This window comes from Vibrio sp. CUB2 (genome assembly GCF_001557945.1).
Classification (GTDB): domain Bacteria; phylum Pseudomonadota; class Gammaproteobacteria; order Enterobacterales; family Vibrionaceae; genus Vibrio; species Vibrio owensii.
In genome coordinates, this window is the sequence record NZ_LNRB01000005.1 from 288,358 (window position 1) to 403,700 (window position 115,343).

The window sequence follows — 115,343 nt, forward strand, 5'->3', positions numbered from 1 at the left end:
ACACCATTGTTCTTGGCTTGAATACAGATGAACCGCAAATTTATGCATATCGAAACAATCACAACACATTAGATCTGAACGGTGTGACCTTCACAAAAGGACTATCAAATGCGCTGGCTGGCATTTGGTCCAGTTCACAAGTCGGTGGCGATGGTATGCTCGCCAATAACATCAATCAGATGGATTTGATTCTACAACCTGACTTTGTGTTTATGTTCCGGGTCGCGAACGATGAAGGTGAGGAATCAGTTAAGCAGGGCGTGTTCTACACCGAGGGGGAACATTTGGTTCTTTTGTATGAAAACGGTGAACATGGTACGCGTTATGTACTCAATCAAAATGAGCTTACGATTAAGGATTCCAACGGTGATATGTACGCGGTTCTCAACCGAGTGACACCCTAAATGATTCATCATCATTATTTCACGCTAGGTTATTAATAGTGAAATGTTCTGATGTTGATTAAATGTTAAACAGAAAGCGGAGCTAAGCCACTAAAAGCTCCGTTTTTTTATAGAAAGACTTGTATTCTGATACCACAACCCCTACAAATAGCTTATATCGTGATACCAGTAAGAGGTGTTTGAGCCTCTAGTCCTGGTATTTTTGTGGTTCTATATACAAGGATTTATGGACATGTCTCAAGCTCCCCAAGCGAAATATCGCAAAGATTACAAATCGCCATCTCATGCCATCACGGACATTGACTTGACGTTTGATCTTTATGACAACGACACGATCGTTACAGCAGTATCAAAAGTAGTTCAAAAGGGTGAATCAACCACATTGGAACTCGACGGTGAAGGGCTAGAGCTACGCTCCGTAAAAGTAAACGGTGAAGATTGGGCTCACCATGAAGTAAAAGAAGCCTCTTTAGTGCTTACCGATTTGCCTGCGGAATTTGATTTAGAAATCGTTACTAAGATTGACCCGGAAGCAAACTCGGCACTTGAAGGTCTTTACAAATCAGGTGGTGCGTTCTGTACGCAGTGTGAAGCAGAAGGCTTCCGTCGTATTACTTACTACCTAGACCGTCCAGACGTTCTTGCGAAATACACAACAAAAGTGATCGCAGACAAAGCCGTGTATCCATACCTATTAAGCAATGGTAACCGCGTCGCTGAAGGTGAGGCAGAAAATGGTCGTCATTGGGTTCAATGGCAAGACCCACATCCAAAACCAGCTTACTTGTTTGCGTTGGTAGCCGGTGATTTTGATGTACTACGTGACAAATACACAACCACATCAGGTCGTGAAGTAGACCTAGAAATCTTTGTCGACAAAGGCAACCTAGATCGTGCTGGTCATGCGATGACTTCACTTATCAACTCAATGAAGTGGGATGAAGACCGCTTTGGTCTTGAGTATGATCTAGATATTTACATGATCGTGGCCGTTGATTTCTTCAATATGGGCGCGATGGAAAACAAGGGTCTAAACATCTTCAACTCGAAGTTTGTGCTTGCGAATGAAAAAACCGCGACTGACCGTGAATACCTTGGTATTGAAGCGGTAATCGGTCACGAGTACTTCCACAACTGGACGGGTAACCGTGTTACTTGCCGTGACTGGTTCCAACTGAGTTTGAAAGAAGGCCTAACGGTATTCCGCGATCAAGAGTTCTCATCTGATCTTGGTTCACGAGCAGTAAACCGCATCGACAACGTTCGCATTATCCGCGGTCCGCAATTCGCGGAAGATTCAAGCCCAATGTCACACCCAATTCGTCCGGATAAAGTTATTGAAATGAATAACTTCTACACGCTAACCGTTTACGAAAAGGGCAGCGAAGTGATCCGCATGTATCATACGCTACTTGGCGAAGAAGGTTTCCAAAAAGGTATGAAACTGTACTTCGAGCGTCATGATGGTACTGCAGCAACGTGTGAAGATTTCGTTTCTGCAATGGAAGACGCAACGGGCGTTGACCTTAAGCAATTCCGCTTATGGTACAGCCAGTCTGGTACGCCAACACTTCGTGTAAACAGTGAATACAATGCGGAAGCAAAAACTTACGCACTAACGGTTGAGCAATTTACTGAAGCAACGCACGACCAATCAGAAAAACAAGCGCTACATATTCCATTCGATATTGAGCTGTACGCACAAAACGGTGATGTGATTCCACTGGTTATCAACGGTGAATCGGTACACAACGTTCTAGACGTGAAGCAAGATAAGCAGACTTTCGTATTCGAAAACGTCGCAGAACAACCAGTGCCATCATTGCTTCGTGAGTTCTCTGCACCGGTTAAATTGGAATACGATTACAGCGATGATGAACTGATCTTCTTGATGAAGCACGCAACAAACGATTTTGCTCGTTGGGATGCAAGCCAAATGCTGCTAGCGAAGTACATTCGTCAAAACGTAACTAACGTTCAAGCGGGTGGTGAGGTTAAGCTATCAGAAGACTTAATCGATGCATTCCGTGGCGTGTTACTTGATGCGAATCTTGAGCCAGCGTTTATCGCACAAGTTCTGTCTTTACCTTCAATTAACGAAATCACTGGTTGGTACAAGCAGATTGATATTGATGCGGTAGATACGGTACTGAATAACATTACAGTGTCACTTTCTAAAGAGCTAGAAGATGAACTGAGTGCTACTTACCACGCATTGAACCAAGCAGAGTACAGCATTGATCACGACGCTATTGGTAAACGAGCTTTGCGTAACCAATGTCTGCAGTTCCTAGCCCACACTGAAAAAGGCAACGAACTAGCTAAAGCGCAGTACGAGTCATCAAACAACATGACAGACACGATCGCGGCAATGAGTGCAGCGAACAATGCACAACTTGAATGTCGTGAAGCGCTAATGGCGGATTACAGCGACAAGTGGAAGCACGATGGTCTGGTTATGGACAAATGGTTTGTTCTTCAGGGCAGCAACCCGGTTGAAAACGCACTTGAGAAAGTGAAAGAAACCATGAGCCACGAAGCATTTAGCTTGAAGAACCCGAACCGTACGCGTAGCTTGATTGGTTCTTTCTTAAACGCAAACCCAGTGCGCTTCCATGATAAATCAGGCTCTGGCTACCAGTTTGCTGGTGAGATCCTTCGTCAGTTGAACGATACCAACCCACAAGTGGCGTCTCGTATGATCGATCCTCTATTGAAGTTCCGTAAATACGATGAAGGTCGCCAAGCCCTTATCCGTGCAGAGCTTGAAAAGCTAAAGGCGATGGACAATTTAGCGAAAGACCTATTTGAAAAAGTGACTAAAGCACTAGACGAATAATCGACAAAAGAATAGGGTGGTCGTTATGATCACCCTAGTTTTTTGTTCTGACAATAATCCATTCTAATGAACCAGTATTACTTCTCTCTCAACATCTCTTATCAAACATTTCTTTCACACTATTCCGGTGCCGCAAGTTCGGTACAAGTCATTACTGACAATGGTTTGAGAGTGCAACTAGATGCATCAAAATTTAGACCATTTCTTAGTCAATTAGGCGTTAGAGGTCGTTTTAGACTCACAACTGACCAAAATAATAAGTTTCTAAAGTTAGAAACTCTGTGATGCCTGATATTCCTAGTGAGTTAAACAGGAATCTTAGTCACATAATCAAACATTTCACCTCTTACCACTGCGAATTTTTGTTAAACATTTGTAATTATGCTTTTACAATAAGTGCATGCATTACCTATGCTTAGTTTCGAGGCTAAAACCCGAAGTTAAGTCCCCCTACAAAACAACAATTCTAATGTGGAGTGTGAATATGACCGCGCGTGAAAATGTAGTGCCGGTTCTGCTTGAAAAGGTATACCAACTAATTCAAGACAAACTCGAGCTTTCTCACCAACCGCTTGTAACTAAACTTGCTCAACACTTATTTAGCAACATTGCTGATGATGACTTGATTCAGCGAAATGAATCCGACCTTTATGGTGCCGTTGTTAGCCTGTGGCATCATATCAATGAAAAGAAACCAGAAGATATTTCTGTCAGGGTGTTCAACCCGACTGTCAGCCGCCAAGGTTGGCAATCGACTCACACTATTGTTGAAATTGTTGTACCGGATAGTCCGTTTTTGGTGGATTCCATCAAGATGGCGCTAACGCGACTCGACCTTGTTTCTCACTTGATGCTCAACAACCCAACGCAACTAGAACGCGATAAGAAAGGGCAAGTGACGGATGTAAATGGCGAGGGCGGTGTTCTTCAATCTCTATTCCACATCGAAGTAGACCGTTTAACCAGTAAAGATGAAATGCAAGCGCTGAAAAATGAGTTGCTAACCATCTTATCAGACACGCGCTTAGTCGTTGATGACTGGAAGCAAATGGTTGAAAAACTTAAGATCGTTACCAACGACCTTGAGAAGAATAAAGATCGTGTTTCAATGAAAACGGATCGTTTAGATGAAACGATCGAATACCTACGCTGGTTAGGGGATCATAACTTCACCTTCATGGGGTATAAGGAATATGATCTTGTCAGTGTCAATGGTGATACTGAGCTTCAGCCGGTGAAAGAGAAAGGCCTTGGCATGTTTGCTGATGATAGTCGCGTTCGCAGCATCAAGCTTTCTGAACTGTCAGACTCAGCGCGCCTTGAAGCGAAAAAACCTTACGCGCTGATCATCACTAAGGGCAACCAAGCCTCTCGTATTCACCGCCCAGCGTACACTGACTACATTGGTGTTAAGAAATTCGACAAGAATGGTAAAGTGATTGGTGAGCACCGTTTCACAGGTCTTTACACTTCTGCGGTATACAACCAAGCGGTACAAAGCATTCCTCTGATCCGCGAGAAAGTGGACCGTATTCTAGAAGCGAGTGGCTACCGTAACGGGTCGTACTCGTATAAAGCCCTGCACAACATCCTAGAAAACTACCCACGTGATGAACTGCTTCAAGCTCGCGAAGAAGAGCTACTAGAAGTGGGGATGGGCGTAGTGCAAATGCAAGACCGTGACTTGTTACGTCTATTTGTTCGTAAAGACCCGTTTGGTCGATTCTTCAGCTGCATGGTTTATGTGACAAAAGACCGTTACAACACCGAGCTTCGCCGTCAAACACAACGTATTCTTAAGCAGTACTTTGGCTGTGAGCAAGAAGTTGAATTCACTACCTTCTTCTCAGAGAGCCCACTGGCGAGAACCCATTACATTGTTCGTGTAGACAATAACAACATTGATGTAGACGTGAAAAAGATTGAGCAGAACTTAATGGAAGTATCGACTTCATGGGATGATCGCCTAAAAGAATCCATCATTGCTAACTTCGGTGAAAGCAAAGGTCTTCCGCTTTCGAAAGAGTATATGAGCGCATTCCCACGTTCATACAAAGAAGACATGATGCCAGGCTCTGCGGTTGCAGACATCGAACGTCTAGAAGCGTTAAGCGATGACAACAAACTCGGCATGCTGTTCTATCGTCCGCAAGAAGAGGCGGCTGAATCGAAAGCGGTGCGCTTGAAGCTATACCACCGCGACGAGCCAATTCACCTATCTGACGTGATGCCAATGTTGGAAAACCTAGGCTTACGTGTGATCGGCGAATCACCATATGAGATCGAAACCAACAATGGACAAACGTTCTGGATCCTTGATTTCTCAATGCTGCATAAGAGCGACAAGACCGTTGATCTTCGTGAAGCTCGCGATCGTTTCCAGCAAGCCTTTGCTGCAATTTGGGCAGGTAATTTAGAGAGTGATGGCTTCAACCGCTTGTTGCTAGGCGCTTCACTGTCTGGTCGTGAAATCTCAATTCTTCGTGCATACGCTCGCTATATGCGCCAAGTTGGCTTCCCATTCAGTCAACAATACATTGAAGATACCCTGAGCCATTACCCTGATTTAGCAACAGGTCTGGTGAATCTATTTGCTAAGCGATTCGATCCAAAACACAAGGGCAGTGAGAAAGGTCAGAACGATCTTATCAAGAAGATAACCGAGCAATTGGATCGTGTTGAAAGCCTAGATGATGATCGTATTATCCGTCGCTACATGGAAATGATCACGGCAACGCTACGCACTAACTACTACCAGTTGGACGAAAATAAACAGCCAAAACCTTGGTTATCATTGAAGATGAAGCCAAGCGAAATCCCTGATATTCCTCAGCCAGTGCCTGCGTTTGAAATCTTCGTGTACGCACCGGATATCGAGGGTGTACACCTACGTGGCGGTAAAGTCGCGCGTGGTGGTCTACGTTGGTCGGACCGTCAAGAAGATTTCCGTACGGAGATTCTTGGCCTAGTTAAAGCACAGCAAGTTAAGAACACGGTTATTGTCCCTGTAGGTGCAAAAGGTGGCTTCGTATGTAAACGTCAGCCAACTCTAACTAACCGTGATGAAATCTTTGCTGAAGGTCAACGTTGTTACAAACGTTTCATTCGTGCGCTTCTTGATGTTTCCGACAATATCATCGAGGGTGAAGTTATTCCGCCGAAGAGTGTGGTTCGTCACGATGAAGACGACCCATACTTGGTTGTTGCAGCCGATAAAGGTACAGCGACGTTCTCTGATTTGGCGAACTCTGTATCGGATGAGTACAACTTCTGGCTAGGTGATGCGTTTGCATCAGGCGGCTCTAACGGTTACGACCACAAAGCAATGGGTATCACTGCTAAAGGTGGTTGGGAATCGGTGAAACGCCACTTCCGTGAAATGGGCATCAACTGTCAAACCACTGACTTCACCGCAATTGGTGTTGGTGATATGGCGGGTGACGTATTTGGTAACGGTATGCTGCTATCTAAGCACATTCGTCTACAAGCTGCGTTCAACCATATGCACATCTTCATTGATCCAAATCCAGATTCAGCCACCAGCTGGGAAGAGCGTAATCGCTTGTTCAATCTACCACGATCAAGCTGGGAAGATTATAACGCCGAGTTGATCTCGCAGGGCGGTGGTATTTTCTCTCGTCGCTCTAAATCGATCCAACTGACGCCAGAAATCCAAAAAATGTTGGGCACTAAAAAAGCATCTCTTGCGCCAAACGATCTGATTAAGATGATCCTACAAATGGAAGTGGATCTACTTTGGAATGGTGGTATCGGCACGTACGTTAAAGCTTCTAGCGAGACGCACACTGATGTTGGCGACCGTGCAAATGACGTACTCCGTATCGATGGACGTGATTTAAAAGCAAAAGTCGTTGGTGAAGGCGGTAACTTGGGTATGACTCAGCTTGGTCGTATCGAGTACGCAACCACTGGTGGTCGTGTAAATACCGACTTTGTTGACAATGTTGGCGGTGTAGACTGCTCGGATAACGAAGTAAACATTAAGATCTTCTTGAACGGTCTTGTATCAAATGGCGATTTAACGGTTAAACAACGAAACCAGATTCTTGAATCGATGGAAGACGAAGTAGGCGAAATCGTATTGGACGATGCATACCGTCAATCTGAGTCGATTTCGGTGACTGAACAACAAGGTGTTGGCATCGTTAAAGAGCAAATCCGCTTTATTCACACTATGGAAAAAGCAGGATACTTGGATCGTGCTCTTGAGTACATTCCAGACGATGAAACTTTGATTGAGCGAGAAAAACAAGGTCTTGGTCTGACACGTCCTGAACTTTCAGTACTCGTAGCTTACGGCAAGATGGTTCTAAAAGAACAATTGGTTGCTGACGAAATTGCAAATGATGAATTCCATGGAAAACAACTGGTTGCTTATTTCCCAAGTGAGTTACGCCGTAACTATAAAGATCAAATGGTAAACCACCCACTGCGTGCCGAAATCATCGCAACAGCTCTGGCAAACCAAATGGTTAATGAAATGGGCTGTAACTTCGTGACTCGTCTTCAAGAAGAGACGGGGGCGAGTGTGGTTGATATTGCGAACGCTTACAGTGCGACGCGTGAAATCTTCGAACTAGAAGATATTCTTAAACAAACTCGTGCTCTTGATAACGTTGCAACCGCAGAAGCACAGTATGAGATCATGTTCTACGTACGTCGCGCATTGCGCCGTATCTCTCGTTGGTTACTTCGCAATCGCAGCGGTAAGAGCACAGTAACTGAGCTCGTTGCACTATATAAAGGCGATGTTCACACTATTACTGAAACTCTAGACACCATGCTAGTTGCATCAGAAGTGGAAGAGCATAACGAACTTGCTCAGAAATGGATTGAGCGTGGAGTAGAAGAGAAACTTGCGCACCACGTAGCTCGTCTCTCTAGCTTGCAATCAGCACTGGATATATCTTCAGTAGCGAGCGAAACGGGTAAAACGGTTGAACAAGCATCTAAGCTTTATTTCAACCTCGGTGACCGTTTATCACTTCATTGGTTCTTGAAACAGATCAATAGCCAAGCAGTCGATAACAACTGGCAAGCCTTAGCCCGTGCGGCATTCCGTGAGGATCTTGATTGGCAACAACGTCAACTGACTGCTCAAGTTCTAACTTGCGGCTGTTCAACAGAAGATCTAGACGTAATGCAAGCACTTGAAGATTGGATGACAACAAATGAACTGTCATTGCATCGTTGGGAGAGTATCTTGAATGAATTCAAAGTTGGTTCCGTCCATGAATTCGCTAAGTTCTCTGTAGCACTTCGAGAATTGGTTCTACTTAATCTGAATTGTTCTTCGAACGAATAGGGTAAGTGACTTTGACAAAGGCCTCGCAATAGCGGGGCTTTTTTATGTTTAAACCATTTCAATCAACCAAAATTAGTGACATTGTAACTTTGATTTTAAGTTTTCATGACGTGAAATCGTTTGCTTTTAATGAAAAAGCTAGCAATTTTGCATAGGAGAACTAGCGCTAATCGACTGTTTTTAAGAATAAAACTAAAATAAGAGGCTCAATTTTGCTGAATTCATTCATTTTCATTGAATTGCATTGGAAAACAGTAAATAATATTGACCCGTTTACACGGGGCTTTTTTCTTTCGGAGGCACAATGCTTTACCGTCTAGCCAGAACTGGCTTTTTCCAACTTGATGCCGAAAAGGCACATGATCTTGCAATCAAAAACTTCCAACGCTTTAACGGCACTCCTCTCGATCTTTTCTATCGTCAACAATTACCAAATCGTCCAGTAGAATGCATGGGGCTTACATTCCGTAACCCAGTGGGTCTTGCTGCTGGTTTGGACAAAAACGGCGAATGCATCGAAGCGTTTGACGCTATGGGCTTTGGTTTTGTCGAAGTTGGTACTGTTACGCCTCGCCCTCAACCAGGGAATGACAAGCCACGCTTGTTCCGCCTAGTTGAAGCGGAAGGTATCATCAACCGTATGGGCTTTAACAACCTAGGTGTGGATCATCTGGTTGAGAATGTGAAAAAGGCAAAATACAACTGCGTTCTTGGTATCAATATTGGTAAGAATAAAGACACACCAATTGAGAACGGGGCAGAGGACTACCTGATTTGTATGGAAAAAGTGTACGAGTACGCCGGTTACATCGCCGTGAACATCTCGTCACCAAATACACCAGGACTTCGTTCGCTTCAGTACGGTGAAGCTCTAGACGAATTGCTAGCTGAACTCAAAGCGAAACAAGCCGAACTTGCTGAAAAACACGGTAAGTACGTACCACTTGCGCTAAAAATTGCACCGGATTTGAGCGATGATGAAATCAGCCAGATCTGTGAGTCTCTAATTAAGAACAATATCGATGGCGTTATTGCAACCAATACAACACTGGATCGCACAGTCGTTGAAGGTATGAAGCATGCAAACGAAGCGGGTGGTTTAAGTGGACGTCCGGTTCAATCTCGTTCAACAGAGGTTGTTCGCAAACTTCACGAAGAACTCGGCGACAAACTTCCGATCATTGGTGTCGGTGGTGTTGACTCTTACGTTGCTGCAAAAGAGAAAATGATGGCAGGCGCGCAACTTGTTCAGGTTTACACTGGTTTTATCTACCACGGACCTGGTCTCGTACGCGATATTGTTAAAAATCTATAAGATCAATCGCTAAATCGTTGAGAAATCGACGCTTGTTACTAAAAAAGAGGAATACGTTTCCTCTTTTTTTTTGTCCGTTCGTTTGTAAAATTTAAAAATCATGAGTAGGTAATTAAGCGTCTTACCTCTTATTACTGTTTAACTAGTCACAAGAGAACGGAATAATGCTTAAACCCAGCGACAAATGGAATTGGTATTTTGACGAGCAGAAAGCTTGCCTAATGCTGGATTTAGGGGAGGAAATGATTTTCCAAACCAATCTATGCCGAAAGCTGTTGGTCAATTGTGCCTTCTCAGACAATGAATTCACCGTTGATGACGCAAGCGCGTTCCAAACGTACAACGAACGAATCCGCTGTCTCGACATCAACGAATACCGTCAAGCCGAGCTTACGCTTTATTGCGTAGCCGCGAAACGCTTTCATAAGCCAGTCCAGCCTAAGAGCTGGTTCTTCGATGCCCAATGCGATGGGCACGAGCCAGAAGAAGGGGACATGGTTTTCCTAACAAACCGATATTCAGAAGGTGTGTTCGTCGTCCTAGAGCCAGGTGAAACATCAAGCCTGTGTGCTTATGTTGGACAGGAAGAGTTCCTGCTAGACGGCAACAAAACGCTCCAGTTTGGTCAACCGATTAAAGTAATGCATGATCGCATGGTCTGTGCTAATCACTTATTCATGATGGCACCGATGGCGATGGTGGGTTAGTTTCCTTTTGATTTTTTCTTTAATTTCGTTCCTTTGTTTGCATTAATCGACCGTACTAGGTCGATTTTTTTTGCCTAGAATTTTCCAAATCTCTCCTAATACACGCTCCAAACTCACCCTTAGATGAGGGGATTTCGTATCTCATATATGAAGCAGCTCACTTTTATTTCACTTTTTTCATTTTAGCGTTTCCTTAAATTAGGCAACTTGGCGCCTAATATTTCACCTTTTATTCCTCTATACATTCATTTTGTAAGTAAATTACATGTACAGAGCTGGCTTGGTATAGACCAAATTTACAGTAAATAAGTATTCACTTCTTCTATAGGGCTTGTTTTTATTAGGTAATGTAAAAGAGACTTATTTCTTGATGACAGGTGTTGTGTTTTGACTTTCAGCAGGAAGGGTTGGTGATGGATTGCGCTAACAAATCGAAAAAGCCTTTAAAAACGAGGCATTGATCGTAAAGTCAGGTATAATCAAAGCCATTTTTTATCGACGAAAGAACACTATGAATCAATATCTCGCGGTAACTTCAAATGGCATGGAAAACTTGCTTGTTGAAGAACTGACTAAACTAGGCATTGAAAACGCCAAACCAGTACAGGCAGGCGTAAAATTTAAAGCAACGAATGAACAGATTTACCGTTGCTGTTTGTGGAGCCGCTTGGCGTCTCGATTTGTACGTGTTTTATCGGAGTTTACCTGTAACGACGACATGGACCTTTACCTGTCAACGTCTGCAATCAACTGGGTAAACCAATTCCATAGCTCAAAGCGCTTTGTGGTTGACTTCAACGGTACTAACCGCGAAATCCGCAACAGCCAATATGGTGCAATGAAAGTAAAAGATGGCATCGTCGACTGCTTTGAGAAGAAAGGGCTTCCTCGTCCAAATATCAGCAAAGAGCGTCCCGATATCCGTGTTCACGTCCGTCTACACAAAGATAAGGCAATTCTTGGTGTGGACATGGTGGGTAGTGGTCTTCATCAACGTGGCTACCGTCCAGAATCTGGTCGAGCTCCGCTGCGTGAAACACTAGCAGCAGCTATCGTAATGCGTTGTGGCTGGGATGGTTCTCTACCACTTTTAGACCCGATGTGTGGTTCTGGTACGTTGCTGATTGAAGCGGCAATGATGGCAGCAAACATGGCACCTGGCGTTAAACGCAAACAGTGGGGCTTTGAAGCACTAGAAGACTTTGAACCAGAGCTTTGGACAGAGATTAAATCAGAGGCAAATGTACAGGCTCGACGTGGTGTCAAAAAAGTTGACGCTAAGTTTTTCGGCTTCGATAACGACCCGAAAGTACTGAAAGTTGCACAAGACAACGCTCGTAGAGCTGGCGTTGAAGAACTGATTACATTTGCACAAGGTGATGCAGCAACTATTACTCGTCCAGCTGGTTTCGAAGCCGGCGTTATCGTTTCTAACCCGCCTTATGGTGAGCGTCTTGGTACTGAGCCTGGTCTGATTGCCCTATACACAGCATTTGGTGGCCAGCTAAAAGCAGAGTTTGGCGGTTGTAAAGCGTCTATCTTCTCTAGTTCAGACGAGCTACTAAGCTGTCTTCGTATGCGTGCGGACAAACAGTTTAAATTGAACAATGGTGCGTTACCGTGTCACCAAAAGAACTACAGCATTGCAGAGCGCAGCGCTGAAGAGTTAAAAGGCGCGGATACTAGCGTTCAAATCGCACCTGATTTCTCAAACCGTTTGAAGAAAAACATTGGTAAGATCGGTAAATGGGCTCGTAAAGAGAAACTAGATTGTTACCGTATCTACGATGCGGACCTTCCAGAATACAACGTAGCGATCGACGTGTACGGCGATCAAATCGTTATTCAAGAATACGCGGCGCCTAAGAATATCCCTGAAGAAAAAGCCAAACGCCGTCTAACGGACATTATCCGTGCAACGATTCAGGTAACCGGGGTAGAAGCGAACAAAGTTGTACTGAAAGTTCGTGAGAAGCAAAAAGGCCGTAGTCAGTACCAAAAACTGGGGCAAGTTTCAGAGACACTTGAAGTGAACGAGTACGGTGTGAAGCTAATCGTAAACCTTCACGATTACCTAGACACTGGCTTGTTCTTGGATCATAAGATCACTCGTCGTCGCCTTGGCGAAATGGCACAAGGTAAAGATTTCCTTAACTTGTTTGCTTACACTGGTAGTGCGACAGTACACGCAGCCGTTGGTGGTGCTCGTTCTACAACTACGGTAGACATGTCTAACACGTACCTGAACTGGGCGAAAGACAACATGCAGCTAAATGGCTGTGTTGGTCGCCAGCATCGTTTTGAGCAAGCAGACTGTCTCCAGTGGCTTGAGAACGCGAAAGGTGAATACGATCTTATCTTTATTGATCCACCAACGTTCTCTAACTCTAAACGTATGGAAACGTCGTTCGATGTGCAACGCGACCACATTAAGCTAATGACAAACCTTAAGCGCCTATTGCGTGCTGGCGGTACGATTGTGTTCTCGAACAACAAACGTCACTTCAAGATGGACGAAGCAGGGCTCGCAGAACTGGGCTTAAAAGCGCAGAACATTTCTTCTCAAACTCTGCCATTGGATTTCTCTCGTAACAAACAGATTCACAACTGCTGGCTGGTTACGCACGCAGAATAGGGACGGAACAGTAAAAGGATGTTGAACGTGCTAACACTTTACAGCACTGAAGGATGCCATCTCTGTGAGATGGCGTTTGACCTCGTTGGTCAGATTGGCCTCGCCGAACAAACTCACATCGTCGACATTGCGTTCGACGATGCTCTCTTTTCTCGTTACGGCGTCACGATTCCCGTATTAAAATATCAAGATTCTGAGTTGAACTGGCCGTTTGACTTAGAACAACTCACACATTGGTTGGATAATAATGGCATTACTTACCATTCATAACGCGCAACTTGCATTTGGTGACCATCCATTGCTAGATAAAGCGGAGTTCGCTCTTCAAGAAAACGAACGCGTTTGTTTAGTTGGTCGTAACGGTGCAGGTAAGTCTACGTTAATGAAAGTGCTTGCCGGCGACATTTTGTTGGACGATGGCAAGATTCAAATCACTCAAGACGTAGTTGTTTCTCGACTTGAACAAGATCCACCACGCAATCAAGAGGGTACGGTTTACGAATACGTATCTGGTGGTTTAGCTGAAATCGGCGAACAGCTGAAAATCTACCATGATCTTCTCGATCTTGTGGCTCAGGACCCAAGTGAAAAGAACATTAATCGTCTTGCTAAGATTCAAGAGCAGTTGGATCATCTAAATGCTTGGCGCTTTGATGACCGTGTAAAGAACGTTCTGGGCGCTTTAAAGCTAAGCCCGGAAACCAAACTGACGGACTTATCTGGTGGTTGGCAACGCAAAGCGGCTCTGGCTCGTGCTCTTGTTTGTGACCCTGATGTATTGCTTCTTGATGAGCCTACTAACCATCTTGATGTAACAACCATCGAATGGTTAGAGAACTTCTTAAGAGACTTCAAAGGCTCGATCATCTTTATTTCTCACGACCGTACGTTCATCAAATCGATGGCCACACGCATCGTTGACTTAGATCGTGGTCAATTGGCGTCTTTCCCTGGTAATTATGATCAGTACCTGAATGACAAAGAAGAGATGCTTCGTGTTGAAGAAATGCAAAATGCGGAGTTCGACAAAAAGTTAGCTCAAGAAGAAGTGTGGATTCGTCAGGGGATTAAAGCGCGTCGTACACGCAACGAAGGTCGTGTTCGCGCCCTTAAAAAGCTTCGTGAAGAACGTCGCGACCGTCGTGAAGTGCAAGGTAAAGTTAACCTTAATATCGATGATGCTTCACGCTCAGGCAAGATCGTCTTTGAAGCAGAGAACGTCTCTTTTGCATTCGAAGGCAAAAAGATCGTCGACAACTTCAGCTTCAACATCATGCGTGGTGACCGAATCGCCCTGATTGGCCCTAATGGCTGTGGTAAAAGTACGGTTCTGAAGTTGCTACTAGGCCAGTTAGAGACACAAGGTGGCCGTCTACATTGCGGCACAAAGCTAGAAGTTGCTTACTTCGACCAGTATCGTGAAATCCTCGATCCTGAAAAGACGGTTATCGATAACCTAGCGGATGGTAAACAGGAAGTGATGGTAGGCGGCCGTCAACGTCATGCATTGAGCTACCTACAAGATTTCTTGTTCGCCCCAAAACGTGCCCGTACGCCAGTAAAAGCGTTATCAGGTGGTGAAAAAAACCGTCTGTTGCTAGCGCGTATCTTATTGAAACCTAACAACTTGCTTATTCTTGACGAACCAACCAACGATTTGGACATCGAAACGTTGGAACTTTTAGAAGAAATGCTTGCCAATTATCAGGGTACGTTACTGTTAGTGAGTCACGACCGTGAGTTCGTAGACAATACAGTAACAACCAGCTGGATTTTTGAAGGTAACGGCGTAATCGAAGAGTTCGTTGGTGGTTATCACGATGCTAAACAGCAGCGTGATCAAGTTCTTGCTTCACGCAGTCAGGTTGAAAAAGCAACGAAGAAAGAGAAAGTGGTTGAGGAAACTCCCAAAACTACGCAACCTAAGAACAATTCGAAGAAGTTATCGTATAAGCTGCAAAGAGAATTAGAGGCTCTTCCAGCTAAACTAGAACAATTAGAGTCGGATATTGAGACGCTACAAGAACAAGTGAATGACCCAGAGTTCTTCACTAAATCTGTGGAACAGACTCAACCGGTATTGGAACAACTCGCTGCAGTAGAGCAGGAGTTGGAAATCGCATTCGAGAGATGGGAAGAACTCGAAGCAATGCAACAGGACAGTTAAGAATTCAATGAATTGTAGTAACAAATTCAAATTAACCGCCGTCGCGATGATGGTTGGTACAGCAATGAATGCTAATGCAGCATTGTATCAAGTGCTTGAAGTAGAACCGGAATCAAACGGTGACGTCGTTAATTACGAAACCGCTTATGGTGTTGCGATCCAGAAAGGTGATGTTCAGGATGTTGGAACTGGAGCACCATTTGTCCATGGTTGTTTTGATTCTGCAGCAGGCTGTACGCCGGAACAGTTTAAATTGGCGATGGAAACCCGTACAACACCAATCTCTGCAGGTGAGGCGGTAGACGGTGTTAGTTATCGCGAAGAAGTTCCTTTTGCAATGGACTCAGGTTTTTACTACGTACAAGAATACGATGATTTTGAGCGCTACTGCTACAATGAGCGCCGTTACTCAACGTGTGAATCTTGGGCTTCTGTTCATTGGCAACCTTGGAGTAAAGAACTAGGTAAAGATTTCACGACAAATGCACTAGCGTTTGTTGAAGGTGACTCAAATGCTTACGATAACAAGTACAACAACGTTATCAACAGCCTTACTGCTGAAGGTGAACCAGTTGGTAACCAGAGTGTAGTAAGCGATGCTGACTCTTCTGAACTGGAAACAAGAAACACGGTAGTAGCTCCAGTGCCTCCAACTATCGTACCAAGTAGTGATGAGGCTGTCGTTGTTGCGAGCCGAGCATGGCGCACCGATGGCACATTTACAGTGGGTAGCATCTCAGAACAAGCAACGAACGATAATGGTACACACCATACATCTAAAGCGGCAATTTGGGACTCAACAGGAACGGTAAGTCAGGTTGATTGGCCTAGCAACACTTCAAAAGACGGCGAGCGTTTAGCGCAAGGCAGCATGCGTGGTGTTGTTGAGGATGGAATTACTGTATACGGTGTCGGTTACAACACTTACTCTGATGACAACTACATGAACGCAACAGTCTTTGTTGGACAGTTGACAACGCCTGGTGAAATAACTGGCGTCGAATGGACCAACAAACTCGTTAGCGGTGCTCAACAGCGTATTGATGGCGATACAGTGCATTCAAATTCACGTTTGACAGATGTTAACTCTAACTTTGTCGCTATTGGTGAAGCTAAACGTTCAGGTGCTTATTTGATGCCAACGGGCGCAGCTCCAAATCGTCTGTTTGTTGTTGACGATGTGACAGCAGAGTCAGTAAGTGCGTTCTACCCAACTACTGATATCTTTTTCAGTGGTGCAGGTGGCCATATGGGCGCTATCAACTCATATAATGAGATTGTTGGTCAGCTAGACGCAGAAACAACTCGAGAAGATGAAGGTAAACCTCGTCGTAAACGTGGATTTATTTACCCATACACGAAATCAGGTGACCCTGTTAGCGCTCGTGCATCTGATTTGTTCGAAGGTAAACCTTGGTTCTTGGATAATCTAACGAACGGTGGAGATTTCTCTGCAGACAACAACGCGTTCCGCATCATTAATGCGACAGACATTAACGACGCTGGCGTTATTTCAGCAACTGCAATGAAGTGTGAAGGCGGATATAAGAGTACCGACCATAACGCGTCTTGTGATGGTACTGAAAAGATCGTTGCTGTTAAGTTGATGCCTATTGCCGGTGCTACTTCGGCAGATATCCAACAGAGAAGTATCGAGGACGAGGCTTCTGAGCGCGAAGGTGCTGGCCTTGGTTGGTTGGCTTTGACCATGCTTGGCTTGTTCGGGTTCCGTAGAAAATAGTCAGTAATTTTTAAATCAAGCAGAGGCTCACAGAAATGAACCTCTGCTTTTTTTATGCCTTGAGAAAACGCGCAATTTGATCGATTCTTATAAGTGGAGTCATAAAAACTCCATCAAAGTTTCACAGTAACAGTAGTACGTTTGTAAATGGACCTGTATGAGGAATTAACTATGAAGAGACAAAAGCGTGATCGCCTAGAACGAGCTCAATCTCAAGGCTATAAAGCTGGGTTGAATGGAAGGTCTCAAGAGGCTTGCCCATATCAACAAATTGACGCTCGGTCGTATTGGTTAGGTGGTTGGCGTGATGCCAGAGATGAAAAACAATCTGGTCTCTACAAATAAACTCTCCACATACAAACAGAAGGATTTGAAAGGGCTCGCTAAGAGCCTTTTCTGCGTTTGATAGCTAGGAGTATAGTTATCTAGATAAAAAGAAAAGGCTCCTTAAAGGAGCCTTCTTAAATAATTCAGAGTAGAAGACTAGAAGCTTGAAGTGTCTTGGAACAAGCCTACTTTCAGATCTTTTGCTACGTAGATTTCTTTGCCATCTACACAGACACGACCATCAGCTAGACCCATTACTAATTTACGGTTAACAACACGCTTCATGTGGATCTCATATGTCACTTTTTTCGCTGTTGGTAGGATCTGACCAGTAAATTTCACTTCGCCAACCCCAAGAGCACGGCCTTTGCCTTTACCGCCAACCCAGCCTAGGAAGAAACCAACAAGCTGCCACATTGCATCAAGGCCAAGACAACCAGGCATTACTGGGTCACCAGGGAAGTGACAATCGAAGAACCAAAGGTCTGGAGTAATGTCCAACTCTGCTAGGATCAAACCTTTACCGAAATCACCTTCAGTCTCAGACATTTTTGTGATGCGGTCCATCATCAACATGTTTGGTGCTGGTAGCTGAGGACCTTGTGGCCAAAGTTCACCTTGGCTAGAAGCTAGAAGATCGTCGCGGTTGTAAGAATCACGTTTGTTTTGCATTATCAATTACTCCAATTTTTGATAGCTGCATCTTAGTGAACACGTGTACGCTAAACAACTCCGATCAGTACTAGACAAACCAGTTTTTGATGCGCTCCACAATTCCGACTGGATGCTCATGTCTTTCAAAGTTTTCGATACGTTCAGCAATTTTACCGATGATGCTATCGTCTTCACCACGGAACGGTTTAGACATCAGAATAGGAATCGCCTCATCAACAGTAGAAACTGACCAAATATGGAACTCACCATTCTTAATGCTTTTTATGACATCTTTATGTAGAGCGAGATGTTTTAGGTTGGATTTAGGCATGATTACGCCTTGCTCACCCGTAAAGCCCTGGTGTTTACATACTTGGTAAAAGCCTTCAATCTTCTCGTTCAAACCGCCAACAGCCTGTACACGACCAAATTGGTCGACCGCGCCAGTAACAGCGATCTGCTGGTTGACCGGAGACTCAGATAGGGCACTCACCAAACAACAAAGCTCTGCTAACGAGGCGCTGTCTCCGTCGACTTCACTGTATGATTGTTCGAATACGATCGATGCTGAGTAAGGTAGAGGCTCATCTAGGTTCAGAGCAGAACTTACAAACGCTTGCATAATCATCATGCCTTTAGCATGCAGGTTGCCACCAAGCTCTGCTTTACGTTCAACATCTGAGATATCACCATCACCGAAGTGAATAACACAGGAAATACGTGCAGGCTCACCATAAGAGACAGGGTGTCCAGCCATATCAATGACAGTGAGGCCATTAATTTGACCGACTTGCTCGCCAGTTGTTTCAATGATCACTTGTCCATCAAGGATATCGTCTACAGCGCGTTGTGGTAGGTACGATTCACGATAATATTTGTCATCTATTGCCTTATCAATATCATCGAATTCGATCACAGAAGCATTTGAATACTGACTAGCAAGAGCCAGCAATTGGCTGTGCCACATGACTCCGAGTGGTAAATAGTGTTGATCTTCGGTGTAACGCATACCAGCGAGAATAAGCCTTCTAAACGCTTGAGAGCTCAACGCTGGGTATTGATAGCGTTGACATACCCAATTCACTAGACCGATGTAACTACGCAGGCTTTGTTCGGAAAGATGGATATCTTCTTCAACCTCGGTATACATGGTAATACCAGCCGAGAAGTCTTCGTCAATGAACTCAATTTCCGCTAACTGATTGCGATCCCCCGTTATAACAAGCTTTACATCGTACTCTTGGCTGCCAAGCGGAGAAGACGCGATACGATTAGGTGTCAAATTGGCAGGTGCAAAGCTTCCACCTTGAATGGCTGCTTTAATACTTGGCCATCGAGCAGCATTCGCCAAAACTAAGTTTGCTGGAACAATAAGGTAACCACCATGTGCTTTGGCGATTAAACCTGATTCAAAGGTTGTTTGCCCATCGAGATTGACGCTATAACGATCGAACAGCTCTATTGCGTCCAACGATTCTGTAACAACGACAGGAGCATCTGCTGTCACTTGCAAAGCATCACAGATAAATCCGCGATAAACTGAGTTATCCGTGCAGTTAACTAGCAGTATGCGAGTTAAGCCTCTCACATTGACGAATCGACGGATGGTAGCTTCCAGTCTTGGTTGTAAATCAATAAAGGACTTTAGCGGGAGTGAAGGAGCGTTGGTCAGAATTTCTTCGTACTGCTCAAAAGAAGGGGTGACATCTTGCCAGTTAACTTGGTTCATTCAAATTCATCGTAATTTAGTCTTGTGCGCATTATAGCGAAACGATGATCAACTCCCTAGTAACAATTTGACCTATCCAAAAATTCTGCAAATTCAGTTGATTAAACCTTCGACAAATGAGTGATCAACATCGATACTTTTATGAGTTTTAATTGCTGAATCTGTGCATCTGGGTTACGCTGTCACCATATGCGCATTAAGGGTCGGAAGGATGAAATATCAGCAGCTTGAGAATTTAGAATGTGGTTGGAAATGGAAGTATCTCATCAAAAAATGGAAAGATGGTGAAGCCATCACTCGATACATTGATACGAGTGAAGCTGATGCTGCTATTGCCGAACTACGAACATTAGAGCATGAGCCAACACAAGTGCTAACTTGGATAGAAAATCACATGTCAGAAGAGCTTGATAATAAGCTCAAACAGGCCATTCGTGCAAAGCGTAAACGTCACTTTAATGCTGAGCAAGTACACACGAAAAAGAAATCAATTGATCTTGATTACCGAGTGTGGGAAAAGCTCTCAAACCGAGCCAATGAGTTAGGGTGTACATTATCAGACGCCATCGAATACCTTTTATCAGAAGCTTCACGAAGTGAGAAAGCAAGTATGAAGGTATCATCTTTGAAAGAAGATTTGAGTAAATTGTTGTCCAGCTAAGGAGTATCAAATGCTTTATGTAATATTGATTGCTGCTGTTGTCATTTTTTGGCTTATCGCTGTAGATAGACCCGTCTTAAAGGTTAAATTCGAGGAAGGGCACATATCTAACGTGAAAGGTCATATTCCACCTTCTTTTAAACACAACCTGCAAGACATCGCTGAGCATGACCCCTTTGATGGTGAGATGAAAGTCTACAATCAACGTACTGGTATGCGTTTAACTTTCTCTAAAGAGGTCCCTAAGAAAGTCCAACAGCGTATTAGAAACGTATTCCCTCACCAAGGTTTTAAGTCGACTAAAGGCAAAAAACGAGCTTAAGCATACTATCAGTTACTTGTTCATGTTAAACGGGGCGCATTAATTGCGCCCCGTTTTTATATTAACTAAGTCAGTGAGTTAGAGTTTTAGCTTTGACTAACTAAAAGGTAACTCTATGCGATACACTGTCACGTTTTTGCTTGTGTTATTTAGTAACTCTGTTGCTAAAGCTGACGACTCACAGACCAATCCCGTAGCGAACAAAATCAAAGTAGAACTTCAAAAGAAAACCAACAGAAAGTTTGATGGTTACTACGGTTATTGTGACTTGATGATTGAAATGGAGCACAAAGGCAAGAGCGCCAAGATCAAAAAAGTGAACGGAAGTGGCGATAAACGCGTCTGCCAGTTCGCTAAGTCAAATGTGAAAATTGGAAAACGTTATCGCTATAAATTCTCTGAAAAGTACATACGATTACACATAACAACAGGGGATTAGTGTTTGCTAATTACATTTCGATAAGTTCGAATTATTTATAACTGGAATTAATATCACATTTCGTTTACTGCATGTGGCTTTATAGATAAACTTGCCGACAGGAAAATAAAACAACGTTAGGAATATCAGTTTGTTGCTCACACAAAAAAATTACACACAAGAAGCAATGGACATCGCTGCCAAAGTATCGAAAGAAGTAGAACTTAGGCATGCAAAATGGCTAGCAAGCATGAACCACCAAGTGGACCAGTCACAGGTGGACAAGCTTCTCAGTTTACAAGGACGCTATTGCGACGACGTCATCTTCAGTGAGGAAGACCGAGTTACACGTAACCAAAGAATACTTCTCATGTGTGAACAAGAGAGAGTAAAAGAAAAGCGGCAGGTTGTTGAAGATAGGCAGAAAACACTGCAAACAGTGATCAATGACGTATCTAAAGTTGCCGAGCGAATGTTAGGGAAAAAGCTAGAAGCTCTACCTATTGATAAATTATCTAGCAACCTACCAGCATTTGAACAATTCGCATCATTTGCCTATACGCCATCTCTGAGCCTGCAAAAACTGACTGATTTAGCCAACAATAGTCATCAGTTAAGTTCAACAATCGCTGATCTCATTGAAAACTCGAGGCTACGTGAACGAGGCAGCTCGGCAAAGAACAACTCAGATGTTCGAATTGCGATCGGTCGCATAGGAGTTGAGAATTGCCGCAAGTTATTCCCAGTCTTGATGGCGCGTCCAATGATGAGATGGTCAGATAATAATACTAAGGTTCTTACTCCGAAGTTTTGGCAACAATTGGTTTTAACCGCCAACATCACCAAGATGCGATTGAATGAAACTGATGTTCCTGACCCCGATTGCGGAGTTTTAATCGGAACGCTTCGAAGTCTCGGCAGTATCGTGCTCATTAACCATTTTACCGACACGTTTGAAGATGCACTCATTGAAGTCATGCTGAATTACAGAAAGACTAACAGGAAAGATAAGTACTACGCGTGTGCTGATGTCCGACCCAATTCAGCGTTCTTGCCTAAAGTCATTGTCGATATGGAAGCGCTGGTGACGAAACGACTTGTGGAAAGCTTCAACTGGCCGAAAAATGTAGAACACATTAAAGTCGCAATTCTAGAGGACATAGAAAAGAAACCGGTCTTAGAACGCAGCGTATATGGTGCAGCTTTGGCACAGGCTAGGGCATATGCAATCTACGATAACTTATCAAGAAGTGAAGTGTTTGCGGAAAAGCACAAACCATTTTGGTTTGCTAACGTTCAAATATCTGGAGAAGCGTTATCATCCATTAGAATGAGCGCCCCTGGAAAGATGACTCTTTTGATGTAAAAGAGTTACGACGTCACATGTATATTTGAAGCGACCACGTTTGGTCGCTTTTTTATTACCTGTTTATTAACTGAAAAAGAGAAACCCACAGATTATAAATCCGAGTTCTTTGGTTTTTTAAAAATGATCAAACCTTTAGTGACAGTGTCACTTAAGGGAGTGAGCAATATTAGAAGAACTGACGCCAAGTTTTAAAATTATGACGGAGCTACTTATCTAGTCTTGAAAGCATGTTTCTAAGGCGATGGATTCCCAAGGTGCTTCCAGAATCTTGAAATTGTTTACTGACGTGAGTGACACAACATAGGGCGTGAAAAATAAAGTGCATCTTCAAACATCACCGATGAAACCCAATAACTACCAAAAGAGCAGATAGAGAATAAGTTGGCTAAACAAACTAGTGCAAGATCCGCATAAGAACAAAGAACTAGAACAATTGGTAAATTAGATTTAGTGAAAAACAAAACTGAAACAGAGCTGTTAGTTGTCACGCTGATCGCAACGAGAATCCAGAGATTCGCGGCATGTGGGAAAACATAGCAAAAAAGTATAACGGGCTTGGATTAGCGGGAATTTCAATGGCTTGTGGTGGCTTGGCTATGGTGATTTCGAGTCCGTCAGAATCATTATTACTGTCAATCCCATTTTAAAATGTCCTCTTTTCTCCCAAGTAGAAATGTCCCCTTTATGAGCTAAATAGAGTAGGTGAGTTAGGTTTCACTGTTAGAAGCATTGAAGGTTTCTGGTGTGATGAGAACTGGGTTTATCGCCCTTAGTTGTTCCTGAAGCGCTTTTTGTTGAGCTCTGCGTTTAGGGGCTTTTTTGCTCCTGGTGCGTTTCTGTTGTCGCTCAAATTCTTCTTGCTGCTGTTGAGCAAACTTTAGGACTTGGCCTAGTCGCTTGTTGTCGACAATTTGCGTTTGCTGAACATGCTCAAGCTTATCGAAAATTTTGAATTCTAACTTTCTGTGGCCATACACAATCGCAATGTCTCCGTTGGGATAGTCTAAGACTTTGACATGCTCGTGAACTAAGCGAGTATTTTCTTCATTTGGTTCAATGAGATAAACCACTTTGTCATATTGAAATGTCAGAGATTTAGAGAGCTTACGTATTTCCTGCCAACTGAAAATATCATCGAGTTCCCGCGGGGTTTCGCGCACTTTTCGATGCATGTTTTTCGGATACATTGCCGGCTTAGCAAAGCGTCGATTGAAATCAGCAATGAAGTAGGGAAGCCAAGCATTCGCTTCTTCGATAGTGTTGATTCCTTGTAAGCGCATCTCTTTGACGAGTCGGTCTTGTAGCGTCAAGTTTACTCGCTCAACACGACCTTTAGCTTGAGAGCTGTTCGCACATATCAGTTCAATACCTAACTCTTTTAATACTCGGGCATATTGAGTTTGACCGACTTGTTTTTGCTTTTCCTGATTCACCCGAAAAATCGAATGCTTATCGCTGTAGAACGCTACGGGTTTGCCGTGTTCATTAAGATATTCTCTCGTTGTTAGCATGTAATCAAAGGCCGATTCGGTTTCGCTGAACCTTAAGTTCATCAGGCGACCAGTCGCATCATCAATAAAGACCAGTAAGCAACATTTATCAGCGCGTCCTTCAAACCAATCGTGGTGCGATCCATCGATTTGAATGAGCTCACCTAAACAATCACGTCGGTAACGAGGTTGGTAAACTTTAGGCTTGCGTTGCGAATGTGGCGTCCATAAACCATCTGCAATCATCCAACTTCGTAAAGTCTCGTTAGATACTGGAAGGCTATGTAATTCCAATAGTTTTTCTCTAGCAAGCGTTGGAGAAAAATCAGAATAGTGTTCACGAATCAGTTTTAAAACTGTGTCTCGGTAGTCACTGGGATAGCGGTTATTACTTGGCTTACCTCGAGCTTGGTGAGTCAATCCTACAGCACCGAATTCTCTCAGGCGATTCATAAGCCTCTGAACTTGGCGAACACTCAAATCAAGGATGTCTGCCGCGTCGACTCGTCGGATCCTACGATCGCAAACATCTTGGATTACTTTAAAACGATTGATATCAGAATCATTCATAGTCACTAGCATCTTAAACGCATCCTTAGCAGGTTGTAAGCAAAGCTTAGTGACTACGAGCTAAAGAGACATTTTAACTTTGGTAAATAGTGACATTACAACTTTGCGCCTACACCTTTGGTGCGCATTATATGTGTTATGTTAAATTAAGTGTCCACGTACGCCAATTATTCTCTAGTTTGGTCTCCTATCCCTCTCAGATTTTAAAATACAGCGCTTTTTGTGAGTGTCATTAAACATAATGGTGATTTACCATAAAATACTTAATATAGATCTTAATAATCTTACGATTGTTAAGATCTATATTAATGCGCTACGCGAGTTCTACTAGTGATTGGATTGCTTGGTAGATATCTTGTCTTCGTACTGGCTTCGAAACAAAGCCGTCCATGCCAGCTTTCATACATGTGGTTTTGTCACTCTCAAGCGCATGTGCGGTCAAAGCAATGATTGGTGTGCTGATTCCTTTTTGTCTGATCAACCTTGTTGCAGTTATCCCATCCATTACTGGCATTGAGACGTCCATTAAAATGATATCGATACTTTGTCTTTGTTCTTCCAAAAACGTTAATGCTTCTGCACCATTACTGGCGATAAAAACGTTATGCCCAAGCTTGTTTAGGATAAGTTTAATCACCAGTTGGTTTGATTCTGTGTCTTCAACGACAAGAAGATTCATCGCTTTTGATGGATGATTTTGCTCTATCTTTACGGGCCTTTCTTGATTATTCCTGGTTAACACGGGAATCTTGATTTTGAAATGTGAGCCAACGTTCTCTTCACTTTTTACGCTGATTGTTCCGCGCATCATCTCAACCAGATGTTTGGTTATAGCGAGCCCCAAACCAGTACCACCAAACCTGCGTGTTATTGAACTGTCGCCTTGATGAAAAGCCGTGAAAAGATGGCCAATCTTAACTTTTGGAATTCCGATGCCGGTATCAGCAACAGAAATAATGAGCTCGCTATCTTTTTCAATCACAGAGATATCGATACCACCAAAGTCAGTAAATTTGCTTGCGTTGCCAATCAAGTTAAAGAGAATTTGAGACAAGCGTGTTGAATCAATCCAATATTGCTTGTTTTTATCAAGGTTACAATCGAACTCAAAACTCAAATTCTTAGCTGTAGCTACTTGTTTTTGTTGAGAAATAATAATGGTTACGGCGTCACTTAAATCAGTCCACTGTTCATTCAAATGAAAGCTACCAGACTCTATTTTTGACAAGTCGAGAATATCGCTAATGATTGCCAGAAGCAGATCAGCTGAGCGCTCCATCTGATTAAGAACTTCTGATTGGTCTTCGGTTAAAGTCGATTGTCTCAATATGTCGAGCATGCCTAAAACCGAGTTTAATGGAGTTCGAATCTCATGGCTCATCATGGCCAGGAACTCGGACTTAGATTGGTTTGCTCTTTCCGCTTCTTCTCTTGCTTTTGCAAGTTGCGAGGTGCGGACTTCTACGATACGTTGTAACTTTTCTTTAGTTTCAATATCGATAACAGCCCTTTCAATCAAAGGTCTGAAACGTCGGAGCGTCTCTTTGTTTTCAATACTGAAATGCCCTTTTTGAGCGCCGACAAGTATGATGATCGTTTGCGTTACTTCAGACCTAATGCCAGTTAAAAGCATGGAGCTTACCTGACTTTTTATAAAGGAGTTTAGGCTCTCAAACTCCTTTAAACGCATAGGTTCGAACAGCAAAATACACTCGCCATTAAGCGCTCGCTCTGTCGCGTTACCTTGTAACCAATTTACCCTATCAAATACACTATTAGTTGATAAAAGAGTCTTGAAACTTTGGCGATGGCTGTCACGTGTGATTACGATAAAGTCATCAAAATCAATATACTTTTTCAGAACATTGTTCAGCCCTGAAAAAATCTCATGCCGGTTTCTGGCTTCACTCATTGCGGAAATTGCAGATAAGATTGCTTTGTTCTCGTCTGCTAGTAATTTCTCTCTTTGCCTCGCTTCTTTGAGCTCGACAAGTGCCTCTTGTAACGCTTCTTGTTGGTATATCTCTAAATATTTATCTTTCATAAGGTTTATGGAAAATTGCTGAAGATATCATCAAGTTTCCATGTCCATTTTCGCCACCTATAAATCTTCCTTGCTCACCAAAAGTAAACGGGCAAATAAAAGGTAGGTTCTCTAATTCCTGGTTAATTTGTTCACAAACACTATTAATATCCTGCTTTAAGTGCAGCATAGGACCCGCACAAAAGATATTGATCACCCCTATTTTTCGAGACTCTTCTAACTTTTGATTAAAAGCCGCGTTCACTACTCTCGCCGCTCTAGCCACGAGGTGCTGGCGACTTCCTTGCATGAGGGTTAACACTTCACCTTCTTCAATATTTGTGAAAAGCTCGATACCACCCTGCTCTGTTTCCCTTATTGGGTGAGACAGCTTGTAATAAGGCCGTTCGTAAAGATGCCCAGCAACGCGCCCCAGAGGGTAAGCACTAGAGTTTGTAAATAGGAAGCTTTCTTCGTCGGATTGTGTTTCTTGATGATTGGTCCACTTACGGTAGACATCTAATGCAGGTTGGTTGTCTATTTCTAAAAGGCAGCGCCCTTTAGTTTTTGTTGCGATGCCAGTGATGCCTGTTGGAGAGTGCCCTGCACTAAAAGCGATATCAACTGGTTGGGATGAATAGAATAGTGTCAGACTTACGCCGTTCTGCTCGTATCCTTGTGAAGTGATTACAGACCAATTCCCTTTAACATTATTGTCGGCTGACGAACCGCCAATAATGGGAACCAAAGTGCCAAAGCGTTCATCGATACATTCAATTATTGATTCTTCATTTCCTGGGGTTGCGTGAAGAAGGATCAGATTCGGCACTTCACCTACTCGATTTGCATGAAGAAGCGCCATATTAAGTGCGTCATCAACGCTTGTTTCTATATTATCCCCATAGGTTGCAATGCCCGTCCCATACGCGTGTTGACCGGAATCATAAATCGCAAGTACTGCAATAACAGGCCCTTGATGATAGCCGTGATTGGTCATGATCGCTTGGCACGAGCTAGCTCCGTGGACGGTTACCTCAGGAAAGAGTTCAACGAACGCGTTTTGGATTTTTCTGAAATCATACTCCTCTGTGTAATAACAGATGAGATGGGACAAGTTGTCCGGACTCAACTCAGAGCGAAATTTCTCTATTGCTAAACATTCATCAGTAATATGAGTAAATAATGATTGGCACTGCATACGGTTTTATTATTGTTTATCACTTTACTGTTATACCATTGCGAAAATTAAGCGCTAGGCAAGAAAGTATTAATTGCACAAAGAAGATACAATTATCTCGCGTCAGATCTGATTTATAAATGAACTCGGACAATATTTTCGTTTATTTTGAGATTAATTGCTTTTGTCTCAGAAATAGCGCTCCAATCAATCTCCCTATATTTATCATCTAAGTTAATAAAATTGCCAGATTGATTTAGATCAATTTTTACACTATCAGTTTCCGAGCTTTCAATCGAAAATCCTTCTGAAGCCTTGTTTATAGTGATTTTTGCTACCCCAATTGTTACATCACATCGCTGTTTTTGTGAACAATCCACCTCTCTATCTTGCTCATAAGTAAAGGTGCGCCAGAAAAAGGCACCGATTAAAAGACTGAGCATGATTAAGATTTGTGCAAGTCTTGCCTTTGTTAACTTTTGTGCAGCCATAATTCCTAATATCCTTGTTACAAACTTCAAACTTTTTAAATAAAAAATGATTTCCAGAGGCCTTGTAAGGTTACTACTCTGTCATTGAATTGTTAATTCAAGTATAGTGTCACGCTGAAAATGCCACTTTTTATTAAAGTCAGCAATGGAAATAAAGTGATGATAACACTTGAATTCTAGAGTTTACTTGGGTGGTGTTACGACGCAAGTCGTGTTGGAAGTAAAGTGTAGTTAATTAGAAATTGGAAGCATGCAAATGAGCCAAGTAAAGCAGCTTGAACAAAACTACAACTATACAGTCGTTCGCCAATTTACCCTTGTGACCATTTTATGGGGCATAGTTGGTATGGCTGTTGGTGTTTTGATTGCCGCTCAGTTAGTTTGGCCACAGCTAAACTTTGATACGCCGTGGTTGACGTACAGTCGTTTACGTCCATTGCATACTAATGCGGTAATTTTTGCGTTTGGTACCAGTGCCCTGTTCGCGACATCTTATTATGTTGTTCAGCGCACCTGTCAAACTCGTCTTTTTGGTGGCCCACTCGTTGCCTTCACCTTTTGGGGTTGGCAAGCAATAATCTTAGCCGCAGCAATCACCCTACCTCTAGGTTTAACCTCTGGTAAGGAATATGCTGAGCTAGAATGGCCTATTGATATCGCAATCGCGATTGTATGGGTATCTTACGCGGTCGTGTTCTTCGGAACATTGGTCAAACGTAATACCTCTCACATCTATGTGGCTAACTGGTTCTTCGGTGCCTTTATCCTCACAGTAGCAGTACTTCACATCGTGAACAGCATGGCTATCCCTGTGTCACTTGGTAAATCTTACTCGATTTACTCTGGTGCAGTGGATGCGATGGTTCAATGGTGGTATGGACACAATGCGGTAGGTTTCCTACTGACCGCTGGTTTCCTAGGTATGATGTACTACTTTGTCCCTAAACAAGCTGAACGTCCTGTTTACTCTTACCGTTTATCTATCGTTCACTTTTGGGCACTGATCTCTCTATACATTTGGGCTGGCCCTCACCACCTGCATTACACAGCACTACCAGACTGGACTCAGTCTCTAGGTATGGTGATGTCTTTGGTTCTATTCGCTCCGTCTTGGGGTGGTATGATCAACGGTATTATGACGCTGTCTGGCGCATGGCATAAGCTTCGCTACGACCCTATCCTGCGTTTCCTAATTGTTTCATTGTCTTTCTACGGTATGTCTACTTTCGAAGGTCCAATGATGTCAATCAAGACTGTAAACGCGCTATCGCACTACACAGACTGGACCATTGGTCACGTTCACTCCGGTGCATTAGGTTGGGTTGCAATGGTTTCAATTGGTTCTGTATACCACCTTGTTCCACGTCTATTTGGTCAAGAGCGCATGTACTCTGTAAGTCTAATCAACGTTCACTTCTGGTTGGCGACTATTGGTACTGTTCTTTACATCGTAGCAATGTGGATCTCTGGTGTAATGCAAGGCCTAATGTGGCGCGCAGTTAACTCTGACGGCACACTAACTTACAGCTTTGTTGAATCTGTAGAAGCATCTTACCCGTTCTACTTCGTACGTTTCCTAGGTGGTTTCATCTTCCTATTCGGTATGTTCTTAATGGCATACAACACGTACAAGACGGTAACTGCACCTAAAGAAAGCCTAAAAGCTATCCCTCAACCGGCATAAGGAGATTAAAGAATGAGTAATAATTCGAATAATCGCCACGAAATCCTAGAACGTAATGTCGGTTTGTTGGCAATTTTCATCGTCTTTGCAATCAGTTGGGGTGCGCTTGTAGAAATCACTCCTCTGATTTTCCAGAAGCAAACGACGGAGCCTGTAGAAAACCTACGTGCTTATACTCCTCTGGAAATGGAAGGTCGTGACATCTACATCCGTGAAGGTTGTAACGTTTGTCACAGTCAGATGATTCGTCCTTTCCGCTCTGAAACAGAGCGCTACGGTCACTACTCTGTTGCTGGTGAAAGCGTTTGGGAACACCCATTCCTATGGGGTTCTAAGCGTACTGGTCCAGATTTGGCTCGTGTAGGCGGACGTTACTCTGACGAATGGCATCGTGTTCACCTTATTGATCCACGTGAGCTAGTACCTGAATCAAACATGCCTGGTTTCCCTTGGCTTGAAGAGAACGTACTAGACGGCAAACTAACGCAGAAGAAACTAGAAATCTTCCGCAACCAGTTTGGTGTTCCGTACACGGATGAACAAATCGCGAATGCGGCTAAAGAAGTAGAAGGTAAATCAGAGATGGATGCAATCATCGCTTACCTTCAGTCTCTTGGTCATGCAATGAAGTAAGGGGGTCACATGGATTTCGGTACAATTCATAGTATTTATACCGTTGTACTCTTCGCGAGTTTTATTGGCATCGTTTGGTGGGCATTTGGTAAGAAGCGTAAAGCACGCTTCGAGGAAGATGCTAACTTGGTGTTTGCTGACGAAGAGCAAAAGACGACCCCAAATAACCAAGGAGTGAAGAAGTAATGACTACATTCTGGAGTCTCTGGATTATCGTGATTACTGTCGGTACGCTGGTAGGCTGTGCGATTCTCCTGACTTGGTGCGCAAAAGATAAAATGGGCGTCGAGGAAGGGGAAGACATGGGCCACGAGTACGATGGTATTCGCGAGCTTAACAACCCTCTACCTAAATGGTGGACATACTTATTTGTGAGCACATTTGTGTTTGCAGCTGTATATCTGACCTTATTTCCAGGTCTAGGCAGCTTTAAAGGTGTCCTTAACTGGCAGAGTTCAGATCAAACCGTACGTACGCTGGAAGAATCAAAAGAAGCCATCGCACGAGCACAAGAAAACAAACAACTTAACCAATACGCTAAAGAGCTTGATGATGCTGATGCTTACTTCGGTGAAGCATTCCGCGCACTTGCTCACAACGCAGATGGTCTACGCCCTATCCCTGAGATTGCGCAAGACCCTGAAGCGATTAAAGTTGGTCAGCGTTTGTTCCTACAGAACTGTTCGCAATGTCATGGTTCTGATGCTCGTGGTCAGACAGGTTTCCCTAACCTAACTGACGACGCATGGTTATATGGCGGCGAGCCAGCGGCTATCGTAACTACTATCATGCAAGGCCGTATCGGTCAGATGCCAGCGTGGAAAGATGCACTTGGCGAACAAGGTGTTCAAGAAGTTGTAAGCTACACGCTAAGCCTGTCTGGTCGTAAGGTGAATGCACGTGAAGCAGAAGCTGGTAAAGCTCGCTTTGTCGTGTGTGCAGCTTGTCACGGCACTGACGGTAAAGGTAACCCTGCTGTGGGCGCGCCTGACCTAACTGACCAAGACTGGTTATTCGGCGATTCACGCGCTGCAGTAACAGAAACAGTTATGAATGGTCGATCTGGTGTAATGCCTGCTTGGAAAGACATTCTAGGCGAAGACAAAGTTCAACTTGTCGCGGCATATGTCTGGAGCTTAAGCAACTCTGACAATAAGTAACATTTCAATAACAGCCCCTTTCATAGGGGCTGTCTTTCCTTTAAGTTTAAAGCCTTACATTTTTTCATTTAGCTGTTGAGAACTTTTTTATGGTAAAGCCTTGGTATAAACAATTTTGGCCGTGGTTCCTGATTATCCTGCCTCTAACCGTTGTGGTATGGACAATCGTTACAGTGGTCGTATTCGCCAACAACTCTGTTTCTTTAGTCGCCGAGGATTACTATAAAAAAGGCAAAGGTATCAACATCGACATCAGTAAAATGAATGTCGCTCGAGACCTTGGTCTTAACGCTACCGTTTCGTCAGATGACAACACAGTGGTTATCTCCTTCAACAAAGGAGAATTGCCACACTTCCCTGCACTAACCGCTACATTCACGCACCGTACTCTACCAGATCGTGACTTTACTAAGCTTCTTACGGCTGATGCGACTGGTAATTACCGTTTAACGCCTGAAAGCTCCATTCAAGGCCCTTGGTTTGTCGAACTCGAACCACACAATAAAGAATGGATGATTCAAGGTCGAGTCGAGTTCCCAGCGCAACCAACAACTTTGATGAAGTAAGTCTATGTGTAAATCCTGTTATCACTGTGGTGAAGATGTACCAGCCAACACGGATTTCAAAGTAGAAATATTCGGTGAAATTCGCGACATGTGTTGTCCGGGCTGTGAAACCGTAGCTCAGACTATTGTCGATAGTGGTCTTGTCTCCTACTACCAATACCGAACAGCGCCAGCAGAAAAGGCGGATCTAGTCCCTGAGCAACTCCAAGCTCTTATCCATTATGACAACGAGGACGTTCAGTCAGAGTTTGTTCGTAATCATGAGAACACCTCTGAAGTCACGCTCTCATTAGAGGGCGTCTCATGCGCCGCTTGTGCTTGGTTGATTGAAAAACAAGTGTCGGGTGTTAAAGGCTTGGTTTCCATTCGTGTTAACACCACGACCAACCGCGCTCTACTCGCTTGGGATAAAACTCAAGTTCGACTTAGTGAACTGCTGTCGGTAATTCATAAACTCGGTTACAAAGCCGCCCCTTTTGAAGCAGACAAACAAGAAGCGGCTTACCACCATACGATGAAGCAGTACCTCTATCGTTTGGGTATTGCAGGTCTCGCCACCATGCAAGTAATGATGCTTGCAGTAGCATTGTATTTGGAAGTCTTTGGCGATCTAGAGCCCGAGTTTAAAAACTACTTCCGCTGGGTGAGCTTAATTTTTGCAACCCCTGTGCTCCTCTATTCCGCGCTCCCTTTCTATCTCAATGCATGGCGAAGCATTAGGGGTCGAACGCTTGGTATGGATGTTCCGGTATCTATAGCATTGATCTTCGCTTATGTAGCGAGCTTAGTTGCAACAGTGACTGAACAAGGTGAAGTTTTCTTTGAATCTATCTCGATGTTTACCTTCTTCTTGTTGGTTGGCCGATTCTTAGAAATGCGGGCTCGTCGTAAAGCAGCGGCAGCGAGTGGTAACCTTCTTAAACTCATCCCTGCGATTGCTACAACGTTAGATGGTGAACAAATCCCAGTGAAAACGTTGAAGATTGGCGATCGTATCCGTGTTCTTCCTGGCGAACATATTCCTGCCGATGGAAAAGTGATTTCTGGCCGTATCCATATCGACGAGTCGATGCTTACCGGTGAGTCGGTTCACGTGGTTAAGAAAGCCGGAGATGCGGTTTACGCCGGCACATTGAATGGCGAGGAGTCGTTTGAGTTAGAAGTGACGAACTCGAAAGCAGACTCTATGATTTCTAACATTGTTCGTCTTCAAGACGAAGCCCAGCACTCCAAGCCTAAAATTGCTGAAATCGCTGACGTCGTGGCACGTTATTTCGTAGGCGCGATATTAATCATTTCCGCAGGCACTTGGTTCTATTGGCATCAGACTAAACCTGATGATGCATTCTGGATTATGCTCTCTGTTCTGGTTGCCACTTGTCCATGTGCTCTATCCTTGGCAACCCCAACCGCGCTAACTTGCGCTACCTCTCGTATGGGCAACTTTGGTATTTTGCTGCGTAAAGGTCATGTATTCGAAACGCTATGTAAGATTAATCATCTTGTCGTTGATAAGACAGGCACCCTGACTAAAGGCGACATAGAAATTAGTCAAACCCAGACCTTCGCTGGCTTCAATGAAACTGAAGCACTTGCGATTGCATCGGCACTCGAAGCACATGCAAACCACCCGATTGCTCGCGCATTCTCTGGGTTTGGTCAAGAAAACGTTACCGTAAGCGATGTTCAAAACATCATTGGTTCTGGTATTCAAGGTGTATGGAACAACAAGACGGTAAAAATTGGTAGTGCCACCTTTGTGGTCGGTGAAAATCGCGATGAAAGCAACGCTGTGTATCTTTCTGTAGCCGAAGAGCACGTTGCAACCTTCTATTACCGCGACCCCATTCGTAAAGAGAGTAAAGCGTTCATTCAACGCTTTGCAGACGCCGGTATCAAAACAACCTTGTTGACAGGCGACTCACTTCAAAATGCGCAGCCTGTTGCGAATGAAATGGGTATTGACCATGTGATCGCATCGGCAAAACCAGAAGACAAACTCGCGTATCTTAAAGGGCTAGATAAAAACGACATCACCATGATGGTTGGTGACGGTATCAATGATGCACCGACTCTAGCTGGAGCTCATCTATCCGTGGCGATGGGCGGTGGTACGGATGTCGCTAAAGCTTCTGCAGATATGACGCTGCTTGGTGACAACTTAGAGAAGCTTTTAGAGGCTAGATTGCTTGCAATACGTACAAGAAAAATAATCAGAGAAAACTTGGCTTGGTCTTTGGGCTACAACCTGCTAATTTTGCCACTAGCAGTTGCAGGCTTAGTCGCTCCGTACGTTGCTGTAGTGGGTATGTCAGCAAGCTCTATTATTGTTGTATCCAATTCGTTGCGATTGCTTAAAGAGAAGTAAGTGAGAGATCAAACATGGAAAGTCTTTACATATTAATCCCTATCGCCATTGTATTGGTCTGTGTCGCCGTTGCCATCTTCCTTTGGGCCGTTCGTAGTGATCAGTTCGAAGATCTAGAGCGACAAGGTCACAACATTCTTCTTGATGAAGACGAAAAACCAAATAACAAAAAACAATAGCGTTACTCTATGAGTCCAGATTTTATTGGCGCGTTCATGATCGGTCTCGTTGGGGCCGGTCATTGTATGGGAATGTGTGGCGGTATCGCCTCGTTACTCTCCATGGGCGCACCGAACAACAAACCATCTTCTTCTATCCCTCTGTTCTATAACTTTGGCAGGCTTTCCAGCTACGCTTTGATTGGCGCTATTGTTGGTGGTGCTATATCAGGCCTTTCAGAATTGAGCGGTTTAACCCAATCTCTCGCTTGGCTTCGATTTGTCGCTGCAATTTTCATGATCTTAGTTGCGCTCTACATTGCCAAATGGTGGCAAGGACTGCTTGTGGTTGAAAAAGCAGGTCAGTATATCTGGAAGTTTATCTCTCCTGCAGGCAAGCGTCTGTTGCCGCTAAAACATCCGACGCATGCGTTCCCATTTGGTTTCATTTGGGGATGGTTACCATGTGGCTTAGTTTACTCAGCACTCACATGGTCTGCTGTTTCAGGGAGCGCATTGAACGGTGGATTAATCATGTTGGCATTTGGTTTGGGTACTCTGCCCTCGATGCTCGCGATCGGATACGGTGCCACTCATTTTCAGAAACTGCAAAAGTCGTTAATATTTAGAAACATCTCAGCATTAATCCTCATAACTTATGGCGTGTATACTGCCGCCGGAGCGATGCGAATGCTTGGTTTCATATAATATGAAAGTCGTTTTCGATAATTTTTTTGCTACCCTTTAGAAGTAAGCAGTGATAAAATATTGATGTATATCAAATAGTGAAAGGTTGTTATGATTTCTGAAAAACCTGCAACAAAGCGTATCCAATCAGGCGGTTGCGCGATTCATTGCCAAGATTGTAGCATTAGCCAACTGTGTATTCCGTTTACTCTTAACGAGTCTGAATTGGATCAGTTGGATCAAATCATCGAGCGTAAAAAGCCAATCCAAAAAGGCCAAGAGCTTTTTAAAGCAGGTGATGAGCTAAAATCTCTGTACGCTATCCGCTCTGGTACTATCAAGAGCTACACCATTACAGAACAAGGCGATGAGCAAATCACTGCGTTTCACTTAGCGGGTGACCTTGTAGGTTTTGACGCAATCACAGGCGATCTACACCCTAGCTTTGCTCAAGCACTTGAAACATCAATGGTTTGTGAGATTCCTTACGAAATCCTTGATGACCTATCAGGAAAAATGCCTAAACTTCGCCAACAGATCATGCGTCTGATGAGTAACGAAATTAAAGGCGACCAAGAGATGATCCTTCTGCTTTCTAAAAAGAACGCTGAAGAGCGTCTTGCGGCTTTCCTATACAACCTATCGACACGTTTCTCTCAACGTGGCTTTAGCCCAAGAGAATTCCGCCTAACCATGACTCGTGGTGACATCGGTAACTACCTTGGCTTGACGGTTGAGACCATCAGTCGCCTACTTGGCCGCTTCCAGAAATCTGAAATTCTGAGCGTAAAAGGTAAGTACATCACCATCTTAGACCATGATGCATTGATGGAACTTGCAGGCGTCAGCAAAGACTAATTTGCCCTATCAATTGATGTAGCTCGAAAATGAGCTACATCATATTTCTTCTAAAATCCCTTCGAAAGTCCTCAAATTCTTCCTCAAACTGAGCTACAGTAAAAATGTACCTTGTGTACTCCAATATACTGATTTACCTTATATTCGGTATTTGGTTTTACAAAAAAAATGGGCTTAGATATGAGTATATACAGTAAGATCCTTGTTGTTGCTGACATCAATAATGATGAGCAGCCAGCACTTGCAAGAGCAGTTCAACTCGCTCGAAAAAGTGTATCCAGAAGCCGAATCACTTTCTTTCTGTCAATCTACGATTTTTCGTATGACATGACCTCAATGCTGTCGGTCGATGAAAGAGATGCTATGCGTCGCGGTGTTATCCACCAACGTGAACAATGGATGCGTAAGATAGCCCAACCGTATTTAGACGATAGCTTCGACTTTGATGTTTGTGTTGTTTGGCATAATCGCCCTTATGAAGCGATCATTGCTGAAGTCTTTGCTGGCGGTCACGACATCGTTGTTAAGGGAACGCGTAAACACGATGTTCTAGAATCCGTCATTTTCACACCTACAGATTGGCATTTGTTGCGTAAGTGCCCTATCCCTGTGCTTCTAATTAAGAACTCCGATTGGCCAGAGCACGCGAAGATTCTCGCGTCTGTTCATGTTGGCTCGGAAAACCCAACGCACATTGATTTGAACGATTCAATGGTCGAGCGCCTTAAAGAAATCACCAATCGTCTCGATGCTGAACCGTATCTCGTTAATGCCTATCCGGTTACTCCGGCGAATATTACGATTGAATTGCCTGAGTTTGACCCAACAACGTACACAGATGCTGTTCGCGGGCATCATCTAACCGCAATGAAAGCACTTCGCCAAAAACACGGTTTGGATGAAGAGCAAACAATCGTTGAACAAGGTCTACCAGAAGACATCATCCCTGCAACGGCAGAAAAGCTAAATGCAGCAATGGTTATTCTTGGTACGACTGGTCGTACGGGGCTTTCTGCGGTGTTTATTGGTAACACAGCTGAGCATGTGATTGATAAAATCAATTGCGACGTACTGGCATTAAAACCAAACGGTTACATCAGTCCGCTCGATCCGAATACAGCGACATAACAGCGCTCGTTTTTGAAATAATATAGAAATGAAAATCCCCCAGTTGTTGGGGGATTTTTTTATTCTGTTCACGGCCCTAAGCACGCAAATTAAAAAGGAGGCAAATTTAGCCTCCTCTTTTCGAATTAGATGTTGGTTACATCGATAAACATTGATTCGTCGATGTTTGTCGAAGAAACTACAGCTTCACTGAATTCGTATTCTTCGCGATTTCCTTCACGGTCCAGTGGAAGGTTTTCAAAGTCGAACAATTCACGGTCAGCAAGCTGGCTTGGGCTTACGTTCTGGATTGACTTGAAGATAGCTTCTACGCGACCAGGTGTTTTCTTATCCCAATCGATCAACATTGCTTTAATCGATTGACGTTGAAGGTTCTCTTGAGAGCCACACAGGTTACAAGGAATGATTGGGAACTCTTTGTGCTCTGCGTATTTGATCAGGTCTTTCTCACGACAGTAAGTCAACGGACGAATAACAACGTTACGGCCATCGTCTGAACGAAGCTTTGGAGGCATCGCTTTAAGGCGTGAGCCATGGAACATGTTCAAGAACATAGTCTCAACAATGTCATCCATGTGGTGACCAAGTGCAAGTTTCGTCGCGCCGATCTTCTCAGCGAAAGAGTAAAGCGTACCACGGCGAAGACGCGAACAAAGGCCGCAAGTCGTTTTGCCTTCTGGCACTTTTTCTTTAACCACTGAGTAAGTGTCCTTGTCTACGATGTAGTAAGGAATGTTCAATGTTTCAAAGTAATCTGGAAGAATGTGCTCAGGGAAACCTGGCTGCTTCTGGTCAAGGTTAACCGCAACCACTTCAAACTTGATTGGTGCTGCCTTTTGTAGATTCAACAGGATATCAAGCATCGCAAATGAATCTTTACCACCACTAATACATGCCATCACAACATCGCCTTCTTCGATCATGTTGTAATCAGTAATGGCATTTCCAACATTTCTTCTTAGACGCTTCTGAAGTTTGTTGAATTCTAGGGTTTCTTTTCTTGTATCTACTTGGTTCATTGCGGGCTCTCACATCGCCGATAAATCGACTAGGGCTTCCTAACATGGATTTCTATGGGGCGTGGATTATACGAGCTTTTTACGCAGGATTAAATGTTTGTGTGACCGAGTCGTCAATAAATGCACTCTAAAACAGCGCGATGGGCAATAAAAATAAAAAAAAGAGCCGCAATTGCAGCTCTTCAAAAATCAAATCACGATTACTTTTTCGCGTTTGGCAGATAAGGTAGGACACGAGTCGTTGGCTGAGGCAAAGTCATATGACCTCCTACGCCAATGTCACTCAAAGCCACCTGAACTTTACCATTCACAATGGCTTTTTCTGTGCCATCGGAGAATGTGATAGTGTCATTCAAGTTATCCGCAAATTCCATAGTCACACCTTGTACCTCTGGAGTGAACCAACCTGCAAACATACCGCCTAGATCTTCAAGTAACGCCTGCATTTGTGGCATCAAAGGCGTAAGTTGTTCGTAAGATACGTTACCCTGTAATGGCTCTTTGGTCATCACAACTAAAGAGTAATCACATCGTGTGTCTTTCGGCGTTTGGACGAAGACAAGTGGGTTCGCAGACTTCAAGTTCTTGTCGATCGGAATAGGAAGTTCTTTAGAAGCCGGAATCACAAACTCTTCGTAATGCTCTTCTTTTTCCATCCATGCTTTTTCTATCTCACACAGTTGCTTGGTATCTGCATCGACAAAAAAGACACCGACTTTAACGTCGTCATGACCTTCTTTGGCATTGTTCTTCAATTGTGTGTAGAGCTTAGAATACGTAAACATGTATTCTTGCGCGTGAGTTGCAGGCGATGCTAAGACCAGTACCGCACTGCCTAGTAAACTTAGGCTTAACTTCTTCATCCGATCCGTTATTTCTTCTATTGTGTCCAGTAAGCGTTATTGTGACGAATCATCGCACGTAAGTCATTAACGTAAGCGATGCCACGTTCGGAATACGCGAGCAAACCATGAGTTAGCTCTGATGCCGTCGCCACAGATAACAAATCCTTGTGTTTCCCTGCTAAGTTAGCGCGAATGGCGCGTAAATCAGCGTAAGCACGGTTGCGATTCACATTCATAAAGTAGCCGTGCACCGACTCTTGTACTGTGTCGAATTTTTCTACTTCATGCGTTTTTCCTGCCCCACGATGTGCAGGGACAATTCCGCAGCCCTTCTTATAACACCATTGACCAAACAAGTTGTTTGCTTGAGTGGCAAAACGAGAGGTTCCCCACGCAGATTCATTGGCGGCTTGGGTTAAAACCAACGCCTCAGGTAACACGTTGACACGCTTGAACATTTCATCTAACCAAGCTTGTGTCACTGTACCTTCTTGCAATGGGTAAGAGTAAAGCGAAGCCAAACGTTCAGCGTAAGAAGTTTGCTCAGCGCTCACCTCGCCGATTTTTAAAGACGTTAGGAATGCACGTTCTTTCTCGATTCGTTGATTTTCTAACGCTATTTTCGGTCGAAGGAAGTCGAAGAACGCTGTCTTCTTATCTTTCGTGTCCTTAATCGAGTTGAAATCAGGAATGTCACCAATATAAGGGAGGTTAGACAAGTCTGGGTGTGTTACCGGGCCGTGCACTACCTGCGGGTCAATCGCATTGCGATATTCGCGGTCGTAGTGCAAATATGGTCCTACAGAAACAAAAGTGGCGGCTATTGTGATAGCCGCCACTCGTAAACTCATTGATTTTAAAGATTTAGGCATCAAACACCTGAGAGTTACCATCGTGATCGTTATCATTTTGCTGTGTCGCTACGATCTTTAACTTGATACCAAACATTTCGCGGTACAGGATTCCCTTCAAATGGAAGAAGAACGGTAGCACGAAGATCAAGCCAATTCCGTAGAACATTGCAGCAACAATAAACATCAACATCACGCCTAAGTAAAGCCCTGCGACGACAAAAAGCTTCTTGTTGATTGCACGAAGTGACAAAAGAAGTGACTGCATTGGCGGCACTCTTTTCTCACAAATCAATAAGATAGAATGACTAAACGCTAAAGAAAGATACAGAGACAGCAATGGGAAAATCATTCCCGCTACACCCTGCATCATCAAGCTAAACAGCGTTGCTAGAATCACTGGTACCGTAAACTGAAGACCTTTGCCCACATGACGGATCTTGGTTCGCAACCCAGCAACGTGGCTCATCGCCATTAAGCTGATACCAGCATAAATCGGCGCGCTGATCACTTCGTAACTAAAGTTAGCCACATAAATAGCAGAAACGATGTCAGTGGTGAAAGATTCTGGGTCTTGAATAGCATCAAGGATTACGCCTGGATCACCCAGTTGAAGTTGCAGTGCGATATAGAAGATACCCAACTGTACGAAAAGCAAAAGAATAATCGCAGGTGAGAAGGACAAAAACTGTTGAATGGTGGTGCGCCAAGCTTCACTAAAAACGGCTGCTGCTTTTAGTTCATACTTGCCAGAAAGAGCTCGCTCTACACTCCCTCCAAGATTGAAATCTTTCTCAAAATCGTTGTTCATATTTAATCCAAGGCTAACTTGTAAGATTTTTTCTGGAAAACCAGTTAATTAATAAGGGCGTCATTATAAAGAAATCTTTCCACGTCTAAAATCATAAGTCGGCCTCAATACTTGCAAAATCTGCTATTTGGTCGATAATTAACCACTCGCAAATCCATGAAATTGAAAACATTTGCTGAAGAAATTAATGCCTTGCTTACGTATAGCGGAAAATTGAATACCCCCATAAAAACAGTATGGTAAGGAATGTTTACTTTTGCCTGCAAAATTTTTTCTGTTTCAAGATAAGAAAATGCTTTGATTTCACAATTTTGGTGATTATGATGCGCGCCTCAAAAGTGAATGACTAATGTCACATCAATTGGTCGAAACCCAATTTGAACGTGGGAGAAATACAGACGTTGAACGCTAAACAGCAAGCAGGAAAGCCAGTAGTTCGTCTATCTGGTATTAGCAAAAGTTTCGATGGCAAGGAAATCATCGGTAATTTAAATCTGGATGTTAATCATGGTGAGTTTCTGACGATTCTTGGTCCTTCTGGTTGTGGTAAAACAACAGTTTTACGCATGATCGCGGGCTTTGAGACGGCAGATAACGGTCAAATCGTATTAGATGACCAAGATGTAACACAGGTTCCTGCAGAGCAAAGGCACGTCAACACGGTATTTCAGAGTTACGCACTCTTCCCTCATATGACCGTATTTGAAAACGTTGCTTTTGGTCTTCGCATGCAGAAAACACCTGCTGCAGAGATCGAGCCACGAGTTATGGATGCGCTACGCATGGTTCGCCTAGAAAAAATGGCACAGCGTAAGCCTCACCAACTTTCTGGTGGTCAACAACAACGTATCGCCATTGCGCGTGCAGTTGTGAATAAGCCAAAAGTACTGCTGCTAGATGAATCTCTATCTGCACTTGATTACAAACTACGTAAGCAAATGCAAATCGAGCTTAAACAGCTTCAGCGTCAGCTTGGTATTACCTTTATCTTCGTTACGCACGATCAGGAAGAAGCCCTATCGATGTCTGACCGCATTATTGTTATGCGCGACGGTGTTATCGAGCAAGATGGCTCTCCACGTGAGATCTACGAAGAACCTAAGAACCTATTTGTTGCTCGCTTTATCGGTGAGATCAACGTATTCAACGCAACCATGCTAGATCGTATCGACGAGAAACGTATTCGTGCAGAGATTGAAGGTGTTGAATCCGTTGTTTACTACGATCAAGAAGCACAAGCCGGTGACAAACTACAAGTACTACTTCGCCCAGAAGACTTACGAATCGAAGAGATCAAAGAGTCTGAAGAAAAAGGCATCGTAGGTCACGTAACTGAGCGTACCTATAAAGGTATGACGCTTGATTCTGTTATCCAATTGGATTCAGGCATGCGCGTGATGGTAAGCGAATTCTTTAACGAAGATGATCCAGATGTGGACCACTCTCTCGGCCAGAAAGTCGCTATTACTTGGGTTGAGAGCTGGGAGGTAGTACTAAATGATAAGCAAGAAGCTTAATCTTCAGAACGCGATCATTACCCTAATCGTTGGTTGGTTAACACTGTTTGTGTTAGTACCAAACCTAATGATTATCGGTACAAGTTTCTTGACGCGTGATGAAGCGAACCTCATTGAATTAACGTTTACGTTCGACAACTATCTTCGCCTACTTGATCCTTTGTACGCAAAGGTGCTGATGCACTCTTTCTACATGGCGATCATCGCAACATTGTTGTGTTTGGTGATTGGTTATCCATTTGCTTACATCGTAGCGAAAATGCCTGAAAAATGGCGTCCGTTCATGTTGTTCTTGGTGATTGTACCGTTCTGGACTAACTCTCTTATCCGTACTTACGGCCTGAAGATTGTTCTAGGTACTCAAGGCATTTTGAACAAGTCGTTGATGGCGATGGAAATCATCGATAAGCCGATGCGTTTAATGTATACCGAAACAGCAGTAATGATTGGTCTTGTGTACATCTTACTTCCATTTATGATTTTGCCGCTTTACTCAGCAATCGAGAAGTTAGACAACACATACATTGAGGCAGCAAAAGACCTTGGTGCGAACAAGTTTCAAACCATTACACGCGTTATTCTACCTCTGACAATGCCTGGCATTATCGGTGGCTGTTTGTTGGTTCTGTTACCTGCACTAGGTATGTTCTACATCTCTGACCTTCTTGGCGGTGCGAAGAACCTACTGATCGGTAACGTAATTAAGAGCCAAGTATTGAACGCTCGTGACTGGCCATTTGGTGCTGCGACCAGTATCGCCCTCACCTTCGCAATGGCTGTGATGCTTTACGCTTACTACAGAGCAGGCAAACTATTGAATAAGAAAGTGGAGCTAGACTAATGGGACGCACAGTTAGATTTAGCTTTATGGCGCTGGTATATGCATTTTTGTATCTACCAATCATCGTCTTAATTGTTAACTCATTTAATGCCAACAAATTTGGTATGAAATGGGGCGGTTTCACCACGAAATGGTACGAAACTTTAGTAAATAACGACAGCCTAATGCAGGCTGCATGGCATTCATTGAACGTAGCGGTATTCTCAGCGACAGCAGCAACCATTATTGGTAGCTTGACGGCTGTTGCCCTATTCCGTTACTCGTTCAAAGGTAAAGGCGCGGTAAACGGCATGCTGTTTGTCGTAATGATGTCTCCAGATATTGTAATGGCGATTTCATTACTTGCTCTGTTCCTAGTATTGGGCGCACAGCTTGGCTTCTTTACTCTATTGATTGCTCACATCACCTTCTGTCTACCATTCGTTGTAGTAACAGTGTACAGCCGCTTAAATGGCTTTGATGTGAAAATGTTGGAAGCTGCTAAAGACCTTGGTGCAAGCGAATGGGTAATCTTGAAACAGATCATCCTTCCTCTTGCTAAACCAGCGGTTGCTGCAGGTTGGCTACTGAGCTTTACCCTGTCTTTGGACGACGTAATTATCAGCTCGTTTGTAACAGGTCCAACTTACGAAATCTTGCCATTGAAGATTTACTCAATGGTTAAGGTGGGCATTTCACCGGAAGTGAACGCCCTAGCAACGGTGATGTTGATTGTTTCTTTGGTCTTGGTAGTAATTTCTCAGTTGCTAGCAAGAGAAAAAGTGAAGTAGAATCCGCACCCGTTAACATCACGAAACAGAATGGTTACATGCCATTCTGTTTTTCTATCTATCGTCCAAAATTGGACAACGTTTGGTTTGGAGCTAACGTCAATGAAAAAATGGGCTACTCTATTAGCTGGTAGTGCATGTGCGCTTTCTCTGTTCACTGGTACAGCGGCAGCGGATGATAAAGAATTAGTATTTATGAACTGGGGTCCTTACATCAACAGTAATATCCTAGAGCAATTTACTAAAGAAACTGGCATCAAAGTGATCTACTCGACTTACGAGTCGAACGAAACTTTGTATGCAAAGCTAAAAACTCATAACCAAGGTTATGATCTAGTAGTACCTTCAACGTACTTCGTAGCGAAGATGCGTGATGAAGGCATGCTACAAAAGATCGATAAGACTAAGCTGAAAAACTTCGGCAACCTAGATAAAAACTACCTAGACAAGCCTTACGATCCAAATAACGACTACTCTATTCCACACGTTGTTGCGATTACAGGTCTAGCGGTTAACGCAGATATGTACGATCCAAACGACTTCCAAAGCTGGGCTGACCTATGGAAGCCTGAACTTGAAGGTCAAGTAATGCTGATGGACGACACTCGTGAAGTGTTCCACATTGCACTACGCAAACTGGGTTACTCTGGTAACTCTACGGATCCAAAACAAATCGATGAAGCATACGCAGAGCTACAAAAGCTAATGCCAAACGTTCTAGTATTTAACTCTGACAACCCAGGCGCACCATACATGTCTGGCGAAGTCGGCGTTGGTATGCTTTGGAACGGTAGCGCAGCAGCTGCTCAAAACGAAGGTATGAACCTGAAACTTGTATTCCCTAAAGAAGGCGGTATCGGTTGGGTTGATAACTTCGCAATCTCTTCTGGTGCGAAGAACGTAGAAGCAGCTCACAAGATGATCGACTTCCTACTACGTCCAGAAATCGCAGAGCAAATCTCAGCGGATACGGGTTACCTAACGGCGGTTGCAGAATCTAACGCTAAATTCAAAGACGTTGCACCACTGTTCCCTTCTCAAGAAGACCTTGACCGCGTTGAATGGCAAGACTCTGTTGGCGACATGACAGTGAAGTACGAAGACTACTTCCTAAAGCTAAAAGCGGGTCAATAATCTGATCTTGCTTAATAAGCCATCTACTAAATGAAAATAGGCAGCAATACGCTGCCTATTTTTGTAATTGACTGATATAATTGTATGTTGCTAGGTTTATTTGACTCGAGTTCAAGCATTACTGCCTATTTGGGTCGTAATGTTGGTTTTCGTCGCTCAAATAAACAGGATTGTGCTTATCGCAATTTGGCTCAAACCAATATCTGTTACTAGTATTGATTTGTCCTGTTGCTGAACAAAACGGAAATAAAATGAAAAGTAAATTCTACGCAAGCGCACTGTGTGCGGCGACGCTAATCGCTACCCCTGCAATGGCTGCTGATCAAGAACTGTATTTCTACAACTGGTCGGAATACATTCCAAACGAAGTTCTTGAAGACTTTACAAAAGAAACCGGCATCAAAGTTATCTACTCTACGTACGAGTCTAACGAAAGCATGTACGCGAAGTTGAAAACTCAAGGTTCTGGTTACGACTTGGTAGTACCGTCTACCTATTTCGTATCTAAAATGCGTAAAGAAGGCATGCTGCAAAAGATCGACAAAGAGAAACTGTCTCACTTTGCTGATCTAGACACTAACTTCCTGAACAAGCCGTTCGACCCGAACAACAACTACTCTATCCCATACATTTGGGGTGCGACCGGTATTGGTATCAATGCTGACATGCTAGACAAGTCATCAGTTTCTAAATGGGACGATTTCTGGGATAGCAAGTGGGAAGGTCAACTAATGCTGATGGATGATTCTCGCGAAGTATTCCACATTGCATTGACTAAGCTTGGTTACTCGCCAAACACGACTAACCCAGACGAGATCAAAGCGGCTTACGAAGAGCTGAAAAAGTTAATGCCTAACGTATTGGTATTTAACTCAGACTTCCCAGCGAACCCATACCTAGCAGGTGAAGTATCACTTGGTATGCTTTGGAATGGTTCTGCTTACATGGCTCGTCAAGAAGGCGCGAACATCGACATCATCTGGCCAGAAAAAGGCACTATCTTCTGGATGGACAGCCTAGCAATTCCAGCTGGTGCGAAGAACGTTGATGCTGCTCATAAGATGATCGACTTCCTACTACGTCCTGAGAACGCAGCTAAGATTGCACTAGAGATTGGTTACCCTACTCCAGTGAAAACAGCGCACGACCTACTACCGAAAGAATTTGCTAACGATCCAAGCATCTTCCCACCACAAGAAGTGATGGACAGCGGTACATGGCAAGACGAAGTTGGTGAAGCAAGCGTGCTTTACGATGAGTACTTCCAAAAGCTAAAAGTAGACAACTAATCAGTCTGTCGAAATAGTTTAGAAAAGCGGCTTCGGTCGCTTTTCTTGTATCTGAAGACCCTACTTTGTATCTCAATCTATATTGCTCGAATGACAAAGCATCAGAATACAAAGTTTCAAAATACAAAAAGGCATCGAATCACTCGATGCCTTTTGTTGAATAAAGGTTCTGTCCGTTTGATTAAGCGCTGGCTTCGTTTTCCAGAGCGAGAATCTCGTCAACAAGCTTCGGTACTTCAACGCTTGCCTTACCGTAACGCTTCTCTTCAAACTCACTCTCGACAGCACTTGGCTCCAAGTTGATTTCAATCGTATGTGCACCATGCATCTTCGCATCATGTACAAAGCCTGCGGCTGGATATACAACACCAGAAGTACCGATAGAAATAAACAAATCCGCCTCTTCCAGTGCCGCATAGATCTCACCCATGCGCAGTGGCATTTCACCGAACCAAACAATGTGTGGACGCATTTGAGCCGGAATTTGGCAGCAATGGCATAACTCGCCAGTCTCAATGTCTTCTGAATGCTCGATGACTTGATTGGATTCGCTGCAACGCGCTTTGAGCAACTCACCGTGCATGTGAATGATATTAGCGCTACCGCCTCTCTCGTGCAGATTATCGATGTTTTGAGTGATGATAGTCACTTTGCCTTCCAACTGCTCTTCTAAGCGTCCTAGCGCGATATGGGCCGCATTCGGCTTGATATCTTCACCTTGTAGCTTTTTACGACGTTGGTTATAAAAGCTCTGAACCAAATCCGGATCACGCAAGAAGCCTTCCGGTGTTGCGACATCCTCGATACGGTGATTCTCCCAGAGACCATCTTGAGCTCGAAATGTTTGAATACCAGACTCAGCCGAGATGCCAGCGCCAGTAAGTACGACAATATTTCTGTATGGGAAATTCATAACCGATCCTTGTTGCTCTTTTTTATTAAGCTTAACACCGATAGAAAAACAACAATAGCTATAAGGATTAGACCATGGTCGTAAGCCTGCTGATTTGCCTCTAATTTCTGTTTAAAAACTGCTGGAAGCACTCCGTGTTTCAGGCATAAAAAAGCCCCGCGATGGCGAGGCTCTTGAGCAAAGGTTCCGTTTTACAGGTTTGGACCTGTAGACGGTCTGTGCGGCATATTGTTGCGTAGTTGGTTCATACCTTGGTACATACGTAGGAACCACACTAGAATCGCTAGCGTTGCGAACAGCATACCTACCCAAGGAATGAAGTAAGCTACCGTGTCTAGCAAGGTGCTGTGCACCCAATAGTCACTTACGCCAACCAACACACCATTCGATGTTGCCACTGTTACGATCAATACAACAAAGAACGTGAAGTACAGGAAGAAAGTACGAATCAAGCCGTAGTAATGCGAGTTCACTACATCACTGTCTTCGCCTTTATCCAAGCGGTAGCCCGCGTAAATGATTGCGATAACGCCTGAGATCAAAAACGTAAACGGGGTCAAACAACTCAGGATGTACGCAACCCAAATCCCGTTATGAGGTTTGTTCATTCGCTTTCGCTCCTTTTGGTTCCGTGTTTGCCGTATCTGTTTCGCCCATCGCTTCTTTGGATTTCACTTCTTCGTACCAAAGATCGTGGTGTTCTTTCGCCCATGTTTCGTCAACTTCACCAGTAACCATACCTTCAAGCGCACCTTCCATACCGAATAGACCGATGTAGATGTGGAAGATAAAGCCACAGATTAGAATCAGTGCCGAAATCGCGTGAACAAGGTTAGACAATTCCATATCGCGACGAGTTTGGCCAAAAATTGGGAAATCCAGAATTAAACCACTCACTGCAGCGATAGCACCAAAGAAGATCAACAACCAGTAAATCGCCTTTTCACCACCGTTCGAGAAACCAGCCGATGGGTGCGTACCTTTATGTTTACCAACCATACCGCCCATTTTCATGAACCAACGGATGTCTGTCATGTTAGGGATAGATTTGCGCCACCATTTCAGTAGAACAAACATCAGCAAGATGAAGAACAGCGGACCCATGTAGTTATGGTACTGCTTCGCCAACATGACGATGAAGCCCCAGAACTCAGTGGGTACGTACGGCTTCAAGAAGTGCTTACCGTAAACCAGCATCAAACCACTGAATGCCAGCGTTAAGAAGGTAAACGCCATGCTCCAGTGTAGTGCGCGGTCTAGTCGAGACCAGCGTTTCATCTTCTTGCCAGTACGTGGCTTGCTTAGCATCAGAGGACCGACGAATACGTAAGCCATGATAACCATTGCGATACTGCCGAAAATCGCGACAGCACCCGCAGGAGACATCCATTTCTCTTTAAGAATGTACCAAGTCTCACCCGGAGTACTGATCAGCACACCGTGTTCCGCTGATTTCGACGTGGTATAGCCTTCTTGCCCCTCTTTGACCTGACGCCAGAAGTCTGCACCTGCAAGTTGTGTCATCTCCTGTTGTACCACTGGAGAAGAGTCTTCTTGCGCAGACGCTGGCATCGCAAAGGTCAGCAGTAATGCTGTCATCATAGACAGCATTACAAGAGACGCACGTTTAAGAGTATTTAACATGTGTCTCTCCTACTTAGCTTTTGGTTGCGTCGTAAGAAAGATCGTTACCGTCTGTCCAACCTGCGTTTTTCGCACCGCGCTCAACCACACGTTGACGGAAGATGTCAGAAACTTTCTCTGCATCACCCGCTAGCAGTGCTTTTGTTGAACATAGTGACGCACACATAGGTAGCTTACCTTCAGCAATACGGTTCGCACCGTACTTCTCACGCTCTTCTAGAGAACCTGGTTCTGTGTTTGGACCACCTGCACAGAAAGTACATTTGTCCATTTTGCCACGCTCACCGAAAGATGCTTGTTTCGGGAACTGAGGCGCACCGAATGGACAAGCAAACAGACAGTAACCACAACCGATACAAAGATCTTTGTTGTGAAGAACGATGCCGTCTTCTGTGTGCTCGAAACAGTCAGCTGGACAAACCGCCATACAAGGCGCATCTGTACAGTGCATACAAGCAACAGAGATTGAGTTTTCACCTGGTTCACCGTCGTTCAGTGTTACCACGCGACGACGTTGAATGCCCCACTCAAGCGCATCATCGTTTTCGTTCTTACATGCAGTAACACAGCCGTTACACTCGATACAGCGTTTGGTGTCACATAGGAATTTCATTCGTGCCATTGTCAGACTCCTTACGCTTTACGAATGTTACATAGGGTTACTTTTGTTTCCTGCATCAAAGTAACAGGGTCGTAACCGTAAGTGGTTGCCGTGTTGGCTGCTTCACCAACAACATAAGGATCCGTACCTTCTGGGTACTTAGGACGTAGGTCTTCACCTTCGAACTTACCGCCGAAGTGGAACGGAATGAACGCCAGACCCGGTTTAACACGACGAGTTACCATCGCTTTCACCTTGATGCGGCCTTTTTCTGCACCTTCAACCCAAACGTCATCGCCATCTTTAAAGCCCAGATCGTTTGCGTCTTTCGGGTTCACTTCAACGAACATTTCTTGTTGAAGTTCAGCAAGCCATGGGTTTGAACGCGTTTCTTCACCACCACCTTCGTACTCAACCAAACGACCAGAAGTCAGGATGATTGGGTATTCGCCAGACTTGTCTTCTTTCTGGATAGACTTGTAAAGCGTTGGTACACGGAAGATTGCTTCTTTGTCGTCCCAAGTTGGGTAATCCGTTACAAGGTCACGACGAGGCGTGTATAGCGGCTCACGGTGTAGCGGCACTCGGTCTGGGAATGTCCAAACAATCGCACGCGCTTTTGCGTTACCAAACGGGATACAACCATGCTTGATTGCTACGCGTTGGATACCGCCAGACAGGTCAGTTTTCCAGTTTTTACCTTCCGCTGCTGCTTTTTCTTCAGCCGTTAGGTCGTCCCACCAACCAAGCTGTTTGATTAGCTTGTCAGAGAACTCTGGGTAACCGTCTTTGATTTCACAGCCTTTTGAGTAGCTGTCTTCAGCCAGTAGGCTTTGACCTTCGAATTCAACACCGAAACGCGTACGGAAGTTACCGCCACCTTCTGCAACCGTCTTAGACGTATCGTACAGAATGTGTGTGCCTGGGTGCTTCATCTCTGGTGTGCCCCAACATGGCCAAGGTAGACCGTAAGTCTCACCATTCACAGGACCACCCTCTGCTTCCAGAGATGTCTTGTGGAATGTGTGCCAGTTTTGTTGGTGCGCTTTTAGACGCTCTGGGCTTTGACCTGTGTAACCGATGGTCCACATGCCTTTGTTGAATTCGCGAGTGATGTCTTCAATTACTGGCTGGTTGTTCTCTACGCGTACGTTTTTGAACAGCAGATCTTCATAACCTAGCTTCTTAGTTAGCAGGTACATGATTTCGTGGTCAGGTTTAGATTCGAACAATGGTTCGATAACCTGATCACGCCACTGAAGTGAGCGGTTAGATGCTGTCACACTGCCGTGCGTTTCAAACTGAGTCGTTGCAGGAAGCAGGTAAACGCCGTCAGTACGATCGTTCATTACCGCTGCGACTGTTGGGTATGGGTCAACAATAACCATCATATCCAGCTTCTGCATCGCTTTCTTCATCTCAGGCCCACGAGTCTGAGAGTTTACTGCGTGACCCCAGTAGAACATTGCGCGGATGTTTTCACGTTGACGAATGTTATCTTTGTTTTCAAGAACACCATCCACCCAACGAGATACAGGGATACCTGCACTGTTCATTGGTTTTTGACCGCCGTAAGCGTTGTCATCGAAACGACCTTTGATCCATTCGTAATCGATTTCCCACACTTTCGACCAGTGACGCCAAGAACCTTCAGACAAGCCGTAGTAGCCAGGTAGCGTATCAGATAGTACGCCAAGGTCAGTTGCGCCCTGTACGTTATCGTGGCCACGGAAGATGTTTGCACCACCGCCTGACTTACCGATGTTACCTAGCGCAAGCTCAAGTACACAGTAAGCACGTGTGTTGTTGTTACCAGTCGTATGTTGAGTACCACCCATACACCAAACGATACAACCCGGACGGTTTTCAGAAAGTAGTTTCGCTGTTTGGTAAACTTCAGACTCAGGAACGCCAGTTACGCGCTCAACTTCTGCTGGTGTCCATTTCGCTACTTCTGCACGGATTTCATCCATACCGAATACGCGTTGACGGATGAACTCTTTATCTTCCCAGTTGTTCGCGAAGACATGCCATAGCACGCCCCAAATAAACGCAACGTCAGAACCCGGACGTAGAGATACGTAGTGATCCGATTTCGCAGCGGTACGGGTACGACGAGGATCCGCAACAACGATCTTACAGTTGTTCTTCTCTTTCGCGATCAGGATGTGCTGCATCGCAACAGGGTGCGCTTCTGCAGGGTTTGAACCAATGAACAGCATCGACTTACAGTTGTGCATGTCATTGAAAGAGTTGGTCATCGCACCGTAACCCCAAGTGTTTGCTACACCTGCTACGGTTGTTGAGTGACAGATACGCGCTTGGTGGTCAACGTTGTTGGTACCCCAAAGCGACGCCATCTTACGGAACATGTACGCTTGTTCGTTGTTGTGCTTCGCACTACCCAACCAGTAAACCGAATCTGGCCCCGACTCTTTGCGGATGTCCATCACCTTGTTGCCGATTTCTTCGATCGCTTGATCCCAAGAAAGCTTCTTCCACTTACCGTTTTCAAGCTTCATTGGGTATTTCAGACGACGCTCACCGTGACCGTGTTCGCGCAGTGCTGCACCTTTTGCACAGTGTCCACCAGCGTTGAATGGGTGGTCGAATGCAGGCTCTTGACCTGTCCATACGCCGTTTTGAACTTCAGCGTAGATACCACAACCTACAGAACAGTGAGAACAGATGGTACGTTTTACTTCTGTTTTCGCTTCTGGATCCACCGATTTAGCTTGTGCTTTCTTCATCATGCCCGGTGCAAAAAGACTTGCACCTACAACCGCACCACCAGCAGCAAGCGAGGTGTTTTTCATGAATGCACGGCGAGAAACGCCAAGCTGATTGGTTTCTTTGCTCACACTGTCGGAGCGTTTGACAAGTTTCATCCGTTATCTCCTAAAGTGTGTCGTAGTAATCGCGAATGTGTTGAGTTTCACGATACCCTTTCTTCTTCACGTCTTTTTCAGAAGGCTCAACCGTTTCTGAAGCGCTTGCCACTTTTGTTGTTCCAGCGACAACCGCACCAGCTACGGCTGCAGTCGTTAAGCCTTTCAGGAGATCCCTACGGCTTGTGTTTATTTCTTTATTATCTTTCATCATTGCTTCCTTACCTTACGGTAGATCTTTGGAGGCTATTGCCCCTCTATCGATATGACCAAGTACTGCTCGATTACTCGTAATCAGTGACGTTTTTCACATCAATTTTTAATTTGTGCTTACTGCTTTTGGTATTCACGCTAAAGCGCACTTGTTCCAGTGTTAAGAACGCCTCACACAGTTGAGCTGCTGGCTTATAAAAGTCCGCGCTCTCTGCGTTTTCTAGTTGCTGAGTGAAAGAGTTAAACCAAGGTGCGATGTGTTTGTTAAACACCGCTTGTTGAAGATCTTCTTCTTCACCCGTTAGCATCGACATCACTTCGCAAAGTGCCGCGATGTGGTCTTCCGGTTCTTTCACATTTTCATCGCGCTCGAAACCAAGCAGTTCCAAATCGTGACGAATTTCAGCCAGTGGTTTTTCCATCATTGCACCCGTCATGTGCCATGAGCCAAATGGCATCACTTCACCACGACCGATACCAATGAAAAGATCTTGGTATTCATCTTCGAGCGCTTCGCGGTTGGAATCTTTCGCCGCTTGCTGAAGCGCAATCCACGCTTTTTGCATTGCGCTTTCTGATGGTTCAACTTCTAGAGAAGTCAGGAACTCGATCATCTCTTCACTTGGTGCGCTACGGAAAAGCGCTGACAAAACCAAGTAGATCTCTGTTCTCAGTGTTTGTTCTTGTTCTCGTTGTGTATCCACTGCGAGCTCCTAGTATTTCAGTTGTTTCATTGGGTCTTCTGCCATCGACTCAAACATGTCGATCACACGGCAGTCTTCACACATCGCGATACGATTGATCGCCGCTTCATCAGAGAAATGAGAGTGACCGCGTAACTTGTTTTGTAGCATGTCGATCATAGACTGAGGTGCGAATGGCTTATGACAGCGAATACATTCCGCTGCTTTCTCTTCGTGAATCACAACCGCTTTTTGGCGCTCTTCTTTCACCCAGTTCATGCGTGGCGTTAGAGTCAGAACTTTCTCTGGACATGCCTTTTCACACAAACCACATTGAATACAATCTTGTTCAACGAATTTAAGTGATGGAGATTCACCATCGGTATGAAGTGCACGTGTCGGACAAACCGCCACACAGCTCATACACAACGTACAATCTTTGCTCTCACAAGAAACATTGCCGTAAGGCGCGTTCGCAGGCAGTTCAACAATGTTCTCAACCGGAATACGAGAAGAAGACATTGCATCCAGCGCAGTAAACAGACGCTGACGCTTGTTACCTTGAAGATCGCCAAGGGCAAGGTCGAATGGATCTGTACATAGTGTTGGAGGACCTTCACGAAGCGATTCCAAGTAAAGGATATCGATGGTCTCTTTTGCGATACCAAGTTGATCCAATAGCTCTTGCGCGATACCCACTTCGTTGTTCAGAACACGAATGATGGTTGCAGGCATAAAGCGAGAAGCCGCAAATAGTACTTGCGTCGCGCCATTAACTAGAGCAGCGAACCATGTATCGATACCGATAGAAGGAAGCTCTTCAACCACAATTGGAATCACGTTATCTGGTAGCGCTTTCAATGCCATCACGTTGTAAGTCTCGTGGCGAGAGCTACAGATAAGAACGATAGGATCCAGACCGCCCGCTTGCTCGTAGTTCGCTAACGTGCGTTCAATGAATTTTTGCGTATCTTCAGGATTAGGTAGCGCGTAGTGAATCGCTTCTGTCGGACAAGCCGTTGCACAAGTACCCACGCCCTGACATAGGTATGGGTTAATCTCGATGCGATGACCCGTTTTATCGCTGCCTTCACTTGATAGTGCGCCAGCAGGACAAGCATCCACACAACGCTCACAACCTTTTACGCCACGAGAACTGTGCGCACATAGGTCAGTATCCAGACGGAAGAATTTTGGCTTATCAAACGTGCCCATTAATGTTGGGATCTCTTCTAGCGCTTCAGCCAGTTTTGGATAACCGCGTCCTACTGGGTAGTAACCCGGAACCGGAACCTCTTCTGACATACAGCTGCTTAGACAAAGATCGAGAACAACATCGAAACAATCACTATTAATAGCGACTTTTGCTAGGTTGCTTGTTAGACCGTTATTTTCGATAAGCACTTCAAACGTGCCTAGGAAACCAGAAACCTGAACAGAGTTTGCAAAGTACAGTTCTGGATTGGTGCCTTTCTCTCCGTCTGTAGAAAGAAGTGTCAGGCTGTTCATTTGAGATAGCTGCGCGGCTGCACTCTCAATGATGGCAGTCGGTCCAACAATCAGTGTATTACCGCCACTCTCGTAGCTCACCGTTGGTGGAATAAGATTGGTCAACTCTACGGTATTCTCAAACGCATACAGACGCGCTTTACCGTTATTGGAAGTTGCTTGTTCTAATAGTTGTTTCAACATTGCTCAGTTCCATTTATACGCATGGATAGTTTCTTCCATCTTTCATTGTAGTTAGCGCAGGCGATTCTGCTGATTAACTCGTCAGTAACTACCCCTTTTAGGTAGTCCCACCCGGGTTATCACTGCCTGTTAGGCAAATAGTCTAACTTCAACAAGAATGGTAATGAGCAACAGATAGCAAATGTCGTGCCAATTAAATATCAGCTAATTTTCAATAGGTTAGCTATTTATCTTAGAAATGGTAGGGATAAAAAAACCGACTGGGACATTTTGTCTCAGCCGGTTCATTGAGCGTTTAGTCAAAATGTACCTATTCTTTGTGTGGTATATTTTGTCCCACCTCTTCAGGGGCTAGTTTTGTCTCTAGATTATCACTTTCACCAGATACTGTATTTATATCCAGTTCTTTTTGTTCTTCGGGAATTTCGGCACCTTCAGCAAGTTCTACATCAGCCGATTCAATATCACTTTCTTCATGAGATTCAGTTGATTGTGCAGTTTCTTCTGCTGGTTCTTCTTCCGTTTTTTCTTTTACCCAATCACGAAGTGTTTCAGCAACCCCTTCAGAAAGCGACTTGAGGTTACTGTAGTCATCATCGTAATCATCCAAACCATCGCGAACGTTAAACTCTTCTGACAAGAACATCTTACGCAGTGCGGCTTTCTTAACGCTCTCTGAAGCCTCAGACACTAATAGCTGCGCTACGGACATCTCTTCAGGATCAGTAGTTTCGCTTGATGTCTGTTGAGATTCAGTCTCTGTAGCAGAAGCCTCAGTAGCCAATGCTTGCGCTTCAGTGCTCAATTCTTCATGTGCTTGTGCGGTTTCTGGTTCAGTAGATTCAACAGAGTCCACGACCTTAGCGTCTGCAGGCTCGGTTGTGGTTTCTTCTAATTTACGTTTCGACCAACGGCTAAAAAAACTAGTTGCCATTTGCTCTACCCGCTCCTTTGCGTTTCTTGCGTCTTACTTCTAACAACTCACCGTGGCGCCCAATAAAGGCCTCCATCCAAGCTTGAATGGCTAACGGCATATCATTAGATAATACTAGGTTGTCGCCATCCATATACTGCGCAGCGACAGTTTGAGATGCCGTAAGCAATTGAATCGTCGGTGTATCACCAGAGTCGACATTGTCCATAACCAAGAAAAGCTTTGGCTGTTGCGAGCTCAGGTTAAAGCGGTAATCGGTGCGCTCGTCTTTGTGCAATTGCAGCAAGCACACGTGTTGAGTGTCTTCGGTTGGATTAATCTCAAATCCCGTCAGTTGCCATTGGGTCGTAACCCAAATACCGGTACTGATCTCATGCTCTACAAGATCCACACCTACCGGCCATGAATCTTCATTTTTCTCGAACTGTTTCTTATCCGACATAACTCACCCAATTTGTTCTATGTTGGCTTTAAGACAGAAAAGGACATTTTGTACTTTGCTTTCAACCATTTTAGCGGTACAAAGCAATAAACGCGCCAAATCAAACTCAAATTCTCCCCAAGATCAAAACTAGTCGATACGCAAACCGATATCTGTGTCATTACTGCGATATCGCGGTTTTTGCATTGAATTGACCTAAAGCCTCGCAATTTCTCGCATAACGGCTATTTTGGAATGAGAATTGCTTTGTAAGCAGAGTTAAGACGAATAGACCCATTAATGAGAGCGTGTATCGGCTCTCTCATTCATTAGGACATGACTGTGGTAAAACCAAACATTATTAAAACCAGTGAAAATCCCCTACAGACCATCGAAGTAGAAGTGTTTGACGAATACGGTGAGAAGCTGACTAAGCAAATCGCCTGTGAGCGCCCTCTTACGGTGATGTTGAACTGGAAGGAAGTCGTTACGCTAATGACGCTTGGCTCTCGTCCTGAAGCGCTTGTGTTGGGTTATTTAAAGAACCAGAGCTTCTTGTCTGATCCTGAAGCGATTGAATCTGTCATTATTGACTGGGAAACGCACTCAGCTGCGGTTATCACCAAAGAAAATACTGAGCACTTAGAAGGCGCGCTGAAGAAGAAGACGGTGACGTCTGGCTGTGGTCAAGGCACTATGTACGGCAACGTGATGAAGCAGCTTGAAGATTACCAAGTTCCACAAGTGCCGCTGAAGCAATCTGAAATCTACGCGGCGCTTGAAGCGTTGACGCATTACAACGATACCTACAAAAAAGCCGGCGCTGTGCATGGCTGTGCAGTGTGTAAAGGCAACGAAGTGCTGTCTTTTGTGGAAGATGTTGGTCGTCACAACGCAGTTGATACGCTAGCGGGTGAAATGTGGCTTAACCAAGAAACGGGTGAAGATAAAATTTTCTACACAACTGGTCGCCTTACATCAGAGATGGTGATTAAAGTGGCGCAGATGGGTATCCCTGTTTTGCTTTCTCGCTCGGGCGTAACTCAAATGGGTTTGGATCTGGCGAAAAAGTTTGGCATCACCACCATCGCTCGTGCGAAAGGGTTACGCTTCCAAGTCTTTACTGGTGCAGAGAAGATTGATTTTGACGTGAAAGGCAATCAATAACCTCTCACTAAGTCATCAGATGAGTTAGACTTAAACTATCATGTGGATTCACAAAGTATGTGAACTATGAACAACGATCAGCTGTGGAATTATCTACTCACCCCAAGCGGCATCATCGTTTCGATGATCATTACCTTCGGGCTCGTTGGGATATATGCTTATCTAATGAGGCAATTTAAGGATTGAACGCCACAACCTAGCGCTAGCAAAGCATTAGCGCTCACAAAGAATAGACATAAAAAAAGACCTCGCGATGAGGTCTTTTTCTTTATTCAGAAGAAGGATTAACCTTCGATACCACGAGATTTTAGGAACTCAGAGTAAGTACCTTTAAAGTCTGTGATTTTACCATCGCGGATTTCGATGATACGTGTTGCTAGCGAGTCTACGAATACACGGTCGTGCGATACGAAGAACAATGTGCCTTTGTACTGCTCTAGTGCCGTGTTCAATGATTCGATCGATTCCATATCCATGTGATTGGTTGGTTCGTCCATCAGCAGCATGTTTGGTTTGTGCATCATTAGCTTACCAAGCAGCATACGACCTTGCTCACCACCAGACAGTACTTTTACTGACTTCTTAATGTCGTCTTGGCCAAACAACATACGACCTAGGAAGCTTCGAACGACTTGCTCGTCATCGCCTTCTTGACGCCATTGACCCATCCAATCTGTTAGGTTCATGTCTTCAGCAAAATCGTGTGCGTGGTCTTGCGCGTAGTAACCGATGTTCGCGTTTTCAGACCATTTGAACTCACCAGTACGTGGTTCTAGTACACCAGCAAGTGTGTTCAGTAGGGTTGTTTTACCCACACCGTTCTCACCGATGATTGCAACGCGCTCACCCACTTCAAAAATTGCATTGAAGTTAGCAAACAGGTCGTCTTCAAAACCTTGGCTTAGGTTTTCAACAATCAGAGCGTTACGGAATAGCTCTTTAGACTGTTCAAAACGAATGAATGGGTTTTGACGGCTAGACGCTTTTACTTCGTCCAGTTTGATCTTGTCGATTTGCTTCGCACGAGATGTTGCTTGTTTTGCTTTCGATGCGTTTGCAGAGAAACGTGCAACGAACGTTTGTAGCTCAGCGATTTGTGCTTTCTTCTTCGCGTTGTCGTTTAGTAGACGTTCACGAGCTTGAGAAGCTGCAGTCATGTACTCGTCGTAGTTACCTGGGTAAACACGTAGCTCACCGTAATCCAAGTCAGCCATGTGCGTACATACTGAGTTTAGGAAGTGACGGTCGTGCGAAATGATGATCATTGTGCAGTTACGCGCGTTTAGCGTGTCTTCCAACCAACGGATAGTGTCCATATCCAAGTTGTTGGTAGGTTCGTCAAGAAGCATAACGTCTGGGTCTGCGAATAGAACCTGTGCTAGAAGCACACGAAGTTTCCAACCCGGTGCAACTTCACTCATTAGACCGAAGTGTTGCTCCATTGGGATACCTACAGCAAGAAGAAGCTCACCCGCTTTCGCTTCTGCCATGTATCCGTCCATTTCCGCGAACTGAACTTCTAGGTCAGCCACTTTCATGCCGTCTTCTTCGCTCATTTCAGCAAGTGAGTAGATACGGTCACGCTCTTGCTTCACTTCCCATAGCTCTTTATGACCCATGATTACTGTATCGATTACAGTGAATTCTTCGTACGCGAACTGGTCCTGGTTCAGTTTTGCAACGCGCTCGTTTGGATCGTAGCTTACGTTACCGCTTGTTTGTTCAAGCTCACCGCTCAGGATTTTCATAAAGGTTGATTTACCACAACCGTTAGCCCCGATTAAGCCGTAGCGGTTACCTTCGCCGAACTTAACTGAGATGTTTTCAAATAGCGGCTTAGCGCCAAATTGTTGAGTAATATTCGCTGTGGAAATCAAAACCTTTACCTTAGCAATTCAAGTTTATTGGGAAAAACCGCGCAACGTTACTGCTTAAGGCTACACACTTCAAGTTTTGTTTTTATTAATTAATGAGAAAAAGCATTCTTTAGCGGGCTGAATTTTGAGATTTGGCTAACATAAACCTTGCCATTTTTAAGGTTTACAACTCTAACCGACTCAAAACTGAGACATAAATCCGTCATGACTAACCATTGACATACCCCATGAAATTGGGTTTATAGTGCGTCCCCTTTTATCAATTCCGTACGTTATTCCTTTATTGAGCATCCGTATCTCAAAGGAAATCGCAACATCGCGCACGGTCATTGGGTAAAACTCGCATATCGCGATAAAGCAACTACACTAACTCTAACCTTATAAGTTTTAAGAGAATTTTATGCATTTCATGGCGCGCATTTTAATGCTAGTCGGTCTCGTGCTTTCTTTACCTGCTCACGCTGAGTGGGAGTACGAATTCCAACCTGAGCCTCAAATCCTCCCTGTAGCGCAAGAGATCACTCAGGAGATCAACAAGCTGCCAGAGCCTTTGTTTATGTCTGACCAAGACAAACGTAAGGTCAACCAACTGCTCAATGCAGTAATGAGTGAGCAGCGCAAACAAACCCTTATCTTTGATCAACACTTAAAGACATTCCGTGAGTCTGGTGAAGACAAAGAATGGTTTGAGACGCAATCCAGCTACCTGACGGTCAACAGTCTAGGTCAAAGCAAAGAGCGTTTATTAGAGCTGACCGACCCTATCACTCACGACAAATTGACCGGTTTTGGTCCTTATGGTGTCACGCAATTCAAGCAAGAGTGGCGTCAAACTCAGCTTAACGTTGAATACTTGGTGTTCTTCCAGATTCGTTCTTTCCAATCTCTGATTAAAGAAATTCTGATTTCACCGATTCCGGTCGTTTGGGCTGGCATCAAAGTGTTGTTTATCTACTTCGGTTTGGTGTGGTGGCTAACCAATAGCAAGCGCATCATCACCCTATTCCGCGAAACGCAGCTAGATAACGTCGCCAAACCGCCAATTTGGGTTCGTTTGATTTGGTATATCAGCCGCGCACACAGAGCCATTGCTTGGTTGATTGCGATTACGCTCTCGCTTCGAGTGCTATCAGAAATCCCAAGTTTGCAGCATTTGATCATTCTAGAAATCTTCACATGGTGGGTTCTAGGTGGCTCTATCGCGATTAGCTTTATTCTCGAGTTTACTTATCGAAACAGCCGCAGCACTAGCCAAGAGGTGATTGCCCTACGTCTTTCAACCATTCGTCGTTACGTTTGGAGCGCCATTGTTGCTGGCGTAATTCTGCAAATCTCGATTCGTACGCTGGGTAAAGGCACCATCTACTCTTGGATCTACAGCGCGCTGTTCTTCTGGTTTGTATTGGTGACGCTGTCGGTATTGCGACTATGGCGTAAAAAGGTATTTGAAGTCGCGGAGAAGCTTTCTGATCGCCCTGTTTGGGTAAACTGGTCTATCCGTCGTAAAGATACCTTGTTGCTAAGCATCATCGGTACGGCTATTTGTGCTGTGTGGATTATGCTGCACAGCTTTAAACACCGCATCGTCGCAATGTTGTCTAACTACACCATGTTCAGCCAAGCGCTGGCGTACTTATTCCGTATCGAAGTTGCCAAACAAACGGGTAATAACGGTGGTGATACCAATCTAGTAAGAATCAAAGGCGAGCAAACGTTCGAGTACATTCTCCCTGGTAGCGAAGACAGCGAGTTGGTCGATTATGCCTCTGACGAAATCAAACAACTGTCTAAATACCTACTGACAGATAGCCCTGCTGTGTGTGTGATTTCTGGTGAACGTGGCGTTGGTACAACGACCTTCCTGCGCACTATCCTGAACAAAGTGAAGAACGCCGAACCGCTTTATTTGAACTGTCCATACGCAGGTTACAGTGAGCTACTAAAAGAACTGGCTCTACAACTTGGGTTGGAAGAAGACGCGTCTGAGATTCAGGTTCTTGCGCATTTACGTAAAAGTGACACGCCTTACCTTATCGCAGTTGATAACGCCCAGCGCTTGGTTAAGCCAATGGTAGGCGGTTTAAGCGGTTTGATTAAACTGACTAACCTACTTCGCCGCTCTAAGAAGAACCACCGCGTTGTGATGGCGATTGAGAAAGCAAGCTGGCGTTTCGTCGACCGTGCTCGTGGCGAACGTTTGTTGTTTGACTGGGTGGCGTTTATGCCGCGCTGGAGTGAAAAACAACTCTCAGCGCTGTTTGATACGCGTATTAACCAAGAGATTGAGAACCCAGTAACGTTTGATGGCCTTGTCGTACCTAAGCAATGGGACCAAGAAGACATCACGGAAGAAGAACGTGCGAAACAAGGTTTCTACCGTATTCTGTGGCATTACTCTGATGGTAACCCGACAGTTGGCTTGCGCTTTTTCCGCTTGTCTCTACGTCAGGATAAAGAGACGCTACAAGTGGTGGTTCGATTATTCCACGCACCAGAGTCTCAAGAGCTAGAGAAAATGCCGAAGCCGATGCTGGCAGTGCTGCGCTCGATCGTTCAGCTTGAGGTGGCATCGCCGGAAGAGCTGTCTGAATGTACTCAGCTGAGTATTGCGGAAGTTATCGGTACTCTGCGCTACTTCCAAAGCCGCGGCTTTATTGAGTGGAGCGAAGACAAAGCTCGCGTGTCGGATCACTGGTTCCGTCACATTACCAACGTTCTCGACCGTCAACATTTATTGGTGAAATAACGATGAAAAAACTACTCACCGTATTAGCGTTATCGCTATTAAGCACCTCTGCATTGGCGACAGAAGAGATCGCGAGTGTGGACAATATCTCGCAAATCGCTAGCCTAATTCGTTGGAGCGGCGTGTTCTTCTCCATCATTGTGATTGCCTCAACGTGGCTATTGCTCAAGTTCATGAACTCGATGGTAGAGAGTATTGGTAGCCAGTTCGTACAATACCGCATGGTGCTGCAAAAGCTTCAGTCTTTCTTACAGTTCTTCATCTACTTAACCGCTGGCTCTGTCGTGTTTATGATGAGCTTCCGTATTAACGATCAAATCCTTGCTTTGATTGGTGGTACGTTAGCGGTTTCGGTTGGTTTCGCCTTGAAAGACCTAGCCGCATCCTTCATCGCGGGTATGACGGTTATGGTGGATCGCCCGTTCCAAGTTGGTGACCGCGTCACGTTCGAAGGTAACTACGGCGATATTATTGCGATTGGTTTGCGCTCTGTGCGTATGCGCACCCTAACTGATGACATCATTACGATTCCAAACAACAAGTTCTTGAGTGAAGTTGTGGTCAGCGGTAACTACGGTGCACTGGATATGCAGGTGGTGATTCCGTTTTATGTCGGCATGAATGAAGACATTACGTTAGCGCGTGACTTGATTCAGGAAGCGGCGTCTTCAAGCCGTTATATCCACCTACCTAAGCCGGTAACGGTTCTCGTCAAGCAGACCATTACGGATAACTACTTGGCAATTCAGCTAACGTGTAAGGCTTATGTGGTAGATACCGCCTACGAGAAATTGTTTGAAACCGACATTACTCTGCGTGTGATGAAAGAGTTCAAGAAGCACGGCATAAATCCACCGAAGATTGCAGTGCATACGGGTTAATTCTGCGTATTCCTCTCGCGTTTAGGGGAGGACAGATACAAAAAGGGTCAGTGATTACACTGACCCTTTTCTTTGCGCGTTGGCGAATTGGAATCGCCGGTTAAGCGATATTCGTTACCTCAAGCAATAGCTCGGCTTTCTTTGGCAGGTAGATACTGAACGTACTGCCTTTACCCCATTCCGATTCGGCTTTTAGCTCGCCGCCTGTTTGACTAAGAATACTTTGCGAAACAGAAAGCCCTAGCCCAGTACCATCGCGTTTAGTGGTATAGAATGGCGAGAAAATACGACTCAAGTTTTCTGGCTTAATACCACAACCTTCGTCGGTGACATGAATGGCTGCGCCTTTCAGTTCGCCATCTTCAATCCAATCTTCACTCACGACGGTCAACTTGCCTTTGCCGTCCATCGCGTGAATGCCATTCATCTGCAAGTTCACCAGAATCTGCAACAAGTGGTGGCGATTGATCTCGACCGAAGTATGGGCCTGTAAATCGGTGACAAACTCGATGTCACGCTTCTTAGTACCGGTTTTAACCAGCGTAATACTCTCATCGATGATTGGATTCACGTGCTGCCACGTAATTTCGTCTTGCACACCACCCTGACGGCTGTATTGCAGCAAGCTACGCGTGATATTACGAATACGGTCAATCTGGGCGTGAATGGCATCAATCTCTTCCTGAACGCGGCTTGCCTCTTCACCGAGCTCAAACTGAATCAATTCAACGTTACCCAGAATCACTGCGGTTGGGTTGTTAATCTCGTGTGCAATACCTGCAGTTAACTCACCCAGTGCGGCAAGCTTTTCGTTGACGACAAGCTTGTCACGCGTTTGGTTGAGAAGTTGAATATGAAGTTCAAGCTCTTCAGTTTTGTCTTTCAAACTCGCAGTACGTTGTTGAACTTTACCTTCCAGCTGCATAGCAGAGTTCTTCAGTTCGACTTTACGATCTTCCAAAGCGTCAAGCATGTTGTCGAACTGGCGCGCTAACTGAGCCAGCTCATGGTGTTCATCCAACCCTAATGGACCAATGCGCTTTTCTTTACCCAACTGGACAAGCTTCACGACCTTATAGATGCGCTCGATTGGACGGAATAGATCACGTGAGCCGCGATACACCATCACGCCAGAAACTAAGAGCAACATTAAGGTAATCAAGCTGATCTCAACGATATTGGTCATATACGCTTTTACAAATGGCCACATCAAGTAACCGGTGTAGAGCATACCAATGACGTTATCGTACTGGTCTTTGATTGGTTGATAAGCGGTGATGTACCAAGCATCGTAAACAAACGCGCGGTCGACCCATTGCTCGCCTTCCGCCAATACCTTGTTGTATACCTCAGAACTTACTCGTGTACCGATAGCGCGCCCCAAACGTTGGTCGCTGTCCAACGGAACGTTGGTACTGACGCGAAGATCATCCAAAAATACCGTCAGAGTCCCGACTGGACGCAGGGTGTCATGATCACTCAAATAGATAAGATCACGAATTTGATCGACCAATACCGTGCTATTGTTGAGCAGCAAACCGCCATCTAAGAAGCCAATTAAGTCATTCTGCTGGCTGTAAACTGGGATCACGGTTCGACTCACCAAGCCACGCGCTTCTACACCACCATTCTTTAGAATCGGTACTTCAGCACGTTTGGCGAGTTCGGGGTCTAGCCTTTCCAGTTCTTTTCTGTCCAGAACATCGAAGAAAGATTCGCGCTTAGTTAAATCCATAAAGCGGAATTTATTTTCCATCGAATTAACACGTTGGAAGGACAAAAAGTCCAAACCGTAACGTTTTTTCTGCGCAGTCACCCACTTTTGCAACTCCGCTTGTGGGACATTTTGGTTCACTCGGGTACGGAAGTCATAAGAGTCCGCGAACGATTTGACGTAGTTCGCCTGCTTTTGTTGCAGCAACGTAATACTGTTATTAGCAACGCCCAAACGCTCCGATACGTCTAACAACGCGTTTTGCCACGTATAGTGAATCGACCAATAGATCGTAATGCCAATAAGGGCTATCAGCGTTAGAAAGATTGGCGCAGATGTCAAAATCAACAGTCGATAACGCACCATGGTTTTGAATCGGTACGTCCATTTAGACAATCCTTTGTGTTGCTGCCAACTACTACTCGGCATAATCCTCGTCCTCAGAATCCCACTCTTTGTATTTGCGCTCTAGCGTTTTTCGTGCCACTCCTAAATCTCGAGCCGCCGCCGACTTGTTGCCTTCGTGCAAATTAACCAATTGTTGGATATGAGCTTTTTCCACTTCTTTTAATGTCCAAGTGTTTGGGTAGCCTTCACCGGAGAACTCTTTGCCCTCTTTGAAGGTTGGCAATTCTTCACTGTGTGACACGGTAATGGAGACATTAGGTAAAGCATGACCACCATTGAGTTCACGCCAGTGATGCGCCGGCGGTTTACCTAGCAAAATACAACGCTCGATAAGGTTTTTAAGTTCGCGAATGTTACCTGGCCATTCGTACTCACTCATTGCTTCCATGTCTTCATGCGCCCACTTCGGTGCTTGCATACCAAGTTCACTGGTCAGCATATTGCTGAAGTATGGAACCAGTTCAAACAAGTCAGTTTTACGCTCACGCAGAGGAGTAACTTCAATCTTCAAAACGTTTAAACGGTAGTAAAGGTCGCTACGGAAGTTACCTTTGTTGACCTCTTCCTGCAGGTTGCGGTTGGTCGCCGCGACAATACGAACATCAATGCTGATTTCACGCTCAGAACCTACCGGACGAATGGTTCGCTGCTCTAACACGCGCAACAGTGACGCTTGCATGGACAAAGGCATCTCACCGATTTCATCAAGGAATAGTGTGCCGCCATTGGCTACGCGGAAAAGGCCTTCGCGAGATTTCTTTGCGCCAGTAAAAGCCCCCGAGGTATGACCAAACAACTCACTCTCTAAAAGCTCTGGTGCAATCGCGCCACAGTTAAGTGGGACGAATGGACCTGTTCGACCACTTGCTTGGTGAATGCCTCTCGCTACCAGTTCTTTACCCGTGCCCGACTCGCCTTCTACTAATACAGACGCACGAGACGGCGCAAACTGAGTGATCAGCTGTTTGAGCTGGCGAGTTTTTTCCGAGCCGCCAATAATCTCTGAGGTGTTGTGACGCTGATAGTCGCGCTTCATCGCATATTGCATGCGCTCGTTCAAACGACGATCCATACAACGACTGACCGCTTTCAGCATCTGTTCTAGGTTGAACGGCTTGAGGATAAAGTCCGACGCACCAAGCTGCAGTGCTCGAATGGCAATTTCCAAATCCGCGTAGCCAGTCATAAAGATGACATCTGCGCGTTTGTCGTCATCTTCAAACGCCTCTTCCCATTCAATCCCTGAACGCCCCGGCAAGTTGATATCCAACAGAATCAAATCGTAGTGGCGCGAGTTACGTAGATCTTCCGCTTCTTCAATGCTGCCCGCTGTATCGACTTGCGAAAACAGTTTGCCCATAGCCTTTTTAAGGATGGCTTGCATACCGAGTTCGTCATCAACGACCAGTACTGAAAAAGCGTTGTATTGTTGGTTTGTACTAATATGGGATTGAGTAGACATATTTACCCCAGTTGGATAGGAATGGGACAGAGTGTACCAAGTTTAAACAGAGATACCCTACAAAAAGTGCGACATTTTGTACCAACGCAAATTTTTATGCAAATAAGTCCATGAATTAGCGCATAAATCAAACATTTTGAGCTTGTAAAATGTTGGCATCTTGTTTGCTATATGGAGTGTCCAAGTGACCTCAGGATGTGGGAGACATCAATGCAATACCATCGCTTCTCACTCCCTCACCCTAAGGTGGCTTGTGATTTGAGCGCTCTCTGACGCTCTGGCGACTTCTTTAGTAACCCAAGACTTAAGAAGCCAAAGAATCATTGGAAAGGAAACAACTAAAATGAAAAAAATTGCGCTGACTCTAGCTGCAACGTCAATCACTCTTGTAAGCTACTCTGCTTTTTCAGCTCAAGATGGCGAACACATTCGTCTGGCGACAACAACAAGTACTTACCATTCTGGCTTACTGGACTACCTACTTCCTCAATTTGAAAAAGACACTGGCTACAAAGTGGATATCATCGCGGCGGGCACCGGTAAAGCGCTGAAGATGGGTGAAAACGGTGACGTTGATTTGGTTATGACACACGCTCCTAAAGCAGAAGGTGTGTTTGTTGAGAACGGCTACGGCGTCCTTCCACGTAAACTGATGTACAACGACTTCGTTATCGTTGGTCCTAAAGCTGACCCAGCACAAGTAAAAGACGATGCGTCAGTACTCGACGTATTCAAAGAGATCGCAAACAAAGACGCGACTTTCATCTCTCGTGGCGATGATTCTGGTACGCACAAAAAAGAATTGGGCATCTGGGCGCAAACTAAGATGGAACCAAACTTTGGTGGCTACCGTAGCGTAGGTCAAGGCATGGGCCCTACTCTAAACATGGCGTCAGAAATGCAAGGCTACACCATGACTGACCGTGGCACTTGGTTGGCTTACCAAAACAAATTGGATCTTGCGATTCTATTCCAAGGCGACGAAAAACTGTTTAACCCGTACCAAGTGATTTTGGTTAACCCAGAGCGTTACCCAACCATCAACTACCAAGGTGCGAAGGCTTTCAGTGACTGGTTGGTGAATCCACGCGGTCAAGAGCTGATCAATGGCTTCCGTCTGAATGGTAAACAATTGTTCGTTGCGAATGCTGAGAGCAAATAACGCAATATGAATCTTGCTGATACAACACTAGAAGCCCTGCGCTTACTGGTGAATTTTGATGCAGACCTATGGGAGATCGTTGCGGTCTCCTTTAGTGTTTCTATTACGGCAATATCTTTGGTGGTATTGCCGTCTATTTTGATGTCTTTTGTCCTTGCCTACACCGACTTCCGTGGTAAGTGGTTCTTGCTGTCCATAGTGAACACCTTACAGGCGGTGCCAACAGTCGTGATTGGTTTGCTGCTGTACATGATGCTTTCAAGAGCAGGCCCTTTGGGGGATTGGCAAATGCTGTTTACGCAAAAGGCCATGATCTTAGGACAAATGATCGTCTGTTTTCCGGTTCTGGTTTCCATGATGCACGGTGCGCTTCAATCGAGTGACCGTCGCGCAGTTGAAACAGCGATTACGTTAGGTGCGTCAATACCTCGTATCGCTGCTACTATGATCTGGGAGACACGTTTTCCTTTATTGGCGGCTATCATTGCGGGATTCTCACGAATCGTCACAGAGGTAGGCTGTTCAATGATGGTTGGTGGCAACATTATGGGCGTAACCCGTAATATTCCGACTGCCATTGCTATGGAAAGCAGTAAAGGTGCTTTTGCGCAAGGAGTTGCATTAGGAATTGTATTACTATCGTTAGCGTTAGCGCTCAACTTCCTCTTATCGAGTATGAGAGGCAAAGGCTATCTAAGAACATGAAGCAAGCAATCGACTCGCCATCGACCCAATGTAAGGGTGAATTATGACTATAAAAATTACCGCCGAGCAATTGTCCATGCGCTTTAAAGAGCGTGTGCTATTCCACATCCCTGAATTGGCCATTGGTCCAAACGACGCGATTTACCTAAAGGGTGACAATGGCGTTGGTAAAACCACCCTACTCAAGATCCTTGCAGGTTTGCTCAAGCCTTCAACGGGTAAAGTGGTGGCACCGAAAGATACTTGGTTGAAGAAGTGGACGCGCCGCAATGGTCGTGTTGATGTGATTTATCTCCATCAGTCTCCTTACCTTTTTGACGGCACTGTGTATGAAAACGTCGTTTATGGAGTTAAATATCAACAAGACACGGCAAAAGATAAGCGAGCTCAAGTTATTAGTGCGCTGCGCATGGTAGGGTTAGAAACCTTAGCCGACGAACACATCTCTGTATTGTCCGGCGGAGAAAAGCAACGCGTAGCAATGGCACGAGCTTGGATCTTAAAACCATCGATTTTGTTGATGGATGAACCAAGTGCCTCTCTCGACCAAGAGTCGATTGAACGTCTGGTTATCATGGCAAAAGATCTGCTTGATCGCGGTTCTAGTATTGTTGTGACTAGCCACCAAGCGAACGCGTTGACGGATTTATGTAAAAAACAGTGGTGGATTAAAGACAAGACTTTGGTAGAGTCTCCACTCTTGTATGTCATACCAAAAGAAACATCCCAAGAGAACGCATATGCTTCAGCCAACACAAACTAGTTGGGTCATTTTGGCTGGTGGTCAAGCCAGCCGTATGGGTGGAAAAGACAAAGGTCTGATCGAACTGAATCAGAAGCCACTCATCGAACACGTTATCGAACGTTTATCTCCGCAAACACCACGCATTCTAATCAATGCGAACCGAAACCAAGACGCCTACCGTGCGTTTGGTTTCGTCTTCAGCGATCAATTTAAAGATTTCCCAGGTCCGATGGGCGGTATCCACGCGGGCCTAGTTCATGCAGAAACCGATTGGGTTGGCTTCGTCCCTTGCGACAGCCCACAAATCAACACTGATCTTGTTGAACGTTTTTGCAATGCAGCAAAAGAAGACACCGATATTTTGGTTGCTCATGATGGCGACCACCAGCAACCCGTCTTCACGCTTTACCACAAGCGCGTACTGCCAAAGCTGACCGCGTTTTTAGAACGTGGCGATCGTAAGATCATCCTACTCTACAAAGAGTGCAACACCAGTTACGTTGACTTTAGCGACTCACCAAACTGTTTCGTCAACTTAAATACGCCTGAAGAATTGGCGCAATTTGGACAACTCGAATCATGAAACACACGCTAAACATCCCTATTCTTGGTTTTGCTGCCTACTCTGGCACGGGCAAAACTACGCTACTTGAAGCATTGCTACCAAAGTTGACCGAAGCAGGTTTACGCATCGGTATGCTAAAGCACGCACACCATAACTTCGATGTCGACCAACCGGGCAAAGACAGCCATCGCCTACGTAAAGCGGGCGCATCGCAAATGCTGATCTCTTCTCGTAACCGCTTCGCACTGATGACAGAAACACCAGAGTCAGAATCTGAGTTTGATTACCTACTGACACGTTTCGATGAAGACAAGCTAGACGTGGTTCTAGTGGAAGGCTGCAAAAACATTGCCTTTCCAAAGATCGAATTGCACCGTGAAGAAGTCGGCAAGCCTTGGCTTCATCCAAACGATGAAAACATCATCGCGATTGCTTCAGACAGCGGCGAATTGGACTCTGAACTGCCACAAATGAACATCAACGATCTTGAAGCGATTGCCCAGTTCGTTATTCAGTATGTTCAAGAAGCGAAAGCACCAATGAGTAAAGAGAAAGAAGCCGCTTGCTGCGATACCCTTTCTCCAGCTTTCCTTTCTGTGGTTCTGGGACAAGAAAAAATCCTATCTTTGGTGAACACGGTTGCTGAAACCGAAGCATGCAAGATTGAAGACGCGTATGGTCGTGTACTTGCAGATCACGTGGTGTCACCAGTGAATGTTCCGCAATACACAAACTCAGCGATGGACGGTTACGCGATTCGCGGTGATGACGTCGAGCGTGAAAGCTACCAAGTGGTTGCTGAAGTGATGGCGGGTCATGCTTACGATCAGCCTTTAGAAGTTGGTCAAGCGGTTAAGATCATGACGGGCGCCCCAACACCTATCAATGGTGATACTGTTGTTATGCGTGAACAAGCTTCCCAAGATGGCGATACAGTCACGTTCAATGGCGCGAGCATCAAAACTGGTCAAAACGTTCGCCAAGCGGGGGAAGACTTAGCAATTGGTAGCGATGTGTTTACTGCGGGTACTCGCCTAGCCTCTCCTGAGATGGGTATGATCGCTTCTCTTGGCTTTGGCGAAGCGAACGTGTTCCGCAAGTTGAAAGTTGCAGTGTTCTCTACCGGTGACGAAGTTCAAGCGCCAGGCACAGAACAGAAAGCGAATTCAATCTACGATTCAAACCGTTTCACCATCATGGGCATGTTAGAGAAACTAGGTTGCGAGATCTTGGATTTCGGTATCCTAGAAGATAACGAGCAGTTGATGATTGAAGCGCTCGAAAATGCTTCTGCGCAAGCCGACGTAGTCATGACTTCTGGCGGCGTTTCCGTTGGCGATGCAGATTACATTAAGCTGGCATTGGATAAGCTGGGGCAAATTGATTTCTGGCGTATCAACATGCGCCCTGGTCGTCCGCTTGCGTTTGGTCAAATCAACGATAAGCCTTTCTTTGGTTTGCCGGGTAACCCTGTGGCTGTGATGGTTTCATTCATCAACTTTGTTGAGCCTGCTCTGCGTAAGATGCAAGGTGAACAAGGTTGGAAGCCACTTAAAGTCAGTGCCATTGCGACAGAAAATCTGCGCTCTCGCCAAGGTCGTACCGAGTTTAGCCGTGGTATCTACGAACTAGACGAAACAGGTCGCCTATCCGTTCGCACAACAGGAAAACAAGGCTCTGGCATTCTGCGCTCAATGAGTGAGGCAAACTGTTTGATCGAAATCTCCCCTGCTGTTGATACAGTAAAAGCGGGAGAAAGCGTGACAATTATCCCACTTCAAGGCAGAATCTAGGCCGATTCAGAATTCAAAGGTCAGCGTGTCTGACCTTTTTATTGATAACAGAAAAATTTTTCAGAGAGACAGCTATGGCTCGCACCATTCTTTACACTTACAAAGACCAAGACAAAGAACTGACGTTCTCATACCAGCAACACCGCAACATTCAAGAAGCAGTTGCAGAGGCGGAAGGTATCGATATCACTGAGTACCTAAAGATGGAGCAGCAAATCGAAGCAGTATCTGACACCAAGGCAGTGCGCAACTACCGCGATAATCATTTCAGAAAACTTGGCTTTAGCAAAATCACCCTAGCTCAAAAAGAAAACTTGGGCGTAGGCAAAAAGAAAAAATAAGCCAAGCTATACAGACCAAAACAAAAAACTCGCGATTCGTCGCGAGTTTTTTTATGCATGCAATCTAAAGACAACACACTATAGCTGAGGCTCTACAATCACGAACTGATTGGTTCCCGCAATTGGCGCATACCAGTCACTGCCTTGAACGTAGAAAGTCGCCCCATTAACAGTCACCGCGGTTGCTTCATTCGGCAATACATCGACTATCTTACCTGCAGCCCCCTTATTTGTTACGACAGTGGCACTCGCTGTATTCACTTCACTCTGTACAGATACCGGTGGTTGCTCCACGTAAATATACTGATCGCCACTTCGCTTGTAATAGACATTATCAACGACGGCATAAGTGATCCCCGCAATCACTAGGTAAGTCGCGGTTCTCGGAATTTTATTGTAATGGTATACACGATGAACTGGCGCTTTATAAACGGGACGGAAAACAGGCTTTACCACCACTATCTTCTTCCCATGCTTTGGTGGCTTAGGTGCTGGTGGCTTGGCAAACGTCGGTGAAACCATACCAACTAAGGCGATGCTAAGAACGCCATAGCGTAATTTTGATGAGTTGAACATCTTCATTCCTACTGTTCGTGGAAGCAATACAGACAGCTTATCAACCGTGAGTTCAAGGGACGTAAACGAAGCGTAAAGCTGGGTAAAGATGGCAGCTCAGTTATACAAAGCAGCAGTATGGAGCGACAAATACAAAAAAGCCTCGTTTCACCTTAAACGGAAACGAGGCTTTCAATGTTGGTCTTATGTGTTTTGGCTTACCGAAAACTCAGACGACTATTTGATGTTTAGGAACGCAGCACCACGTACGCCGCCTGAATCACCGTGTTTTGCTTTGATGATCTTCGGACATTTCGCGACAGAAAGCAGGTACTTAGGAATGCGTTTTGGCATCTCTTCGTAAATCAGTTCGAAGTTAGATAGACCGCCGCCTAGTACAACAACGTGTGGATCAGTCGCAGTAAACAGGTTCGCGAAACAGATTGCTAGAAGCTCCATAAAGCGCTCAACGTGCTCAACCGCTTTTGCTTCGCCTTCTGCGTGTGACTTAATGATATCGATCGCTTTCTTCTCTTCGCCGTAGTAATGCGCGTAAAGAAGCTCGAAACCACGACCAGATAGATAGCTATCTAGACAACCTTTCTTTTCACAACCACAACCTAGTAGAGGTGCGTTGTCGCCTAGGTGGAACCATGCATCGATAGGAAGACGTGTGTGGCCTACCTCACCCGCTACGTGGTTACGACCAGAGAATACTTTACCTTCGTAGATGAAGCCGCCACCAAAACCAGTACCAAGGATCAAACCTAGTACAGATGGTTCATCTTGAAGGTCTTCATCCCATGCTTCAGAAAGCGCGAAACAGTTTGCATCGTTTTCAATTTTTACGCTGCGACCGATTTTAGCTTCAAGATCAGCACGAAGTGGTTTGCCTTTTGCTGCAGGTACGTTAACCGTTAGTACAGTTGCATCATCAGCATCTTCCATCCCAGGAAGGCCAAGACCAATCGTACCTTCACAACCAAATTCCGCATCGTATTTGTTAACCAGACCTGCGATAGTTTCTACTAGCAAATCGTAGTTGTCTGTTGGTGTTGGTACACGTTCAGTTGCTACACGCTCAAGTTTTTCGTTAAACGCACCAAACTCAATTTTAGTGCCACCGACATCAAAGCCGTAATACATGCAATTCTCTCCTAAAAAGCTCAAACGACTCCCAAAAAATGCTGGAGTCAAAAAAGATAAACTCCGAGCATTATCCATATCTGTACGCCTGCAAACCGTGACCGAATGCAGATTTATCCCCTCATCGAAGCCAGTTGAACAACAAGCCATCAACAAAAGTTCATTCCTTAGAGTTAGCTCTCGATTTTAGCCCACTCTTTGAAACGTTTCAGATGTGGTCGAGACCAGTCGGTTTTTACTCGAGTTTTCGTCAGCATGTAGGTTTCACGAAAGGCTTCAAACCACAATTGCAGACACTCAGACGCTTGCTCTTCACCTGCCTGTTTGAATACTAACGTCGCGACTTCTGCAGTAGACAAATGTTGCTCATTGTCCGAGCGGCGCATGATGTATTCAGACAATGATTCCGGCTCAATAGAAAGCACAGGCAAAGACTTCAAGAACTCGGAACGGCGGAAGATTTTACGCGCTTCTCGCCAGCTGCCATCAATGAAGATCAGTAACCATTTTTTGTTCAAACCATCGGATGCCTTCAATCGCTCCGGATTCAAACCGTCTAACAAACGCTCAGGCTCATCCACGTAATCTGCTGGGAAGACCACCACTGGTTGATAAGCATCGTTTTCTAGCAGTGCCAGCATCTCTTGAGAAGGCTCAGTACGATTCCATTGATACACGTAGGTCTCTTGAATCGTATCAGCAATTAGTCGCCCGGTATTACTCGGTTTGAACACTTCGTTTTCCGATACGATCAGCATGCAGGCAATATTGGATTCGATGTTCGGCTGAATGTCGCATAAACAATATGGCTCAGAAACCTGACAATATGGACAGCGAACCACTTTACAGCCACGAGCGTTAAACGGCTTCGTTGAGATAGATTGACGGTGCTGGTATAAACGATGGAAAGCGTGGATTCTCATGGATAGAAAGTGCCAGTTGGAATAAGTGCATGTATAAAGTAGAGCGCGATTCTACTTGCATCTCCAGTGAGTCTCAAGAAATGCTCGTAAACGGACGGACATTCACATTCCTTTCTTCTCGGTGAAAGATACGGTGGAGTCTTAAGGTCTTAACAAATAAGCGAATCAATCAAGGAAATTAGCGTGACCGAAACAGCATTTAACGACCCTTCTTGGCTACGACTCAGCATCTTTATTGGTGTTTTGTTGCTTTGTAATCTGTGGGAAAACAAGCTACCGAGAAAGCAGTTGAGCGTTGACCGTTCATTTCGCTGGTTTAACAACCTCACACTGGTCGCGCTAAATAGTGTCGTTATTGCCGTTGTCATGCCAATTGCCGCTTTCCAAGCAGCCATCATCGCTTATGAAAACCAATGGGGTCTACTCAACGCTCTTGCCTTGCCGACTTGGTTACATGTGCTGATAGCTGTTGTATTACTCGATCTCATCATCTATCTACAGCATTTAGTTTTCCATCGCGTTAAACCGCTGTGGAAGCTTCACCGCATGCATCACGCTGATCTGGATATCGATGTCACAACCGGAACACGATTCCACCCGATAGAAATCATTCTCTCAATGATTGTAAAAATCGCTGCTGTTTTCGCTTTGGGCGTGTCTCCTATCGCCATCGTGGTGTTTGAGATCGTATTGAATGCTAGCGCGATGTTTAACCATAGCAATGCAAAGCTGCCACTACCTTGGGATTCGAAGCTACGTAAATTGGTTGTGACGCCAGACATGCACCGCGTGCACCACTCTGTCATAGTGCGCGAGACACATTCAAACTTTGGTTTCTTCTTGTCGATCTGGGATCGTTTGTTTGGCACTTACCGCGCTCAACCGGAATTAGGTCATGATGATGTTGTGATTGGTGTCCCAGAGATTCGCGATAAAGACGAGCAAAGATTGGATAAACTGATCACCCAGCCATTTCGTTACAAGGAAAAGTCTTCCTCATGAGCAGTTCAATGAAAGTGAATGTGTTTGGAAAAATCATGCTTGCTGAATGCAAAGATGGGATTTGGACGCTTTATATCGATTCAGAAACTTCGATAAAGCGCCCAATCAGAGACTTTGTAGTGCCGCCCTTTCTCGATGAAGACGAGTTACTGACCTACCTAGATGATATGTATCACGAACACGCGACCGCAACTCATCCCAATGTATTTCGGATTGAGTAGCCCAGTTTAACTTCCGTAGCTGGACGACCATTGATTAACGAGAACAACGAAGAAGACTCTGTTTGCAGCACTTCAAAACCGAGTGCTTTGAAAATCTCGACATTACCCGTTTCTTCCACACACCAGACACTCAGAGCATTAACTGAGCTATATAACTCACATAAAGCCATAATTAAGCGACGAGCGATTCCTTGTTTGCGAGATGCGCTTTCAACAGCCAGTCCTGATAATTGCAGCTCGTCGTCTGTAAGTTTGGCTTTGACGTAACCAACGATTCTACCTTCAAGATAATAAGCATAATTGACCCATTCATCTTTGCTTGAAGTCGGTTTCGCGGCTTTATTTGGAGAATAGATTGCTCTCAATTCTTGAAAGCAATCTCTAGTAAGGGATACTACCGAAGGGTTTTCACTCGAAACGCGTTTTAGCATTTTCTCTTTTAATGAGCTTAGGCTTTAATCAATTCGCGTTTTTTGTTTGATTGGGTCACACCAACAAACAAACCGATAATCCCAAGAACAATTGAAGAGATGGCGAACACGCTCACATCTTGTTGCTTGTTGATGGCCGCGTACACAAACGCAATACCAAAAAAGATTGCGCCAAAACTAAAGCCCGATAGCGCGGCAAAAACACCGAAGCTCGCAAGCTCCTTAAAGTTATCCATAACACTTCCCTGTTTAAAAATACGTAATATCGAATAAAACAATTACCGGAATATCTGACGTGAGTGGCGATGCTTTTGCGAATTCCACAGCCAAATTGATACTCCAATAGAAAACCCTAACAACAACGTTTGCCATTGCAGTTGTCCACTGCTCTCCAATACACCCAATCCATAGTGCGCATAAGAGTTAAAGCCTACGCTGCTCAACATAATCAATAACAGTAAAACCAGCCCAGTCCGGCGATGCCTAATCAGCAAATAAACGGCGAGTAAATCAAGGAGGCCAAGGGCACTCCAATACATGTTTAACCAGCCTGGGGCAAAATCGTAAGGCAAAAAGCCATCGACAATATTGTCGTAAATGTGGATGACACCACCCACTGTCAGGCAAAGGCATAGGAGAAACAGTACGAATTTATCCATTATCGTTTCCTTTCCTTATCTGAATGAATGCGCAAAGCATATAGAAATCAGCTAAATAATTGTAATTTCGACGCCATTTTTGAGAGCGACAGTGCCTTTAAACCGTACGTGAGAGGTTGAAAGAACAACAATGGCTGTTCTTCCTTGTCATTTCGCTCCTGATAAAAGCATAGCGTTTGGTTTGATGGTTCGCTTGAAAGCTTAGTTAACCTCTATTGGCCCTTTCTGTGCCTGCATCGTTATTGTGTATGGTAGGAATAAAGTATCAGCCAACGCTGAAAAAGCAGTATCAAACACAAAGAAAGGCACCCCATCCAGTTTGGGACCCGTGTTTTCTGAATAGCTAGGCTCACCATTCAACAAACACATGTTGTAATTCACTCCACTATAAACTCTTGGAATTTCCTTGCAGTAGCTCTGCTTCCCCTCATGAGCGATTCTCACATGATTGTTTGTTGGGTTTAGGGTCTCTATCGTTGCACAACCTTGCGACGCAATGGCTGCCAATATGACGAGTCGTTTTTTCATGAACTTTCCTTGTTTGTATTTCCTTCGTGAGAATGATTTACGTATTTCTTTGCTTACTGCTGATACACGTGAGATGTGACGTTTGGGTGTGGTTTAGAAGCTGCAACAAATCTCCAGTAAAATTGTCGGGAACGAGTAATAGTCGAACGTCAATATTGCTCCTCCTCTTTAGCCTTCGCATCAATGAACACAAACTTCATCGAAGGAGGAAAGATAAAAGCATCCTCACATCGATAACCTCTTAGCCAAACACCATCATCCCGCTTACGCAGATACAAACCTCTGGGATAGGTGTCTTTCTGCTCAAGAGGCAAAGAAGCGATTGTTATGTACTCATCTTTTGTGAGCGAAATACCCTGAAGTAACAAGTATGGCGCCACAGCGAGCGGACAAGGCTCTAGCCCTTTCAGAGCTCCATGAGTAAGAAGCTCAGCGAACGTTGCTCCAAATGAAGCACCTAATTCCGAAGGCGTTACTATCGATAAAGACAAAGTCTGAGCATGCTGTTTGGTTTGTATCAATTGATCTTCAAACAGCTGTAAGGCAAACGGATTGAATTGAATGCGTTGTTCTTTGAGTTCTTGAAGCAACTCTGCATTCGTGTGATTACCAATTTCAACGTTCACTTCATTGCTCCAAGGCGGATAAACTCACGAACCTGCTCTAAAGCACGTTGAAAAACAGGGTGCGCACGGGAAGAAATGTCGTTCGCAACTTCATGCCAAAAGAATTCGAAATCATGCCCTCCATCGTCTTGAGTGTGAAAGACCCAATGTTCCGGCAACGCTTCACATTCACACAAAACGAAATGCCAACGCTGCTCTTGAAACCCACTCTCCCAAGCCCCTAAGTAGGTTGGTTGATTGACCAGTTCGATGCCCGACTCTTCTGCCAACTCTCTTTTTGCCGCACTTAAAAAGTCGCAATCGAAGGGCTCAACAGTGCCTTTCACCAACTGAACGCCGGCAAGAGGATGTTTGAAAAGAAGAATCTCGCGGTTTTGTTTTCGCAACAGCAGAGGACACACTTTATCAACCAAAGAATACCTCCTCGCTCTGAAGGCATATTTGTTTCGCTTCGACTGGAAAGAGAGGCAACATGGCTAGCTCAGTAAAATTCACCCATCTCAAAATATATTGATTGGAAGCCGATTGCCTTTGTTGTTCGGGGCCATTACCTAGCGTAGGGGTGGCTGAGCCGATATGGGATAAGAAGTAATGTTCCTTTCGGCCTTGATTTTGAATCTGAAACACAGGTGTGAGCGATGTCAGCTCTATAGAGGTTTCTTCCAGTGCCTCGCGTTTCGCAGCTTCAGAAAGATTCTCTCCATCCTCCACACTACCGCCAGGAAACACCCAATAGTGTCTGTCACCCTTCACTCGTTCAATCAATAAAACCTCTCGGTGATCGTTTATTAATATCAAACTTGCTCGCTCTGGCATTCATCTCACTCCCTTGATTTAGCGGAACATTCTAACAACCTTGAAGCGACAACAAAGAATTAACAAATGCCGGTGGCACATTTCTCTTGTGCCGTTAATCAATTTGCGATTTGGGTCACTCACTCTTGGAGTCAAAAAATAAAAAGGCAGAGCGATTGCCCTGCCTTTGGTCGTATTGGAAGTTCTTTTGGTCTTACCTAATGCTGGATCAACTCACTTGATGCAGTTCGTATTTATGCAGCATCGCTTGTTGGTGGCCCGCGATGTCTGCAACTTGCTCCGAGCTTTCGACCATGGATTCTAATTGGAGTTTGGTGTGCTCACCTTGGTCAGAAATGTGTGTAATGGCTTGCGACACGTCCGCCGTTGCTCGCTCTTGCTCTTCTGTCGCAACAGAAATCTGTTCGACACGCTGTTGGATATGCTGAACCGCTTCGTTAATGTCTGCGAATGCCGATTTCACTTCATCACTCGACTGCAATGCGTAAGACATTTCCTCACGTGAGTCATTCACCGCTTTGCGTGATCGTTCTGCCGCAGCGACTAACTCATTCATCATTTCACGAATATTAGTGGTCTGCTGCGAAGTATCACTGGCTAACTTGCGAACCTCATCGGCGACGACTGCAAAACCTCGTCCTTGTTCCCCTGCACGCGCCGCTTCAATCGCCGCATTCAAAGCAAGTAAGTTGGTGTTATCAGCAATGCCACTGATCATATCAACCATCTCACGAATCTGTTTTACTCGTTGGTCGAGCTCAATCATGGAGTATTCATTGATGTTGAGTGAGTTTTCTAGTGATTCCAAACGCTGACGGTTTTGCTCTACCACTGCAACACCTGTCACTGTGTGTTCCGTCGCTAAATGCGAATCTTCGGAAGAGGCATTCGTCACCGTTGCGATCTCTCTAATCGATGCTTCTAACTGAGTAATGGTCGTCACCATGCTCGCCAATGCTTCATTTTGCACAGTTAAGCTTTGATTGGTTTGCTCTGCCGCATCGTGGCTAATCTCAGCGGTTTGGTACAAGGTTTCGCAGTTACGTGTGACGGTTGAAATCGAATCGTGTGTTGAGTCGATAACTTGATTGAGTTTGCGTGCGACTTCTTTAAGTTCAAACGGGCCAATCTCCTGCGCTTTATCTCGGAAATCATGTTCCGTTAGCGCGGAGAGACGAGTAAGGATGTTTTTCAGACCTCGATTAATCCAAGTTCGAAGGCCAAACCAAGTCACTAACACCACAAGCGAGATAACGCCAGCGGCAACAACAACCATCAAACTGACGTATTTAATGGTACTGTGGACAATGGTTTCACGCTCATCAATCAGCGCTGAGGCGGAATCAGATACTTGGTCGAGCAAATACATGGTTTCGTTTGAGAGCTGAGAGGCACGCTGAAACTCGACCTTTTGCTGTTCGCTCTGCTCAAGTTTCGCCAGAATCAAACGTAAAACCCCATCATCTTTGAAGCCTGCTTGTACCATCTCATAAGGCGCAGTTAGGCTGGCGAACTCTGTCACTTCCTGATGCCATTCTTTGAAGTCATCGTAAGCGAGGTTAATACCAGCGATACGGTTTCGCATTTCTCTGTATTCTTGCTCCGCTTTCTCTAGCTCGGTTTGCATCATCATGACCAAGAAGGTGCTTTCCATCGAGCTTGCAGACGCAATGAAGCGATTTGCCGCATCACTCGATTCAGGGTTGTCGTTGCTTAGAAAGGAGCTGATACGGTTCATCTCTGGGCCAATCGAACTTAAGCCATATCGAAACCCACCAACGGCCGAGTTAATGTCGCTTTGCATCTGAATCACCGCAGACTGTTTCGATAAAATGGAATTGGTGACTTGATGCAACTCAGCAACGTTTTCTTTGAGCATGCTTGATAGGTGTTCAGCAACACCGGAAGTTTGCGCTATGAGCCCGTCACTTTGCTGCGCTAACTCTTCAATTTGAGAAGTGATAAGAGGAAGTTCATTCGGGTCGGTGATTTGCATTCCATAATTAAGCAGTTTGACCTGCTCTAATACGTTCCTTGTGAGTGTCGCATTTGCCATTGCCATGGGTAACGCTTTTTGAGACAACTCTTCAAATTGTTCGCCAATCTGTTCCATTCCTTTGAAACTTGAGACAGAAAGGGCTATAACAAGTGCGATGATAGTTAAAAATGTTGCACTGATAGTCTGAATCAGTGAAAGAGAAAGGCGTAAACGTTTGCGCTCTGTCATAATCAATTTATGTTCTTTCTTGGTTTTGAATCAACTTTCCGTTTGTTCGTCACATAAGTGAGACAAAAACGTAATTTTCAGCCCATAGTAGGCATTGGTTATGACACTAATATTTCAGTTTTAAGTCATGGAGATGACCTGTGTACAAAGTACGTCGTATATTTTTCCCTTTAATAATCAGTACGCTACTTAGTGCGTGTTCTTCTAGTCCAGACCCAGAAACGCAAGTAAACGCCTCCCTTCCAGTCAACCAACTTCTGTCCGACAATCAGGACCTGTTTCAGTTTTTTAATGAATGGGAAGGCACTCCCTATCGTTTAGGCGGTACAAAGAAATCAGGCATAGACTGCTCTGCGTTTGTACAAAAAGCCTTTGTCGAGGCATACCAAATGTCATTGCCGCGAACAACGCGCCAACAGTCTAAACAAGGTGTTGAGATGAGTTGGTCTGATGCGCAGCAAGGCGACTTGGTGTTTTTTAAGACCAGAAGAAGCACATACCACGTGGGTATCTACTTGGGTAATAAGCAGTTTATGCACGCTTCCACATCGAAAGGCGTGATCATTTCAAGAATCGACAACCCGTATTGGGCATCGAAATTTTGGCAAGTAAGAAGAGTTACAATGTAACTCCTCTTTGAATAGGAATGACGAGAGATTGGGGAATCAGTCGTAGGTCGCGACAGCGGTATCAAACAAGTTCTTCACTAACGCGATGTATTCATCTAAAAAAGCGATCTGTTCATTGGTCGCTTTTTTCGTCCACACACCCGCAAGCACTTCACCCAAATCTTCGACTACCGCATCAGCTTCTTTTAGTAACTTAAAGCGCACACTTGAATGCAATTCTGGGTTTTGTTCGAATATCGCCATGATGTTCGACGCAACCATGTCAGTCACGACATCTTCAATGCTTTCTGATCCTGTGTCACCGATTTCAGACGTGAAAATATCTAAGTTAAGTGACAAATGCTCGATTAGAGCGAGATATCCATCGGTTTCTACAACCACTGTTTTTCTCCGTTTAGTGCAAGCCTTCGAAGCTGAAAGCGAAATAGTTTCAATAGTAAGACATGCCGAGAAAATTTCATTAACTTATTTCATATTAATGAGAACTGGCGCGCTAACCGGATGTTTTTTAACCAATCGGCTTAGAAGCTTCAACGACTTTCCTGTGTACTCGATTTCATCCACAAACAATGTAAAGAGGTTCACATATAGGTAATATACACTAGTATAATTGAGGAGCGCTTCGCTAAAGCTCCAAACCAGTCGTCATTGCGAATTACAACTAAACTCGTATCCCTCACACATCAGCCCTTAATTAGGCGATTGTAATTGTTATTTCCTACCAAAGTACAATTACAAACATCACACACGATGAACCTAGGTGAACTAGAGTCGACTTACCATTTACATCTTACCCCCGTAACCACTACGTCTGATTGAGAAAACAGCACGGCATAACGCTGATTGCCTTTGTGTGATTGGGACTTTATTTCCAGTTTACTTACGGTTTGGCTTGGCAACGCTTTTTTCAACTTTTTATTTATGTTTGAGCAAATAGGTTGAAGGAAATCCTTCCCCATTCCAACTAATGATGTGTGCTGGTTTTCTTTGAAGTCTTCTGGTGTCGTACCAAACGTACCGAAGACTCTAGGATCTTTAGCAATCTGTTGATAATAATTTAAAAACTCTCTGCTGTGCTCTTCTTTATCTTCAAAGTCGCGGTCTACTAGCAGCCCTGCTTCGCCTTTATCAAATAGCCACAGATAGAAAGCGAGTTCTTTTGCTGTAAACACAACATCTACACCATGAACAGAGAGCAGTTTTGATGACATATCGATGGAAACTGCGACCTTCTCTTCATGAGAAGAGTTCAGCATGGCCACCGTTTGACTAAATGATAAATTCGCCATGTTTGAGAGAATATGTTGATCAATGGCATTTCGCATTCGCACAAATGGTATCTCTGCGAGAGTTACCGTGGCTTGACTAACGTCTATTTCACCTTGTCCATTTTTACCAGTTACCCATTTGGGCTGTTTAGTCGGATACCAAAAATCTCTGACAAATTCGTAGTCATCATCAACAAAAACATGACTTAGTGTATCCTGGGCCCTACCAAACATAGACATTGCATAGCCGAAATAAAATGCCATTGTCTTTCGCCCACCAGCTAACGATGCATGGATGGCAGTGTTTTCATCAAGAGCTAGTTCATAGACTTTACGAGTAATAAAGTCGGCCATAAAAGTCTGGTCTTCTATGGATTTAGCATCATCAATAAATTCGCCTTTGTCGTTCTCAATTAACCAAACGTTGCCCTCATCAAATTTAAACTCTGGAAGTTCATATTCATTCTTTAATGCTTCTAAGTGCCCATCCCTGATCAAACCGTTGAGTAGCATGTCTTTGGTACTCATTGTCGTGATCACATACACTTCATCTGGAAATGGACGTCCACTTTGCGCTATTGCAAACAGAGTTTCAGTAAGAACTTGAGGACTTGCTCCAGTTGTTGATAACAGTATGTTTTTCATAAATTATTTCTTGAGAATCTTTCTTGTTTGAATTAAACGACTATCAGCGAATGATGCAGTACTTATTGTTTTAAGTATTAAAGCAGTTATTTTCCATCATCCCACTGATTAAGATAGTCCGCTAAGATGTCACCATGACAAGCCTGTGGCTTACAAAAACAGCCTAGGCGTTTACCTGCGAGCTCATAAACCTTGTTCTTATCAATATTCAAAAACTTATCGTAATCGAAGTCATACTTGAACATTCGAATAACAGCATCACGCGGGTCTTCATCACTATCTTCAAACGTTTCAAACATCGAGTGTGGATTTCCCCAATATGAGCCCCGCCCTATGTACTCATATGAATCTGTGGAAGTCTCTTTAAATTCTGGGTTGTTTTTTATGTTAATAACTCGCGTAATTGATACATTAATAACCCTTAGCGGGCGATTTAGTGCCTCAATAGTTTTAACCTGCTGAACGAACTCTTCGCCATCATCAAAAACTATTGCATGGGTAAAGTCTAAATCTTCAAGCGATATTACCTCTACTGACATACTCACATTAAAGTCCGCCGAATAATGACGAATCAACCCTCTATAATCATTTAAGCAAACTAAACGGTAGTGACTCATATTACGGGTAATGTTAATCAGCTTCCTGTTAAATTTTGACTGACAATTAAACGCTTTAGGATATAAAACTAATACTGTATTCATCATTGTAAGTGCTCTATCTCTATGTCAACGTCAACGTTTTTTGCAATAAATTCAGCGACTAGGCGTCTATGACATTGGTCTGCTTCATGTTCACTACACAGAAAGCAAACACCATCTAACTCAACAGGTTCAAACAAGTTATGCACATTCCTCTCCGTCAATAACTGGTTGAACTGAGACTCATACTCTCTCCAGTCAAGGTTCTTTTTCTTATAACCATCTAGGATCTCTTTCGTGGGAGAAAATACAGGCATATGAATATAGTTAATACTGCATAGTTCTTTAAGGAAGTACTTTAAGTCATCTTTTTTAGCAAACCCGGCTAATTGAGATACGTTGTTCAATCTTACATCTATCAAAGTTTCAACACCGTTTGACTTCAATAACGAAAAGAAACGTTCCGCATTTTTCTTTGTAAAGCCTATCGTATAAATCTTCATTTTATTTCCTGCTCAATAGATAGCTGCAATAATTTTATAGCAATTCCCTTGGTAATTTTCCCCAAGGCTAATACAAAGAATGCCCATCAGGCCATCTTGCTTGTACACTAAATCATCAAAATTAGGTGACGTAACAGGCAGATCATAATCGAATCCGTTGTATGAAAATGTCGCTCTGCGCTTAGAGCCAAAGTCCGCAGTGTAAAGCGATAAATTATCAACTCGCACCAAGAATAACGACTGCTCTACATGAACCAACTTACTTTGTATATCGCCGTAACTCACACGACTTCCTGGTCCCCATAAGCTGTTCGGATAATCCAAGAACTGGGCTAATTCATCCTTTGAAACGTTGTAACGCTGTTGCCATTCAGACCCATCTACTAGTCTATTCTCGGGTTGATTTTCGAGCGGTACTGCTCCCTTAAATGAAATGTTTACCTTCTGTAATGTCTTTACAGGATAAATTCCATATGGGTTTCGAGCACTAGATTGAATAGTAGTCAACTCAGCACCAAAAGGTGTAGCGACCGGACGAATCCATTTCTTGGTTTCTAAACATTTTCCAGCCACACAACGTTGACCTTTTTTAATGGAGTTCGCTAACACAACCATTGTGCAACTCGATTGATTCAGGCACACACTGTTTACCTCACAGACAGTTCATCGTTCTGGAGGTATATTAATCTTTATGCTTGGAAACTATTTTTTATAAGCTTACGAAGTAGTGTGTTGTCTGCTTGCATCTAGTTATAAAATCCTTAACTGCCTACAGCATTCTTCTATATGCCAGCCCTTAATATTCACAAATTAAATGATAGGAGAAGTTTAATTTGATATCGCTATGCCATGCCTATCCACAACCCCTTTCAATACAAAAGGCGAAGAATTGGGCTTATATTGTGCAAGTATTTTGCCTAACTCTGTGTAGTTTTTAAGCGACCATTCAGAGTTTTGGTTGTTATCACGGGCTAAACCGGCAGCACTTACTAGACCAGCTTGATCAGTGATTATGTATCTATCATGCATTTTTGTTGAACCTTTTTGAGGCTGCCAAATATTCACTGTGCATTCATGGTGTTGTTTCAGATGCAATTGAGCGAGAAACCGCCGCCAATCTTCTAACCGAAAATCTTCTTTATTTGAATCCCATTTGCAATTGATAATAATCTTACCCGCTTGATATTTTCCTCTACGTTCTCGAAAGCTTTGCGCAATTAGCATCAGAGTCTCTTGGTATCTTTCCTGATCCAAATGAAAATATGGATCTATGATTGTTAGCTTTCTAGCGTAACTTAAAAATGGCAAAAGCACCGCTTTCAACACACTACCTGTTGTTGGCAATTGTGTTGAACCAGAGACGCCATATTCTTTGTAGAGATTGATATCTTCAAGCTCTTCAATATGCTTAGTATTACTACTATCCCCAACAGAAGAATAGATTGTATCTAAATGTCGAATAGCATGAATATTTTCAATAACCTGAAGCCACTCCTCTTCTGATGCAGGCTGGCAATCATCAAGTTTTGGATGCGAAACAAGCCGATTTCTTTCTTTTAGTAACGATAGTGCTGCGAGTAGTTTGCTTTTAGGTTTGTCATCCAAACTGTCAATTTGAGCATAAACAGCTTTAATCCAATCAGATTTTTGCGCACCTACAATGATCCCGCTGTCACTGAGCAATTCAAGTAAACGTAATACGTCTCGCCATAAGAAATCTCCAATTACATCACGGCTGAACACTTGAGGAGTGAATGATACTTCTTTCAGCATTATGCAAAACGCTCCTTATATCCCTCTTCAAAAAAGCCATTCGGCCAAGGATCAAGCAATGTACCGTCTTCATCTAATTCAAGCTCATTCACATAGGTATGTTTACCATTATGATCCACGTAAAGTAGGCAAACATCATCAGGTGTAAGGGCTAGTGCGTCACCGGGTGCGTGGTCGCCATTGGCAGTTTCACGCATGCGACGCATAATCCTCAATAGAATATGTTCACTATGACTTTCGATAATAAATTCATTATCCCGTTCATTGATACTTTTTATAAAGTCATCAGCTATCTCACACTGCATAGCAGGATGTAGATGGAGTTCAGGCTGCTCAATGTAGATTTTGTGCTCGCGATGGATTATTGATGCTAAAATAATTGGCAGAATTTGTGAAATTCCCAGCCCCATATCTTGAGGGTAAACCAGTGTACCGTTTTGCATATCTTTAAATGCCAGCTGTTTTAACTTCTGACCACCGTCTTGTACAACAATTTGGTATCTGTTATTGATCTTACGCTCATCCCTAAGCCAATCATTAACAGACGCTAAGTGCGACGGGTCAGTAATTAGGCTATGCCACAACTGCAGGCTATTTGCAGCCCGACCAAGTCGTTTTTTATATTCAGTTTTTTTGAACACATTAATTACATCAACCAATCGCTGGTCGGTTTTAAAAAATTTCAGGATAAGATAAGGTAAGCTTAAAAAAACAGTCAAAACTCTAAGTAAGTAATTAAATCGCCCTTTATTAACAAAAACATCAACGCATATTTTTGGTAGTTTTTGTATCATTCGTTCACTAAGTGCAGAGCGAACATAAGCAAGATAAAGCCTGACAGCCAAACTACTAGTAAAATCAGAAATTGTGCTATTTCGTAGCGATTTATCCTCACGATTATTATCTTTAACTTTTTTTATTTGTAGATCTAACTTAGTAGGAAGGAAACGCAAAGGGGAAAAATATTGTATGGAAGACTCATATTTCAAGATATTGTTTACACCAGAAAATGAGTTTTGCAGGAATGGAAATACACTTTCTATATTTTCATTGAACTCACTAAAGATTACTGAGAAAAACTTATAATTCTCTTCTGCAGATAGTTTATCTGCCATCTCTATGAAATTATTATTACTCAGTAACTCACCGGTTCCACCATCAATAGTTGAACGTTCTATTTTTGAAGATTTACATACTTTTAGATTATTTTCATAACTAAATTTGGACTCCAATTCAAATGATGAGCAAAATGGAGTAGTTATTAACTTCTCTAGTTCAACATATGTTTCATCATAGTTTTTTTTCAATATTTTTTCATAATCAAGAAATTGATCGGACATTTCATCACTTGAAGTGTATATCCCCGCCCATTTAACAAGCGAATTAACTTCGTGATATGTGTAATATTCAATAACATGAATTAGAGCTAGTTCCAACTCATTAAACGAACCACCAATGCAATTAACATTATTTGAAAGTGTGTGTTTTTTAATATCAATATCGCGAAGTGATTTAATAAACTCTTTAGTATTCAGTGCTCTTTTTACCAATTGATTATAACTGAAGCACTCAAATTTCTCTTTAAAAACGTCATTTCCAAATAATTTATATGCATCACGCAAAAAAACATATTCTTGGCTTGATAGAAAATCTTGATCAACTTCATTCTTGTACAACTCTAGATCAAACATAGATATAAGTGTTTCTAAACTTATATTTTCAATGTCGTACTTTTTATTTGCCTTATTAGAAACTTCATCTATCAGAGGAGCAAGCTTTTCTTTTGAACTTATCAATCCACATTTTTTAAACATTGAATTGAAGTACTTTTTGTTATATTTAATATGTCTTTCAAGATTTGAATCATTAGGGTTAGCAATCACCATAGATAAAACAATACGATTAGGCAAAACATACCCATTCAATTTTATATTTTGAATAAAACTAATGTATTTTTCAAACGTAAAATCAACAATATTAAACCCACTATCCTTTAACGACTTTGCAATTGGATAACCGCTGCCTCTAAAGTGCTCTAAAAAACGGTCTGACTTGTAACGGTAAGTTAATGTACAGCTGGTATCATTGGCTTTTTTATGAATAAAGTTGTTACCTTCGCCTAGATTTAATACATCACCAGCGAAATGAGTACTTTTATGAATAGGTTGTATATTGTTCGCTTGATAGCCGGCTAACAACATCGCGTGCAACAAAGAAGACTTACCGACGCTGTTTGGACCGTAAACTAAAGTGAGAGGCTTTCGGTTGATGGTTTGCGGCTTTGGACCAAAGCTCTTAAAGTTACTAAAGGTGAAAGTATCAAATGCCATACTAATTTTTCATATTTTTTTCGAGTATGACAAAGTCGAACTTGATCGACAAGACGGAATTAGCTCAATTTTGTTTGTAAGATTACATTCGGTAATCGTAACTTTTAAGCTTTCATTTCAGCTGTGATGGTAAATTCCATACGTACTCACCAGTAGTGTAACCACTGACACTGCGACACAGTTCTGTCCCTTCAGAGGAGAACCAAACTGGTCGCATTATCTTAAGCTGCCAAAAAAAGTTTTATTTGGGCGATTGAATATAGAAATTAAACATAATTGTGTAATTCTCTCATCAACAATTCAGTTGCTTACAAGCGTCGAACCACTCGTGGACTACTCTCCGTGTTTCTTCGCTTGGTACGGCGTTCTTGTATCCTGCTATCTGTTGAACCTCATAAGGGTATGCTTTCTTGGGGTTTATGCTTATGCCAATGGTCATACGCTCTGGAGATCTCATACGAAATGCGGCGTAATGACCCGCTGCAATCCGGTTATGGTATACCGCGATGCAATGAAGTTGCTCTTTCGCTTCTGCACATAAGTCTTCAAAATCGACGATTTGTGAAATACCATATCCATCAGCTAAGCATTTAGGGTATGGAACTTCCGTTCTCTCTGGCCTCATTGCTTCAAAGCGAAGATCGATTTGTCGAACAACCCAAGCATCATGCAGCTCAATCAAATCCTCTACGCTGCCCAGCCTCTCAACATGACGAACGGGATCGTTGATACCAATTGCATTCCCTAGGCGCAAAGTATCACTCATATAAGCCATCATATTTCTATAAACGCTCTGATGCTGTTCTGCTATTGAACGCCCTAGATTCGTTCCGGTAAGAAATGGATGGCTATGGTCGAGCAATAATGCGCTGTAGTTGACCACTTTGTAGTGGCTAAAAACCTTGAACCGGGAAAAGTTAGCGTCCAGTTGCTTGAGTACATGCTTCAACTCACTTGAATACTCAAAATCAAGTGCGAGCTTGTCGATGAACTTCAATGCTGCTTTAGATGAATCCAAACCGAGAAGAGCTAAAATTTCTCGTTGCCCTTGCTTAGCAAGTTCAAGCGCAGTATCGTTATCGACACTGTACTTGGCGCATATCAATGCCAATAATATCGGGCGGCTATCTAATAACTGCGCCGCTTCGTGGCAGTTTGCCGCTAACCAAAGCATTTGATATTGATATTCAGCAAAAGCACTAGAGGCTGTTAGATAGTGCTGGGGAATACTATCAAGCCAAGTTTCGTACTGGCTGTCCCCAAACAGTAAGTTCAGGCTTATTCCTAGCCCACCATCGAGCAATACCTTTTTCCCATCAGAGAATACTCGGTAACCATGTAGGTTTTTCTGCCAATGTTCCAACTCAATATCATAATTGAACCCTAACATCGTCGTTGGTAGCGTAATCGTTGCGTTATTCACTATAAAACCAGAATGAAATATAAAACAGAGGTTTCAGGATAGATCTAATACGTAAGTCAGGGCGGTTTGTAAGCTTACGAACTAGAGCATGGATAAAGTAGTAACCATGCTCTATATTCAGAAAACACCGTCGATCAATTCATAGTTTCGATACAATATGAACGGCGATAAAGTTAAATTGAATTAACTCTTAGACAAAATCTGCAAGATAAGGGCTAGGATTGTTAGATGCCGTCACATAAAGCCCTTTGATAGCTCGCGTCGCGGCAACATGAAGAAGCGCTCTTTCATTAAAATCGTAGTCTCGCTTCTCTACTGGATCTTCTGTTAGCACTTGTTTGAGAGGAATTACGTCCTTGTTCACCCCAGCAATCAAAATGTACTTAAACTCCAAACCTTTGACACGGTGCATAGTTGCAACACGAAGCCCTTCTTTATCGCTGTCAGAACTGTCTGCTGATAATGCATGTGTTTGGAGACCTAATTCACTTAAAGACTTAGCGTAGCTGTCCCTGACAAAGTTAGTCCTGGCAACCAAACAAACATCTTTCAGAAGCACGTTATTTGCCAACAACATATCAAGCTGTTGCTTAAGGAAAGATACCTCTTCATCAAATGACGGCAGCACTTTAACGACCGGCATATCTCCGTGGAATAGAGACAAGTAATCTGTTGATCTATCTAATTCGCCATCCAGATTATCAACTTGGACATTATTTAAAATTGAAGTGGCAAAACGTCTCGTTTCCTCTGTGGTACGATAATTGATTTTCAACTTTTGAGATCGACGTCCACGTACATTGATTCCACATCGCCCTAATACGACTTTGTTACGGTAAATTCGTTGATGGCCATCGCCAACAATAAACATATCATTTTCTTGCTCCGGGACAATTGCTCGCAATAGTGAAAACGCTTGGCTACCCATATCCTGAGCCTCATCGACAATAATCGATGAATAAGGCAGCGTAATTTTTTGCTCTTTGATAATTTCAATAGCATCAAGCATTGCCTCGTTTATATCTCGCAACCGTTTACGATTCATTTGATTACGAAACTCTTCAAAAACGGGCCAAATTTTCGCTCGTTGAATACGGCTCAGTGGTGTTCCCCTACCAACACGGCTCACACTGAAATACTCCGACTTAGTTTTTACACCATTCGGTTGAATCACATGTCGCCACTCTTCCTCATAAAATGACTCTGGGAAATATGGCTCAGAGGGAGCTAAATCAATAGCGTACTTCCAACACAGTTGGCGCTCTTTGTCATTGTCATAAACAACTTTGTAGTCGTAGTTAAATCGCTTCAAAAACCGAGAAATCCAACCATCGATGTTGGAGACTTCAATTCTTGTTAACTGCTCCTCGCTAGCAATTTTTTTGAGATTGGCTTTAATATCTGAAGCCAAGTTCCTAGTGAACGTCGTAAACAACACCTTTGATGAGGACTTACTTGTAGAAAGTTGTTCAGCTAAATGAACTGCTCTATGCATTGCAACAACGGTTTTGCCCGTGCCTGCCCCACCTAGAACACGTGTAGGCCCTTTCGCCTTTCGTGTAACAAGGACTCTCTGGCTTGGATGCAAAAATACTCGCCACTTTTCAAGTGGAGCGTTCAACATTTTTTGTAGCTCTAAATCATCAGTAACCATTCGGAAGTTACGCTGAGAAGAAGCTCTTTCTAATGCAGCGTCAAAGTCCGTAACATCGACGGTTTCACCATGGGATTCATTGTAAGTAGCTAAAAGATCCTCATAATCCTCACCCGCAGCAAGCAGATATAAAGGCTCATAAGATTCTGCCGGTAGTTTTTTCTCAAGTAACTCGAGATCTTTTTCAGAACACACTGCCATTACAGCATCAATAAAATCACTCGGAATACCCAGGGCAAGAATTTGCTCTCGGGAGAAATCAATAAAGAGTGCTTTTTGGATACGAGACTCTAATGTATCAACTCTAGGTTCCTCAACGACGTTGCTAACCTCTACGATTTGAATTGCCCCTGTAGATGGGTGGATCAAACAATCATGACGGCGAGCCCAATCATAAGCATCATCGTGGTGAGCTACCCACATAAGCATATAGATGTTGCCTTTTTCTGGCTTCAACACTATGCCGCGATAAGTTTGATCTATCCGTACAGAATGCACATTAGAACTTTTAGCATCGCGAATCTTTTCATAGTTAATACCGCTACTCATTGGGTTTTGGCGGAACTTACTGATAAATTCTTGAACTTTCTTCTGCTGTTGCTTAGGAATTTTTGCAAAAGACATCAAGAAGTCTCCCGCGATCGCAACTTTTGGCATTTCAACTGCAGTCATGTTAATCATTACCCATATATTGTTTTAGTTCTTTTAAAGCCTGATCAGTTAAGTCACCAACGACTACTTTCCAGCCCTTTTCAACAAATAAATTTTTATCGCTTTCCATCTCGGGAAGTAAAAGGGCGATTTTGTAATCAACCCATGCTAATTCAGCTTCGGTAACTATCTCGCCTTCAGCACCTACGAGAGCAAAACCGACTTCTGGAATTTGGAACTCAAGCTCCAACATTGCAATAACTACTGTCTCACTAATAACCTCTAGTTCGATTAGCTCAGCCCAATCATCCGTGATTACAACCTCTGTTCTAGCATCAATCGAAACTTCTGTATCTCCACTTTTCACAGCTGAACTGGAACTGCCTTGCACAAGCAATTTGTGCGAAGTAAATGAGAAATCACTCAAAAATTGTGCAAGGTTCACTAAGCGCCAATACCCATATAATGCTTGCTCATAACCATCATCCTCCGGGTATCGGTCATCAAAACATGCGTGTAAACGTGTCAAAGCTTCAGCATAATCATAAGGACATTGACCGCGCACTTTCCCTGCAACAACGTTTACGTACACTTCAGCTGGCATAACAGCGGCGAGTTCAATACTTCGTTGAGATGTGCCAAGTGAATCCAAAAGCCCGCCAAAGAAGTAAGGACCTTCCAAACACAGATCGGGCAACCGACTCGGCTCCGCGTTTTCTCGCATTTCGTATTCAAACTTGTTTTTTCTGGCCAGATCTTTCGATGCAGAAATCGAAAGCCAATAAAAACTGCTTGCAAACATGGCCTGCTGATAAGTCATTGACATTTCAAGCGGATCGTGAAGATAGCGTTTCAAAAGAGAAAAGCTATTTTGATTCTCATACGAATCTCTCAATGTCTGATAATTTGTACTTAAAAACTGCTTGTAATGCGCCTTACTGTCTTTCGCTGCAACATCCTGTCGACTTATGCCTATGACCTCTCGCACATGTTTCGCGTCTTGTTTCGCCAGATCATTCCAACAAAGAGTCCAGACATTGTACTTTCCACTATCTAATACTGCATTTCGTTTCTCAACATCATCAGAAACAATATTATAGTGGTGTGCAAAACCATCCAAATATACAGCTATTGGCTTCACATTCTTTAATTCTGAAGATGGATACAAAACAAAGTCAGGGCGTGTATCAATACAAACCCCATTTTTATCCCCAAGACTCACTTGAGGGACTAATTGCCAAGACGATTTATTGTTAAGTTTGGATGACACTATCCAAGCAGCCTTCCCTCGTGCGTACTCTTTCGTGACAACAAATTCAGACACGGTTTGTTGAAGCGTATTTACGAAGAGCCTTTCAAGTTCTGACTCTAGCATCTTGTTTAGTGAGATATCAGAGAGAGACTTAACTTGCGTTAATGCACTTTCATCATCAAGTATCGACCTTAACAAACTTCTCGCGTGCTCACGCGATATTGACCGCATTTTTCCTCGGTCACGGTATGCATAGACACATTTATAACATCCATCCTTGCCTTCAGACGCACAGCCACAATTTTCTATCACCGATAACGCTTCTTTCAAAAGAAGAAGTAAGTTTTCTGGCTCTTGCATTAGCTCTTTCAGCGCCCCCGTACCTCCAGGAACAGAGTCATAAACCACTAGATAGTGTCTGTAGCTCTCTCCCGAATCTTCAGGTTCTCGATAAATGATGCCTTTAATATGATCAACACTACCTTTAAAGTAACGTTTCATGCCCAATTGCAGAGCCGCACTTAATGAGGCTTCCGTCACTTGTCCATTACCATAGCCACTAACGGGCAAAAGAATGCGTATCGCTTCAGATTCAAGCTGGCGATAGAGAAACAGAAAGTCTTCATACTTTGCTTCCATCACCGTTCCACGGTATTTACAGCTTATATCGTGAGTTTCTGGTCCCTTGCTCTTTTGCACAAAACCACAGTCAGAACACACTTTGAAGCCCGTTTTCTTTTTCTTCTCACCCGCAACACTAAATTCATTCGCTTCTTCAACTGAGCTGCCGAAGTTAATGTCACGCATAGAAACTCTACGTATGTACTCAAAGCCAAATGGGATGGATTTGTTTTGTACTTGATACGTGAACTCAACGTCTTCCGGCTTAAAGGAAACAAGCATTTGTCTCTGAAAAAAAGCTGGCGTCCTTGTATCTGCATCATCTGTAATTTTTGAATCTCGGACGCTAGAACGAGCATAGACTTGTCGGAGTTTCAGCATGCGCAACTTTTGTTCTGAGTCAGCCCACCCAGGGTGTCCACACTTAGGGCACGCTGAATACTGGTCGCTCTCTAAAAGCTCACTGTGGTTGCAGTGACTACAAACTCGCCATGTTTCAGGCTCAGAGACCTTCATGTCGATTTGTTCAATTTCAACCTTATGCCCACCGGCATAAAAATGATTGGTTGGCGCTAACTCAGAAATTGCTGCCGCTGCTGGTCGTTCGTACTCAAATGTTGAAGTAACATACTGACTTTTACCATCCTCAACCTCGACGGTGTCTTTCTTGCGCCAAAGAACAGAACGCAACGTGATACCAGCTTCTGGGAATGCATAATTCGGTAACAACCCTTCATCTGTCATGAAGTTAAGCGTATTTTTACTGTTAATCTCTCTAAGTAAAGCCAAGAGAGCATTACGTTCATTCTCTAATTCGTTCAAATCATTTTGGTAGTTTTGATCTTTAACCGGAGAGGACTTAAGTTTATCAATACTTCGTTTTAGTTTTTCCGCACGACTCTTCAACGACTTGCGATCTTTAACTAACATCTCCAAAGACTCTTGTATCTTTGGTGCTAATCCATATTCATTATCCGACCCTAAAATGAAAGACTTTAACTTTTCATATGATGATAGAGATAGAGAGTGAAAGACTTTAGTAAACTGTTCAAACAAAGTCTCCTTATGACTGTCGACAAAAGAGAGGAAGTTATAAGGGTACTGGTCTCTCAAGCCCGCTTCAGTTGCATCCAACATCTGTTTAACGCGTTTGCAAATTTGACTACTATCAATACCGGTCTTAATCCAGCGATCCATACAGAAAGCGGTGAGCTGTCGCTCAAGAATGGCTGAGGCATCTAAGAAAACGCCAGGGGCACTAACGCTACCCGCCATCATTTCAACAGGCTCTTCAAAATAAAACAGATCGTGCGCGTTACCTTCTGCAACAGTCATATTAAACGCGTTACCATCCTTACGACCAGCACGTCCAATTCGTTGTAAGTAGTTAGCTTGAGCAGGTGGCACAGAGCAAAGCAATACTGACGAAAGATCACCAATATCAATACCCATTTCGAGAGTTGGAGTCGCTGACAACAAGTTTACCGACCATGCTTTACCATCGTTAATAAAGGCATTTTCGGTTTGCTCTCTCACTGTACGCTCTAGCAAGCCAGTATGCTCTGCAGCATTGACTCGGCAAACTTGCGAATGTGACCATTCTTTTTCTGGTAACTGTTTATCGACAGTGAAATGACCCTGACAGGATTCTCTGACACATGCCTTACCTTTCCAATAGCCTAATGCAGCCTCGGGAACAATTAACTGTTCAGAGCAATGATCACAACCGAGAGCAGCAACTACTGAAGTAATTTTCAGCGCGGTGGGGGCAATACCCCAAGCCTTATAACTTTTAACATCAAGCTCTTGGAGGATGCCGCCTCTCCTCAAAGTCTCCAGCGTCAATCGATAAATGGTTTGAGTGTGATTCGCAATCATGATGTTGTCATGTTTGCCAAAGCACTTAATGACCCAATTTTGGTGCCAAGTATGTTTAGACTTTGTGGCAACGATCTGGTCAAAACGCTTGTTCTTCTCAAAAGTCAGGAATGCCGGGGTTCGAGTTTTATTACCCCAGTTCGGCATGTATTTTGAAGTTTGTTTATCAATTTTAGTCAGATAATACGTCTCACCTCCGTCAGCGATATAACGAGTCAATGACTCATGGACAATCGCTCCTCTGTTACGCATACGATGTAGTACACCTAAACAGAAGTGAAGAACATCAGTATCGTTAACACCTTGAATTTCAGAGCCCAATTCATCCATCAATGCTGTATGTAATTGAGAAGTTAGTCCAATTAGAGCCTCATCACATACATCAATTGTATATTCACCCGTCCTCTCGAGCGTGCGACCAATCGAAGCTCTAAGACCGAATTCACTAAATACTTCCCAATTCAAACGTTTCTCGACAAGCGTTGGTAAAGCACTATTCACTGGCAAGGGCTCGCCACTTTCTACCATCTCTCGATAGTCGTTGAGCCATTCCATATTAGGCGCAATAAAAGTTGCGGCAAATGATTCCGTTGTGCCACAGCTCTTTTTCGCCACATCGATGACTTCTCTTGCAAAATCATACAGATTAATGCCTTCAGTAGGTTTGGCCACCATGCCCATATGGCCACGCATCATTAGTGGCCATGTTCGAGATGAAAAGAACCCCGCTCGATGAGCAGCGTCCTGCACCGAGTCAGAGAAAGTTATCAGCTTCTTGTTTTCGTTATAACGGCTGCTATATATCTGATTAATAGCAACAGCAGACAACGTTGCAGATTGAGCACCCACAATTGATAGGCCATTTCTACTCTGGCAATAAGGACAGTCATTACTAAAATGCGGTCCTTTTTTCTCACTAATCTTAATTTGATCCGGTAGGAAAACCCTGACTAACTCAGAGTGATCACAGGACTTACATCCAGCAGTCTGACCATCACTATTTAACGATAAACACTTTGTACAGATGCGCCTTATGACACCTTTACCAGGAGTGTCATCGTTATCTTCAAGCGGGAACGCGACTCGAATACTATGGTTCGCCCCAAAGAACATTCGGTAAAAAGTATCAAGCTGACTCTCAAGCTGCTCTACTTGTCCTTTGACAAAACCACCCCAGCCTGTTGCATGACAATCACGGCAATTAATGACGGGGAGATATTTGTCCGCCATATCATCAGAGACGTCATCCCCAAAATTCAGGCGTGGTTTAGGATTGACGCTAGCAACAAGACGTCGAAGCTCACGAAACCAAAGTTGATGACGCACTTGTAGAAATGGCAGCACAGGCCGTGGGCTACCCTCTTGCACTCTTTGTTTTTGCTTTTCAGGCGTTTCTTCGACCGAATTTCTGGCAATTGATATTAAAGAGCAAAAGCTTTGAATTACCCGACCAGCTTCCTCTTCTGAGATTGAAAAGACAGAACTCATGTCTGCGGACAGTGTTTTAAAGGAAGCAATCTTTCCGTTAATCATCTGGAGCAAAGAATGAAAAAAGCGATGTGATAAAATCGCTTGCCCCAATTCAATTCGAGTGGCTCGACCAGCATCACTATCGAGATCAATAGGCAACAAAATTGAGTTTTCTGGAAACCATAACGCTAATTGGGCATTGATATACTCAACTTCTGAGGAATACACCGCTGAATCGAGTTTTTCAAATTCACCGAAGCTAGGATAAGTAAAATACTTAACCGATGCGTCTTTTAAGTATTCCTCGTAGCGATATCTATCCTCTTTGACTACAGAACTTTCTTCGAACTGAGAGTCAAAAATACTGCCCGCGTACTCAAGTAGCGCGCTCACATCATCACCTACAGTTGCAGAAGTGCCAACACATGCAAAACCTTGATCGTCAACAGACAGATGATACTTTAATCGACGCACCAAACAGGCAAGGTCCGAGCCTTGGGCTCCATCAAAAGTATGTAACTCATCAACAACCAAATATTTTAAAGTGCCAGGTTCATTATGTTGCCAAAGAGTCTGGTCTTCTGGCCTCATCAACAAATAGTCCAACATCTTATAGTTGGTTAACAAAATATCAGGTGGATTCTTTCTTAAATGGTGTTTACACGTAATAACTTCATTTGGCCCCATGCTTGTCGAAGCGGTATCGGCTTGCTCTCCACCAACAAATAAACCAACGTTAACCTTGCCTTTTAAGCGTTCATCTTTGTATATCGTAGAAGCAAAGCGTTTCGCCTGATCCGTCGCTAGCGCGTTCATCGGATAAATGACGATTGCCTTTACCCCTTTGTTCTGCTGACCAGCACAAAAGTTCAATAACGGATAAAGGAAACACTCAGTTTTGCCTGAGCCTGTCCCTGTTGCTACCAACGTCGATAGTGGGCTTTCAGATGATAACCTTTGATACGCAATAGCCTGGTGCGCGTATGGAGTGACTGGAAGAGAAAGATGGTCAAAATAGTCTAATGACAGTTCACTTTGCCTAAAAGGCAATTGAATAGATAAATACGGCCCTTTAACTAAGTTCTCTTTATCTTGTAAGAAAGACTCCATCATCGAATAGCTCTCACTCTCAAAACAAGGACTATTCATGTTAAATGCTGATTTAACGTACTTTCTTAATGTTTTAACTACTTGCTCACTAACGACTGATGGCAGCATGTGTTTTTCCCAATCCTAACTAACCCGCTAATTTTATTGCTAAATGCATCGATAAAACAGCCTAATAATTTGTTAACTCAACTTTCTACTTAGTTTTTTAGCCAATTCTGTTCAAATCTGAATCAATCCTTGTTGAGCGTATGGCCATAAAGCAACAAAGGCCTCTTAATGAGGCCTGATATACTATCCTATGCAAGTAAATGCTTTTTTGGTATCGCTCAAAAACTCGTGAACGCTAATGGCATACCAACCATTTTCATTCGCGACTGCAAGGTCTCGAGACGCAATGCCAACACCAAATTTACGGCTAGGCCATGCTAACTCGAGCATCGAAACAATCTCTTGATTCGCGTTTTGAACGTCATAGCCAGGCTCAGGCATTTTCACTCTCGCCTTTTGACAATGATGCAACACACCGTGTACAGCTGGGTCGGTCATTTCAAAGACGTCGTCCCAACAGCCAAGGTCATTGGTCAAGCCCTGCTCTCTACGAAGCGTAGCGATTAACTGCCGAACGTCATGCATGACATAAGCTTCTTTAGCTGTTTTTTCTTTACTCAAACAGTCAGCACATAAACCTATTAAATTCGATGGTGAGTTATCATATTTAATACCGTTAACATGATGAACATTGTACTTGAGTTTATGCTTGTTCAAATCAACTTGACACTTCTCACAACAGTACTTTTTCTCTTGTTTGTAGCTCCTCGAAAGCTTCTCCCAATCGTCGGTATGATCATTACGGGTATCTCCAGACTGTCTTTTTGGAATATGAGGAAACACCGAACTATACGTGGAGAAGAAGCGCGCCATATCAAATCCATTGAAAACAGCTTCTTTGCGTGCCCTATCGCCAGTCCCGTAGCCCTGATAGTTAAGGGCTCTGATGCAAGACTTACATACTTTTAGTTTCGCTTTCCCTTCTATATCCCTACCATCGATATAGTTTGTCCCTGTAATCAAAAACTCGCCACTCACATCGTTGGTCACCACGTATCGCTCAAACAGCCCTTGAGTCCTCATACCCTTCAACTTAGCACAATCCGCTACATGGTATTTAGGACCACTTTTTTCTGGGTTACTCAGCGCAGAAGTCACGGAAGTACCCACATCCTGAATATAAAGCAGTACCTGGCGACCTTTATAACCAAGGAGTCCAGAGTCAGTATCGACATCCTTAAGCTCAACAACCTTACCTTCACCCAGTTCAATATCAATTGGGTCGATATTAGTTGGCGTGTATTGTAGGTTGAACTGTCCAGGTTTATCAGGAGGCATAAGCTCAATGGCTGCTCGTAGCGCTTCCATATCAAAGGAGAGCTTCATTCCTCTCCCCCTAAAATTTTACGAATTTGCTCTTCGGCATTGGTTATTACGCGGAACGAAACACGCCTAGACCGCTGGGCAAGTTCTACACCATATTTATTTTTAATAACCTTCGAAGAAGAATAACCAACGGCTGCAACATACTGTTTAACCCAAGAGTAGTTAAAGTGGTCATTGCGAACATAATCAAGGCTCATCACAAAACCTAAAACAGCCCTTGTGCGAGATTGTGATAGGTTCATATTGTTAAAGTAGGCCTCATAATCTGTTGAATCATGGTTCCAACGGCTTGATGTGTGACCTTCAATTTTTATTTCTTGTATCGACGGCTTATATTTATTCAATACCTGCAAATAACGCGGGAAAAAGTCGCTCAGTATGACCTCAAACTTACTGCTTAAATCTGACTTCCCGTTGGCGAACAAAACGTCCGGGGCGGTAAAGTTTAAACTTAAAGTACTTCGTTCAATTTCAGCGCCCCACTTTTCAAGGTCTTCAGAGAACTCTTCGACCAAAGCAAGGTAAATAGCTTCCTGTGTTTTCTCATACGTAACAGCGACTTCTTTGATCTTATCTCGTTCATTCATTGCGTCTCGCATCAATGCCACTGAGATAAACAAGAACACCATCATCAAACCTGCCATAAGGTCTGATACTGACATCCAGTGGTCGCCTCCATCAGCAGAGGCCGACCTTTTACCAAACAAATTGCTCATATTAGCTCGCCAACTTAGTTACACTGCCGACAACTGTTTTCATTTCATTCGTCAGTTTTCCATAGTCTCGAGTGAACTGTTGAGTCACCGTTGCAAGACCTTGTCCCATCTCGTTGATGACACGGTTAATCTCTTGCTGCATTTGAAGATCCAGTACTTCCACTTGCTTCTCAACCGCTTGGCCAGTTTGTGCAACACTGTCAATGACTTGCTCTTCAAGGCTTTCAAACGTCCGCTTCACTTCACGCACTTGAGCTTCAAAGACTTCTTCTAAAACGCCCTCAAGGCGGTCTTGCAAATCTTTGATTCCTTGAACCATGTGTTGTTGTGTTTGCTGTGTTCTTTGACTTAAGTCTTCATTACTTTTTGCAAGAATTTCTACGGTATCAGCCGATGACGTTGCAACATCATTGACCATTTCACGTACGTTATGATTCAAATCACCCATCGCACTATGCAGACGGTTTTGTATTTCTGTAGTTTGATTAGTAATGCACTCAACCATTGATTGAACACGCACAGATGCATCCCCCATTTGACTGCTAATGTCATCTGCACTCTCAATTAACGAGCCACCAAGCTCCCTAGCTCCTTGTTTAAGTTCGCCAGACATCGCAACCGCACTTGCATCCAATTCAGATTTGATAGTTTGCAAGTTTGCTTGCACTGCTGATGAATATTCCGCTAGCGCTTCGCTGAATTTTTTCCCATATTGCTCAATCAATAAGTGAGACGCTTCGTTCATCTTCTCAAATGTTTCGACAGACTCTTCAACTGTACTAGATACGTGACCTATTGCACTCTCTGCACTCTCAACTAAAGAGTGCCCAACAGCGTCGACGGTTTCAGCCACTTTAGTCGTGAACATTCCAACCGCAGATTCGATACCGTCATTGATGGATTGAATGCCGTCAGAAGTCGTCGTCGTGAAATGCTGAGTCGCGGTGGTATGAGCAGAGGCAAAATTATCCAAAGCAACGCGATTTTCTTCGCCCACTTTTTCCATATGCTCATTTGCTGAACTCAGCAACCGTTGAACACAAGACGTGTGTTGTTCAATAGTATCGTTGGTGTCAGCAATCAACCTTTCACATGTTTCTGACGATGCCTGAACTGATCCAGAAACCAGAGACAGAGAGTTTTCTGTGTTTTCAATGAGTGATTTGCCAACAGCATCGACTGTCTCGTTTACTTTTGTAGAGAACTCAGTAACAGCACTCTCTATGCCCGCATTGATCTTGTGAATATTATCATCGGCAGTCGTTGAAAACTGTTGTGTTGCGGTTGTATGCGCTGACGCAAAATCATCCATCGCTATGCGCGTTTCTTCTTTTGCGTTTTCTAAATGTTGATTTGCCGCTTTCAACGTTTCTTGAGCTGAGGCAGAGTAATCGTTGATTGTTTCGTTTGTCTGATTGATGAGCTGCTCAAATGAGGCACATGTAGACTCGACCGATGTCGTCACTTTACTCATACTTCCTTCAACGGTAGAAAGTAGTTGGTTACCCGATTCATCTATCGTCTTGGTAATTGAGTCATTCATGTTCGATAATGCGGCACCCAGCTCAGAAGTCATTGTATCGATGCCCTGCCCCGTAGACTCCGTAAACTGTTTCGTCGCCAGTTTATGCTCATCGCTAAAGCTGTCGATCATCGCTTTCGATTCAGAAAGCATGGTTTCATAATGACTCGAAGCAGCAGAAACTGAACTGCTGATCACTGTCATCGTATCATCCAGCTGGCGTTGAATTTCTGGCATTGCCTCAACGGCTTTATCACGTAGTTCCTTAAATGCATCCAAACGCTGTTCAAGCTCAGTTACTTGCCCATGCCCCAGTTCCATAACGTCATGCAGTTTTTCCATGGTTTTAGGAATACTTTCCGTTCGTTCGCTAATATGAGCGACGGATTTTTCTGTATACGTGATCGCGTCGACACCTAACTGGTACGTATGGGCCATTTCTTTGAGTTGTTGACGATAGTTTTCTTGCCAGTCAACCAGTTTTTTCACCGAGTCATCAAGACGTTTGAAGTTTTCACCAAATTGCTCTGTCAAATTGTTATTGAAATCAACAATCACCTCTTTTAGTGCATTGATAACCTGTTCGGTGGCAGATTTAGATAGCATCTCACCAAATTTATCCATCTCATCCCACAGGCGCTCACTAAATGCAGAGTGCGACGTATGCATCAGTGATAGGCTCTCAACAGTGTTCTTATGGTGGGCATTGATTTCAGACAACTCGTTCTTAACCAACTTGTTGCCATCGTTCACATCACTTCGCAATAAACGAACTTGTGAAGCTAAAGAAGACTCTTCATCACCTCGGATTGAATCAACCAGTGACTGAGAAACCTTCAGTTGTTGGTCCATCACTGAATATATTTCATCAGGGCCAACGCCCTCTACGACCACGTTTTTGGCAGGAATAAAGGGTTCAATGGCTTTAAAAGCAATATTGGCGCACATACCGACCAAGCTGGTCAAAAACGCCGTTTTTAAACCTGATAATAGTAACGAAATACTGCCATCAATGTTTTGAGGGTCGAATTCCATCAAGCCGACAACAATACCGGCAAAAGTCCCCAGAATACCTAGTGATGTCATTAGGTTAGGAGCACCACTCACAAACCCATTTGCTTTCCCTAGCAAAGCTAGGAGCAAGCTAAAGACAAAAACAGCACCAATGATGTAGATAAACAGATCAGAAAATGCATTTGCAGATACAGAGGCAATTAAGCCGGATAGATATTCACTCATTATTTAGACAATATATTTTAAGGTTTTAAAAAACAGGCATAACGCCGTTCTAAATCAGTACGCAGATAGGCTGCTGGGATTTAACCGCAAACGTAAAAGCGCACCAACGTGGGTCTATTCTGGTTTGAGGTTATGGGTTCTTTAAGTTAATAAATTGGGCATTTTCGATAATGCTGTCATTTCAGTTATTTTTTCTTGGGAATCGTCTATCCGCTATAAAACAGAGCACGCCTGACAATAGTACTATAGAGCCCGAGAGTCCTTTAAAGCCAGATTTCAATACAAGCCTGAGAAGCTCATCATCCGTACTATGACTGTAAAAGGTATACGTATTTAAGATTAGATTCGATCCTATAAAAATTAAACACAAGCCAAAAATTGAAAGATAGTTTTTAACAAAGAAATCTTTAATGCTTACCAACATATTTTTATGTTCACCTATATTTTCAAAAATAACAACATTTACTCAGTTAATATTATTGATAACTTTATAACACTTGAAGTACACACATGTAATACATTCACAACCTTAAATAAAACTCACACAAAAATAACAAGTGACCGGGAATGAACCACTTGTTAACTTTTTAACAGAAAGGAATTTAATTTCGATGGTTCATTCCTAACTTTTCTAATAACTCATGCGTGAGTAAGTTAAGTCTATGGAATGACTTCTCTTGTTCTGGCTTCATTTTTAAACCAAATAATTCTCTGAAAAATGAGCAATTGTTTCTGTATGTATTGAGTTCTTTTTCGATTTTTGGCAAGTACTCATTCAAAAGTGTCTTTACACGAAGAGCATTATTTCTTGCAGCAATCAATTGATTAGAAGCTTCCGCTGTATAGCTGATCAACTTGTCTGCTTCTTGAATTAACGTTTCTTTCTGCTCTTTTACTTTTTCAACTTTCTTGTAAGAGCTTTTAGTAGAAAAGAAAACCATCGGCGCGACTAAGATCCCACCAAGCACCCAAAAGCCGCCAGCCATTCCTGCCCCACCCGTTGCAAGAGAACCGCCACCAAACCAAGCTAACGTTGCGTTAGTTGCAGCAACACCGGATAGCGAAGAGATTGCGGTACCTGTAGAGGCTGAACCAATCAAAGAAACCAGCCCCCACGCGCCAAGTGCGGTTGTGCCGCCAACAAGACCGCCAAAGCCAACGTTGAGCGAAGTATTAAAACCTGAGTTGAATCGTTCAAATTGACTCAACGTTCGCTTTTGGACCGAGCGTACATTCGATTTTGACTTAAGTATTTTTTCTACTGGTTTAAGTGCATTTTTCAAACGGCTCAGATCTGCACCAATAGAAGATAGGCTCTCGTTTGTAGACGCTTCAATGGCTTTTATGCGCTCAAAAGCCGGCTTATAGATCGCCTCATACATGTCAGAGTAATGCTTATTATGCAGTTCGAGCATAAAGGAACCACCAAGAGAAACCATAGCCCCCATTGCTTTACCTACATTCTTAAGTACTGATCTTTTATTTTCAGCTGGTACAAAGAATTCCAATTCTTCATATACTTCATCAAAATACTTAAATGCCCCTTCAGCAATTTCCTTATTAGTTTTACTGCTGCAATCAACAACATTTTTAAACGCTAAAATTGAGTTGCCGGTATGCTTATATTCTTTAACAAACGTGCTCATTAACTCTAACTTTTACTACTTTATATAAATCCGTTAACGCATAGCGATTTGGGTTAACAGGAAACCTGAATTGTCTTTACGTTGATAAGCTTATCAAATAGATCGAATAATGTGCTTTCATAAGCTTACAATGTCTTAGTGTTGCTAAGGTGATGCATCGAGGATTCAAAATCCCAAAAAAAACCAGAGCACTAGGGCTCTGGTTTTCGCGCGGATTATAAGGAAGAAGTGTGATTTCGATCAACTTATATTTTATGTAATTTATTGCTTAAAGCACCGTTCAAATTCAGCCCACACCACATCGTAGTAGCGTTCGCGATCGCACTTGTCGAACGAAGCGATGTATTCAATCATGCAACTCTGCTGGGCTGCATGTCTTCCATTAGCAAATCCGCCGTCGGGTTCATGAGGCATTTACTGTTAACTGCAGGTTTAATAGTGCTCAGTTAACTCAAATGAGCGCTTTAGATACGGACAAACCTCACAAGCTGCGCACCCTAAACAGTTAGTGGAAACATTATCATCACAGGTGTTAATGATTTCTTTGATCTCTTCTTCGCTTGGTGGTTCTGAGAATATTGGCTCGAACATCGTTTCCTCACGCAATCATTAAACATTCAAAAAAACCAGAGCACTCAGGCTCTGGTTTTCGCGGATTATATTAGAAGTCAGTTATTACAACCAACTTATATTTTATGTAATTTGCTACTTAAAGCGCCTTTCAAACTCGGCCCATACCACATCGTAGTCGCGTTCACGGTCGCACTTGTCGAATGGGGCAACGTATTCGATTGTGCGCTCGACTGGACCGCCTGGTTGGGTGTCATCCATGTAGGTTTTGTAAACCTTGCCGGATTTCAGTTCGCGGATATCTTCCCAGCCCAGTTGCACGTTTGTGTCTGTCAGCGGGTCATCCTCTGAACCCAAACCTTGCGCACGATTCTCATACACGCCGTTTTCAATCGTGGTGGTAAAACCGTTTTTCTTATTGAATTTACGGTCTAAGCCTACGCCGACCAAACCTTTTGATGCAGTAAACACAATACGCCCGGTTTGGTCGTACCAAGTATCCGCCTCGTACTGACGCATCACAGGGAACTGAACACGGTAGATGGTTTTCAGCTCTTCCAAGGTCATACCCAGTGCCATTGCAACCAGCACATCAATTTCTACTAACGCTTGACGGCGAGCGTAATCGGTACGTAGTGCACAATCACGATGCCACTCAGAAGTAAGATTTCTGAAAAAAGAATTTTGTAGTCTCGGATCTTTTTTCCCCCACTCTTGAGTAAAATTATTAATAGATCCATCCATAAAGTCATGCCAGAGACCACTATAAGTCTCTGATATACAATTAAGGGACATAATTAATGTATTTAAGCACTTTTTGTAACTTGGAGACAGCTCCGTAAGCAATGGTACAAACTTCATAGATCCGGTTGTAAAGTCGCTCTTACCTGTTGACTTTACATAAAAATCAAATGGAAGAGATTGCATCATAGCGGTTACAGACATCAACGTTTTTACATCTTTAAATGTAGATGAAATACAAGTATGCAAATGACCAACGCGTTTTGGAAATAATGCTGAAATCAGCGTTCTTTCCCCCCGATTGACTTAGCATTCTTCGATGAACCAATCGATAATAATCCGTCACCGGACGATGCTCTGGCTTATTTGCTGGATTCGCTCCACTTGCCTGCCAAGCCGATAAATCAGCCTCATCAATCCATGGCACTTTTGGGATCCGACGCAGGTATTCATCAGCATCACACGCAGGAACATAGTTGGTGCGTGGGAGGTAGTTGTCTGGGATTGAAATTAGATCGATACCATCATAATCGCTACTCAACTTACATTCACTTCTTGGTGTTTTGTAAAAAGGAGTCCCCACAAAAAAGTGTGGTCCAGATACAACCCACCTATCAGCTCCTTCCGAAAAGGTAGTGGTACGTTCAATAGTCCCATCTTTTTGCGCATTGGTCTCATGCCACATTTCTAATGACAGATAACCATCAGCTAAGCTCGATAACTTTTTAGGTTGAGAAGCAAATTTCTCCAATACCGATGTTAACTGAGAGGTATGTAGTGCAGGCAGTCGCGCAGCTAAATATGGTGTTCCTTCTTGGTCATAGAGGTTTGCAAAAAGCGAAAGCTCATGTTTACCAACTTTTATTATTCGGGCTGAATGGGCTTTCGTACTCCAGCAGACGTCAACTTTACCATCATTGACTTCAATATCTTTTAGGCCCGGAACAGGCTCATTGCCCATGTACGAATAACAGGCGTCGATTGTATTCGGTGTAAATAGGTTTGCGATATTATCGAAGCTAACGTCTTCCATAAACGATGCATAAACGTTAATGGAATACATGGTCGCATGGTGGACTTCAGCAAATAAACTCATTTCATTATGAAATTGGTAATGAGCGCGAAGACGCGGGTAAATCAAACTTCTTAATTTGCCCCCTTTCGGATCATCATACGTACCCTCTGGGTGTAAGAAACCACTCACACCTTCTACATTGGAGATACGCCAAGCTTGCGGCAAGAAACACTTGTACAGGTTGGTCTGAATGCCTTTCAACTCTGGATAATTGACCAAACCATTGAGGAAGTTTTGCGTAGCTGATGCTTCTTCATATTCTGAGAAATAGGCTTGCTCCAAAGCCGGCATACGCAGCAGCGTTTCTTCACGTAGCGTATTCAACTTAGATGCAGAGAACTTACGCAGCACAAATTGCGGCTCATAGTCACCCATAATGCCGCCTTCTTGCCATTCCACTTTAAGCCAAGGCGGGTTACCGAGAATCAAGTCAAAACCACCGTTGTCAGCGAAAATGTCAGCGAACTCCAGTTCCCAATGGAAGAATTTATAGCGCGCTGCTAACTCATCCACTTTACGCAAACGGGGGAACACATCATACAAAAAGTCCTTATTGACTACCCCACCACGGCTGGTTGAGAACAGATCTTGTGTTTGTTGACTGCCTTCGGAGAACATCGCCATTTGGCCTGAGCTTTCTTCGGTGACTACGGTTTCTGTCACCGTGTAGCCTTCCAGCACCTGTTCGATTTCACCCAAGTATTCCGCTCGGCTTGGCAGATCATTGGCGTTGTCGATTGGCCAGAACCAAAGTGCACACCAATAGTCCATCACCATTTTTAGGCGTGGATAAACGGCTGAGCCTTCATGCTGAGACTTTTTCAACAGTGCATCTTTGCTATAAGTAGAGCTTAACTGCTCGGAGTGTTCAGACTCTGGCCACACTTTTAGGCTATCAGTGACAATGTCACGCTCCTTGCGGCGCTGTACCGTATGCTCTTGCCACAATTCATCGATTTTGCCTGAGATGCGCAGCAGTTGGGCTTTCTCATCTGGCGTGAACGATTTGACAAACTCTTTGCGCCAGTTAGTGATGGTTTTGATTTCACTCTCTTTGAGCGATTTCACCACTTTATCGCTGTAGTCCGCCATGCCGTTGTCTGGCAGCAAGTAGTGGTACACCTCTTGGTCTTTACGCGAATCGCTGTGACCTAAACGTTTTGGCTCAATGTTTAACCAACTTGGGTCTTTGGCTTTTTTGTAAGCAAGATCGCCGGTTGAGAACACTTGACGGCGCGCACCAATCAGCGAGTTACCGTTATAGAGCTGATAGCCAAACCAAGGCACAAACGCTTCATCACTGATCGCATTCAACCACAGTGACACTTCAGCCAATTCTACTGCAATCGGGTTTAAATCGACGCCGTAGACGTTGTTGTCGGCAATGAACATCTTCACACGTTGCAATTCACGGGTGTATTGCTCTTGCGGAATGCGTTTGTCTTCAGCGAGCTGTTTCAGTTCAAGGTATTTTTCAGCAAGTTGGTTGATCGCTTCGTTCAAGAACGCTGCGCTACCCATTGCTGGCTCACACACTTTCAAAGTAAGGATCTTGTCTGCTTTTTCACTTGTACTTTCAAGCGGTTCAATCTGCTCTTTGTACAGCTCTTTCAGTGCGTATTTCACCAAAGACTGGGTAAGCACTTCCGGCGTATAGTAAGAGGCCGATTTTTCGCGGTCACGCCCTGCCATGCGGTAGATAAAGCTGCCGCGTTGGTGGCATTTCAGTGAGCCGTCTTTGTGGAAGACTTTTTCACCTTCTTTGTAGTCCACAAGCTGCTCCGCAGTGACAAAATAGCCCGTTTCCAGCTCATTGACTTCTTCTTTTTCTTTCTTCACTTCGTACAAATCGGTCTTAGCGAAGAAGCCACGGTAAGAAAGCAGCGCCTCATACACCGCACCTAATTGGTTAATACCAAGCTGTGCATAAGAGATACGACCACGACGCTTGTTTTTGCCTTTACCTGGGCGGCTTAGCGACATCAACTCAATAATGCGTTGCAGGGTTTCGTTGCGGAAGATCACTCGGCCCAAATACGGCATGCGATCGTCATCAAACAAGTGGCTTTCCAGTTTACGGATACTAAAGCTGTGTACTAGCGAAGCATGGCTGCTTTCTGCGAACAGATCTTCATCGCGCTCGCCTTTCTTTTTGTCACGAGATGAGGCTTTCTTGCCACTGAAGCCGTTCGATACCAATCGGAATAGCATTTGTAAGCTGTCATGAATGTAGCGACCATTCCGTGACTCTTCGGTGGTGAGATCGACCATTTCAAGCTCACGCAGCGCTTCAAGGCTGTAGCCTTTCAGATAAGTTTCCGAATCTGTCGGCGCATATTGCAGCTCTGGGCGCGCTTCAATGTAGAACAAGAAAAGCATGCGGTACATGTAGCGCAAACATTCCAAGCTCAACTGGTTCGGATCGATATTGCTCTTACCCTCGTAGGTGAAGCCTTTTTCGATCAGCTGCTTGGCTGCTTCATCACCCAACAGTTCAATCGATTCACGCAGCGCGTATTTGAGATCTTCAGACACGGCAAAAGCATGCTTGTGCGAGCTTTCATCGAGATTATCCAGCAGGTTTTGACCTTGCTCTGGGCAAATCGAATCTTTGTGTAGCAATGCAGCCGTGGCTTTTAGCGTATCGGCTTCTTTTCGGCTAAGAATTTCTTCAATGTCAAAACGAAGCAGGCGGTTTTGCGCCCATTTAGTGCGGTCAAGCAGCAAGCACTGACGGTTACCGAGCAGAAGCACCCAGCGAGGTGGTTCTTGCGCGCTGAATACCTTCTTCGATACCAAGTCTTGCCAGGTCAGAAGTTCACCATGAGCATTTTGCTTAAGTGATTTCTGGCTATCTTCATTGACCGTTGCTATCTGACTCGCCAGTAATGGTAATGAAAGTGGATCGGCATCATCACCACTCAGATCATGGGCTTCTACGATCCACAGTAAAGGCTGTCCTTGCGTATCTTGATAAGCCGATAGCACTGGCAACTCTGCGCCATCAATCAATACGGAAGTAGGTTTAAGTTCATAACCTAATGCATGTAAAACCGGTGACCAACGGCTGCGTTGATCGCTCAGACGCTTGGTTTCACTCTTTGCAGCTTTATGTTGATTCAGTTGGCGAAAATACTCACCCGAGTAGCTGCGCAGCGCTTCAAAAGGTGTACGGTAGCCCTTAACTGGATTTCCACCCTTTTCACGCTCGGTTCGCTCTTGTTCACGCGCTTCGTTTTCTTTTTGTTGCCAACCATCTAATACGCCACGAATATCACCAACGAAAATCTCGCTGAGATAGTGGTGAGAGTAAAAGTCGTTTTCGTTTGAAATGCCAACCAGTGCCATATTAGTAACCCTCAGCGCCTGTTAGTACCGCCACCAGCTGAATGTACGGCGTTTTTTCGGTGGTCATGGTGTCTTCAATCCAATGCAGATATTCATTAAATATCTGTTCAATTTCTCGCTCGCGTTGCGCCTTACGGCTCTGCACGATAGTTTCCGCTTGTTTGCTGTCACCAAAGTCCAATTCAAGCTGTTGAATTTGTTTGTTTTTAAGTGCTTCTAGCTTGTCCATTTGATCGGTGAGCTTTTTGTCGAGATCTCGTTCGACATCATCACGGATGGACTGCAAATATGGCAATGCTGCGTCGATTGCACGACCCAATAATTCCTCTTGGCGTTCGTGACCACGCTCTCCGCCTTTGTTCGATAGCGTGCTAATGTGGAAAGGATGCTTTTCAACGAAATCTTCAAAACGTTCGATGCCACTTAATTCACCATCTTCAAAACTCACCACTAACCACGGGTTAACCACTGGGTGAGATTTGCGGTTTGGGAACAAGCCAGATAAGACAAAGTGATCTTCATAATTGTCAAACTGTGCTGGCATTCGCAGTACAGGCGCTTGATGGCGACCAAAGGCACTCATCATTTTGTCACCGAGCCACTGTGCAACTGGGTTGATTGGCCACAAATATTGAATACCCGGCCATGCGGTTTGCTCTCCGCGGCAGCGCACAATCTCATGATTGATCACGTTTAAATCATTGCTCAAACGCAAGGTGTATTTGTTCTCTTCCGTTGGCTGAATTTCAGGCGGTAGGAATTTGAAGCGTTGGCGCAAATCTTTAGGCGCAAACAGCGATAGCACTCCAGAGTCGTCGGTTTCTGAAATAATATGTTGCCCTTGATGCTTAAGATACTTCAGTGCTTGCTTACAATATTCCAAGTCATCATTGAACAAGCTCACCATCTCTTTCGCTTCTGATTGATCTTCACTGATTGGAGACTCATCAAAGAAACCGGCAAAAATATCGTCTTCATCACTCTCAATATTTGAGTCATAGAAGCTTTCCAGGAATGACGCGGTATCAAAGCTGCTGTCGTCATTCATCATGACGTCTTCAACTTGCGCTTCCTCTTCTTCCTGCGAGTAAGAGCGGGTGAACTCTGAGCTATCACCGATGTTTTTCTGCGCTTGGTCATCTTTCTCAATCAACACTTCCAAAACTCGTATATCACCACGAATGCGCTCATTGTCACTTTGAGTCAGCAAGTAGCGGATCTGTGGTTGATGCGTTTGACCATAACGGTCAATACGACCATTACGTTGCTGGAAGACCATCAATGACCATGGCACATCAAAGTGGACCATTTTGTGGCTGAGATGATGTAAGTTGATACCTTCAGACGCGACATCCGAACAAACCAGCAAACGTAGTTTTGAACTCTCTTTACCGAAATCTTCGACCACTTGCATGATATCGGTATCAGACATACCACCATGAAGCTGCGCAATCGCACCATCGCTTATTTTTAGGTCTTCTTTTAAGTTGTTATACAGAAAATCTAATGTTTTTAGGCTTTCAGTAAAGATAACCAGACGGTCATCACCCTGAGATTTTTTCCATTTCAGATCATTTTTGATCGTACCCAGTAAGGACTGGTACTTGCTGAAACTCTGCTTATCAATATTGCGTAAAGCGGATGCTAGCGATTCCAATTCGCTAATATCATCATAAAAATCAGGATCATTTTTCTTTTCCAGATTTCGAATACGATTTTCAACTGTCGATAAACACGCCATTGGGCTAGAGAACAGTGCTTTTTCCAACGTCACTTTAAACAGGCGGCTGCTTTTTCTGCCACTGTCCATACTCTTGAGCGATGCCGCGACCAGTCGACGATAGACTTCTTCTTCTTGCGAGCTCGCATTCGCATAGATTGATTGGATGTTACGCTCAGGAAATTCGCCTTTCATCTGATCTTTTACGTCTTTTTTGAAACGTCGAACAATCAGGTTTTTGTCTTTAAAATCGTCATAGCTGTATTCACTTGGGTTCGCGATAGCCGTCGCGTCCAGCATATTCATCAAGCTGGCAAAGCTCTCTGCCTTACCATCGTGTGGTGTTGCGGACAACATGACTAGGGTATCACTGCGACGAGAAAGCAATTTCGCAAGTTTACTACGTTGTGAATGCGAACCACGCTCTGCGACGTTATGCGCTTCATCGATAACGATAATGTCCCAGTAGGCTTGCTCTAAGTAATGACGGTATTCCACATCCTGCTTAAGCGTATCAATTGAAATGATTGCCTTGTCATAGTAGTGGAACGGGTTGTGGTTGGTGGGAATTCGGTTACGCACCTTTTGCAAGCCCGCCGAATCCAGGCGAGTCAATGGGATAGAAAAACGGCTCCAAAACTCTTTTTGGAACTGGGTCAGCATCGATTTTACGGCAAGCACAAGGATACGTTTCCCTTTGCCTCGGCGGATCAGTTCAGACACTAGGATCCCTGCCTCAAGGGTTTTACCTAAACCCACAGAGTCGGCAATCAGAATACGATGTCGCGGTTGTTGTAACACCATTTTCGTTGGGTCTAACTGAAATTGCAGCGGATCCATTGCAGCCTTGTGCCCCATGTGGACAGTTTCATCTGTCGGAACTCGACCACGCAACATGCTTTCTATATAAAGCTTGGATGCGCTGTAGCTAGGAGAGTCGTCCTCTACAAGTTTGGTGTTTTTTGGGTCTAGCACTTCCACATCACCTTCAAGCGATGTTAAAAAACGACCTTCTTTACCACGAACCAGTTCTGAGATCCCCTCGCAAGTGATGAGGTGTCCACCATCGGAACTGTGATCGACTTTTTGAATAACCCATTCCGCATCACGGATGACAATTCGCATTCCGGGCGCATAGTGTGTATTTGTTTGTGACATGATGTTCTCTGCTCAGCAAAATCGATAGCATCGATATTTTGCTGCATATATTAGGGGAGTTTAAGCAAGGTCTCCATGATGAAAACCTTGCTTTATACCTAAGCGATCAAAATCTGCTCTGATTACCTTATTTAAATCCAACAATCATATAGCTAGACATACTTTCAGGTGCGACCAAATCGTATTTCATTGCGGCCAGCTTTTGCGCCTGTCGTTCCTCTTCATCAAAGAAGTCGAAGCTGCTGTAGCCATCCACGCGCCAAAAGCCTAAACCGTAATCGAACAAAACGTATGCCGTTGTTCCATCTTCAAATTCAATCTCTAGTTCACGTCCATGCCCTACTTCACCATAACCACCAGCAAAGAAGCTGATGTCACCTTCCCAGCTTTGCCCCAAGTAGCCGTCATTTAGCAAAATACGAAGTACATTTTCTCGTGCTATGTTGTCATTCCAATCTTGGAAGATTCTCTGAGAATAGCTCTCTTGCGTTTCAAGGCTATTTGCGGACAACAACAATGAAGCATTTGTGCAATCAGCGTACTCATTAATTTTGGTGATGATTTCACCAATCAGTCTTACCGTTGCAGGGCTTTTTAGGAAACGGTCGTTGTAGCTAACTCGCTTCACCTTATTACCTGCCCTGACTGTATTTACAAAATCAGGATGATGCTCGCTCAATACTGACCAGAATCTTTCGCCAAAGCTATCAATCGAACCATCAAACTCCGTGGTAAATGTGATGCGTACATCCGTAGCAGGATCCATTGGTTGCAAGGCTTCAAGCTGCACTGATTCGCCAACATTTGCTAACGCACATTCTACCTGATTTGCTGAGACAACCACTCCATCAGATACGCGTCCCCATCCTCCTGATAATGAGGTATCAACGTTAGGTGCCGCCGCCCACTCGGTAAAGGTTGATCCTTTGTCTAGCCAAGCGATACGTTTACCATCC

The 115,343-nt window shown here is 43.9% G+C and carries 94 protein-coding genes and 1 pseudogene (2 of these 95 only partly in view); 43 read left to right on the plus strand and 52 right to left on the minus strand.

Annotated features, from left to right (window positions below):
* From ATB78_RS10335 to rmf, 11 genes are all read left to right on the plus strand, one after another.
* Positions 1 to 404, plus strand: partial view of a hypothetical protein gene (locus tag ATB78_RS10335; RefSeq protein ID WP_009706130.1) — the 3' portion only. Its footprint begins 262 nt before the window's first position; 404 of the gene's 666 nt are visible here — the last part of the coding sequence; its start codon lies beyond the left edge, outside the window; its stop codon occupies positions 402 to 404.
* 232 nt (positions 405 to 636) lie between these two features.
* Complete coding sequence (gene pepN, locus ATB78_RS10340; RefSeq protein WP_061008613.1) at positions 637 to 3,243, plus strand: aminopeptidase N; 2,607 nt, start codon at positions 637 to 639, stop codon at positions 3,241 to 3,243.
* A gap of 66 nt (positions 3,244 to 3,309) precedes the next feature.
* Positions 3,310 to 3,528 (plus strand): DUF2835 domain-containing protein, encoded by a 219-nt coding sequence (locus ATB78_RS28355; RefSeq protein WP_078607003.1) that lies wholly within the window; start codon positions 3,310 to 3,312, stop codon positions 3,526 to 3,528.
* A gap of 199 nt (positions 3,529 to 3,727) precedes the next feature.
* Positions 3,728 to 8,569, plus strand: a complete 4,842-nt coding sequence (locus ATB78_RS10345; RefSeq protein ID WP_039989196.1) for an NAD-glutamate dehydrogenase — start codon at positions 3,728 to 3,730, stop codon at positions 8,567 to 8,569.
* Positions 8,570 to 8,873: 304 nt separating this feature from the next.
* The gene (gene pyrD / locus ATB78_RS10350; protein ID WP_005440069.1) at positions 8,874 to 9,884 is read left to right on the plus strand and encodes a quinone-dependent dihydroorotate dehydrogenase; all 1,011 of its coding nucleotides are present in this window, start codon (positions 8,874 to 8,876) and stop codon (positions 9,882 to 9,884) included.
* 164 nt (positions 9,885 to 10,048) lie between these two features.
* Entirely contained in the window at positions 10,049 to 10,591 is a 543-nt protein-coding gene (locus ATB78_RS10355; RefSeq protein ID WP_005426674.1) for a cell division protein ZapC, read from the plus strand.
* A 511-nt stretch (positions 10,592 to 11,102) separates the two neighbouring features.
* Positions 11,103 to 13,226, plus strand: a complete 2,124-nt coding sequence (gene rlmKL, locus ATB78_RS10360) for a bifunctional 23S rRNA (guanine(2069)-N(7))-methyltransferase RlmK/23S rRNA (guanine(2445)-N(2))-methyltransferase RlmL (protein WP_061008614.1) — start codon at positions 11,103 to 11,105, stop codon at positions 13,224 to 13,226.
* An 18-nt stretch (positions 13,227 to 13,244) separates the two neighbouring features.
* Positions 13,245 to 13,496, plus strand: coding sequence for a glutaredoxin family protein (locus ATB78_RS10365; protein WP_061008615.1), 252 nt, complete (start codon positions 13,245 to 13,247; stop codon positions 13,494 to 13,496).
* On the plus strand, positions 13,474 to 15,393 hold the full coding sequence (locus ATB78_RS10370) for an ABC transporter ATP-binding protein (protein WP_061008616.1): 1,920 nt from the start codon (positions 13,474 to 13,476) through the stop codon (positions 15,391 to 15,393). Before ATB78_RS10365 ends, ATB78_RS10370 begins: the two co-directional genes overlap by 23 nt.
* Before the next feature lie 7 nt (positions 15,394 to 15,400).
* Complete coding sequence (locus ATB78_RS10375) at positions 15,401 to 17,134, plus strand: DUF3466 family protein (protein ID WP_061008617.1); 1,734 nt, start codon at positions 15,401 to 15,403, stop codon at positions 17,132 to 17,134.
* 171 nt (positions 17,135 to 17,305) lie between these two features.
* Positions 17,306 to 17,479 (plus strand): ribosome modulation factor, encoded by a 174-nt coding sequence (rmf, locus tag ATB78_RS10380; RefSeq protein ID WP_005532367.1) that lies wholly within the window; start codon positions 17,306 to 17,308, stop codon positions 17,477 to 17,479.
* 138 nt (positions 17,480 to 17,617) lie between these two features.
* Here the strand turns inward: rmf and fabA are convergent, their stop codons facing one another.
* Both fabA and ATB78_RS10390 read right to left on the minus strand, forming a co-directional pair.
* The gene (gene fabA / locus ATB78_RS10385) at positions 17,618 to 18,133 is read right to left on the minus strand and encodes a bifunctional 3-hydroxydecanoyl-ACP dehydratase/trans-2-decenoyl-ACP isomerase (RefSeq protein ID WP_005440057.1); all 516 of its coding nucleotides are present in this window, start codon (positions 18,131 to 18,133) and stop codon (positions 17,618 to 17,620) included.
* A 70-nt stretch (positions 18,134 to 18,203) separates the two neighbouring features.
* Positions 18,204 to 19,844, minus strand: coding sequence for a Lon protease family protein (locus ATB78_RS10390; RefSeq protein ID WP_061008618.1), 1,641 nt, complete (start codon positions 19,842 to 19,844; stop codon positions 18,204 to 18,206).
* Between the two features lie 211 nt (positions 19,845 to 20,055).
* Between ATB78_RS10390 and matP the strand changes: the two genes are divergently transcribed.
* From matP to ATB78_RS28360, 5 genes and pseudogenes are all read left to right on the plus strand, one after another.
* The gene (gene matP / locus ATB78_RS10395) at positions 20,056 to 20,505 is read left to right on the plus strand and encodes a macrodomain Ter protein MatP (RefSeq protein ID WP_061008619.1); all 450 of its coding nucleotides are present in this window, start codon (positions 20,056 to 20,058) and stop codon (positions 20,503 to 20,505) included.
* 10 nt (positions 20,506 to 20,515) lie between these two features.
* Entirely contained in the window at positions 20,516 to 20,827 is a 312-nt protein-coding gene (locus tag ATB78_RS10400) for a DUF3634 family protein (RefSeq protein ID WP_033006144.1), read from the plus strand.
* Positions 20,828 to 20,942: 115 nt separating this feature from the next.
* Entirely contained in the window at positions 20,943 to 21,266 is a 324-nt protein-coding gene (locus ATB78_RS10405; RefSeq protein WP_061008620.1) for a hypothetical protein, read from the plus strand.
* Between the two features lie 130 nt (positions 21,267 to 21,396).
* The gene (locus tag ATB78_RS10410; RefSeq protein ID WP_061008621.1) at positions 21,397 to 22,611 is read left to right on the plus strand and encodes an HDOD domain-containing protein; all 1,215 of its coding nucleotides are present in this window, start codon (positions 21,397 to 21,399) and stop codon (positions 22,609 to 22,611) included.
* Positions 22,612 to 23,088: 477 nt separating this feature from the next.
* Positions 23,089 to 23,261 (plus strand): annotated as a pseudogene (locus ATB78_RS28360) (DUF3693 domain-containing protein); the annotation flags it as partial.
* A 60-nt stretch (positions 23,262 to 23,321) separates the two neighbouring features.
* Here ATB78_RS28360 and ATB78_RS10415 read toward each other — a convergent pair.
* From ATB78_RS10415 to ATB78_RS10430, 4 genes are all read right to left on the minus strand, one after another.
* On the minus strand, positions 23,322 to 24,674 hold the full coding sequence (locus tag ATB78_RS10415) for an ISNCY family transposase (protein WP_155647799.1): 1,353 nt from the start codon (positions 24,672 to 24,674) through the stop codon (positions 23,322 to 23,324).
* A 313-nt stretch (positions 24,675 to 24,987) separates the two neighbouring features.
* Positions 24,988 to 26,718 carry a response regulator gene (locus ATB78_RS10420; RefSeq protein ID WP_061008623.1) on the minus strand — a complete coding sequence of 577 codons (1,731 nt, stop codon included), beginning with the start codon at positions 26,716 to 26,718 and terminating at the stop codon, positions 24,988 to 24,990.
* Positions 26,708 to 27,895, minus strand: coding sequence for an FIST N-terminal domain-containing protein (locus ATB78_RS10425; protein ID WP_061008624.1), 1,188 nt, complete (start codon positions 27,893 to 27,895; stop codon positions 26,708 to 26,710). Before ATB78_RS10425 ends, ATB78_RS10420 begins: the two co-directional genes overlap by 11 nt.
* A 113-nt stretch (positions 27,896 to 28,008) precedes the next feature.
* Positions 28,009 to 28,365: a hypothetical protein gene (locus ATB78_RS10430; RefSeq protein WP_032802727.1), complete on the minus strand. Its 357-nt coding sequence runs from the start codon at positions 28,363 to 28,365 to the stop codon at positions 28,009 to 28,011.
* A gap of 256 nt (positions 28,366 to 28,621) precedes the next feature.
* On the opposite strand from ATB78_RS10430, the gene ccoN reads away from it, so the two are divergent.
* The 10 genes from ccoN to uspE all read left to right on the plus strand — a co-directional run bounded on the left by ccoN (position 28,622) and on the right by uspE (position 37,607).
* Positions 28,622 to 30,049: a cytochrome-c oxidase, cbb3-type subunit I gene (gene ccoN, locus ATB78_RS10435; RefSeq protein ID WP_009706109.1), complete on the plus strand. Its 1,428-nt coding sequence runs from the start codon at positions 28,622 to 28,624 to the stop codon at positions 30,047 to 30,049.
* Positions 30,050 to 30,061: 12 nt separating this feature from the next.
* On the plus strand, positions 30,062 to 30,682 hold the full coding sequence (ccoO, locus tag ATB78_RS10440; RefSeq protein ID WP_061008625.1) for a cytochrome-c oxidase, cbb3-type subunit II: 621 nt from the start codon (positions 30,062 to 30,064) through the stop codon (positions 30,680 to 30,682).
* 9 nt (positions 30,683 to 30,691) lie between these two features.
* Complete coding sequence (locus ATB78_RS10445) at positions 30,692 to 30,868, plus strand: CcoQ/FixQ family Cbb3-type cytochrome c oxidase assembly chaperone (RefSeq protein ID WP_009706108.1); 177 nt, start codon at positions 30,692 to 30,694, stop codon at positions 30,866 to 30,868.
* A complete protein-coding gene (ccoP, locus tag ATB78_RS10450; RefSeq protein ID WP_005441609.1) occupies positions 30,868 to 31,842 on the plus strand; it encodes a cytochrome-c oxidase, cbb3-type subunit III in 975 nt (324 codons plus the stop codon). Before ATB78_RS10445 ends, ccoP begins: the two co-directional genes overlap by 1 nt.
* An 89-nt stretch (positions 31,843 to 31,931) precedes the next feature.
* On the plus strand, positions 31,932 to 32,408 hold the full coding sequence (locus ATB78_RS10455; protein WP_009706107.1) for a FixH family protein: 477 nt from the start codon (positions 31,932 to 31,934) through the stop codon (positions 32,406 to 32,408).
* 4 nt (positions 32,409 to 32,412) lie between these two features.
* Positions 32,413 to 34,776: a heavy metal translocating P-type ATPase metal-binding domain-containing protein gene (locus tag ATB78_RS10460; RefSeq protein WP_061008626.1), complete on the plus strand. Its 2,364-nt coding sequence runs from the start codon at positions 32,413 to 32,415 to the stop codon at positions 34,774 to 34,776.
* Positions 34,777 to 34,790: 14 nt separating this feature from the next.
* Positions 34,791 to 34,955 (plus strand): cbb3-type cytochrome oxidase assembly protein CcoS, encoded by a 165-nt coding sequence (gene ccoS / locus ATB78_RS10465; RefSeq protein ID WP_005429857.1) that lies wholly within the window; start codon positions 34,791 to 34,793, stop codon positions 34,953 to 34,955.
* A 9-nt stretch (positions 34,956 to 34,964) separates the two neighbouring features.
* Positions 34,965 to 35,642, plus strand: coding sequence for a sulfite exporter TauE/SafE family protein (locus ATB78_RS10470; RefSeq protein WP_020197416.1), 678 nt, complete (start codon positions 34,965 to 34,967; stop codon positions 35,640 to 35,642).
* A 90-nt stretch (positions 35,643 to 35,732) separates the two neighbouring features.
* Positions 35,733 to 36,479, plus strand: coding sequence for an FNR family transcription factor (locus ATB78_RS10475; RefSeq protein ID WP_005429849.1), 747 nt, complete (start codon positions 35,733 to 35,735; stop codon positions 36,477 to 36,479).
* 180 nt (positions 36,480 to 36,659) lie between these two features.
* The gene (uspE, locus tag ATB78_RS10480) at positions 36,660 to 37,607 is read left to right on the plus strand and encodes a universal stress protein UspE (RefSeq protein WP_061008697.1); all 948 of its coding nucleotides are present in this window, start codon (positions 36,660 to 36,662) and stop codon (positions 37,605 to 37,607) included.
* Between the two features lie 125 nt (positions 37,608 to 37,732).
* Here the strand turns inward: uspE and ttcA are convergent, their stop codons facing one another.
* From ttcA to ATB78_RS10500, 4 genes are all read right to left on the minus strand, one after another.
* Positions 37,733 to 38,626: a tRNA 2-thiocytidine(32) synthetase TtcA gene (gene ttcA / locus ATB78_RS10485; protein WP_005441601.1), complete on the minus strand. Its 894-nt coding sequence runs from the start codon at positions 38,624 to 38,626 to the stop codon at positions 37,733 to 37,735.
* 200 nt (positions 38,627 to 38,826) lie between these two features.
* On the minus strand, positions 38,827 to 39,489 hold the full coding sequence (locus ATB78_RS10490; protein ID WP_005441599.1) for a DUF2987 domain-containing protein: 663 nt from the start codon (positions 39,487 to 39,489) through the stop codon (positions 38,827 to 38,829).
* A gap of 17 nt (positions 39,490 to 39,506) precedes the next feature.
* On the minus strand, positions 39,507 to 40,343 hold the full coding sequence (locus ATB78_RS10495) for a glucosaminidase domain-containing protein (RefSeq protein WP_061008627.1): 837 nt from the start codon (positions 40,341 to 40,343) through the stop codon (positions 39,507 to 39,509).
* Positions 40,336 to 41,133, minus strand: a complete 798-nt coding sequence (locus ATB78_RS10500; RefSeq protein ID WP_005441595.1) for a hypothetical protein — start codon at positions 41,131 to 41,133, stop codon at positions 40,336 to 40,338. Before ATB78_RS10500 ends, ATB78_RS10495 begins: the two co-directional genes overlap by 8 nt.
* Positions 41,134 to 41,534: 401 nt before the next feature.
* Between ATB78_RS10500 and potA the strand changes: the two genes are divergently transcribed.
* The 5 genes from potA (at position 41,535) to ATB78_RS10525 (ending at position 46,684) form a co-directional block, all read left to right on the plus strand.
* Positions 41,535 to 42,650, plus strand: a complete 1,116-nt coding sequence (potA, locus tag ATB78_RS10505) for a spermidine/putrescine ABC transporter ATP-binding protein PotA (protein WP_009706100.1) — start codon at positions 41,535 to 41,537, stop codon at positions 42,648 to 42,650.
* The gene (gene potB, locus ATB78_RS10510) at positions 42,631 to 43,491 is read left to right on the plus strand and encodes a spermidine/putrescine ABC transporter permease PotB (protein WP_005441590.1); all 861 of its coding nucleotides are present in this window, start codon (positions 42,631 to 42,633) and stop codon (positions 43,489 to 43,491) included. Before potA ends, potB begins: the two co-directional genes overlap by 20 nt.
* On the plus strand, positions 43,491 to 44,261 hold the full coding sequence (gene potC / locus ATB78_RS10515; protein ID WP_005389180.1) for a spermidine/putrescine ABC transporter permease PotC: 771 nt from the start codon (positions 43,491 to 43,493) through the stop codon (positions 44,259 to 44,261). Before potB ends, potC begins: the two co-directional genes overlap by 1 nt.
* A 102-nt stretch (positions 44,262 to 44,363) precedes the next feature.
* Complete coding sequence (locus tag ATB78_RS10520) at positions 44,364 to 45,395, plus strand: extracellular solute-binding protein (RefSeq protein WP_061008628.1); 1,032 nt, start codon at positions 44,364 to 44,366, stop codon at positions 45,393 to 45,395.
* A gap of 251 nt (positions 45,396 to 45,646) precedes the next feature.
* Complete coding sequence (locus ATB78_RS10525) at positions 45,647 to 46,684, plus strand: extracellular solute-binding protein (RefSeq protein ID WP_005528441.1); 1,038 nt, start codon at positions 45,647 to 45,649, stop codon at positions 46,682 to 46,684.
* A gap of 181 nt (positions 46,685 to 46,865) precedes the next feature.
* Here the strand turns inward: ATB78_RS10525 and cobB are convergent, their stop codons facing one another.
* From cobB to ATB78_RS10575, 10 genes are all read right to left on the minus strand, one after another.
* Complete coding sequence (cobB, locus tag ATB78_RS10530) at positions 46,866 to 47,597, minus strand: Sir2 family NAD+-dependent deacetylase (RefSeq protein WP_061008629.1); 732 nt, start codon at positions 47,595 to 47,597, stop codon at positions 46,866 to 46,868.
* A 191-nt stretch (positions 47,598 to 47,788) separates the two neighbouring features.
* Positions 47,789 to 48,205, minus strand: a complete 417-nt coding sequence (locus ATB78_RS10535) for a membrane protein (protein ID WP_038896939.1) — start codon at positions 48,203 to 48,205, stop codon at positions 47,789 to 47,791.
* The gene (locus tag ATB78_RS10540; protein WP_061008630.1) at positions 48,189 to 49,241 is read right to left on the minus strand and encodes a formate dehydrogenase subunit gamma; all 1,053 of its coding nucleotides are present in this window, start codon (positions 49,239 to 49,241) and stop codon (positions 48,189 to 48,191) included. Before ATB78_RS10540 ends, ATB78_RS10535 begins: the two co-directional genes overlap by 17 nt.
* Before the next feature lie 13 nt (positions 49,242 to 49,254).
* Positions 49,255 to 49,863, minus strand: a complete 609-nt coding sequence (gene fdh3B, locus ATB78_RS10545; protein ID WP_005427693.1) for a formate dehydrogenase FDH3 subunit beta — start codon at positions 49,861 to 49,863, stop codon at positions 49,255 to 49,257.
* A gap of 11 nt (positions 49,864 to 49,874) precedes the next feature.
* Positions 49,875 to 52,730, minus strand: coding sequence for a formate dehydrogenase subunit alpha (locus ATB78_RS10550; protein ID WP_033006499.1), 2,856 nt, complete (start codon positions 52,728 to 52,730; stop codon positions 49,875 to 49,877).
* Between the two features lie 10 nt (positions 52,731 to 52,740).
* Positions 52,741 to 52,941, minus strand: coding sequence for a twin-arginine translocation signal domain-containing protein (locus ATB78_RS10555; protein WP_005427585.1), 201 nt, complete (start codon positions 52,939 to 52,941; stop codon positions 52,741 to 52,743).
* Positions 52,942 to 53,014: 73 nt separating this feature from the next.
* Entirely contained in the window at positions 53,015 to 53,647 is a 633-nt protein-coding gene (locus tag ATB78_RS10560) for a molecular chaperone (protein ID WP_061008631.1), read from the minus strand.
* Between the two features lie 9 nt (positions 53,648 to 53,656).
* The gene (locus ATB78_RS10565; protein WP_061008632.1) at positions 53,657 to 55,318 is read right to left on the minus strand and encodes a 4Fe-4S dicluster domain-containing protein; all 1,662 of its coding nucleotides are present in this window, start codon (positions 55,316 to 55,318) and stop codon (positions 53,657 to 53,659) included.
* 310 nt (positions 55,319 to 55,628) lie between these two features.
* The gene (locus tag ATB78_RS10570) at positions 55,629 to 56,252 is read right to left on the minus strand and encodes a DUF3306 domain-containing protein (RefSeq protein WP_061008633.1); all 624 of its coding nucleotides are present in this window, start codon (positions 56,250 to 56,252) and stop codon (positions 55,629 to 55,631) included.
* Entirely contained in the window at positions 56,242 to 56,694 is a 453-nt protein-coding gene (locus ATB78_RS10575) for a DUF3305 domain-containing protein (protein WP_005441569.1), read from the minus strand. Before ATB78_RS10575 ends, ATB78_RS10570 begins: the two co-directional genes overlap by 11 nt.
* 321 nt (positions 56,695 to 57,015) lie before the next feature.
* Between ATB78_RS10575 and ATB78_RS10580 the strand changes: the two genes are divergently transcribed.
* Complete coding sequence (locus ATB78_RS10580; RefSeq protein WP_005427802.1) at positions 57,016 to 57,840, plus strand: formate dehydrogenase accessory sulfurtransferase FdhD; 825 nt, start codon at positions 57,016 to 57,018, stop codon at positions 57,838 to 57,840.
* A 284-nt stretch (positions 57,841 to 58,124) separates the two neighbouring features.
* On the opposite strand, the gene ATB78_RS10585 is transcribed toward ATB78_RS10580, so the two are convergent.
* Positions 58,125 to 59,717 carry an ABC-F family ATPase gene (locus ATB78_RS10585; RefSeq protein WP_005441564.1) on the minus strand — a complete coding sequence of 531 codons (1,593 nt, stop codon included), beginning with the start codon at positions 59,715 to 59,717 and terminating at the stop codon, positions 58,125 to 58,127.
* Between the two features lie 400 nt (positions 59,718 to 60,117).
* Here ATB78_RS10585 and ATB78_RS10590 point away from each other — a divergent pair, with 400 nt between their 5' ends.
* Positions 60,118 to 62,463 carry an ATP-binding protein gene (locus ATB78_RS10590; protein ID WP_061008634.1) on the plus strand — a complete coding sequence of 782 codons (2,346 nt, stop codon included), beginning with the start codon at positions 60,118 to 60,120 and terminating at the stop codon, positions 62,461 to 62,463.
* Positions 62,464 to 62,465: 2 nt separating this feature from the next.
* Positions 62,466 to 63,344 (plus strand): mechanosensitive ion channel domain-containing protein, encoded by an 879-nt coding sequence (locus ATB78_RS10595; protein ID WP_005427576.1) that lies wholly within the window; start codon positions 62,466 to 62,468, stop codon positions 63,342 to 63,344.
* 100 nt (positions 63,345 to 63,444) lie between these two features.
* On the opposite strand, the gene ATB78_RS10600 is transcribed toward ATB78_RS10595, so the two are convergent.
* A complete protein-coding gene (locus ATB78_RS10600) occupies positions 63,445 to 65,487 on the minus strand; it encodes a cache domain-containing protein (protein WP_038896932.1) in 2,043 nt (680 codons plus the stop codon).
* Complete coding sequence (locus tag ATB78_RS10605) at positions 65,477 to 66,928, minus strand: sigma-54 dependent transcriptional regulator (RefSeq protein ID WP_061008635.1); 1,452 nt, start codon at positions 66,926 to 66,928, stop codon at positions 65,477 to 65,479. Before ATB78_RS10605 ends, ATB78_RS10600 begins: the two co-directional genes overlap by 11 nt.
* 343 nt (positions 66,929 to 67,271) lie before the next feature.
* On the opposite strand from ATB78_RS10605, the gene ATB78_RS10610 reads away from it, so the two are divergent.
* The 6 genes from ATB78_RS10610 to ATB78_RS10635 all read left to right on the plus strand — a co-directional run bounded on the left by ATB78_RS10610 (position 67,272) and on the right by ATB78_RS10635 (position 72,239).
* Positions 67,272 to 68,090 (plus strand): substrate-binding domain-containing protein, encoded by an 819-nt coding sequence (locus tag ATB78_RS10610; RefSeq protein ID WP_005441551.1) that lies wholly within the window; start codon positions 67,272 to 67,274, stop codon positions 68,088 to 68,090.
* Positions 68,091 to 68,096: 6 nt separating this feature from the next.
* Positions 68,097 to 68,795, plus strand: a complete 699-nt coding sequence (locus tag ATB78_RS10615; protein WP_005427748.1) for an ABC transporter permease — start codon at positions 68,097 to 68,099, stop codon at positions 68,793 to 68,795.
* Between the two features lie 43 nt (positions 68,796 to 68,838).
* Positions 68,839 to 69,558, plus strand: a complete 720-nt coding sequence (locus tag ATB78_RS10620) for an energy-coupling factor ABC transporter ATP-binding protein (RefSeq protein WP_005441550.1) — start codon at positions 68,839 to 68,841, stop codon at positions 69,556 to 69,558.
* Positions 69,536 to 70,123: a molybdenum cofactor guanylyltransferase MobA gene (gene mobA / locus ATB78_RS10625; RefSeq protein ID WP_039986565.1), complete on the plus strand. Its 588-nt coding sequence runs from the start codon at positions 69,536 to 69,538 to the stop codon at positions 70,121 to 70,123. The genes ATB78_RS10620 and mobA overlap by 23 nt, the downstream gene beginning before the upstream one ends.
* Positions 70,120 to 71,898 carry a bifunctional molybdopterin-guanine dinucleotide biosynthesis adaptor protein MobB/molybdopterin molybdotransferase MoeA gene (locus tag ATB78_RS10630; RefSeq protein ID WP_061008636.1) on the plus strand — a complete coding sequence of 593 codons (1,779 nt, stop codon included), beginning with the start codon at positions 70,120 to 70,122 and terminating at the stop codon, positions 71,896 to 71,898. The genes mobA and ATB78_RS10630 overlap by 4 nt, the downstream gene beginning before the upstream one ends.
* Before the next feature lie 74 nt (positions 71,899 to 71,972).
* On the plus strand, positions 71,973 to 72,239 hold the full coding sequence (locus ATB78_RS10635) for a DUF2960 domain-containing protein (RefSeq protein ID WP_005441547.1): 267 nt from the start codon (positions 71,973 to 71,975) through the stop codon (positions 72,237 to 72,239).
* A gap of 78 nt (positions 72,240 to 72,317) precedes the next feature.
* Here the strand turns inward: ATB78_RS10635 and ATB78_RS10640 are convergent, their stop codons facing one another.
* From ATB78_RS10640 to ATB78_RS10650, 3 genes are all read right to left on the minus strand, one after another.
* Positions 72,318 to 72,815 carry a hypothetical protein gene (locus ATB78_RS10640; RefSeq protein ID WP_061008637.1) on the minus strand — a complete coding sequence of 166 codons (498 nt, stop codon included), beginning with the start codon at positions 72,813 to 72,815 and terminating at the stop codon, positions 72,318 to 72,320.
* Between the two features lie 216 nt (positions 72,816 to 73,031).
* The gene (gene nagK / locus ATB78_RS10645; protein ID WP_009706081.1) at positions 73,032 to 73,940 is read right to left on the minus strand and encodes an N-acetylglucosamine kinase; all 909 of its coding nucleotides are present in this window, start codon (positions 73,938 to 73,940) and stop codon (positions 73,032 to 73,034) included.
* A 173-nt stretch (positions 73,941 to 74,113) separates the two neighbouring features.
* Positions 74,114 to 74,863, minus strand: a complete 750-nt coding sequence (locus ATB78_RS10650) for a tRNA-uridine aminocarboxypropyltransferase (protein WP_061008638.1) — start codon at positions 74,861 to 74,863, stop codon at positions 74,114 to 74,116.
* 183 nt (positions 74,864 to 75,046) lie between these two features.
* Here ATB78_RS10650 and ATB78_RS10655 point away from each other — a divergent pair, with 183 nt between their 5' ends.
* A complete protein-coding gene (locus ATB78_RS10655) occupies positions 75,047 to 75,865 on the plus strand; it encodes a sterol desaturase family protein (RefSeq protein WP_061008639.1) in 819 nt (272 codons plus the stop codon).
* Positions 75,862 to 76,086, plus strand: coding sequence for a hypothetical protein (locus tag ATB78_RS10660; protein WP_050566735.1), 225 nt, complete (start codon positions 75,862 to 75,864; stop codon positions 76,084 to 76,086). The genes ATB78_RS10655 and ATB78_RS10660 overlap by 4 nt, the downstream gene beginning before the upstream one ends.
* Here ATB78_RS10660 and ATB78_RS10665 read toward each other — a convergent pair.
* The 8 genes from ATB78_RS10665 to ATB78_RS10700 all read right to left on the minus strand — a co-directional run bounded on the left by ATB78_RS10665 (position 76,059) and on the right by ATB78_RS10700 (position 81,373).
* Complete coding sequence (locus tag ATB78_RS10665; protein ID WP_061008640.1) at positions 76,059 to 76,517, minus strand: GNAT family N-acetyltransferase; 459 nt, start codon at positions 76,515 to 76,517, stop codon at positions 76,059 to 76,061. The genes ATB78_RS10660 and ATB78_RS10665 overlap by 28 nt on opposite strands.
* 17 nt (positions 76,518 to 76,534) lie before the next feature.
* A complete protein-coding gene (locus tag ATB78_RS10670; protein ID WP_061008641.1) occupies positions 76,535 to 76,753 on the minus strand; it encodes a hypothetical protein in 219 nt (72 codons plus the stop codon).
* A gap of 42 nt (positions 76,754 to 76,795) precedes the next feature.
* Positions 76,796 to 77,176 (minus strand): hypothetical protein, encoded by a 381-nt coding sequence (locus tag ATB78_RS10675; protein WP_020197396.1) that lies wholly within the window; start codon positions 77,174 to 77,176, stop codon positions 76,796 to 76,798.
* 201 nt (positions 77,177 to 77,377) lie between these two features.
* The gene (locus ATB78_RS10680) at positions 77,378 to 77,704 is read right to left on the minus strand and encodes a YceK/YidQ family lipoprotein (RefSeq protein WP_045411076.1); all 327 of its coding nucleotides are present in this window, start codon (positions 77,702 to 77,704) and stop codon (positions 77,378 to 77,380) included.
* A 149-nt stretch (positions 77,705 to 77,853) separates the two neighbouring features.
* Positions 77,854 to 78,330, minus strand: a complete 477-nt coding sequence (locus tag ATB78_RS10685; protein WP_061008642.1) for a hypothetical protein — start codon at positions 78,328 to 78,330, stop codon at positions 77,854 to 77,856.
* On the minus strand, positions 78,327 to 78,743 hold the full coding sequence (locus ATB78_RS10690) for an NUDIX domain-containing protein (protein WP_061008643.1): 417 nt from the start codon (positions 78,741 to 78,743) through the stop codon (positions 78,327 to 78,329). The genes ATB78_RS10685 and ATB78_RS10690 overlap by 4 nt, the downstream gene beginning before the upstream one ends.
* On the minus strand, positions 78,736 to 79,146 hold the full coding sequence (locus ATB78_RS10695) for an NUDIX domain-containing protein (protein WP_061008644.1): 411 nt from the start codon (positions 79,144 to 79,146) through the stop codon (positions 78,736 to 78,738). Before ATB78_RS10695 ends, ATB78_RS10690 begins: the two co-directional genes overlap by 8 nt.
* A gap of 208 nt (positions 79,147 to 79,354) precedes the next feature.
* Positions 79,355 to 81,373: a methyl-accepting chemotaxis protein gene (locus tag ATB78_RS10700; RefSeq protein ID WP_061008645.1), complete on the minus strand. Its 2,019-nt coding sequence runs from the start codon at positions 81,371 to 81,373 to the stop codon at positions 79,355 to 79,357.
* A 140-nt stretch (positions 81,374 to 81,513) separates the two neighbouring features.
* Here ATB78_RS10700 and ATB78_RS10705 point away from each other — a divergent pair, with 140 nt between their 5' ends.
* A complete protein-coding gene (locus tag ATB78_RS10705) occupies positions 81,514 to 82,002 on the plus strand; it encodes an NlpC/P60 family protein (RefSeq protein ID WP_061008646.1) in 489 nt (162 codons plus the stop codon).
* A 36-nt stretch (positions 82,003 to 82,038) separates the two neighbouring features.
* Here ATB78_RS10705 and ATB78_RS10710 read toward each other — a convergent pair whose 3' ends face one another.
* From ATB78_RS10710 to ATB78_RS10790, 18 genes are all read right to left on the minus strand, one after another.
* The gene (locus ATB78_RS10710; protein ID WP_005427720.1) at positions 82,039 to 82,383 is read right to left on the minus strand and encodes a DUF3802 family protein; all 345 of its coding nucleotides are present in this window, start codon (positions 82,381 to 82,383) and stop codon (positions 82,039 to 82,041) included.
* A 395-nt stretch (positions 82,384 to 82,778) separates the two neighbouring features.
* Positions 82,779 to 83,915 (minus strand): CRISPR-associated ring nuclease Csm6, encoded by a 1,137-nt coding sequence (gene csm6 / locus ATB78_RS10715; RefSeq protein WP_061008647.1) that lies wholly within the window; start codon positions 83,913 to 83,915, stop codon positions 82,779 to 82,781.
* 86 nt (positions 83,916 to 84,001) lie between these two features.
* Positions 84,002 to 84,619 (minus strand): DUF4326 domain-containing protein, encoded by a 618-nt coding sequence (locus ATB78_RS10720; protein WP_081096584.1) that lies wholly within the window; start codon positions 84,617 to 84,619, stop codon positions 84,002 to 84,004.
* Positions 84,616 to 85,056 (minus strand): DUF488 domain-containing protein, encoded by a 441-nt coding sequence (locus tag ATB78_RS10725; protein ID WP_061008648.1) that lies wholly within the window; start codon positions 85,054 to 85,056, stop codon positions 84,616 to 84,618. The genes ATB78_RS10720 and ATB78_RS10725 overlap by 4 nt, the downstream gene beginning before the upstream one ends.
* Before the next feature lie 12 nt (positions 85,057 to 85,068).
* Positions 85,069 to 85,671, minus strand: coding sequence for a hypothetical protein (locus tag ATB78_RS10730; RefSeq protein WP_061008649.1), 603 nt, complete (start codon positions 85,669 to 85,671; stop codon positions 85,069 to 85,071).
* Positions 85,672 to 85,884: 213 nt separating this feature from the next.
* A complete protein-coding gene (locus ATB78_RS10735) occupies positions 85,885 to 86,829 on the minus strand; it encodes a hypothetical protein (RefSeq protein ID WP_061008650.1) in 945 nt (314 codons plus the stop codon).
* On the minus strand, positions 86,829 to 89,159 hold the full coding sequence (locus ATB78_RS10740; protein ID WP_061008651.1) for a DUF3696 domain-containing protein: 2,331 nt from the start codon (positions 89,157 to 89,159) through the stop codon (positions 86,829 to 86,831). Before ATB78_RS10740 ends, ATB78_RS10735 begins: the two co-directional genes overlap by 1 nt.
* A 292-nt stretch (positions 89,160 to 89,451) precedes the next feature.
* Positions 89,452 to 90,582, minus strand: a complete 1,131-nt coding sequence (locus ATB78_RS10745) for a PcfJ domain-containing protein (RefSeq protein WP_155647793.1) — start codon at positions 90,580 to 90,582, stop codon at positions 89,452 to 89,454.
* A 190-nt stretch (positions 90,583 to 90,772) separates the two neighbouring features.
* Positions 90,773 to 92,908 (minus strand): UvrD-helicase domain-containing protein, encoded by a 2,136-nt coding sequence (locus ATB78_RS10750; RefSeq protein ID WP_061008699.1) that lies wholly within the window; start codon positions 92,906 to 92,908, stop codon positions 90,773 to 90,775.
* Position 92,909: 1 nt separating this feature from the next.
* Positions 92,910 to 99,326, minus strand: a complete 6,417-nt coding sequence (locus ATB78_RS10755) for a DEAD/DEAH box helicase (RefSeq protein ID WP_061008653.1) — start codon at positions 99,324 to 99,326, stop codon at positions 92,910 to 92,912.
* A 183-nt stretch (positions 99,327 to 99,509) separates the two neighbouring features.
* Positions 99,510 to 100,652 (minus strand): HNH endonuclease signature motif containing protein, encoded by a 1,143-nt coding sequence (locus tag ATB78_RS10760; RefSeq protein ID WP_061008654.1) that lies wholly within the window; start codon positions 100,650 to 100,652, stop codon positions 99,510 to 99,512.
* Complete coding sequence (locus tag ATB78_RS10765; protein WP_061008655.1) at positions 100,649 to 101,368, minus strand: OmpA family protein; 720 nt, start codon at positions 101,366 to 101,368, stop codon at positions 100,649 to 100,651. Before ATB78_RS10765 ends, ATB78_RS10760 begins: the two co-directional genes overlap by 4 nt.
* A 1-nt stretch (position 101,369) precedes the next feature.
* Positions 101,370 to 104,129 (minus strand): hypothetical protein, encoded by a 2,760-nt coding sequence (locus ATB78_RS10770; protein WP_061008656.1) that lies wholly within the window; start codon positions 104,127 to 104,129, stop codon positions 101,370 to 101,372.
* Positions 104,130 to 104,731: 602 nt separating this feature from the next.
* The gene (locus tag ATB78_RS10775; RefSeq protein ID WP_061008657.1) at positions 104,732 to 105,775 is read right to left on the minus strand and encodes a hypothetical protein; all 1,044 of its coding nucleotides are present in this window, start codon (positions 105,773 to 105,775) and stop codon (positions 104,732 to 104,734) included.
* Positions 105,776 to 106,480: 705 nt separating this feature from the next.
* Positions 106,481 to 107,089 (minus strand): hypothetical protein, encoded by a 609-nt coding sequence (locus ATB78_RS30100; RefSeq protein ID WP_240537390.1) that lies wholly within the window; start codon positions 107,087 to 107,089, stop codon positions 106,481 to 106,483.
* A 217-nt stretch (positions 107,090 to 107,306) separates the two neighbouring features.
* Positions 107,307 to 111,509, minus strand: a complete 4,203-nt coding sequence (locus tag ATB78_RS10780; protein WP_240537391.1) for a hypothetical protein — start codon at positions 111,507 to 111,509, stop codon at positions 107,307 to 107,309.
* Position 111,510: 1 nt separating this feature from the next.
* Complete coding sequence (locus ATB78_RS10785) at positions 111,511 to 114,387, minus strand: DEAD/DEAH box helicase (RefSeq protein ID WP_240537392.1); 2,877 nt, start codon at positions 114,385 to 114,387, stop codon at positions 111,511 to 111,513.
* 127 nt (positions 114,388 to 114,514) lie between these two features.
* A protein-coding gene (locus ATB78_RS10790) for a DEAD/DEAH box helicase (RefSeq protein WP_061008659.1) crosses the window boundary here: on the minus strand, positions 114,515 to 115,343 show its end. 5,573 nt of this gene lie beyond the right edge of the window; only the last 829 of its 6,402 coding nucleotides appear in the window; its start codon lies beyond the right edge, outside the window — the gene reads right to left on this strand; it ends in the stop codon at positions 114,515 to 114,517.

Coding starts and splice junctions, on each gene's coding strand:
- pepN (WP_061008613.1), top strand. CDS start 637: ATGTCTCAAGCTCCCCAAGCGAAATATCGCAAAGATTACAAATCGCCA.
- ATB78_RS28355 (WP_078607003.1), top strand. CDS start 3,310: ATGAACCAGTATTACTTCTCTCTCAACATCTCTTATCAAACATTTCTT.
- ATB78_RS10345 (WP_039989196.1), top strand. CDS start 3,728: ATGACCGCGCGTGAAAATGTAGTGCCGGTTCTGCTTGAAAAGGTATAC.
- pyrD (WP_005440069.1), top strand. CDS start 8,874: ATGCTTTACCGTCTAGCCAGAACTGGCTTTTTCCAACTTGATGCCGAA.
- ATB78_RS10355 (WP_005426674.1), top strand. CDS start 10,049: ATGCTTAAACCCAGCGACAAATGGAATTGGTATTTTGACGAGCAGAAA.
- rlmKL (WP_061008614.1), top strand. CDS start 11,103: ATGAATCAATATCTCGCGGTAACTTCAAATGGCATGGAAAACTTGCTT.
- ATB78_RS10365 (WP_061008615.1), top strand. CDS start 13,245: ATGTTGAACGTGCTAACACTTTACAGCACTGAAGGATGCCATCTCTGT.
- ATB78_RS10370 (WP_061008616.1), top strand. CDS start 13,474: ATGGCATTACTTACCATTCATAACGCGCAACTTGCATTTGGTGACCAT.
- ATB78_RS10375 (WP_061008617.1), top strand. CDS start 15,401: ATGAATTGTAGTAACAAATTCAAATTAACCGCCGTCGCGATGATGGTT.
- rmf (WP_005532367.1), top strand. CDS start 17,306: ATGAAGAGACAAAAGCGTGATCGCCTAGAACGAGCTCAATCTCAAGGC.
- fabA (WP_005440057.1), bottom strand. CDS start 18,133: ATGCAAAACAAACGTGATTCTTACAACCGCGACGATCTTCTAGCTTCT.
- ATB78_RS10390 (WP_061008618.1), bottom strand. CDS start 19,844: ATGAACCAAGTTAACTGGCAAGATGTCACCCCTTCTTTTGAGCAGTAC.
- matP (WP_061008619.1), top strand. CDS start 20,056: ATGAAATATCAGCAGCTTGAGAATTTAGAATGTGGTTGGAAATGGAAG.
- ATB78_RS10400 (WP_033006144.1), top strand. CDS start 20,516: ATGCTTTATGTAATATTGATTGCTGCTGTTGTCATTTTTTGGCTTATC.
- ATB78_RS10405 (WP_061008620.1), top strand. CDS start 20,943: ATGCGATACACTGTCACGTTTTTGCTTGTGTTATTTAGTAACTCTGTT.
- ATB78_RS10415 (WP_155647799.1), bottom strand. CDS start 24,674: ATGAATGATTCTGATATCAATCGTTTTAAAGTAATCCAAGATGTTTGC.
- ATB78_RS10420 (WP_061008623.1), bottom strand. CDS start 26,718: ATGAAAGATAAATATTTAGAGATATACCAACAAGAAGCGTTACAAGAG.
- ATB78_RS10425 (WP_061008624.1), bottom strand. CDS start 27,895: ATGCAGTGCCAATCATTATTTACTCATATTACTGATGAATGTTTAGCA.
- ATB78_RS10430 (WP_032802727.1), bottom strand. CDS start 28,365: ATGGCTGCACAAAAGTTAACAAAGGCAAGACTTGCACAAATCTTAATC.
- ccoN (WP_009706109.1), top strand. CDS start 28,622: ATGAGCCAAGTAAAGCAGCTTGAACAAAACTACAACTATACAGTCGTT.
- ccoO (WP_061008625.1), top strand. CDS start 30,062: ATGAGTAATAATTCGAATAATCGCCACGAAATCCTAGAACGTAATGTC.
- ATB78_RS10445 (WP_009706108.1), top strand. CDS start 30,692: ATGGATTTCGGTACAATTCATAGTATTTATACCGTTGTACTCTTCGCG.
- ccoP (WP_005441609.1), top strand. CDS start 30,868: ATGACTACATTCTGGAGTCTCTGGATTATCGTGATTACTGTCGGTACG.
- ATB78_RS10455 (WP_009706107.1), top strand. CDS start 31,932: ATGGTAAAGCCTTGGTATAAACAATTTTGGCCGTGGTTCCTGATTATC.
- ATB78_RS10460 (WP_061008626.1), top strand. CDS start 32,413: ATGTGTAAATCCTGTTATCACTGTGGTGAAGATGTACCAGCCAACACG.
- ccoS (WP_005429857.1), top strand. CDS start 34,791: ATGGAAAGTCTTTACATATTAATCCCTATCGCCATTGTATTGGTCTGT.
- ATB78_RS10470 (WP_020197416.1), top strand. CDS start 34,965: ATGAGTCCAGATTTTATTGGCGCGTTCATGATCGGTCTCGTTGGGGCC.
- ATB78_RS10475 (WP_005429849.1), top strand. CDS start 35,733: ATGATTTCTGAAAAACCTGCAACAAAGCGTATCCAATCAGGCGGTTGC.
- uspE (WP_061008697.1), top strand. CDS start 36,660: ATGAGTATATACAGTAAGATCCTTGTTGTTGCTGACATCAATAATGAT.
- ttcA (WP_005441601.1), bottom strand. CDS start 38,626: ATGAACCAAGTAGATACAAGAAAAGAAACCCTAGAATTCAACAAACTT.
- ATB78_RS10490 (WP_005441599.1), bottom strand. CDS start 39,489: ATGAAGAAGTTAAGCCTAAGTTTACTAGGCAGTGCGGTACTGGTCTTA.
- ATB78_RS10495 (WP_061008627.1), bottom strand. CDS start 40,343: ATGCCTAAATCTTTAAAATCAATGAGTTTACGAGTGGCGGCTATCACA.
- ATB78_RS10500 (WP_005441595.1), bottom strand. CDS start 41,133: ATGAACAACGATTTTGAGAAAGATTTCAATCTTGGAGGGAGTGTAGAG.
- potB (WP_005441590.1), top strand. CDS start 42,631: ATGATAAGCAAGAAGCTTAATCTTCAGAACGCGATCATTACCCTAATC.
- potC (WP_005389180.1), top strand. CDS start 43,491: ATGGGACGCACAGTTAGATTTAGCTTTATGGCGCTGGTATATGCATTT.
- ATB78_RS10520 (WP_061008628.1), top strand. CDS start 44,364: ATGAAAAAATGGGCTACTCTATTAGCTGGTAGTGCATGTGCGCTTTCT.
- ATB78_RS10525 (WP_005528441.1), top strand. CDS start 45,647: ATGAAAAGTAAATTCTACGCAAGCGCACTGTGTGCGGCGACGCTAATC.
- cobB (WP_061008629.1), bottom strand. CDS start 47,597: ATGAATTTCCCATACAGAAATATTGTCGTACTTACTGGCGCTGGCATC.
- ATB78_RS10535 (WP_038896939.1), bottom strand. CDS start 48,205: ATGAACAAACCTCATAACGGGATTTGGGTTGCGTACATCCTGAGTTGT.
- ATB78_RS10540 (WP_061008630.1), bottom strand. CDS start 49,241: ATGTTAAATACTCTTAAACGTGCGTCTCTTGTAATGCTGTCTATGATG.
- fdh3B (WP_005427693.1), bottom strand. CDS start 49,863: ATGGCACGAATGAAATTCCTATGTGACACCAAACGCTGTATCGAGTGT.
- ATB78_RS10550 (WP_033006499.1), bottom strand. CDS start 52,730: ATGAAACTTGTCAAACGCTCCGACAGTGTGAGCAAAGAAACCAATCAG.
- ATB78_RS10555 (WP_005427585.1), bottom strand. CDS start 52,941: ATGAAAGATAATAAAGAAATAAACACAAGCCGTAGGGATCTCCTGAAA.
- ATB78_RS10565 (WP_061008632.1), bottom strand. CDS start 55,318: ATGTTGAAACAACTATTAGAACAAGCAACTTCCAATAACGGTAAAGCG.
- ATB78_RS10570 (WP_061008633.1), bottom strand. CDS start 56,252: ATGGCAACTAGTTTTTTTAGCCGTTGGTCGAAACGTAAATTAGAAGAA.
- ATB78_RS10575 (WP_005441569.1), bottom strand. CDS start 56,694: ATGTCGGATAAGAAACAGTTCGAGAAAAATGAAGATTCATGGCCGGTA.
- ATB78_RS10590 (WP_061008634.1), top strand. CDS start 60,118: ATGCATTTCATGGCGCGCATTTTAATGCTAGTCGGTCTCGTGCTTTCT.
- ATB78_RS10595 (WP_005427576.1), top strand. CDS start 62,466: ATGAAAAAACTACTCACCGTATTAGCGTTATCGCTATTAAGCACCTCT.
- ATB78_RS10600 (WP_038896932.1), bottom strand. CDS start 65,487: ATGCCGAGTAGTAGTTGGCAGCAACACAAAGGATTGTCTAAATGGACG.
- ATB78_RS10605 (WP_061008635.1), bottom strand. CDS start 66,928: ATGTCTACTCAATCCCATATTAGTACAAACCAACAATACAACGCTTTT.
- ATB78_RS10610 (WP_005441551.1), top strand. CDS start 67,272: ATGAAAAAAATTGCGCTGACTCTAGCTGCAACGTCAATCACTCTTGTA.
- ATB78_RS10615 (WP_005427748.1), top strand. CDS start 68,097: ATGAATCTTGCTGATACAACACTAGAAGCCCTGCGCTTACTGGTGAAT.
- ATB78_RS10620 (WP_005441550.1), top strand. CDS start 68,839: ATGACTATAAAAATTACCGCCGAGCAATTGTCCATGCGCTTTAAAGAG.
- mobA (WP_039986565.1), top strand. CDS start 69,536: ATGCTTCAGCCAACACAAACTAGTTGGGTCATTTTGGCTGGTGGTCAA.
- ATB78_RS10630 (WP_061008636.1), top strand. CDS start 70,120: ATGAAACACACGCTAAACATCCCTATTCTTGGTTTTGCTGCCTACTCT.
- ATB78_RS10635 (WP_005441547.1), top strand. CDS start 71,973: ATGGCTCGCACCATTCTTTACACTTACAAAGACCAAGACAAAGAACTG.
- ATB78_RS10640 (WP_061008637.1), bottom strand. CDS start 72,815: ATGTTCAACTCATCAAAATTACGCTATGGCGTTCTTAGCATCGCCTTA.
- nagK (WP_009706081.1), bottom strand. CDS start 73,940: ATGTATTACGGCTTTGATGTCGGTGGCACTAAAATTGAGTTTGGTGCG.
- ATB78_RS10650 (WP_061008638.1), bottom strand. CDS start 74,863: ATGAGAATCCACGCTTTCCATCGTTTATACCAGCACCGTCAATCTATC.
- ATB78_RS10660 (WP_050566735.1), top strand. CDS start 75,862: ATGAGCAGTTCAATGAAAGTGAATGTGTTTGGAAAAATCATGCTTGCT.
- ATB78_RS10665 (WP_061008640.1), bottom strand. CDS start 76,517: ATGCTAAAACGCGTTTCGAGTGAAAACCCTTCGGTAGTATCCCTTACT.
- ATB78_RS10670 (WP_061008641.1), bottom strand. CDS start 76,753: ATGGATAACTTTAAGGAGCTTGCGAGCTTCGGTGTTTTTGCCGCGCTA.
- ATB78_RS10675 (WP_020197396.1), bottom strand. CDS start 77,176: ATGGATAAATTCGTACTGTTTCTCCTATGCCTTTGCCTGACAGTGGGT.
- ATB78_RS10680 (WP_045411076.1), bottom strand. CDS start 77,704: ATGAAAAAACGACTCGTCATATTGGCAGCCATTGCGTCGCAAGGTTGT.
- ATB78_RS10695 (WP_061008644.1), bottom strand. CDS start 79,146: ATGCCAGAGCGAGCAAGTTTGATATTAATAAACGATCACCGAGAGGTT.
- ATB78_RS10700 (WP_061008645.1), bottom strand. CDS start 81,373: ATGACAGAGCGCAAACGTTTACGCCTTTCTCTTTCACTGATTCAGACT.
- csm6 (WP_061008647.1), bottom strand. CDS start 83,915: ATGAAAAACATACTGTTATCAACAACTGGAGCAAGTCCTCAAGTTCTT.
- ATB78_RS10720 (WP_081096584.1), bottom strand. CDS start 84,619: ATGATGAATACAGTATTAGTTTTATATCCTAAAGCGTTTAATTGTCAG.
- ATB78_RS10725 (WP_061008648.1), bottom strand. CDS start 85,056: ATGAAGATTTATACGATAGGCTTTACAAAGAAAAATGCGGAACGTTTC.
- ATB78_RS10730 (WP_061008649.1), bottom strand. CDS start 85,671: ATGGTTGTGTTAGCGAACTCCATTAAAAAAGGTCAACGTTGTGTGGCT.
- ATB78_RS10735 (WP_061008650.1), bottom strand. CDS start 86,829: ATGCTGAAAGAAGTATCATTCACTCCTCAAGTGTTCAGCCGTGATGTA.
- ATB78_RS10740 (WP_061008651.1), bottom strand. CDS start 89,159: ATGGCATTTGATACTTTCACCTTTAGTAACTTTAAGAGCTTTGGTCCA.
- ATB78_RS10750 (WP_061008699.1), bottom strand. CDS start 92,908: ATGACTGCAGTTGAAATGCCAAAAGTTGCGATCGCGGGAGACTTCTTG.
- ATB78_RS10755 (WP_061008653.1), bottom strand. CDS start 99,326: ATGCTGCCATCAGTCGTTAGTGAGCAAGTAGTTAAAACATTAAGAAAG.
- ATB78_RS10760 (WP_061008654.1), bottom strand. CDS start 100,652: ATGAAGCTCTCCTTTGATATGGAAGCGCTACGAGCAGCCATTGAGCTT.
- ATB78_RS10765 (WP_061008655.1), bottom strand. CDS start 101,368: ATGAGCAATTTGTTTGGTAAAAGGTCGGCCTCTGCTGATGGAGGCGAC.
- ATB78_RS10770 (WP_061008656.1), bottom strand. CDS start 104,129: ATGAGTGAATATCTATCCGGCTTAATTGCCTCTGTATCTGCAAATGCA.
- ATB78_RS10775 (WP_061008657.1), bottom strand. CDS start 105,775: ATGAGCACGTTTGTTAAAGAATATAAGCATACCGGCAACTCAATTTTA.
- ATB78_RS30100 (WP_240537390.1), bottom strand. CDS start 107,089: ATGGATGGATCTATTAATAATTTTACTCAAGAGTGGGGGAAAAAAGAT.
- ATB78_RS10780 (WP_240537391.1), bottom strand. CDS start 111,509: ATGGCACTGGTTGGCATTTCAAACGAAAACGACTTTTACTCTCACCAC.
- ATB78_RS10785 (WP_240537392.1), bottom strand. CDS start 114,387: ATGTCACAAACAAATACACACTATGCGCCCGGAATGCGAATTGTCATC.